Consider the following 105363-nt stretch of genomic DNA (forward strand, 5'->3'; position numbering starts at 1 on the left):
CTCCGGTCCCCTGCCGGGGGCGGCGCCGGGGCCTGTCGTACGACGACCGCCGCCGTGGCGGCGGGTCGTCGTGCGGCCGTCTTGGTCATCGCGGTCAGCCCCGGGCCAGGATGCCGTTGATCTTGTCGTTGGCGTCCTTGAGGAGCTGGTCGATGTCGGCGTCCTTCTTGGTGAGGACTGCGGAGACGGTGCCGTCGAGGACGGAGTAGATCTGCTGGGCGTCCGGCGGCTCGATCTTCATCTGCAGGGACTGGTTGCCGTTCAGGAACGCCTGGTAGTTCTCCACCGGCACGTTGGCGTTGGCCTTCTTGACCGCCTGGTCCTTGGCGTCGGCGGCGCCGGTGAACAGGCGCGGCTCGGGCAGGCCGACGGGCGCGTTGTTCTTCTTGGCCCGGGCGTAGTCGCCGAGGAAGCCGTCACCGGGGGTGAGGAACATGGAGTCGAGCCACTTGAGGCCGGCCCGGATCTGGGCGGGCGTGTCCTTCTTGTTGAACATGTAGCCGTCGCCGCCGATGAGGGTGCCCTGGCCGCCGGGCATCGGGCCGAGGGCGAGGTCCTTGTAGTTGCCGCCCTTCTCCTTCACCAGGATCGGGATGTTGTCCGGTGCGGAGAGGTACATGCCGAGCTTGCCCGAACCCATCATCTGCTGGACGTCGTTGATGATGAGGAGCTGCTTGCTGCCCATCGAGTTGTCGGTCCAGCGCATGTCGTGCAGGTTCTGCAGGACCGCGTGGCCCTGGGGGGTGTCGACGGTCGCCGACTTGCCGTCGGCCGACACCACGTCGCCGCCCTGCGAGTACATCTCGGCGGTGAAGTGCCAGCCGCCCTGGTTCTGGGCGCTGTAGTCGGCGTACCCGACGGTCCCGTTGCCGAGCGCGGCGATCTTCTTGGCGTCCGCGCGGACCTCGTCCCAGGTGGTCGGCGGCTGGTCGGGGTCGAGACCGGCCTGCTGGAAGAGCTTGCGGTTGTAGATCAGGCCCATCGAGTAGCCGGTGCGCGGGATGCCGTAGACCTTGCCGTCGACGGTGTAGATGTCCCGCAGCTGCTTCTGGATGGTGTCGTAGCTCTTCAGGTCCTTGAGGTACGGCGTGAGGTCGGCCGCCTGGTTGATGTCCACGACGTGCTTGGCGTCGGTGAAGTACGTGTAGAACACGTCCTCCATCTGGCCGCCGGCGAGCTTGGCGTCGAAGGTCTTCGGGTCCTGGCAGGGGAACGCGTCGTGCGCGACGACGTCGATGTCCGGGTTCTTCTTCTCGAAGGCGGCGATGTCCTGCTCGAAGAACGACCGGTCGAGCTTGGCGCTCTTCGGCGGCTCGCAGTTGACGGTGATGCGCGTCTTGCCGCTGCCCGCGTCGTCGTCACCCGACCCGCAGGCCGAGGCGGAGAGCGCGAGCGAGGAACAGACGCCGAACGCGACGAGAGCACGGCGGAACCCGGTGCTGGACATCGGTGGACCCCCCAGAACAGGAGCAGTTGGGCGCCGCACCGGGATCGGTGGGCGCCGCACACTCAAGCACCGGCAGCACTGCCGCGCAAGATGTCGCGCAGAATCTGTAATTATTCGACAGCAGATGGGATCTACTGAGACTCAGGCTTTCGGCGCTTGCGCGGTCGACCCCCTGACAACCAGCTCCGGCTCGAACAGCAACTCCTCCGCCGGGACCACCGCACCGCCGATCTGAGCGTTCAGCAGTTCGACGGCGGCCCGGCCCATGGCCTCGATCGGCTGGCGGACGGTGGTGAGCGGGGGCTCGGTGCAGTTCATGAACGCCGAGTCGTCGTAGCCGACGACCGAGACGCGGGACGGGACGTCCAGGCCCTTGCGGCGGGCCGCCCTGATCGCCCCCAGCGCCAGCGGGTCGCTGGCGCAGATGATGCCGGTGACCCCCTGGTCGATGAGGCGCGTGGCGGCCGCGTGACCACCCTCGATCGAGAACATGGCCCGGGCCACGTTGGCGTCCGGGAGGTCCCCCAAGGTGCGCGCGGCGGCCAGCTTGCGGGCCGACGGCATGTGGTCGGCGGGGCCGAGGACGAGTCCGATCCGCTCGTGCCCCAGGGAGGCGAGGTGCCGCCAGGCCTGTTCCACCGCAACGGCGTCGTCGCAGGACACACCGGGGAAGCCGAGATGGTCGATGGCCGCGTTGACCAGCACCACCGGGATGTTGCGGTCGGCGAGCAGCCGGTAGTGGTCGTGCGGCGCGTCGGCCTGGGCGAAGAGACCGCCGGCGAACACGACACCGGAGACCTGCTGTTGCAGCAGCAACTCCACGTAGTCCGCCTCGGAGACCCCGCCCTTGGTCTGCGTGCACAGCACCGGGGTGAGGCCGAGCTGGGCCAGGGCGCCGCCGATGACCTCGGCGAACGCCGGGAAGATGGGGTTCTGCAGCTCGGGCAGGACCAGACCGACGAGTCGGGCGCGTTCACCGCGCAGCTGGGTGGGGCGCTCGTAGCCGAGCACGTCGAGGGCCGAGAGCACCGCCTGCCGGGTCGCCTCGGAGACCCCCGGCTTGCCGTTGAGCACCCGGCTGACCGTGGCCTCGCTGACCCCGACCTTTTTGGCTACTTCCGCAAGTCGTCGCGTCATGGACGCAAGCCTAGCGCAAGATTCGCAAGCTTTTTGCGTAACGCCCTAAGGTCGGGATCACACGCGGCTGGCGGTCGCCGTGTCCGCCGACAGCCTTTGCGCAACGTAGATCGGGACGACGGAGAGCAGTACGAGCACGGCCGCCACCACGTTCACCACCGGCGCCTGCTGCGGGCGGGTCATGTTGTCGAAGATCCACAGGGGCAGGGTCTGGACACCCGGACCGGCGGTGAAGGTGGTGACCACGATCTCGTCGAAGGAGAGCGCGAAGGCCAGCAGTCCGCCCGCGAGGAGCGCCGAGCGCACCAGCGGGAAGGTGACGTCGACGAAGGCGCGGAAGGTGTCGGCGCCCAGGTCGGCCGCCGCCTCCTCGTAACTGCCGGAGGTGCGGCGCAGCCGGGCGACGACGTTGTTGAAGACGATCACGACACAGAAGGTGGCGTGCCCGACGACCACGGTGAACAGGCCGAGCCCGACACCGAGCGGCTCGAGGACCGTGCTGAACGCCGAGTTGAGGGCGATGCCGGTGACGATGCCGGGCAGCGCGATCGGCAGCACGACCACGAAGGAGAGGGCGTCCCGGCCGAAGAAGCGGTACCGGGCGACGGCGAAGGCGATCAGGGTGCCGAGCACCAGGGCGATCGCGGTGGCGCCGAGCCCCGCCTTGACCGAGGTCCACAACGCCTCGCGGGCACCGGAGCTGCGCCAGGCGGCCGACCACCAGCGGGTGGTCAGGCCGGGCGGGGGCCAGCTCGCGCTGCGGTCGGGGTTGAGGGAGTTGACGAGGACGAGGAGCAGGGGGACGTAGATGACGGCGAAGCCGAGGGCGGCGGCTGCGCGGAGGGCGATACGGGCGGGCCGGGAGAGTGTCATGTGTGACATGTGACATAGCACCCTGTCGTCAGAGGCTGCTCAACGCCCCGGTCCGCCGCATCGCCAGCAGATACAGCACGATGACGACGACCGGGACGGTGGCGAGGGCGGCGGCCATGGGCAGGTTGAGTTCGATGTTGGCGTAGACGAGGTTGCCGATGAGCTGGGTCTTGCCGCCGACGATCTGCACGGTGATGTAGTCGCCGAGGCTCAGCGAGAACGTGAACACCGAGCCGGCGGCGACCGAGGGCAGCACCATCGGCAGCACCACGGACCGGAAGGTCCGCCCGGCCCGGGCGCCCAGGTCGGCCGACGCGTCGAGGAGGTTGTCGGGCAGCTGTTCCAGCGCGGTGTGGATCGGCAGGATCATGTAAGGCAGCCACAGGTAGGTCAGGGTCAGCACGGTGGCCGGCAGACCGAAGCCCGGCCCGCTCAGTCCGAAGGGCTTGAGCAGCCAGTCGGCGAGGCCGCCCTCGGACAGGATCAGCCGCCACGCGTACACCTTGACCAGGTAACTCGCCCACAGCGGCGTGAGGATGGCGACCACGAGCAGCGGGCGCCGGCTCGGCTTGGCGATCCGGGCGGTGTAGAAGGCGACCGGGAAGGCGAGCACCGCGCACAGGGCGGTCACCGCGAGGGCGACGCCGACGCTGCGCAGGATCACCTGCCGGTACACCGGGGTGGTGAACAGCTCGTGGAAGTTGTCGGTCGACCAGACCTTGACGACCTCGGAGGTGAAGGAGTCCGTCGTCCAGAACGCGGAGACGAACAGCACGGCCAGCGAGCCGAGGTAGAGCACGGCCAGCCACAGCAGCGGGGCGGTCAGCAGCAGGGCGAGGCGGAGCCGGGGGCGCCGGTGCAGCGCGCCCGCGGTCCGGGTGAGCAGGGCCATGGGTCAGCCCTTGATCTCGGTCCAGGCCTGCACCCACTTGGCGTACGGCACGCACTTGACGTCGGTGCGGCCGTCCAGGCACTGCTCGATGGGCGTGTTCCAGAAGGCGATGTTCTTCCAGTAGCTCTCGTCGGCCGCGTGGTAGGTCGCGCAGAAGTTCTTGTCGGCGGTCAGGTCGCAGGCCTTGGCGTTGGCCGGGGCCTCGCCGAAGTACTCGGCGACCTCGGCGTTGACCTTCGGGGAGACGATCCAGTTGAGCCACTGGTAGGCGCAGTTGGGGTGCTTGGCCTTGGCCGAGACCATCCAGGTGTCGGACCAGCCGGTGGAACCTTCCTTGGGTACGAAGGCCTTCACCTGGGCGCCCTCGTCGGCGGCCAGGTTCGCGATGACCTGCCAGCTGGTGCCGATGACGGAGTCGCCGCTCTTGAAGGCGGAGATCTCCTTGAGGTAGTCGCTCCAGTACTCGCCGATGTCCGCGTTCTGCTTCTTCAGCAGGGCCACGGCGGCGTCGAACTGCTTCTGATCCAGCGCGTAGGGGTCCTTGATCTTCAGCTCGGGCTTGGTGGCCTTGAGGTACAGGGCCGCGTCGGCGATGTAGATCGGCGAGTCGTACGCCGTCACATGGCCCTTGTACGTCGCCGCGTCGTCGAAGACGGCGGACCAGGAGGTGGGGGCGGGGCTGACCTTCTGGGTGTTGTACATCAGCAGGTTGGCGCCGCGGCCGTGCGGGATGCCGTACATCTGGCCCTTGACCGAGTTCCAGGCGCCGTTCTTCAGGCCGCTGAAGATGTCCTTGTAGTTCGGTACGAGCTTGGTGTTGACGGGGGCGGCGTCGCCGGAGGCGATCAGGCGCAGGGAGGCGTCGCCGGAGGCGGAGACGGCGTCGTACTGGCCGGTCTTCATCAGCTTGACCATCTCGTCGGAGCTGGCCGCGACCTTGGAGTTGACCTTGCAGCCGGTCTGCTTCTCGAAGTCGGTGACCCAGTCCACCTTGGGGTCGTCGGAGCCGTCCTCGACGTAGCCGGCCCAGGCGATCAGGTTGACCTCGCCCTCGGACTTGCCGAGCTTGGCGAGGGGTTTGAGGTCGGGCGGGTTGAGGCCGGTCGAGGAGCCGGAGCCGGAGGAGCCGCAGGCGGTGGCGGCCAGCAGCAGCGCCGCGAAGGCGGCCGCGGTGAGAGGACGGGTGAGGCGCACGACGTACTCCATGGCGTGAGGGACGGCGGATCCGGACGTGAGGGACGGCGGGTCAGTCGGGGACGTGGACGGTGTGCCGGCGCTGCCAGCGCAGCCGGACTCGGGTGCCGCGGTAGGCGGCGACGTCCTCGGCGGAGGTGTCGAGGTTCTGCTGGAGCGCGGTGAGCCGGCCGCCGCCGTCCAGGTCGACCAGGAAGCGGGTGGCGTCGCCGAGGTAGACCACCTCGGCGACGGTGCCGACGGCGGTGGCGTGGCCTTCCTCGTCCGGGTCGGCGGTCTCCTTCAGGACCCGGATCTTCTCGGGCCGGATGCTGTGGGTGCCGCTCTCGCCGAGGACGCGCACGGCGGCCTCGCCGGTGAGCAGGTTGGAGGTGCCGACGAAGGAGGCGACGAAGGAGGTGGCGGGGCGTTCGTAGATCTCGGCGGGGGTGCCGACCTGTTCGATGCGGCCCTGGTGGAAGACGGCGACGCGGTCGCTCATGGTCAGGGCCTCCTCCTGGTCGTGGGTGACGAAGACGAAGGTGATGCCGACCTCGCGTTGCAGGGCCTTGAGTTCGATCTGCATCTGTTCGCGCAGTTTGAGGTCGAGGGCGCCGAGGGGTTCGTCGAGGAGCAGGACGCGGGGGCGTCCGACGAGGGCGCGGGCCAGGGCGACGCGCTGCCGCTGGCCGCCGGAGAGCTGGGAGGGGCGGCGGCCGCCGAAGCCTTCGAGGCGGACCTCGGCGAGGGCCTTGCGGGCCCGGACCAGGCGTTCGGCCTTGGGGATCCGGCGGACCTTGAGGGAGTAGGCGACGTTCTGCTCGACGGTCATGTGCGGGAACAGGGCGTAGTCCTGGAAGACGGTGTGCACGTCCCGTTCGAAGGGGGCGCGGCGGGTGACGTCCTGTCCGGCGAGTTCGATCGTGCCCGAGGTGGGGCTCTCGAAGCCGGCGACCATGCGCAGGACGGTGGTCTTGCCGGAGCCGGAGGGGCCGAGCATCGAGAAGAACTCGCCGTCCCTGATCTCCAGGTCGACCCCGGCCACGGCGGTCGTGTCGCCGAACGACTTCCGCAGATCCCGCAACCGGATCGCACTGGCCTCCATGGGCGGGAACCTTTCTGCCGCTCTCTTGCGTTGCACCTGGTGACCGGAAAGATATGAAGTCATAGTTCAAAGCTCAAGACCCTTCTGAGGTAAAGCTTGGGTCAACGCATAGGGTGGTGGGCCGTGAGACAGCAGCAGACGGACGGCGGCGCCCGAAAGGCCGTCTTCGCCCCGGTGGACAGCGGGGCCCGGGTCACCGCCGTGGTCCGCCGGATCGGCGACGCCATCGAGCTCGGCCTGCTCGCCGACGGTGAGCAGCTGCCCGGCGAGACCGAGCTGGCCGGGCAGCTCGGGGTGTCCACGGTGACCCTGCGGGAGGCGCTGATGGCGCTGCGCCAGCAGGGCCTGGTGGTCACCCGCCGGGGCCGCGGCGGCGGCAGCTTCGTCTCCTCCCCCGAGGTGCCCGACCGGGAGCGGCTCACGGAGCGGCTGTGCGGTTGGAGCCCCGAGGAGCTGCGCGACCTCGGCGACCACTGGGCGGCCCTGTCCGGCACCGCGGCCCACCTCGCCGCGCAGCGCACCGAGGACCACGACCTCGACCAGCTCCGCCGGACCACCGAGGAGCTGCGCGGGGCCCCGGACGCGGCGGCCCGCAGCCGGGTGTACGGCCGCTTCCACGTGGAGCTGGCCGCCGCCGCCCAGTCGGCCCGGCTCACCCGGGAACAGGTCGCGCTGCAGACGGAGGTCGGGGCGCTGCTGTGCCTTGTGCTCGGTGACGACGAATATCGTGAAGAGGTGGCGGACCGTCACCGGTCCGTAATCTCCGCCGTGCAGGATGGGGCGCACGCATCGGCCAGGGAGCTGGCCGAACGGTGCGTACGGGACTCGACGGCACGGCTCATCGCCCTGCGGCTGGCCCTGTAGCCGCGCCGCGCCCGCTCCCCCGTCCGCTGGAGGGCACCATGAGCCGCAGCACCGTCCCCTCCGGTCCGGTGACGGCCACGCTCGACGCCGCCGAGGAGTATGTGGCCGAGCGGGTCGGCCATGCCCTGGAGGCCGTGTTCGACGCCGTCGCGGCCACCCGTGCCGACACGGCCGCGCTGCTGGCCCGGGTGGCCGCCGAGGACCGCCGGCCGGTGACCGCCGACCTCGCCGCACTGCGCCCCGGCCTCCATCTGCGCCTGACCCGGCAGGAGTTGGTCTCCGGTGTCGGGTTCGTGGCCGCGCCCGGGGTGCTGGCCGACGTCCCGGCCTGGCTGGAGTGGTGGCAGAGCGACGCCGGCGGGGACGTACGGCCGCTGCTCCTCGACCTGGACCCGCGCACCTCGGCCTACTCGGACTACACGCACTGGGATTGGTTCGCGCTGCCCCGGGACACCGGGCGGCGGGCGGTGGCCGGGCCGTACGTGGACTACCTCTGCTCGGACGAGTACAGCCTCACGCTGTCCGCGCCCGTGGAGGTGGGCGGCCGGTTCCTGGGCGTGGCCGCCGCCGACGTGTATCTGCGGCACTTCGAGACGGCCGCGCTGCCACTGCTGCGCTCGCTGCCCGGACCGGCGCGGCTGGTCAACGCCCGCGGCCGGGTGGCGGCGTCGGCGGACCCGGCGCAGCTGGCCGGTTCGCTGGTGAAGGGGCCGGACTTCGCGGCGGTCCTGGAGAGCGGGCGGCCGGGCGCGTTCGGCGGGATGCGGCTGGTGCCGTGCCGGGGCGTGCCGCTGGTCCTGGTCGTGGCCGGGGGATGAGCCGGGACGGAGCGACGCCGGCGTCCGGCCCGGCGCCGTCGGCGACCTGAACGCCGGCGGTGCCGGGTCAGCCTTCGGGAACCGGGACGACGGTCAGATGGGCACCCAGGCCGCCGGGCCGGCGGGAGCGGCGCGGGGCGGCTGCGGGGCGCGGGGCGGCGCGCAGCACCAGGGTGTAACGCGCGTAGCCCATGTCCTGAAGGGTCTTGGGCGTTTCGCCGACGACCCGGCACTCGGTGGTGCCCAGCAGCGGGTCCGGGTGCAGCAGCAGCCGGACGGCCCCGTCGAGCTGGGCGCCGTCCTCGCCGACCACGCGCAGCCAGTGCGGCAGGCCCTGCCGGAAGGCGGCCTCCATGAGGGGATCCTGGGCGATCTCCCGGCGGATCGACTGGAGTTCGTGGTCGTGGCCGTAGCACTCCAGGGTGGTCTTGAACTGTGCCAGCATCGGCAGGCACCAGCCCGCCTCGTGGGCGCCGAGAATCGTTCCGGCATCCGGGTGGAACAGGACGAAACGCAGGAAGTTGTCCCCGGGCATCGCGGTGGGATGCGGGGCGACCGCCCGGAAAAGTGTCTCGAACGCGCCGTTGGCGAGCACGACGTCCCAGCGGTGGTCCACCACCAGGGACGGGAAGGGGACCGCGTCCAGGAGTAACGCGTAGTCCTGGAGATACGCCTGGGCCTCCAGGCCCTCGGGGACGGGCCGCGGCGCCGGCCGCCGCCCACCTGCCTGATATGCCATCGGGAGGTCACCCCTCTTGCCTATGCGGCCTTCTCGCGGCGATGTGATCCTGCTGCCCCACCCTGAGTCATGTCAACTATCGTGGCATTTCATGCCTGTTGACGTCCGAAATTGGCCACAGTTGTGGCGAGACCTGGATGTGAGTTCGAACGACCCGCTAATCTCCGGGAGGTTCCCTGCCGGTGCCGGGAAGTTCGCGGCGCCGCTTGTGAGAAGCCCCTGATTCCCCTGAGAGACGTAGGAGTTCTGTCGGTGACGGATGGCTACGAGGATCCGGGCGCCACGGCGACCGCCCAGCTGCCGGCCGCCGTCGCCCGCGTCACCGCGCTCGCCGACCGGCTCGGCGTCCCGCACGCCGAGGTCTTCCACGTCGGACGGCTCTCCTTCGCCTGCGGTGTCCCCGAGCCCGTGGTCCGGGCCCTGCTGACCGGCCTCCCGGCGGGCGAGCCCGATGTCCAGGCCCGCTTCCTGCAACGCCTCGGCCTGCTGCGCCGGACCCGGCTCAAGCCGAACGGCCGCAAGCACACCCAGCAGGAGATCGCCGACGGCGCGGGCATGTCCCGGCAGCAGGCCGGCGCCCTGATCAACGGTGACCGGCGGCCGACCATGGAGCACTGCGACGCCCTCCAGCGCTACTTCCGCGTGCACGCGGGCTTCCTCACCGCCGAGGACCCCGAGGCCCTCGCCGGTGCCCTCCAGCGCGTCGAGCAGGAGCTGCTGCAGAAGCTGGCCGACCGGGAGCGGGCCGCGGCCGAGGCGGTGGAGGACCCGCTGGAGCGGCTGCTCCAGGACCACGGGGTGCGCGGTATCGCCTGGCGGGCCGCCCAGCTGCCCACCGACCAGCACCGGGACAAGGTCGCGGAGTGGCTGGACATGCTCCTGGAGAGCGTCAAGCGGCCCGAGTCGTGAGCCGAGAGTCGTGAGCCGAGGGAGAAGAGTGAGCATCGGCAGGGACATGCGCCGGCTGAGCGGTGAGCTGGTCGGGGAGCTGACCCTGCCCGCGCCCGCCCCGCCGCAGGAGCTGTACCGGGCGCTGTGCGACGCGCTGAGCCGCCGCCGCGGCCGCCCCGTGCAGTTCCGTACGGCCGTCTTCCCGCCCGGCACGGCCAGCGGGCTCTGGCTCGACCTGGCCGACCGCGACCTGGTCGTCGTCGAGGAACGCACCGTGCCCGACCACCAGTTGGTGATCCTCGGCCACGAGCTGTGGCACATGCACGCCGAGCACTGCGGCCATGACATGGACGGGGTCGGCGTGGCCGCGCGGCTCCTCGGCGCGGCCACCGGCACCGGCTCGGGTACCGGCACCGAGGCCGACCAGGCCGCGCTCCAGGCGGCCGTCCAGCGGGTGGCCGCCCGCACCCGCTTCGACCGGGCCGAGGAACGGGACGCGGAGACCTTCGGACTGCTGCTGGCCAGCAAGTGCCGGACCTGGCTCGCCGGTTCGGCGCTGCGCGGCCCGGTGCGACGGCACGACGTGGCGGGCCGCATCGAGGCGTCGCTGGGGTACCTGGGGAAGTGAGCCCGGTCCGGCCGGGCGTCCGCTGAGTGGGCGAACCGGAGTGTGGTCGGACGGCGTTGTCAGTGGCGGACGGCAAGCTGGGGGGTGCGCACCGCATGCCCGGTGTGCCCGCGCCGTCCGGGCGCGTGACCACGACGACCGACGGGGAGAGCCGACCGATGCACACCGCCGTACTGACCGACCGTGAACGCGCCGCCGTCCAGGCCTATCTGCGGCTGCTGCACACCGTCCGCGCGGCCTTCGACGGACCGCCCGAAGGACCTCGCCCCCTCGTGGTGCCGCCGGCCGTGCTCGCCGAGGCCGAGGAGGCCCTGGCCGGGGCCGGACTGGCGGGCAACGAGGAGGCGTTCTTCCGGCTGCTGCACGACTGGTGCCCACCCACCTGAGCCGGCGCGGCGCGTCAGGGGTGCGGCACGACCACGGCCGAGGTGAGCATGCCGTGCCCCACGCTCCAGCGGCCCTCGAAGACCTCCAGCCGCCGCCCGCCGACCTCCGGGCCGGGGACCAGGAGACGGGCGCGCAGGACGCCGTGCGGCCGCTCACCGGGCTCCGGGACGAGCTCGATGTCGGCCTCCATGAAGTCCAGCCACTTCCCGGTGAGGGGGAACCACGCCTTGTAGACGGATTCCTTGGCGCTGAACAGCAGGCGGTCCCAGTGCACGCCGGGCCGCTCGGCCGCGAGCCGCGCGAGCCGCTGCTGCTCGGCGGGCAGCAGCACGGACTCGGCGACGCCCTCGGGGAGCGCGGCGTGCGGTTCGGCGTCGATGCCGAGGGAGGCCAGGTCGGTGGCGCGGACCAGGGCGGCGGCGCAGTAGCCCTCGCAGTGGGTCATGCTGCCGATCAGCCCGTCCGGCCAGCGCGGGGCGCCGCGCTCGCCGCTCACGATCGGCTGCGGCGGGACCCCGAGCTTCTCCATGGCGCGCCGGGCGCAGGCCCGCACGGCGGAGAACTCACGGCGCCGCTTGGGCACGGCGCGGGCGACCAGCGCCGCCTCCTCGGGGTAGAGCGGGGCCTCGCGGATCGCCTCGTCACCGAGCATCTCCACGGCCACCACCGAGTCCGGGAGCAGCTCCTCGATCACCGGTTCCGACCTCCATCGGCAGAATGCGGCGCAGCCGGCCCGGTTCCCCGGACCGCTTGCGCCACTCGCGGGGGTATCCCACGGAGACCTCTTCGAAGCGGACCCCGTCGTGCCAGGTGGTCCGGGGGATGTGCAGATGGCCGTAGACCATGGTCGCGACGCGGAACCGGCGGTGCCAGTCGGCGGTGCGGGTGGTGCCGCACCACATGGCGAACTCCGGGTACCAGAGCACGTCGGTGGGGTGCCGGTCCAGCGGGTAGTGGCCGGCCAGCACGGTCGGCAGGTCCTCGGGCAGTTCGGCGAGCCGCCGCTCGGTGGCCTCGACCCGGGCCCGGCACCAGTCCTCGCGGGTCGGGTAGGGGTCGGGGTGCAGCAGGTACTCGTCGTTGCACACGATACCGGTGCCGTGCGCGTAGGCGAGGCCCTCCTCCTTGGTGGCGCAGCCGGCCGGCAGGAAGGAGTAGTCGTACAGCAGGAACAGCGGTGCCACGACGACCGGTCCGCCGGGGCCCTCCCAGACCGGGTAGGGGTCCTCGGGGGTGACCACGCCCAGTTCCCGGCAGAGGTCGACGAGGTGGTCGTAGCGGGCGACTCCGCGCAGGGTGACCGGGTCCTTGGGGTGGGTCCACAGTTCGTGGTTGCCGGGCGCCCACAGGACTTTGCGGAAGCGGCCCGCGAGGGTCTCCAGCGTCCAGCGGACGTCGGCGACGGTCTCCGCGATGTCACCGGCGACGATCAGCCAGTCCTCGTCCGTTTCCGGACGCATCTTCTCGACGAGTTCGCGGTTCTCCGGGTACGAGATGTGCAGGTCGCTGATGGCCAGCAACTGCCCGGCACCGGCCGTGGACTCCACCCCGTACCCCTTCCGATCATGTCGTCGGCCCCCACCACAACACACTTCGGGGGCCGGGAACAAGACCACCCGTCCGACGGCCCGCCGGCCACCACCCGGCCGGTCCAGGGCCGGTCCGAAGCCGGTCCGGAGCCGGTGCGGAGCCCGTCCCGCGCCGGTCCCCCGGCCGGTTTCGGGCCGTCAAGGAAACCGGCGTGGACGGTGCAGGAAAACGCGCGTGGACAGGGCGGGGAAATCCGTAACACTGGCGTTGCACGCGGGGCCCCTTGAAAGCCGTATGATCCCCCCAACACCACCGCCACGAACTTCCCTTCGTCCAGGGCGGTTTGGTGACCCTCCAACCACCCTGCCCGGGCACGGGCCCGCTGACCCCTGCCCAAAAACCCCGAAAGGCGGCTTTAATGCGCTCTCGCGTACGCGTCTGGCTCAACCGCACGTACGCGGAGAACGTGTTCTTCATGGATCAGCTGCGGAGAAATCCCAGCGACCGGGCGGTCGAGATCCATGCGACGCACGGTGACGCCGACTCCCCCGTGCTGGCCGCCGCCGACACCGCCGACCTGGAGCCGGAGGGCCTGTCCCCGGCCGCATACGTCGAGTACGCCCTCGACCAGTGCCAGCGCCGTGGCATCGATGTCTTCGTGCCCCGGCTGCACCAGTCGGCGATCGTGGCCCACCGGGCCGACTTCGAGGCGATCGGCACGGCCCTGCTGGCGCCGACGCCGGAGGCGACCGCCGTCTTCGAGGACAAGGCGACCGCGTACGAGGCGGTGAGCTCGGTGGGCGTCCCGGTGCCGCCGTGGTCGCGGGTCCGCACGGCGGACGAACTCGTCGCCGCGGTCGAGGAGTTGGAGGCCGGCGGCCACAAGGCCTGCTTCAAGCCGGCGGCCGGTGCGGGTGGCGTGGGCTTCCGCGTGATCACACGCGCCCCCTTCTCGCTGTTTCACCTCAACGGATTCCCCGGACCGTATGTCCAGCTCGACCTGGTCGTGGACGCGCTGCGCCGCGCCGACCAGCCGGTGGACTGGCTGGTGATGCCGCGGCTGGAGGAGCCGGAGGTGTCCGTCGACTGCCTCACCGGGCCCGACAACCGGGTCCGGCTGGCCGTGGGCCGCACCAAGAAGGGCCGCCGGCGCGGGTTCACCCTCGACGAGCAGTGGCTGAAGCCGGCGCGGATCATCGCCGAGGGCTTCGGGCTGCACTACCTCTCCAACATCCAGTTCCGGATGTACGGCGACCAGCCCGTGCTGCTCGACGTCAACACGCGGCCGGCGGGCGGGTTGCACCAGCTGTCGCTCTGCGGGGTCAACGCGCCTTGGGCGGCCGTGCAGTTGGCGCTGGGCGAGGACCCCGGGGTGATCGAGCCGCCGTTCCTTGGGCAGGACTACGCGGTGGTGTCGGGGCCGCGGCATGTGCTGCCGGCCGGGCCGGTGGCCCGGGAGGAGGCCGAAGAGGTGGTGTTGCCGGCGCCGGTGGCTGCGCCTGTTGCCGTGGGTTCAGTCGACGCTGCGGCTGCGGTGTTGCCGCTCTAGGTTGTCGGCCGGGTGCGGCGCCGTCGTGGTTGCTCGCGCCCACGCGGCGGAGCCGCAAATCAAACACAGCCCCGCGCCCCTTTCGGGGCACCTCGACTCACCGGTATGGACCAATTCACGTTCTTCTCCTTGACAGACGGATTGGTCCATACCAACTTTGTTGCGCACCCCCTTGCACCTTCGTGCAACTCCCGAACACCCCCATTCCTTCAGGGAGATCGCGTGCGCAACTCGTTCAGACGTTCCAGACGTCGGATATTCGCCCTGCTCGGATCCGCCGCTCTCGCACTCGCCGGGGCCATCGCGTTGCCCGGTACCGCGCAGGCGGCGAACATCCTGTCCAACCCCGGCTTCGAGTCGGGGAGTCTCTCGCCGTGGTCCTGCTCGGGGAACCTCGGCTCGGTCGTGTCCTCCCCCGTGCACGGCGGCTCCAAGGCGCTCGCGGGGGCCGTGAGTTCCAGTGACACCGCCCAGTGCACGCAGACCGTCGCCGTGCAGCCCAACACCACGTACTCGCTGAGCAGCTGGGTCCGCGGCTCGTACGTGTACCTCGGGGTGACCGGCGGGGCGTCCACCTGGACGTCCTCGGCCTCCCAGTACAGCCAGCTGACGGTCTCCTTCACCACCGGGGCCTCGCAGACCAGTGCGCAGATCTATGTCCACGGGTGGTACGCCCAGGGGACGTACTACGCCGACGACTTCAGCCTCGACGGGCCCGGCGGCAGCTCCGACACGCAGGCGCCCACCGCGCCCACGAACCTCACCTCCACCGGGAAGACCTCGTCGAGCGTCTCCCTGTCCTGGTCGGCCGCGACGGACAACGTCGGAGTGACGGCGTACGACGTCTACAGCGGGTCGAGCCAGGTGACGAGCGTCTCCGGGACCTCCGCCACGGTGAGCGGGCTGGCGGCCAGTACCGCGTACACCTTCACGGTGAAGGCGCGGGACGCGGCCGGGAACGTGTCGGCGGCCTCCAACTCCGTGTCCGTGACGACGAGCGCGGGCAGCGGTGGCGGGAGCGGCTTCAAACAGGCCGCGCCCTACCTCTTCGAGGGCTGGGGGGATCCGCCGAGCCCCTCCACCGTGATGAGTGCGACCGGCATCAAGAACTTCACCATGGCCTTCGTCCTTGACTCGGGCGGCTGCACGCCGGCCTGGGACGGCAGCCGGGCGCTGACCGGCGGTGTCGACCAGACCGCGATCAACCAGATCAAGGCGGCCGGCGGCGATGTCACCCCGTCCTTCGGCGGCTGGCAGGGCAGCAAGCTCGGCGCCAACTGCTCCTCCGCGAGCGCGCTGGCCGGGGCGATCCAGAAGGTGATCGACGCCTACGGTCTCAAATCCGTCGACATGGACATCGAGAACACCGACGAGTTCGAGAACGAGGCAGTGCAGGCGAAGATCCTGACCGCCCTGAAGACGGTCAAGGCCAACAACGCCGGCCTGAAGACGATCGTCACCTTCGGGACGTCCACCACCGGACCGACGTACTACGGCAACCGGCTGATCGAGCAGGCTCAGTCGATCGGCGCCGACATCGACGTCTTCACGATCATGCCGTTCGACTTCGGTGGCGGTTCGGACATGTACGGCAACACCGTGAGCGCGGCCGAGGGGCTGAAGACCAAGCTGAAGTCCACGTTCGGCTGGGACGACGCCACGGCCTACGCGCACATCGGGATCTCCGGCATGAACGGGCTGTCGGACCAGCAGGAGACGACGACCCCGGCGATCTGGACGCAGATCCGTGACTGGGGGAACTCGCACCACATCGCCCGGCTGGCGTTCTGGGCGGTCAACCGGGACCGCGGCTGCGCGGGCGGCGGCGTGGTGAGCAACTGCTCCGGGATCAGCCAGAGCAACTGGCAGTTCACCTCGATCACGGCCGGCTTCACCGGCTGACGATCGGCAGCGGCGGCGTGGGGATGCCTAGACCGGGTATCCCCACGCCTTCGCTATCTCGGCGAGCCGGGGCGGGAGTTCGGCGGTGGGGTCGGCCTGGCGGGCGGCCTGGATCCTGCCGGACCTGATCTCCTTGCTCCAGTCGCCGAGCTGCGGCCGGAACGTGCCGTGGTCCTGCTTGCCGTAGTCGAGCATGCCGCTCTCCCACGGGACGCCGAGGTACTCGCACAGGCCGCGGGTGACCCGCTCCGGATCCGCGGTGAGGTCCTCGTACGTGATCACGTGGGCGCCGGTGAGGTTCTGCCGGGCCTCTTCCAGTTTCTCCGCGTAGCCCAGGACCTCGGTGCGGATCGCCTCGTGGTCGGGGTCGGCGCGGCGGCTGGTCAGGGACTGGACGACGGCGCCGGGGTGGCGCAGCAGCAGGATGAACCGGGCGTCGGGCCAACATCGGTGCAGCCGGGGCCAGATGAGGGTGTTCGGCGGGGTCTTGTCGACGATGACGTCCTTGCCGCTGCGGCTGAGCTCCAGGTGCAGCACCCGGTCCCACAGCACGTGCTCCAGCTCCTCGCGGTCGAGGGCGAGCTCCTTCATGGCGTCCGCGGTGAACTCCCGGGACATGCGGACGTGGACCGTGCGCAGATGCATCTCGTGCGGGGCGCGGATGCGGCTGTGGCTGTTCAGCAGGACCCGCAGCAGCGTGGAGCCGGAGCGCACCGAGGAGAGCACGAAGGCGGGGGACGTCACCAGGCGCGGGGCGAGGGGGGCCGTATAGCCGTCGGAGGCCTGCTGCGGCCGCTCGGCGGGGCGCTGGGTCGGGATGGCGTCGAGGGTCTTGCGCGGCGGGCTCACCGCCTGCGCCATGAGCCGGCCCCGGCGCTTCAGCCCCCTGGCGATCGCGGACATTCGCGGGTCTCGCACGGTGATGCCTTTCTGTCGTCCCTGCCGTTCCGCATCCCAGGGGCGTCAGACGAACTCAAGGTGTCCAAGAGGCGAACCAGCAGCGTCACGGCGGCCCGAAAAGCCGCCGTGACCTGCCCATTTACCGTTCTCTTAATTCTTCATATGAGATCTTCCGGCGTAAGCCGTGAAAGGGTTCAGAACCGGCCGGATCCCCGGTACAGCTCCAGCTCGCCGTCCAGTTCGACGGCGAGGACGGTGGCGTACGGGTCGAGGTCGGCCGCGGCCGGCGGGTCGATCCACAGCACGCCCACCGCCTCGTGCAGCCCACCGGTCACCCGGTGGCCGAGTTCGGTGCCGGTGCCCACCACGGTGATCCTGCGGACCGCCGTGGCCAGGCCCCGGACGCCGATCTCGGCGCGCGGGACGTCGAACAGGGTGAGGTAGAGGGTGCGCCGGTCGGCGGAGAGGGTGCTCGGGCCGTAGTGGTGCCCGGCCGGCAGGCCGCGCCCGGTCCCGTACACCGCCTCCGCGTGCCGGCTGATCCACTCCCCCAGCCCTTCGAGGCGCTCCACCTGCGGCTGCGGGATGGTGCCGTCCTCCCTGGGGCCGACGTCGAGCAGCAGGTTGCCGCCGCCCCCGATGGTCTCGGTGAAGTAGCGGATCAGCTGGGCGAGGGACTTGTGGTTGTGGTCGTGGTGCTGGTAGCCCCACGAGTCGTTGATCGTCAGGCACAGCTCCCAGGGGCCGTCCGGCGGCACGACGGGGGCGCCCTGCTCGGGGGTGGCGTAGTCCCCTTCGCTGAGCATCCGCGCGTTGAAGACGACGTGCGGGACGTACGACCGGATCAGCGCGGCGAGTTCGGGGATCCGCCACTGTTCCTCGCTGCGGTCCCACTCCCCGTCGAACCACAGCAGGTCCGGCCGGTAGCACGAGGCCAACTCCCGTATCTGGCCGTCCCGGTAGGCGATGAAGCGTTCCCAGGCCGCCAGGTCCTCGTCCTCGGCCGCCACTTCCGAGTAGCGGTTGTCCTCCAGCTCCGGCGGGCGGCCCGGCTTGCGCGTGGAGGCGTAGTCGGGGTGGTTCCAGTCGGAGTGGGAGTAGTAGAGGCCGACCTTGAGGCCGTTCTCGCGCAGGGCCTCGGCATACGGCCCGAGATAGTCCTTGCCGAGGTTGAGGTCGCCGTACGCCGTGTCCCACAGGGCCACACCGTCGTGGTGACGGCTCGTCAGCACGGCGTACTTCGCGCCGGCGCGGGCGAACAGGTCCGCCCACGCCTTCGGGTCGTACCGGGCGCCGGTGAAGCGGTCCAGCTGGGACATGTACCGGTCGTGCGGCACGATGTCGTCGTAGAAGGACCAGGACTCCTGGACCCCGTCGACGGCGTAGATGCCCCAGTGCACGAAGATCCCCAACTTTGCGTCGGTGAACCACGGTTGCATGGCCATCCGGTCAGCCCCTGCGGAGCCGGAGCGTGAGGATCTGGAAGGGGCGCAGCTCGACGGAGACGCTGTCACCGTCGGTGGCGGCGTCCTCCAGGGGGCGCTCGAGGAGGTCGGTCACCTGGGCGCCGGCCAGCGGGAAGCCGGTGCGCAGGGCGCCCCGGGCGCGGCCGCCCAGGGACTCGTAGAGGCGGACCACGACATCGCCGGAGGCGTCGTCGGCGAGCTTGACCGCCTCGACGGTCACGCCTTCGCCGTCCACCGAGACGACCGGCTGCGGCTCGCCCACCGCGTCGGCCACCCGGAGCGGCAGGTTGAGGGCGTAGCCCTCGGCGACGGCGTCCCCGACCGTGGCGCCCGGCAGCAGCGAGTACGTGATGCGGTGGCGGCCCTGGTCGGCGCCCGGGTCCGGGACGCGCGGGGCGCGCACCAGGGAGAGGCGGACCGTGGTGGTCGTACCGCCGTCCTCGCGGACCGTGCGGGAGACGTCGTGGCCGTACGTCGAGTCGTTGAGGACGGCGACGCCGTAGCCGGGCTCGGCGAGGTGCACCCAGCGGTGGCCGGAGACCTCGAAGCGGGCCGCCTCCCACGTGGTGTTGGTGTGGGTGGGCCGCTGAATGTGGCCGAACTGGATCTCGGCGGAGGAGTGCGCGGCGCGGATGTCCACCGGGAAGCCGGCCTTGAGGAACTTCTCGGCCTCGTGCCAGTCGATGTCCGTCTCGAAGTCGATCCGGGGGCTGCCGGCGCGGACGGTGACCGTCTGGGTGATCGTCGAGCCGTTGCCGAACGGACGCGTGATACGGACCGAGCCGAGCAGCGGGTCCGCGTCGGCGACCGTGATCTCGGAGGGGTCGAGCAGGTCCGTGTAGCGGTTCTTGTAGTGCTTGTCGACGTCCCAGGCGTCCCAGTAGTTGGGGAGGTCGGTGTGCAGGCGGAGCAGGTTGCCCTGGCCGGCGAGGACCTCGCGGCCGGCCCGGTGGTCGTACACGGACGACAGGGTGCCGTCCTCCGCGATCTCCACCCGGACGATTCCGTTGTCGAGGACCCGGCCGTCGACGGTCACCGGCTGCGGGGCCTCGGCGGCGGCCGTCAGCGGGGCGCTGCCGCTCGCCGGGACCTCGACGTAGACCGGGGTGCCCGCGGCGTCCCGGACGACCTCGGCGCGGTCGTAGGGGCTGGTGTTGAAGACGCGGGCGGTGCCGCCGCCGAGCGCGGTGACCGCCTCGGCGGTCAGCGTCTCCAGCTCCGCGGCGACGCGGGCGTACTCGGCCTCGGCCTCGCGGTGCACCCAGGCGATCGAGGAGCCGGGCAGGATGTCGTGGAACTGGTGGAGCAGGACCGTCTTCCAGAGCCGGTCGAGCTTCTCGTGCGGGTACTGGTAGCCGGGCGCGTGCAGCGCGGCCGTCGTCGCCCACAGCTCGGCCTCGCGCAGCTTGTGCTCGCTGCGCCGGTTGCCCTGCTTGGTGCGGGCCTGGGAGGTGTAGGTGGCGCGGTGCAGTTCCAGGTAGAGCTCGCCGACCCAGACCGGGGCGTCCTCGTACTCGGCGCGGGCCTTGGCGAAGAACGCGTCCGGGTGCTCGACCTCGACGCGCGGGGAGCCCTCCAGGTCCTTCAGGCGGCGGGCCCGCTCCATGATCTCGCGGGTGGGGCCGCCGCCGCCGTCGCCCCAGCCGAAGGGGGCCAGCGAGCGGGTGGCGGCGCCCTTCTCGGCGTACTGGCGGACCGCGCGGGACATCTCCGCGCCGCTGAAGCGGGCGTTGTAGGTGTCGACCGGCGGGAAGTGGGTGAAGATGCGGGTGCCGTCGATGCCCTCCCACCAGAAGGTGTGGTGGGGGAACGTGTTGGTCTGGTTCCAGGAGATCTTCTGGGTGAGGAACCACTCGTTGCCGGCCAGCTTGGCGAGCTGCGGGTAGGCCGCGTTGTAGCCGAAGGAGTCGGGCAGCCAGACTCCCTTGGTCTCGATGCCGAAGTGCTCGATGAAGAACCGCTTGCCGTGGACGAGCTGGCGGGCGATCGCCTCGCCGCCGGGGAGATTGCCGTCGGACTCGACCCACATGCCGCCGACCGGCGCCCACTGGCCCTTCTTCACGGATTCCTGGATCCGGGCCCAGACCTGCGGGTAGTTGTCGCGCACCCATTCGTACTGCTGGGCCTGCGAGCAGGCGAAGACGAACTCCTCGTACTCCTCTGCAAGGGAGGTGACGTTGGAGAAGGTCCGGGAGGTCTTGCGCTTGGTCTCGCGGATCGGCCAGAGCCAGGCCGAGTCGATGTGGGCGTGGCCGACGCCGGAGATGCGGTGGGCGCTGGCGTGCGCGGGCTTGGCGAGGGCCGGCTTCAGGGCCTCGCGGACGGCGGCCGCGGATCCGGAGATGTCGTCCAGGTCCAGCAGGTCCATCGCGTGGTCGAGGGCGTGCATGATCTCGTGGCGGCGCGGGTCGTGCTCGCCGAGCTCCAGCATCAGCTCCTTGAGCACCTGGACGTCGAGGTCGAGGTGCCAGACCTCCTCGTCGAGGACGGCGATGTCGGCGCGCCTGAAGGTGTAGAGCGGCTTGTCGCCGGCCGTCAGCACGTCGCCCAGGAGCGTGGGCTCGGCGAAGTCGTTGGCGAGGATGTCGGGGTTGGAGGCGGCCTCGACCAGGTAGTCGATCACCTCGCCGCCGGTCGCCGGGTTCGCGATCCGCACGTACTGGTTGAGCGGGTTGACCGCCTTCAGCGGGGTCCCGTCGGTGAGGTGGACCAGGGCCTCGGCCTGGTTGCCCGGCCAGTCGCCGGTGAAGCCGAGGTCGATGACCGCCTCGACGCGGCGGCCCGCGAACTCCGCGGGGACCTGGCCGCGCATCCGGAACCAGGTGGTGCCCCAGGGCGGGCCCCAGGGGGTGTCCATGGCGAACGGCTCGTAGGCGGCGGCCGCGGCCTCCTCGAAGGGCACCGGCTCCCCGGGGGCCTGCCAGGCGGACACCTCGAAGGGGACGGTGGCCGCGTAGATCGCGGGCTTGATGCGCTGGTTGTGGAGGCGCTCTACGCGCTCCTCGATCCGGCGGCGTTCGTCGTGCATGGGAAGTCTCCAGAAGCGGGTTTGGAAAGCGCTTTCCGAGCGGCTGGTCACTTAAGATACGCGAGGCCCGGGTGGACCTCGGTGTACCCCTCCACCAGCCGGCGGGCGACGTTCACCGAGTCGACCAGCGGGTGCAGCGCGAACGCCTTCACGGCCGTCGTACGGGAACCGGACTCGGCGGCGGCGAGCACCTCGCGCTCGACCGCCTTGACCGCGCACACGAGGCCGGTGGCGTGGTCGGGCAGCGGGGCGACGGCGACCGGGTGGGCGCCGTTGGCGTCGACCAGGCAGGGCACCTCGATGACGGCCTCGCCGTCCAGCACCGAGAGGGTGCCGCGGTTGCGGACGTTGAGGATCAGCGTGGTGCGCTCGTCCCGGGCGATGGCCCGCATCAGGGCCAGGGCGACCTTCTCGTAGCCGCCGGACAGGTCGTCGGCGTCGCGTTCGCCGGCGCCGGCGGTCTCCCGGTTCTCGGCCATGTAGGTGGCCTCGCGCTCGGCGCGGGTGCGGTCCCAGACGTCCAGGGCCTTGGCACCCGGGTCGGTGACCGCCTCGTAGAAGTGCGCCTGCTGGTCGCGCAGGAAGGCACCGCGGGTCTTCTCGACCTGCTGGTAGGCGCGGACGGCCTCGCGGTTGAAGTAGTAGTAGTGCAGGTATTCGTTGGGGATCGCGCCGAGGGACTGGAGCCAGTCGACGCCGAAGAGCTTGCCCTCCTCGAAGGAGCCGAGCAGGTCGGGGTCGGCGAGCAGGCGCGGGAGTTCGTCGCGCCCTGCGATGTGCAGGCCACGCACCCAGCCGAGGTGGTTGAGGCCGACGTAGTCGATCCAGGCCTCGCGCGGGTTCGTCGCGCCGAGCACCCGGGCGATCCGGCGGCCGAGGCCGACCGGGGAGTCGCAGATGCCGATGACGCGGTCGCCGAGGTGCCGGGACATGGCCTCGGTGACCAGGCCCGCGGGGTTGGTGAAGTTGATGACCCAGGCGTCGGGGGCGAGCCGGGCCACCCGCCGGGCGATGTCCACGGCGACGGGCACGGTCCGCAGGCCGTAGGCGATGCCGCCGGCTCCGACCGTCTCCTGGCCGAGGACGCCCTGCGCCAGTGCCACCCGCTCGTCGTTCGCCCTGCCCTCCAGGCCGCCGACCCGGATCGCCGAGAAGACGAAGTCGGCGCCGGTGAGGGCCTCGTCCAGGTCGGTCGTGGCGGTCACGGCGGGGGCGTCGGGGACACCGGCCGCCTGTTCGGCCAGGACCTTGGCGACCGCGGAGAGCCGGCCGGCGTCGAGATCGTGCAGGACGACCTCGGTCACCCGCCCCTCGCCGCGGTCCGCCAGCAGTGCGCCGTACACGAGCGGCACGCGGAACCCGCCGCCGCCCAGAATCGTCAGTTTCACGCTTGAGCCTTTCCTGCCAGGACCACCTCGACACCGGCCTCCTCCAGGGCGGCTCGGGTCGCCGGATCCACCGGCGCGTTGGTCACCACCTTGTCCAGGTCCCCGGGACCGCAGACCTTCGCCATGCCCGTGCCCGGGAACTTGGCGGCATCGGCGAGCAGCACGACCTTGTCGCTCGCCCCGATCATCGCGCGCTTGACCGGCACCTCCACGACCGTCGTGTCCATCACCTGCCCGCCGGGGCGCACCCCGCTGGTGCCGAGGAACAGCCAGTCGGCGTGCAGCTGGCGCAGGTTGTCCTCGGTGAGGAAACCGACCAGGGAGCGGTACTCGCGGCGGAGCATGCCGCCGAGCAGCACCAGCTCGATGCCCTCGTCGTCGGCGAGCTCCTCGTAGACCACCAGGTTGCTGGTGATCACGGTGAGGCGGCGGCCGTGCAGCTGGCGGGCGAGCCGGAACGCGGTGGTGCCGATGTCGAGCAGCACCGACTGGCCGTCCTCGACCAGTGCCGCCGCGCACGCGGCTATCGCGTCCTTCTCGGCCACCCGCACCTCGGCCACCTCGGCGAAGGGCTGGTCGCCCTCGTCGACGACGGCACCGCCGTGGACACGTGTGAGCAGCCCGTCCTCCTCCAGCTTGACGAGGTCACGCCGGATGGTGGCGGGGCTCACGTTCAGCTGCTCGGAGAGGTCGGTCACAGAGGCGGGGCCACCGGAGCGCAGGGCCCGCAGGATGAGTTGGTGTCGTCGTTCTGCCAGCACGACGTGCACACTACTCGTCATCTTCAATCATTTCCATGCTCACTTCTGCTCGGGTATTGACCAATCTCCCCGAGCAGCGCACGATTCCGGCATCGAAAATGACGAGTTTTGACGAGAGGCTGCGCACGTGGACGACGACAGGCCCGATGTGCTGCTGACCGGGCTGCTCTTCTACGACCTCGTCCTCACGGGGCTCGGCAAGCCGCCGACACCGGGCGAGGAGATCTGGACGGCCGGCATGGGCTGCGGGCCCGGCGGCATCGCGAACCTCGCGGTGGCCGCGTCCCGCTTCGGCCTGCGCACCTCGCTGGCCACGGTCTTCGGGGACGACTTCTACGGCGAGTACTGCCGGGACGTCCTGTGCGACCAGGAGGACATCGACCTCTCGCTCTCCCGCACCGCGGACGGCTGGCCCACCCCGGTCACCGTCTCGCTGGCCGCCGGCCACGACCGGGCCCTCGTCACCCACGGCCAGGAACCCCCGTACTCGCAGGACGCGCTGATGGGCGACCCGCCCGAGGCGCGCACGGCGCTCGTGCACATCGAGGCCGAGCCGCGCGAGTGGATCGCCAAGGCCGCCGCGAACGGCACCCACGTCTACGCCGACGTCGGCTGGGACCCCACCCAGGAGTGGTCCCGCGACCTCCTCGACCAGCTCGCCCTGTGCCACGCCTTCCTCCCGAACGAGACCGAGGCGATGGCCTACACCCGCACCGACAGCGCGGTCGCGGCCCTCGGCACGCTCGCGGAGCTGGTGCCGGTGGCGGTCGTCACCCGGGGCGGGGACGGCGCGGTGGCCGTCGACCAGAACACCGGCGAGTACGCGGAGGTCCCGGCCCTCGACGTCGAGGTCCTGGACGCCACGGGCGCCGGGGACGTCTTCGGGGCGAGCTTCGTCACGGCCTCCCTCGGCGGCTGGCCGCTCGCGGAACGGCTGCGGTTCGCGGTCCTCGCGGCCGGACTGTCCGTACAGCAGCACGGCGGCGCCCTCGCGGCCCCCGGCTGGTACGGCGTCGACCACTGGTGGCGCTCGCTGACCGACCCCGAGCTGAAGAAGACGTACGGCTTCCTCGCCGACCGCCTGCCGGCGGACGTGGGCCCCCCGGTGCGGCACGCCCCCGTCACCCCGCCCGCCCCGCCGCACTGACCCGCAGATCCACAGCCCCGCGACCCGACGCCCGACGCCCCACGCCCCACAGCCCCCACGCTCCACAGCACCAACGCCCCTCAGTACCACGAACAGGAACAACAGGAGTGACCCGTGGACCTTTCACGTAGAGGCTTCCTCCAGGCCGCCGCACTCACCGCGGCCGCGTCCGGCCTGACCGTCGCATGCGGCGGCTCCGGATCGAGCGGTACCAAGAACGGCAAGAACCTCACCCTGTGGTACTGGGGCGGTGCGCTCAGCGACAAGGTGGTCGCGGAGGCGAAGACCCACTTCAGCAGCCAGGTCAAGCTGACCGCCGCGTCGATCGGCGGCGACTTCAAGCAGAAGCTGACCACCACCCTCGCCGCGGGCACCTCCGTGCCCGACATCACCGGCATCAAGGGCGAGGACATCGCGTCCTTCCTGCCCAACGCCTCCCGCTTCCTCGACCTGAACGACCTGGGCTTCAAGAAGCTGTCCTCGCAGTACCTGGGCTGGAAGACCAAGCTCGCCCAGACCTCCGACGGCAAGCAGATCGGCTTCCCGATCGACATCGGCCCCACCGCGCTCTTCTACCGCGCGGACCTGTTCGACAAGGCCGGGCTGCCCACCGACCCCGCCAAGGTCGCGGCCCTGGCCACGACGTGGGAGGACTACTTCACGCTCGGCACCGAGCTGAAGAAGAAGGTCTCCGGCACCTTCCTGGTCAACAACATCGGCTCGGTGTTCACCATGGTCGTCGGCCAGGGCACCAAGCGGTTCATCGACAAGGACAACCACTTCATCGGCGACCAGGACCACATCCGCACCGCGTGGACCACGGCGGTGCGCCCCTACACGCTCGGCCTCGACGCCAAGATCAACGACAACAGCTGGAACGCCGCCATCGGCAAGAGCCTGACCACCGAGCTCGGTGCGGCCTGGCACGCCCTGGACATCGAGCAGGCGGCCCCGGCCACCAAGGGCAAGTGGCGGGTGTGCGCGATGCCCGGCGGACCGGCCAACCAGGGCGGCTCCTACCTGGCGCTGCCCAAGCAGTGCCGCAACCCCGAGGAAGCGTTCAAGATCATCAGCTGGATCCTCAGCCCGGCCAACGACGCCCGCGGTTTCACCGACGCCGCCATCTTCCCGGCCGCCCCGGCCGCGTACGCCATGCCGGCCATGACCGGCCCGGACGCCTTCTTCGGCGGCCAGAAGATCATCGAGGTCTTCGGCCCGGCCGCCAAGGCCATACCGGACAGCTACGAGGCGCCGGCCGACGCCGCCGTGATGGCGCCGTACATGACGGAGCTGACCAACATCGAGGCCAAGGGCAAGAAGCCCGACGCCGCCTGGAACGACGCGGTCAGCCAGGCCAAGCAGATCGCCCGCCGGCAGGGGGTGAGCTGAGGTGTCGTCACCTCCGGTGACCGGTTCCGCCGCGGTGTCCGACCATCGCGGCGGGCCGGGCCCGGCCCGGTTCCGCCCGCGGCGCGCCACGCCCGTGGGTCACGCCCGGCCCCGGCGGCGCGGGCCGCTGTCGTACTGGCGGCAGTACCTGGCCATCTCGCCCTTCTACCTGATATTCATCGCGTTCTCGTTCTTCCCGGTCTTCTACTCGCTGTACCTGGCCTTCCAGCGCTGGGACGGCCTGGGCGACATGCAGTTCGTCGGGCTGCAGCAGTTCAAGTTTCTGTGGTCGGACCCGGTGTTCTGGCTGTCGATCCGCAACACCCTGGTGATCTGGGTGCTGTCCACGGTGCCCACCCTCTTCGGCGCCCTGGTGCTGGCGACGCTGCTGCACTCGGTGCGCCGCTTCAAGGGCTTCTACCGCATCGCCCTCTACGTTCCGAACGTCACCTCGATCGTGGCCGTGGCGATCTTCTTCGGCGCCGTGTTCAGCAACAACTTCGGTCTGGTCAACGCGATCCTGGGCACGGTCGGCATCTCGCCCGTGCCGTGGCTGAGCAACCCGTGGCTGATCAAGGTGGTCATCTCGCTGCTGATGACCTGGATGTGGACCGGCTACAACATGATCATCTACCTGGCCGGTCTGCAGGCGATCCCGACATCGATCTACGAGGCCGCGAGGGTGGACGGCGCCGGCCCGGTCCGCACCTTCTTCCAGATCACCGTCCCGATCCTGCGGCCGATCATCCTGTTCACCGTCGTCATCTCGACCATCAACGGCCTGCAGAGCTTCAGCGAGCCCCAGGTCCTCTTCGCCAGCAACGCCGCCAACGCGAACCTCGGCGGCCCCGGCCAGGCGGGCCTGACCACTCTTCTGTACTTCTACCAGTCGGCCTTCCTCGACAACGACTACGGCTACGGCGCGGCCATCGTCTGGGCCTTCTTCGTACTGATCATCCTGCTGGTCGCCGTCAACTGGCGTATCACGCAACGAGGGAGGAAGGCATGACGACCGCCGACACCACCCGGCCGGCCACCGGCCTGCGGCGGCTGCGCCGCCCCAGGGGCCTGACCGCCCACATCTTCCTGATGCTGGCCGTCGTCCTGTCGATCTTCCCGTTCGTGTGGACGATCGTCATGGCGACCAACACCACCCAGGACATCTACAAGAGCCCGCCGAAGCTGACCTTCGGCTCCCATCTGCTGGAGAACATCCGGCATGTGCTGAACACCATCGATTTCTTCGGGTCGATGCTCAACACGGTGATGGTCGCGTGCGTCACCACCGCCCTGGTGCTGTTCGTCGACTCGCTGGCGGCCTTCACCTTCGCCAAGTTCGACTTCCCCGGGCGCAAGCTGCTCTTCGGCACGCTGCTGCTGTTCATGATGCTGCCGCTGCAGCTGGCCATCCTGCCGCAGTTCATCCTCATGTCCAAGATCGGCTGGGTCGGGATGCTCAAGGCGCTGGCCCTGCCGTCCCTCGCCAACGCCTTCGGCATCTTCTGGCTGCACCAGTACATCGAGAACGGCGTGCCCGACGAACTCCTCGACGCCGCGCGCATCGACGGCGCCGGGTTCTTCCGCCAGTACTGGAACATCGCGCTGCCGATGATCAGGCCCGCGCTGTCCTTCCTCGCCATCTACGCCTTCGTCAACTGCTGGAACGACTACGTCTGGCCGCTCGTCGTGCTCACCAACCCCGACCACGTGACCCTCCAGGTGGAGCTCGCCCAGCTCAACGTCGGCCACAGCACCGACTACAGCATGGTCATGGCCGGTGTACTGATGGCCTCCCTGCCGCTGGTGCTGGTCTTCGCCATATTCGCCCGCGGCTTCATCGCGGGCGCCACCGAAGGCGCGGTGCAGGGCACCTGACCCGCGCGGGCCGCCCCGGCCCGCGCGGCACGCGCGAGACAGAGGAGGGATCCGGTGACGGACACCGACGCCGACGCCGAGCGAAGGCGGTCCCCCGAGGGTGCGGGCCCCTCCGCCCGGCTGCCGTTCGCCCGGCGCCGTGCCGTGCCCCCGGGCCGGGACGGCGCCCCGCGCACCAAGGTGCTCGTGGTGGGCATGGACGGACTGCGCCACGACCGGCTGACCCGGCCCGGTGCCCACGCACCCGTCCTGCACGGCCTGCTGGCCGCCGGCGCCCACGGCACCAGCCTGCTGCCCTACGGCGAGGCGGACGGCCAGGCCGAGCACGGGCCGTCGACCAGCATGGCCTACACCGACTCCGGCCCCGGCTGGTCGAGCGTGCTCACCGGGGTGTGGCCGGACCGCCACGGGGTGACCGGCAACGACTTCGTCGGCGCCGACTACACCCGCTACCCCGACTTCCTCAGCCGCGCCGCCATCGCCCGACCCGGTCTGCGCACCGCGGCCGCGGTCTCCTGGCCGGAGCTGGTCCACCGCGGTCTCCTCGGTCCCGCCATCGGCCGGCGAGTGCACCACGACGGCGAGTCCGACGGCTACGCGACCGCGGACGACCTCGTCGCGAGCGCCGCCGTACGCTGGCTCACCGAGCACGACCCGGACCTGCTGTTCGTCTACTTCGGCGGCACCGACGAGGCCGGCCACGCCACCGGCCCGCTCTCCCCCGCCTACGACGCCGCCCTGCTCGCCCAGGACGGCCACCTCGGGCGGCTGCTGGCGGCCATCGAGGCCCGCGGCTCCGGCGAGCGGTGGACCGTCCTGGTCACCACCGACCACGGGCACCTCGACAGCGGCGGTCACGGCGGTGACTCGGACGCCGAACGCGAGGTGTTCGTCATCCTCGCCGAGCCCGGCACGCCCGGCGGCACCCGGCTCGACACCCCCCGTCTCGTCGACCTCGCCCCCACCGTCCTGGACCGGCTCGGCATCCCCGTCGACCCCGCCTGGGGCTGGGAAGGACGCGTCCTGCCCGGGCCCGCCACGCCACCCACGCCACCGGAAGAGAGAGCCATCCGCCGATGAACGATCCGTCGATCCCCGGGCCCCGGCCCGCCGATCCCCTGATCGCCCTCCGCCCCTGGGAGGCACCCGAGGTGACCTCCTGGGGCCGGCTCCCCATGAACGCCGTCGACCGGCGCACCGGAGCGCTCCCCCTGGACGGCGACTGGCGCTTCCAGTTGCTGCCGGCTCCGGACGCGCCGGTCGGCGGCTCCTGGTCCACGGCGTACGTCCCCGGTGCCTGGACCGTGCAGGACACGGAGGACCTGCCGCAGTACACGAACGTCACCATGCCGTTCCGCGCGTTCCCGCCGGACTCCCCGGCCGCCGACCCGACCGGCGTCTACGAGCGCGAGCTGGACGTGCCCGCCGAGTGGGCCGGGCGGCGGATCGTGCTCCAGGTGGGAGCGGCGGAGAGCGTGCTCCTCGTGCACGTCGACGGGCGGCCGGTGGGTGTCTCCAAGGACTCGCACCTGGCGGCCGAGTTCGACCTGACCGACGCGGTCCGCCCCGGCGGGCGGTCGGTCCTCAGACTCACCGTCGTGAAGTGGGCGGACGCCTCGCACCTGGAGGACCAGGACCACTGGTGGCACGGCGGGATCACCCGCTCGGTGCTGCTGTACGCGACCGACCCGTTCCGGCTCGCGGACGTGACCGTACGGGCGTGCCGGGACGGCGAGCTGCGCGTGGACTGCCAGGTGCGCAACGCGGCGGGCGACCGGGCGCTGCCCGCGGGCTGGTACGTCACCGGCGAGCTCGACGGCGAACCGCTCGCGCAGGACGCCGAGTTCGACCGGCTCAACACCGAGGACGACCGCGTCTCCGACTTCCTCGGCGAGGCCCGCATCCACGCCGTCGTGCCCGATGTCCGCACCTGGAACGCGGAGCAGCCCGAGCTGTACGGGCTGACCGTCCGGCTGCACCGCGCGGACGGCACGGTCGCCGACACGTCGTACCACCGCATCGGCTTCCGGGACGTCGAGATCGTCGGCCGGGACCTGCTCGTCAACAGCGAGCGGGTCTTCGTCCGGGGCGTCAACCGGCACGACTTCCACCCGCTGACCGGGCGGACGGTGTCGTACGACGACATGCGCGCGGACCTGGTGGTGCTGAAGCGGTTCGGGTTCAACGCGATCCGCACCTCCCACTACCCGAACGACCCCGCGCTGTACAACCTCGCCGACGAACTGGGCTTCTACGTCGTGGACGAGGCGGACATCGAGTCCCACGACCACGCCCACGAGATCGCCGACGACCCGCGCTACCTGAACGCCTTCGTGGACCGGGTCTCGCGGATGGTGCTGCGCGACAAGAACCACCCGTCGGTCATCGTCTGGTCGCTGGGCAACGAGTCCGACTACGGGGCGAACCACGACGCGGCGGCCGGCTGGGTGCGGCGGCACGACCCCACCCGGCCCCTCCAGTACGAGGGGGCGGCCAAGCGCGGCTGGGCGGACCCGGACGTGGCCTCCGACATCGCCTGCCCGATGTACGCGTCGCTGGAGGACTGCGTGGCGCACGCCCTGTCCGGGGAGCAGACCAAGCCGCTGATCCAGTGCGAGTACTCCCACGCGATGGGCAACAGCAACGGCACCCTTGCAGACCACTGGGCCGCCATCGAGTCCACTCCGGGGCTTCAGGGCGGGTTCATCTGGGAGTTCTGGGACCACGGAATCCTCCAGCGGGTGAGCGACGGAAGACCGGTCGGGCGCGCGGGCGCCGGACTGTACGACAACGGTGTCGCCGCGCCCGGCCACCGCTGGGCGTACGGCGGCGACTTCGGCGAGGCCCTGCACGACGGGGCGTTCGTCGCGGACGGCATCGTCTTCCCCGACCGCACCCCGAAGCCCGCGATGTACGAGCACCGGGAGATCGCGGCGCCGGTCCGCATCCGGTGCTTCCGGCACGAGGGCATCGTGCTCGCCAACCACCAGCACTTCCGGGGCTTCGACTGGCTGACCGGCACCTGGGAGCTGGCGCTGGCCGACGGCCGCACCCTGACCGGCCCGGCCGAGCTGCCCGAGCTGTGCCCCGGCGAGACGGCGGCCGTACCGCTGCCGTTCGAGGTGCCGGCGGACGGCGGGGAGGCCTGGCTGACGCTGCGGGTGACGGTCGCCGAGGACCAGGCGTGGGCACCGGCCGGTACCGAGGTCTGCGCGCCGCAGATCCGGATCCGGGCGGCGGCGCCGCTCCGGCAGCCGGTGCCGGCGGGGCCCGCCGTCGAGGTGGACCGCGAGGGACTGCTGCGGCATCCCCTGCTCACCGCCGCGCCGACGCTGTCGCTGTGGCGGGCGCCGACCGACAACGACGAGCTGGGCGGGATGGCGCTGCGCTGGCGGGCCTGGGGCCTGGACCGGTTGGTGCGCAAGGTGGTCTCCGTGCACCGGCAGGGCGACCGATTGACCGTGCTCGCGGAGTACGCCGGCACGGTCGGAGTCGTCCGGCACCGGCAGGAGTTCACGCCGGTCGAGGGCGGTGTCCGGGTCGACGAGTCGGCCGAGCTGCCCGCGGAGTTCACGGACGTGGCCCGGGTCGGCTCGGTCTTCGAGACGGTGACCGGGCTCGATCTGCTGGAGTGGTTCGGTCAGGGTCCCTGGGAGTCGTACCCGGACCGCGCCGCCGGAGCCCCGGTCGGCCATCACTCGCTGCCCGTGGACGAGTTGTTCACCCCGTACCTGCGGCCCCAGGAGAGCGGCGGCCGTCATGGCGTACGGCGGTTCACGCTGTCGGCGCCGGACGCCACCGGACTCGCGGTCGAGCTGGACGAGCCCCGCCAGGTTTCCGTCAGCCGCTACCGCGCCGAGGACCTCACCGCCGTCACACACCACGACGAACTCGTGCCGCGGGCCGGCTGCGTGGTCCATCTGGACGCCGCACACCGGGGCCTCGGCACGGCCTCGTGCGGTCCCGACACCTTCCCCTCCTACCTCGTCGCACCGGGCGTCCACCGCTGGAGCTGGACCCTGCGCGCCCTCTGATCCCCCCCACGCCCTTCGCTGTCACTTCCGCTTACTCACGGAGCACACGTGTGTACTTCGCATGACCACCCGCAGGGCGAGGCCGCGCAGGCCGGAGCCGGACGACGCAACTTCCTCAGGGCCACCGCGCTCCTGGGCGCCGCCGCCACCGCCGGGGTCGCGCTGCCGGCCGTGGCCGAGGCGTCCTCCGGCTCCGGCCGGCGGCCCGACCCGGAGAGCCGGCGCTTCACCCTCGCGGTGATGCCCGACACCCAGTACCTCTTCGACGGGCCCAGCATCAACCCGGCGCCGATCGAGGCCTCGCTGCGCTATCTCCTGGAGCAGGGCGGCGAGTCCGAGGACAACATCGTCTTCCTGGCCCACCTCGGCGACCTCACCCAGAACGGGGCGAAGGAGGAATTCGCCGCGATCGGCAAGGCGTTCGGGATCCTCGACCGGCGCGGGGTCGGCTACAGCGTGCTGGCCGGCAACCACGACATCAGTTCGTCCACGGACGACCAGCGCGGTGCCACGCCGTACCTGGACACCTTCGGGCCGCAGCGTCTCAAGGGCAGGCCGACGTTCGGCGGGGCCTCCTCGGACGGCTACAACACCTACCACCTGTTCCGGGCGGCCGGGCGGGAGTGGCTCGTGCTGGCGCTGGACTGGCGGCTGTCGGCCAAGGGGTACGCCTGGGCGAAGGACGTCATCGCCGCGCACCCGAAGACGCCGGTCATCCTCACCACGCACGAACTGGTCGTGGACGACGACGAGTTGTCGTCGTACGGGCAGCAGCTGTGGGACCAGCTGGTCAACGAGCACGACCAGATCTTCCTCACCCTGAACGGCCACTACTGGCCGGCGGGCCGCGCGACCCGCAAGAACGCGGCCGGCCACGAGGTGCACCTGCATCTCACGAACTACCAGAACCGCTACTTCGGCGGCGCGGCGATGATCCGCCTCTACCACTTCGACCTGGACCGCAACGTCATCGACGTGGAGACGGTCTCGCCGTGGATCCTCGGCCGGGCGGGGAAGGGCCTGAACGAGCTGGAGCGGCAGGAGATGGAGCTGAGCGGCGACGCCGACCGGTTCTCCGTCGACATCGACTTCGCGGACCGCTTCGCCGGTTTCGCCCCGGAGCCGGTCCGCCCGGCGCGGCCCGCCTCGCAGCTGCTGGTGCGGGGCACGGCCGCCTACTGGCGGTTCGACTCGGCCGTCTCGGGGACGGTCCGTGACCTCTCCGGCCACGGCAACGACCTCACCGTGGTCTCGGTGGGCGGCGGCACCCTCGGCTGGTCGGCGGACCACCACCCGGACCAGCCGGGCCACGGCAGCCTGGAGTTCACCGGCTACAAGTCGCCGCTCACGGGCGCCTACCTGAAGACGGTCGACGGCGCGCCGCTCAACTCGGCGACCTTCAAGGACGGTTACACCATCGAGGCGTTCTACCGGCTGCCGGCCGACTGGGACCCCGACCACAACGCCTGGTCCGGTCTCGTCGGCCGCACCGGCACCGGCGGCGCCGCGGGCAAGACCGCCGACGACCCGGACGAGCCCCTCGCCACCCTCTCGCTGTCCAACGACCGCGAGCCGCAGTGGGCGATGCGCCCGCTGAACCAGGAGGGCATCGCCACCAGCTGGGGCCAGGAGACCCCGCTGGAGACCTGGCGGCACCTGGCGGTCGTCAACGACGGACGGCACACCACCCTGTACGTCGAGGGCTGCCCGGTGGTCCGCAACCCGAAGGCCGCCGCGGTCGGCATCGCCTCCGTCGGGCTGCCCTGGCTGGTCGGCGGCTACACGTACGCCGACAAGATCGACCAGATCCTGCACGGCCGCCTCGGCGACGTCCGGATCGTCTCCCGGGCGCTGCCCGTCTCCTCCTTCATGACCCACTGACCCCCGCCACGAGGATCACCACTTTCATGACCGAGCAGCAGCTGCCCTCCTGGGCCGATCCCTCCGTCTCCCCCGCCGAACTCGACGCCCAGGGCATGTCGAGACGTGGACTCCTGCGCCGCGCGGGCCTGTTCGGCGCCGCGTTCACGCTGGGGTCCACGGCGACCCCCGCGTTCGCCGCCGACCGCCGGGGCCTGGGCGGCGAGGACCCGCGCCTCGCCTACCTGGTGGGCGACCACCATGTCCACTCCGTGTACAGCCACGACGCCAAGTACACGTTCTCCCAGCAGGCGCAGGCCGCCGCGAAGTACGGCCTGGACTGGATGGTGTTCAACGAGCACTCCAACTTCGGGCACGCCTACTACGGCGCGAAGCTGGAGCACGCGGAGATCGTCAAGGCCCGTGCCGCGAACCCGCGTCAGCTGATCTTCCAGGGCCTGGAGTGGTACATCCCGGCCGCCGAGCACTGCACGGTGTTCGCCGCGCCCGGCCCGCACGAGACCGACCTGCTCACGCAGTTCGAGCTGGCCTACGACGGCAAGCTGCTGGGCTACACCGAGGGGTCGGCGGGTGCGGCCGACACCGCCCGCAACGAGGCGCACGCCGTCAAGGCGATCCAGTGGCTGGCCGAGCAGCGCCGCACCGGCTATGTCGACGACGTCCTGGTCCTCGCCAACCACCCGCTGCGGCTGGGCATCGACTCCCCGCAGGAGATGCGCAACTGGCGGGACGCGGCGTCCGAGATCATGATCGGCATGGAGGGCGCGCCCGGCGCCCAGGGTGCCGCGATCCCCGGCTGGCGCGGCGCCACCTCGATCCGCGGCGAGTACGAGAACAAGCCCTCGGCGCAGTCCTGGGCCGGTTACCCGGCGGACGCGTACCTGACGTACGGCGGTTTCGACTGGGCTACGGCGACGGTCGGCGGCCTGTGGGACGCGCTGCTGTCCGAGGGTCGCCTGTTCACCATCACCACCAACTCCGACAACCACCGTACGGTCTTCGACACCTGGAAGAACGGCGACTGGCCGGCGGGGCAGAACTTCGACAACACCGGCAGGCTGCCCGACCCGGTGAACACCGACACGCCGCAGCCCGGCAGCGACTTCTGGCCCGGCGAGTTCAGCCGTACGCACGTCGGCGTCACCCGGTACGGCTACCGTGCGGTGATGGCGGGCCTGCGGGCGGGCCGGGTCTGGCTGGACCACGGGCACCTGCTCGACGGGCTGGACGTCCGGCTGAAGCGGGACTGCGACCACGGCGCGGGTGTCACGCTGGGTGGCCGGCTGCGCGTCCGCAGAGGCGAGCGGATCACCCTGAACGTGACGGTGACGACCGCGTCCCGGGTCAACGCCCAGGGGATCCTGCCCCAGTTGGCGCACGTCGACGTCATCCGGGGTGCGGTGCGCGGTCCGGTCGCCGACCGCGACACCTGGCGGGCGCCGGACACCAGGGTCGTGCAGTCGAAGGACGTGTCGGGCCGCAGGGGCACCTACACCCTGCGCATCCCGCTCACCGCGGGCGACGAGTCGTTCTACGTCCGGCTGCGCGGCAGCGACGGCAAGCGCAACGGAACGGGCTACCTGGGCGCGGCGATCGACCCGCACGGCCCGGTCCCGCACGAGCCGGGGAACGGCGACCCGTGGGCGGACACGTGGTTCTATTCCAACCCCGTCTTCGTGGACGTGGTGGGTTCCTGACGAATCGTCGCCCATTAATCACCTTGCGTAGTCGCCGGGGTCGCGGCAGGCATGCGTGAATCGTGTCCGTACCGCTACTCAGAGTTGGAGTACGGTCGGACCGCGATTGCCTGCCGCACCCCGGCGCCGTCGTTTCGGCGCCGATCGGGACCATTACGGGACCATTGAGAGTGCCACGGTTTTTCACTCGCGCGGGCATTCGGCGAGCTGGTGACCGAGTCCCGGATCAAAGGCGAACAATTCCATCGGCTCCAATCCGAACCAAAGCAGTCGTGCGGTCGCGGATAATTCGATGGAAAGATTTCGGGCCGCCCGGAACGGCTTCGGACCTCACGGTGGCAGCACATAGATTTATGCAGCAGCCGACCCCATACTGCATACAGCGAAGGTGCACGGGGACCCGTTCTCCGGCGAGCGGACCCGGCATCGACCGGTCTGGAGCGATCCTCAAGTGATCGTCATTCACCACTGACGCACTTACCCACACGACGAACAACACACGACGCGGAACATAAATACCCAAGAGCGACAGAACGAACTTTTCGCTCGGCAGCACGGCGAGCCGCGCGCTGTCCACCCCGCCGCCCAAGTCGGCGCCGCAAACCCCTCCCCGAAGGGGCTCCGGGCCGGGGAGTTGCGACCCCGTGCGGCCTTTTCCCGGCAGGTGGTGTTTACTGGGTACCGGTCTGAACCTCGACGGGTCCGGGCCCTTTCCGGAGGCTCCGGGGGTGGTTCCCCGGAGCCTCCCCCCTTTGTCCGGTGTTTACATCTGGGCCGCTCGCCGCTCATCCGTGAGAAATATTCATGCGGAGCGGCGCACAGACTTTCAATGGCCCACTCCCAGAAAAAGCCGCTTGTCGATCACCCCTCCCCCAAGGTGGTGTGATGCACACCACACCTCTTCGGAGTCGGTTCGGGAACTCCCTCTCGCGAGTGTTTTCCCGGCGGCTGCCGCCTCCGCAGAAAACTTTGCTCTCCGTCATCAGTGACTGGCGATTTCCCGGGGCAGGGGGGTACTTTGTGAAAACGTCTTCGCCTCGCAGCCCGGACTTACCAACCGGATCGACAACGCGAGAGAGAGGACCCGGACCCGTCGTCCGGGTGTGCCGCAGCCAGTGGCGCACCCGGGATCCCATTCGCACCGGCAAGAAGGATCTCAGACCGATGAACACCGCCATCGCCGATGGCTTCGGCACCTCGCCCACCCCGCACCGGCGCCCGGCCGGCGCCCCGCACCTGACGCAGCGTGACGACGGACGCCCGGTCCGGCGGCACCGCCGGCCGCCCGCCGCCGCAGCGCGCACGACCGGAGCCTGACCGATGGTCCCGAAGGTCGACGCCTTCCGGACCGGGGACGTCCTCAGCGGACGCCAGGCCATGCCCGCCCGCAGCTTCCTCGCCCAGCTCCCGCCCGGTTCCTGGCCGTTACTGGTCGGCAAGTGGGGCGCGGACAGCCGCATCCACGAGCGCGACGAGGAACTGCCCATCGGGCCGGCCGACGAACACGTGCACATCGTGCTGGGCGGCTGTGTCCGCCAGGACCGCCACCCGCTCGGCACCACGGCGGGCGCCCCCAAGATCACCCGGTTCCGCGGAGCGGGCCAACTGCTCGGCGAGGCCAAGCTCATCGAGCCGTCGGCCGCGGTCAGGACGACCTGCCTCACCACCACCTGGGTCATGCCCTGCCCCGTCCCGGCCATGAACCTCCTGCTGCGCCGCCGCCCGCACATCCAACTGGCCCTGCTGCGCAGCCTGGAGGACCGCAACCGCACCGACGAGCTGATCTACGGCACCATGACGCGCCCGCCGCTGGAGCGGGTCTGCGCGCTGCTCGTCCATCTGGCCGAGGTCGCCGGCACCGCCGGAGCCGACGGCACCGACGACCCCGGTCACCTCACCATCCTGGGCCCGAGCCAGAAGGACATGGCGGAGGCCCTGCTGCTGGGCGTCTCGACCGTGGAGAACACGCTCCGCCTGCTGCGCACACCCGCCGCGCAGGGCGGTCTCTTCCCGGACCGCGTACTGCGCAGCGGGTACCGCAGGTTCGTGGTCACGGACCTGCCGTCGCTCCGCGCCGTCGCCAAGCTCCCCTAGGCCACCGCCCAGCCCGTTGTCCCCGTCCCCACGCCCGGACGTTCCCGGCCCCTCCCCTCCAGGGGTGTCCGTGCGTTTTCACGAACGGATCACGCCCATGCTCTTCAGCCCCACCGTGTCGGCCGCCGCCGGCGCGGTCGTGGCCGTCGTCGGCGTCCTCACCCTGCGCCACCAACGGAAGGCGTTGGCCTGGGTGAAGCGGATACGCAGGTCCGACGACGACGCCCAGGACTGCGAGGACTCCTCCGCCTGCCTCGGGAAGCTCGTCGAGTTGCTCCGCGAACGGGCGCACCGGCCGTGCCGCGCCCGGGACTTCGAGCCCCTGCACGGCCTGCGCCACCTCCTCGACGCCGTGCCGGACACGGAAGGCGTCCGCCCCGAACTCGATGACGTCCTGGCCCTCGTGGGCCGCTGTCTGGAGGCCGCGATGCGGCAGGAGCACGCCCGTACCGAGCTGAAGAACGCCGCCGGCACCGCGCGGCGGATCATCCGCAGGCTGCGCGGAGCGGCCTGATCAGGCGTGGCACCGTGACGGGCTCTGATCAGGCGTAGAACCGCGACAGGCTCTGCACCACGGCGGCGGGCTTGGTCCCGCCGTCGATCTCGATGGTCCCGTCGACGACGATCTGCACGCCGCCCGGCACGTCCTCGACCTCGGTGAGCCGGGCGGCCAGCCGGATCCGGGAGCCGACCTTCACCGGGGCCGGGAAACGCACCTTGTTCAGGCCGTAGTTGACCTTCGTGGTGACGCCCTGGACGTCCAGCAGCTCGGTGAACAGGGGGATGAACAGCGACAGGGTGAGGTAGCCGTGGGCGATCGGGGCGCCGAAGGGGCCCGCGGCCGCCCGCTCGGGGTCGACGTGGATCCACTGGTGGTCGCCGGTCGCGTCGGCGAAGGTGTCGATGCGGTCCTGGGTGACCTCGATCCAGTCGCTGGTGCCCAGGTCGCTGCCCGCGAGCTTCTTCAGTTCGCCGAGGCCGTTGACGGTGACGCTCATGTGGTGTCCCTTGGCTGGGAGTCGGGGGAGCCGTAGCGCTTGCGCACGCGGGCCTTGAGGAGCTTTCCGGAGGCGGTGCGCGGGAGTTCGCCGGCGACCACCACCGTCTTGGGGAGCTTGTACTTGGCGAGCCGGCCGGAGAGCGAGGCGAGCACCTGGTCGGGGTCGAGGACGGCACCCTCGCGGGGCACGACCACCGCGCGCGGCACCTCGCCCCACTTGTCGTCCGGTACGCCGATCACCGCGCACTCGGCGATGTCGGGGTGGGTGAGGAGCGCGTCCTCGACCTCGGCCGGGTAGATGTTCTCGCCGCCGGAGATGATCATGTCCTTGAGGCGGTCGACGATGTAGACATAGCCGTCCTCGTCGACCCGGGCCGCGTCCCCGCTGCGGAACCAGCCCTCCGCGAAGGAGGCCGCCGTCTCCTCCGGCAGCCCCCAGTACCCGGGCATGACATGGGGTCCGCGGACCACGACCTCGCCGGTCTCACCGACGTCGACCGGTGTCAGGTCGGGCCGCACGACCCGTACGTCGCTGAAGAAGTGCGGTACGCCCGCCGAGCCCGCCTTGCCGATCGCGTGCTCGGCGTCGAGGAAGAGGGTCCCGGGCGAGGCCTCCGTCATGCCGTAGCCCTGGAGGAAGGTCAGGCCTCTCTCCTGGTAGGTGGCGATCAGCGGGGTCGGCACCGGGGAGCCGCCGCAGGTGAGGATGCGCAGGGAGGAGAGGTCGGCGTCCGGCCAGCGGGGGTGTCGGGCCACCTGGTCGAACATCGTGGGAACCCCGAACATGAAGGTGATCCGGTGCGCCTCGATCAGGTCGAAGGTCTCCGCCGGGTCGAAGGCCTCCACCAGGACACAGGTGCCGCCCTTGAGGAGGACCGGGAGGGCGAGCATGTTCAGGCCCGCCGTGTGGAACAACGGGGCGGAGACCAGGGCGCGTTCGTCGGCGATCAGGTCGGTGTCGACCAGGACGTTGAGCGCGTTCCAGGTGAGGTTCGCGTGCGTGAGCATCGCGCCCTTGGGGCGGCCGGTCGTCCCCGAGGTGTACATGATGATGCAGGTGTCGTCGGGGCCGACCGGCTCGTCGATCGGGTCGTCGGCCGCGGTCGCCAGCAACTCCTCGTACTCGGGACCCACTTCGACGTACGTCCGGACGTCGCCGGCGCCGGGCAGGCCCGCCACCGGACCGGCGTGCGAGGGGCCGTAGAGGAGGGCCTTGGCGCCGGAGTCGGCGATCTGGTAGGCGATCTCGGGGCCGGCCAGGCGGGTGTTGAGGGGGACGAAGACCGCGCCGAGCAGGCCGGCCGCGAACAGGGTCTCCAGGTAGGCGGGATGGTTGGGGCCGAGGTAGCCGACGCGGTCGCCGCGGCGGATGCCCCGGGCGCGCAGGGCGTGGGCCAGGCGGGTGGTGCGGGCGTGCAGGGTGCGGTAGTCGGTCCGCTGCCCGCCGGACACCAGGGCCGTGCGGTGCGGGGTCTTGCGGGCCCGGCGTGCGGGCCATGACCCCAGTCCCTCGTTGCGCATCTGCGGTCCCTTACGGCTTGGTCAGCCCGAGCAGGCGGGCGGCGTTCTCCTTGAGGATCTTCGGCCGGACCTCGTCCTTGATGGGCAGCTTCGCGAAGTCGGCGAGCCACCGGTCGGGGGTGAGGACGGGGAAGTCGGAGCCGAACAGGACCTTGTCCTTGAGCAGCGTGTTGGCGTACTGCACCAGCTGCGGCGGGAAGTACTTCGGCGACCAGCCGGACAGGTCGATGTGCACGCCCGGCTTGTGGGTGGCGACGGCGAGGGCCTCGTCCTGCCAGGGGAAGGACGGGTGCGCCAGGATGATCTTCAGGTGTGGGAAGTCGGCCGCCACGTCGTCCACGTGCAGCGGGTTGCTGTACTTCAGCCGGATCCCGCCGCCGCCCGGTACGCCGGCGCCGATGCCGGTCTGGCCGGTGTGGAAGAGGGCGATGGTGCCGGTCTCCTCGATCACCTCGTAGAGGCCGTAGGCCACCGCGCGGTCGTTCGGGAAGAAGCCCTGGATGCTGGGGTGGAACTTGAAGCCCTTCACCCCGTACTCCTCGACCAGGCGGCGGGCCTGCCGGATGCCCGCCTTGCCCCGGAAGGGGTCGACGGAGGCGAAGGGGATCAGGACGTCGGAGTTGGCGGCCGCGGCCTCGGCGACCTCCTCGTTCGGTACCGGCGCGGTGCCGGTCGCGGACTCGGCGTCCACCGTGAAGATCACGGCGGCCATGTTCCGCTCCCGGTAGTGGGCGGCGGTCTCCTCGATCGTCGGCTTCCGGTTGCCCTCGACCTTGAAGTAGGCGGAGGAGGCGTCGTGCAGGTCGTCGTCGAGGGAGGAGTGGCCCCGGGAGGAGACCTCGGCGTGCGTGTGGACGTCGATCGCGGTCAGTGCCTCGATGTCCATCACGCCTCCGGGAGCTTCGGCGCCGGGATGCCGACCGTCTGGAGTTCGGCGCCGACCGAGGTGGGGAAGGCGTCGGCCAGGGTGGCCGGGGTCCAGCCGCCGTCGGCGTAGGCCGCCCTGATCTCCTGCGGATGCGACCAGAGTGCCACCTTGTCGCCACCGATGCCGATGGCCTGGCCGGTGATTCCGCGGGCGGCCTCGGAGGCCAGGAAGGGAACCAGGGCCGCGCAGTCCTCGGGGGTGCCGAAGCCCTCGCCCCTGCGGAGGAAGTCCGGGAGCGGCTCGCCGTTCTTCATGGCCTCGACGTACGGGGCGAAGGCCGGGATGGTCTCGGTCATCGCGGTGGCGGCCACCGGGACGATCGCGTTGACCGTGATGCCCGCCCGGCCCAGCTCCATCGACCAGGTACGGGCCATGGCGGCGATGCCGGCCTTGGCGGCGGCGTAGTTGGTCTGGCCGAAGTTGCCGCGCTGGCCGGCCGGGGAGCCGACCAGGATCAGGGTGCCGCCCTCGCCCTGCTCGCGCATCCGGACGGCGGCGGCGCGGGCGCAGGTGAAGGTGCCCTTGAGGTGGGTGCCGATGACCGCGTCGAAGTCGTCGTCGGTCATCTTCCACAGCACCTTGTCGCGCAGGATGCCCGCGTTGGTGACCAGGATGTCGAGGCGGCCGAACTCCTGGACCGCCCGGTTCACGAGGCGGTCCGCGGCCTCGGCGGTGCCGACCGGGACCACCTCGGCGACGGCGGTGCCGCCGGCCGCGGCGATGGACTTCACGGCCTGCTCGGCGACGGTCTCGTCCACGTCGTTGACGACCACCGAGGCGCCGTGGGCGGCGAGGGCGTGGGCATAGGCGAGGCCGAGGCCCCGGCCGCTGCCGGTGACGACGGCGGCCTTGCCGGTGAGATCGATGGTGGGCACGGTCGGTCCCTTCACAGACGACGTTCACAGACGGCGGTGGTCCCGGGGGCCACCTGCGACTTCGAGATAGAAGCTAAGAGCAATAATTGTTGTCGTCAATAGTTGTTGCCGACCGGCTGGTGCCTCATGCTGGAATCTGTCCGACAGCCCGCCCCACCGCCGGGGCCCGTACCAGGGAGACCGCCATCACTCGCCGGCACACCGAGAACCCGACCTCGATCGACGCGAACGAGCCGTGGATGCGCGGGCTGCACGCGGACACGGGTTACCTGCTGTACCGCCTGGGGCTGCGCTCCGGGCAGCTCTTCAACACGTTCCTGCAGGAGTCGGGGCTGCGGCTGCGCCACTACGCGGTGCTGCGTTTCCTCGCCGGCTCGGAGGGCTCGCTCCAGCGGGAGCTGAGCGCCCGGCTCGGCTACGACCCGAGCGCGATCGTCGGCCTGGTCGACGACCTGGAGAAGCTGGGCTTCGCCGAGCGGCGCCCCTCCCCCGACGACCGCCGCAGCCGGATCGTCGTCCTGACCGAGGCCGGCCGGGGGTTCCTGCGGGACACCGACGAGGCGGGCCAGCGGGTGACGAACGAACTGCTGGGCCCGCTCGACCCCGCCGAGCGCGAGGCGCTCCACACGCTCCTGTTGCGCGTCGCCGACCGGCCATGACCGCCGCCGCCCGCTCCGCGCCGGACCGGCTGCTCGCGGTCCTGTCCGCCTTCGACCACGGGCATCCGGCGCTGAGCCTGACCGGCATAAGCCGCCGGGCCGGGCTGACCCTGACCACCGCGCACCGGCTGGTCGGGGCGCTCACCGCATGGGGCGCGCTGGAACGGGACGCGGACGGTTTCTACCACGTGGGGCTGCGGCTCTGGGAGCTGGCCGCGCTGGCACCGCGCGGACTGGCACTGCGCCAGGTCGCACTGCCCTATCTGGAGGACCTGTACGAAGCGACGCACGAGAACGTCCAGTTGGCGGTGCGGGACGGCACCGAGGTGGTCTACATCGAGTGGCTGTCGGGGCGTTCGGCGGTGGGCGTGCACATCCGGGTGGGTGCCCGCTGGCCGCTGCACGCGACCGGGGTGGGGCTCGCGCTGCTCGCGCACGAGACGCCCGACTTCCAACAGGACTACTGCGCGGGCCCGTTGACGTCCTTCACCCCGTACACCGTCACGGATCCGGCCCGGCTGCGCCGCTCCCTGGCCGACGTCCGGCGCACGGGTGCCGCGGTGAGCAGCCGTCAGGTCACCGACGACGCGCTGTCGGTGGCAGCTCCGGTGCGCGAGGCGACGGGGCGGGTGGTCGCGGCCGTCTCGGTGGTGGTGCCCGAGGCCGACGCCCAGGTCCCGGTGCTGGTCCCGGCGGTACGGCTGGCGGCCCGCGGGATCTCCCGGGCACTGGGCTGGCAGCCGGACCGCACGACGGGCCGGACCGGGTAGCGTGTCCGGGTGACGGCGAGCGAGATGTACCGGGAGCTGGGCGAGGCCGCCTGGACGTGGGTGCTGGGGCAGGTACGCGAGGACGAGGGCCCGTGGCTTCCGGAGTCGGTGTCGGAGGAGGACCCCGGGGAGCTCGCGCCCGCCGAGGACCGGGACTCGCTGTACTCGGGCATCGCGGGCCTGGCCCCGGTGCTGGCGGAGATTGCGCGGTACCGGGCACTGAGCGGGCCGGAACAGGCCCTGGCGGCCGGGATCGTGAGCCGCCTGTCGGCACAGGCACTCGTCGTGACCGAACCATCGCTTTATATCGGCCTGGCCGGCCACGCCACGGCGCTGCGACTCCTCGCGCCGGGAAGCGAGGCGGTCGTGCTGCGGCGGCTGGCCGAGCTCGCGACGCCCGAGGGCTGGCGGACCACGACCACGTTCGTGCCGGATTCCGACGCGCCCCTGACCGACATCATCATGGGCGTCGCGGGTGTGGTCATGACGGCCGTCTGGGCGGGCGGCGAGCACGCGGAGCCGATCGCGACGACCGGCGGCGAGGCCCTGCTGCGGATGGCGGACCGCACGGAGGCGGGCCTGGACTGGGGGATCTCGCCAAGTACGCAGTCGCGGTACCCGAACTACTCGCACGGCGCCGCCGGGGTGGGTGCCGCCCTGGCGGTGGCGGGCGCGGCGGTGCACCGCGAGGACTTCGTCGCGGCCGCCGTGGACGCGGCCCGCCAGGTACTGTCCGTGGGCTCGCTCGCGGACGGCGGTTTCGTCGTCCCGCACACGATCCCGCCGTCGAAGCGGGAGGTGGAACCGGTCACCTACACCTGGTGCCACGGCCCGGCGGGCACCTCGCACCTGTTCTCGGCACTGGCGCACGCAGGCGTCTCCGAGGTGGCGGGGCACGGTGTCGAGGAGCTGCGGCAGCGCTGCCTGACCTCGATCCTCACCTCGGGAGTGCCGGAGCGGCTGCGCCCCGGGTTCTGGGACAACGACGGCCGCTGCTGCGGCACCGCCGGGGTCGGGGACGCCCTCCTGGACGCGGCCCAGGACTGCGCGGGGACGCCGAGGGCAAAGACGCTGGTGAGCGCCGCGGTACGGATGGGCGACGCGCTCGTGGAGCGGGTGGTGCGGGACGCGGCGGGCGCCCGCTGGCGGTTCGTGGAGTACCGCATCGAGACCCCGCTGCTGCCGCCGGGCACGTCCTGGATGCAGGGCGCGGCGGGCATCGCGGCGTACCTGCTGCGCCTGGCCCGGTACCTCGACACCGGCCCGGACGCCCCGGTCGTGGACCGCCCGGACCAGTGGTGGGCGGTGCCGGCGCGCGTCCGGGATCACAAGGGGTCGTAACAGGCCTGGCGCGGCCGTTTCCCGGCGGTCACGGAGCCGGGCCGGGCCCGGAACTCGTAGCAGTCCGGGCCGGAGACTCCGTTTCTCGACAGCAGGGCGCGGGCCGTCAGCAGGTCTCCGGTGACCTTCCGCGCCGTGGGTGTGACGCCCGGGGTCCGCCACACCTCGGCGGTGGACGCGGCGCCCGGACCGCCCCGGGCGACGGCGGCACGCAGTTCGGCGACCAGGTCAGCGGCGACCTCGGCCGGCGGCCGCCACGACTGGTACGGCAGGTCGCGGCAGTCCGCGTCGGGGAGGTGGCGGACCGAGACCGCGGGCGGCCGGACCTGGAACGCGTAGCAGCCGGTGGCCTCGGTGGTGCCCATGACGACCGCCGGCGCGATGCCCATGAACTCGGCGGTCACGGTGACGGTGCGGCCCTGCCGGCGCACCCCCTTGGTGCCGCCCTTCATCGGGGCGTCGCCCGCCGTGGCGGGGCCGGGGACGTCGCGGTCGATCTCGGTGCGCAGCAGGGTTCCGTCCGCCGCGGATGTCCGCAGCCGGGACTCGGCGCCGGCCACGGCGTTCCGCATCCGGGCGCGGGCCTGGTTCCGGTAGTGGTGGCCGAGGACACCGCCCCACACCCAGGCGCCGACCACCACCAGCAGCGCGGCCACCAGTACGGCGAGGCAGCCGTTGAAGAGACAGCCCACCGGACCGCCCCTGCCGAACGAACTCCCCCTGGCCGTCGGGTCCTCGGGTACGGGCGGGCCCGGCTCACCGCGTCGTACCACCCGCTCCTGCCGGTGGTCCCACAGTCTGTCATCCCCCATGTCCTCCAGGCTGCCCCGCCGGACGACGGTCGACGGGAGCCGTTTCCGACACGTGATCGAATCGGGGCCCCGACGGAGACGTAACGCTCAGCCGAGGGCCGCCGTCGCCGTGTACGTCACCTCGTCGGCCCCGTGGTGGGCGGTGCCCCGGCAGGTGAGTGTCGTGGCGGTGGCGACCTGAGGGCGGACTACCCGCCAGCGGACCGTGTGGTGTTCGCCGGGGTCGAGGCGGGGCGCGGTGGCCGTGTCCCGGGCGTGGACCGTCCAGCCGCTCGGGGTGTCGAGGGCGAGCCGGGCGGCGCTCCAGGGGCGCGCGGAGCCGTTGGCGAGTGTGGCGGTGACCGTGAACTCCGTTCCCCGGCCGCTGACTTCGAGTGTCACACCGAAGGGTCTGCGCGGGTACGCCGGTGCCCAGGACGCGTGCATCAGCTTGACCAGGGCGTCCGCCCGGGCGGGCCGGGCGGCGGCGAGGTCGTGCTCCTCGCCGGGGTCCCGGGCGAGGTCGTACAGCTCGACGTCCCACTGGTCGTCCGGGGCGCGGCGGTTCTGGCCCGGCGCGAACCGGATCGCCTTGAGGTCGCCGTGTCGCAGTGCCTCGGCGAGCCGGTCGCCGCGGCCGTGGTCGACGGCGTTCTGGCGGGCGGTGACGCCGTCGTGGTTGCGGTAGAAGTACAGGCTGTCGTGGCGGGCGGCCTCGGCGGAGCCGCGCAGCAGCGGGGCGATGGAGAGCCCGTCGACGTCCGTGGGGGCGGGCGCGCCCGCGAGGTCGGCGAGGGTGGGCAGCAGGTCGGTGAGCGGGGTGGGCCGGTCGGTGGTGCCGGCCTTGACGTGGCGCGGGGACCAGGCGATGAACGGGACGCGGATGCCGCCCTCGTACAGGTTCCGCTTGTAGCCGCGCAACGGGCCGTTGCCGTCGAAGAGTTCGGGGTCGGTGCCGGCCTCCTCGTGCGGTCCGTTGTCGCTGGTGACGAGGACGACGGTGCGGTCGGCGAGGCCGAGTGCGGTGAGCTTGTCGGTGAGGTCGCCGACGAGGGTGTCGAAGGTGGTGACCTGGGCCGCGTGCCGCTTGTTGGGCCCGGTCCAGGGGCGGTCGGCGTACTCGCCGAGGTGCGGGTCCTTGCTGGGGGCGTGCGGCACGGTGGGGGCGAGGTAGAGCAGGAACGGCTCGTCGCGGTGGGTGTGCAGGAAGCCGAGGGCGCGTTCGGAGACGAGGTCGGGGGCGTAGACCCGCTGGGCACCGCCCTTGTTCGCCGGGATCTCCTCGCGGGTGCCGTTGTGCCACAGGTACTCGGGGAAGTAGTCGTGGGCGTGGTGGTGGGTGAGGTAGCCGTAGAACTCCTCGAAACCACGGGCGTTGGGGTGGCTCGGCTGGTCCGGGGCATTGGGTCCGAAGCCCCACTTGCCGATCAGGCCGGTGCGGTAGCCGAGCGCCCTGAGCGCCTGAGCGAACGTGAAGTCCCGGTCGGTCAGGGCGCCTTGGCCGCCGGGTCCCCAGGGGTTGGTGCGTACGGTCGCGTGCCCGCCGTGCAGACCGGTGAGCAGCGAGCAGCGCGAGGGCGCGCACACCGGGGCGGCCGCGTAGGCCTGGGTGAAGCGCAGGCCCTCGGCGGCGAGGCCGTCCAGGCGCGGGGTGTGCATCAACTGCTGCCCGTAGGAGCCGAGTTCGCCGTAGCCGAGGTCGTCGGCGAGGATCACGACGAAGTTGAGCCGGCCGGCGGGGGGCTGCCCGGCCGGTGCCGCCGCGGCGGGTTCGACGGTGTGCCGGGACTGCCCGGCCGCCGGCTGTGCCGCGTCCCCGTCCTCGCACCCGGCGACCGACGCGAGCGCGACGGGCGCGGCGGCGGCCCCGGTGAGGAAACGGCGGCGGCTGGGCATACGGGTCCCCCGGAGTGACGGCGGTGCGACCTGCTGTACAGATGGTGATCGCAACCATCCGTCCAGGACCATGCACACGCTGTGAACGCTCTGTTTCGACTCGTGAGAGGGAATCTCGGGATCGGAGGTTCCCGCTCCACGGCATCAGAATGATCACATGCTCGGGACTCGCTCATCGCTTCGGTGTGTGCCCGCAGCCCGCGCGCCGATCAGCCGAAGACGATCAGCGCGAGCGCCGCCACCGCATGGACGACGAGCACGGGCAGGCCCACCGGCCTGCCCCGGTCCTCGGGGGCGCTTTCCCCGACGGGGCGCAGCGCGGGGTCGGCCTGCAGTGCCCGGATCCCGTCGACGGCACGCAGCGCTTCCGGCCTGCGCCGGAAACGGCGGTTGAGCCAGGACGGGGCGACGACGCCGAAGACCTCCGCGCCGCGTTCGCGGCCACGGGAGTCATCGGAGTAGATGATGTTGAATCCGCGGTCCCTCAGCCAGACATGGCTGAGCCGACTCCAGGGCACATGCCTGACCCGTCGCAGCCCGACCACCCACAGACCCGTGCTGTCCGCCGTGACCCGCCAGCTGAACTGGGTGGCGACGGGGCCGACGCTCACGAGGACCAAGAGGGCAAGGAACACGCGGAACGAAAGGGGCATCCTGACGGGTAGGGCCGAGCACGCGGCCACGGAGGCGATGATCGCGGCTTCGAAGAGGACCGCGCACAGGCGGCTCCCGGTTCCCGGTCCCCAGCTCACGGGGGCGGCGCCGGGCCCGGGTTGCTCGGGCCTGCCCACGGGGAACTCCTGACATGCCGGTGCGGTGTTGTACTCGACACAGAGCCGGGGCGTCTCCCGCCCGTCGGACGAGACGAGGACGAGCCCGCCGCCCGGGTGGGGCGGGCCGAAGAGCACCGCCTCCCGCAGCCGGTTGTGCACGGGGCTCTCGAACCCTTTGCCGGCGAGCCGGGTGTAGCAGCCGAGGACCGGCCGGTGCCCTTCGAGGTCGTCGGCCGCGAAGACGTACGTACGCCGGTCGTTGTGGCCGCCCCCCTTGCGTACGAGTACCCGCAGCGCGGGTACCGGGCCGCCGCGGCGAAGAGCGGTCGCCCGGTGCCGGTCTCGTATGTAGTACGCCAGGTTCGGGCTGCCGTAGACGGTCCCGACGACCGCAACCGCCTGCAAGAACTCGGTGCCCGTGAGCGGGGTGATGCCGAGCGGGCCGAGGACGAAGGCGAGGACGGCGGCGACGGCCATCACCGTGCCGCAGCCCAGGTCGTCGCCGTCGGCCCGGACCTTCATCGCCGCCTCGGGCAGTGGGTATCGCCCGGGGCCCGCGACCTCCAGCGCGAGCCGCCGCTGTCTGCGGGCGGCGGCGAGCCGGTGCAGACAGCCGAGGCAGGCGTAGCAGGCCGCGACGGCCACGGCGATGCCCGCCGAGGTGGGAGTGCCCGGATCGAGGAACAGCCACAGGGCCAGCAGCGGCAGGACCGCGGCGGTCGGCAGCGGCAGCCGCCGGATGCCGCGGTACAGGACGGCGATCATCAGCGCTTCCAGGGCCGTGGCGGGCCAGTCGGGGGTGCATCCGGTCCCGTCCTCGCAGAGGTACTCGTCGTCCGGAGCGAGACGGAGCACGGCCAGGCAGGCGAGCGTCAACGCGAGCGCCGTCGGCAACGGATGCGCCCACAGGCCGGGCCGCAGCGCACGCCAGCGGTCGGCGTCAGAGGAGCGCCAGGCAGCGGCATCCGCGCCAACTGCCTCCGCCGGCAGGGGAATCGGACTCTCGGCCACGGGTGGATTGTGAGGGCGGACGCTCGGTCGCCGCACCCTCGAAGGCTGACGGAAGCATGAACGCCGAGTGGCCTGTGAGCCAACACCACGACGTCCCCGCTCGCGCAGCGGTCCCCGTCCTCGCCTGCTGCCCGGCGGGGACGGTGACCGCGGCGGAGGCTCAGGCGGGCAGCGCCGCGCGCAACCGCCGGTCCCGCGGCGCCGGTTTGCGGTCCAGCCGGGTGTCCAGCAGGCGCCGGGCGGCGTCGCAGCGGCCGGCCGCGACCAGGGCGTACAGCAACGTCTCCTCGACGACCTCCCGCTGCGCCGCGCTGCCGCCGACCCGGCGCAGCACGGGCAGCAGGGCGTCAAGTCCCCGGGCCGCCTCCTGGAAGCGCTCCTCGACCAGCGCGGCGAACGCCTCGCACAGCGGGACGACCACCTCGCGCTGCACCTCGTCGGCGCCGGCGGCGTGATCGCGCAGGCGGCGCAGCGCGGCCAGGTCCCCGGCCGCGGTGAGGGCGACGGCCGCGTGCAGGGCGGTGAACGCGGTCTGCGGCCGCTCCAGTACGTCGCGTTCCACCGCCTCCAGCACCCCCGCGACGGGAAGGTCCCCCTGCCAGCTGTCGCTCACCCGGGCCCGCCACAGCAGCGACCCCGAGTCGACCAGGGCCCGTACCCCGCTCACCACCCGGCCCGGCGCGAGCTGCGCGAACCACCGTCGGCGGACGGCGGCCGGGTCGTCGAGGGCGAGTTCGTGCAGGGCGATGTGCCAGGAGAAGTGGGCGCGGTGCACCGCGCCCCGGCCGCGCCCGGACACCCACCCGTCGAGCCAGTCCCGGCCGGCCTCGTGCGCCCCGGACTCGTAGTGGACGTGCGCCAGGGCGTGCACCGCGTGCCCGGAGGCGGGCTCGGCGGCCAGTGCCCGGTGGGCGAGTTCGCCGGCCTCGTGCAGCCGGCCCTGCTCCTGGCGCAGGAAGGCCAGCAGCGAGGTGTGGAACCAGTGTCCGTCGTAGGCGGGCGAGGTCAGGTCGAGCAGCCGCAGGGCGTCGTCGTCCTGCAGATCGCTCACCCCGGAGAACGCGATGGTCGGCACGGCCGCAGCGAGCGCCAGCGCGTCCCCGCGGTGCTCCCGCAGATGCCGTACGAGCGCCTCGTCGCCGTCGTCACCGGTCACCCGGCGCGTGACCACGTCCACGAAGGACCGCTCGCGTTCGTCCGCGCGTTCGCGGGCGCTGCGCTGGGCGTCGGCGAGGGCGCGCGGCACGTCGACGGCGGCGGCGCACTCGTGGCCCAGCAGGGCGAGGGCCGCGTGGCCGAGGGCGAAGCCGGGGTCGAGGGCGACCGCGCGGGCGAAGGCGTCCTCGGCGCCGGAGCGCACCTTGAGGACCCGGTCGAGCCCGCTGCGGTAGGCGGCGGCCGCCTCGGCGTGGGTGGACAGGGACAGCCCGTGGCCGTCCACCGGCCGCCGCGAGCCCCGCCGGCGCTCCGGCAGCGGCAGCAGCCGCTGGGCCAGTTCGGCCGCCTGGACGCGGATCTCGGGGATCGCCGTGGTCTCCCAGAGCTCGCCCCGGCGCGGGGCGCCCAGCGTGAACAGCGGCAGCCCGGCCCGGCCCCGGGCGTCGAGGAGCTGTCCGTCGCGGGTGGCCGCGCCCATGCCGAGCGGCCCCGGGACGGCCGTGCCGGAGGCGAACAGGTCCTGCCAGAGGGGGGCTTCGAGGCGGCGGCCGGGTCCGGTGCAGTCGACCACCCAGCCCACCGGCAGCGTGGCGCCGCCGGACAACTCGACGGCGAGCGAGCCCTGTTCGGTGTCCGTGGCGCGTACCACCGTGCCGGTGTGGACGTGCAGGCGGCGCGCGGTGCGGGCACGGGAGACGTGTTCGGCGGTGGCGGGAGCCATGCGGTGGCGGTGGGTGTTCCACAGGGCGCCCTCGCGGCTCAGGAACTCCTCGCGCTCCTCGGGGGTGAGGCTGCGCCACAGTCGGGCGGTGTGCGGGCGAAGGCTGTCCAGGCCGGGGCGCCAGTCGCCGTGGGTGCGCACGGAGCGGCTCACATGGCGGTAGACGGCGCGCCGCAGCCGGCCAAGGGAGGTGTCGTCGAGGCCCTCCGGGGCGGGCATGGCGCCGGCCGGGCCGAGGGCATGCGGCTGGGGCAGCAGTCCGCTGCGGGAGAGGGCGTGCACGGTGCGGCCGGGGCGGTCGAGGGTGAGGGCGAGGTCGACGGCGGTCAGGCCGGTGCCCACCAGGAGGACGTCGTCGGGGCTGTCCCGTACCGGGTCCAGGGCGCCCGGCACCCACGGGGCGGCGATGAACCGGGGCGAGGCGTGCAGGGCGGGCGGGGCCCAGCCGGCACTCGCCCCGGCGGGGCCGGTGGCCAGGACCGCGCTGTCCACCGGCAGGGGTCCCCCGTCGGCGAGGTGGAGTTCCACCCGGCCGTCGGGGGTGCCGGTACAGCTCTCCGCGCGGGTGCGCAGCCGGCGTACGGCGACCGTGCCGTGGGCGCGGACGAGGGCCTGGCCGAGGGTGTCGGCGAGGTAGGCGCCGTAGCGGTAGCGGGTGGCGAAGTCGGCGCCGGTGACGGCGGGTTCGCCGTGCCGGCAGAGCCAGCGGACGAAGTGCCCGGGGTCGTCCGGGTAGGCGCTCATGTTGCCGGCGGGCACGTTGAGCCGGTGCCGGGGGTCACGGGTGGCGTAGGCGGTGCCCCGGCCCGCCTCCGGGGCCGGGTCGATCAGGACGAGGTCGAGCGGAGTCCGGCGGCGGTGCGCCGTCTCGCAGAGCTGGACGGCGGTGAGGGTGCCCGCCGCTCCTGCTCCCACGATGGCCACGTTGTGCCGCTTGCGGACGTCGGTCACGGAATACCTCCGGCGGGTCGGCTTGCTGCTTCTTCACTATTCCGATCGGACAGGTGGGGAAGCCAGGCCGGAAGGGTCATCTCACCGGAAACTCAGGCCGCCGGTCGGGCGTTCATACTCTGTTCACGATCGGGGGCCGGGGCAACCCGGGTTCCGGCCGACTCGCCCCGGTCCGCAGGGGCTTGACCGCGACCGCGCGGGGTGGCCTCCCCGCTCCTCATCGGAATCTCAGCGTGCGCCCCCGTGATTCAAAGGAACCACCCATACAACCAGCGCAGGATGCCCTGACACAGGTGGACAAGTCAGAAAGGCGTGTCGTGGGCGTCCAGCACATATCGAACCGGTCCGGACGGCAGTCGGGGAAGTGGTCCCGGCGCGGGATCCTCGCCGCTCTGGGCGCGGTGCCCGCGGGGGCCGCGCTGGCCGGATGCAGTTCCTCCACGGACGCCGCGGCCGCCGCCGACGGCAAGGGTGCCACGGCCTCCGTGAAGTCCGCCACCAAGAAGGCGACGATCACGGTCACCCCGGTCTCCGGCACCAAGAAGGCCGACTTCACCACCCCGGTCGAGGTCACGGTGACCGACGGCACGCTGGCCTCCGTGACCGTCGCGGGCAACGACGGGGCGACCCTGTCGGGCACCTTCAACGACGCGAAGACGAAGTGGACGTCGGCGAAGAACCCGTACTCCGGTACGAAGTACACGGTGACGGCGAAGGCGCAGGGCGCGACCGACGAGACGGTGGCCACCTTCACCACCAAGTCCCCCGGCGAGACGTTCATCGGCTACTTCACGCCCGAGGCGGACTCCACGTCCGGCGTCGGCATGCCCGTGTCGATCAACTTCACGCACGCGGTCAAGGACCGGGCGGCGGTGCAGAAGGCCATCACCGTGACCGCGGAGCCGGAGGTCGAGATCGTCGGGCACTGGTTCAGCGACACCCGCATCGACTTCCGCCCGGAGACGTACTGGGCGAAGGGCACCAAGATCACGCTGAGTCTGAAGCTGAAGGACGTCGAGGGCTCGGACGGCGTCTACGGCGTGCAGTCCAAGGACGTCACCTTCCACATCGGCCGCGAGCAGATCAGCACCGTCGACCTGTCGACCAAGGAGATGACGGTGAAGCGGGACGGCGCCACGTACGCCGGCTACCCGGTCTCCGGCGGCAACGCCCAGCACACCACCTGGTCCGGGATCATGGTGATCAGCGAGCGGTTCAAGCAGACCCGAATGGAGTCCTCCACGGTCGGCCTCGGCGACGAGTACGACATCTCCGACGTCCCGCACGCCCAGCGCCTGACCACCTCCGGCACCTTCGTGCACGGCAACTACTGGGCGGCCACCTCGGTGTTCGGCCACGAGAACACCAGCCACGGCTGTGTCGGCCTGCACGACGCCAAGGGCGCGAGCGACTCCTCGGTCGCGGGCTACAAGTTCTACGAGAGCTCGATGATCGGCGACGTGGTGATCGTCAAGAACTCCGGCGAGAAGACCGTCGAGGCATCCAACGGCCTCAACGGCTGGAACCTGTCCTGGGCGGACTGGAAGGCCGGCAGCGCGGTGTAGGTGTACCGACGCGAAGCGGCGTGCGCGGCTACCGCGGGTGCACGGCGTAGGTCAGGTGCGTCACCCGCGACGACGGCTCCGAACGGACCGGCTCCAGCGCGATCCTGGACGCGTCCACGCCGTCGAACAGACGGGTGCCGGCGCCGAAGAGCACCGGTGCCAGCGTGATCGAGAACTCGTCGACCAGGCCGGCGTTCAGGTACTCCAGGATCGTCGCGCCACCGCCGGCGATACGGACGTCGCGGTCACCGGCGGCCTCCCGGGCCCGGTCGAGGGCGTGCTCGATGCCGTCGTCGACGAAGTGGAACGTGGTGCCGCCGGGCCGCTCCCACGGGTCGCGCTTGCTGTGCGTCACAACGAAGACCGGGGTGTGGAAGGGCGCCTCCTCGGGCCATGACCGCTCGCCGAGGTCGAACATGCGCCTGCCCATGACGCTCGCGCCGGTGCGCTCGAACGTCTCCCGCGCCACGTCGTTGTCACGGCCCTCCTCGCCGCCCTCGCCGAGTTTCAGGTTCTCCCGGAAGAACCGCAGCGGGAACACCCACTGCTGCAGCTCCGTCCACTGCGCCAGCCAGCGCCGGACGTCCGGGTCGTCCTGCCTGCCGGGCGCGAAGAGCTCGTCCTGGGCGGGCACGGGCTCGGGCGCCACGAAGCCGTCCAGCGACATCGACACACTGAAGAACACCTTCCCGGCCATCAGTCCTCGGCTCCCTTCCGTGCGAGGCCGGTGACGTAGGCCGCCAGGTTGTCCAGGGTCTGCCGGCCGCCCTCGACCGCGTGGTACTTCTCGACGGCCTCGTCGCGCAGCTCCTTGGTGGGGAACACCGTGCGCATCTCGATCCGGGTCGCCGCGCCGTCCGGTGCGAACGTCAGGACCGATTCGAAGGCGTTCGGGTCGTCGCGGAACTCACCGTGCAGCAGCTCGATCCGCTCCGGCGGGGCGATCCGCGTCCACCGGATCCACTCGGAGTAGTCGGTCCCGTCGGGCCCGTGCAGCACGAAGACCCACTCCCCGCCCTCGCGGAACTCGAAGGACCGCGTGGTGGTGGTGAACCCCTCCGGACCCCACCACCGCGACAGGTGCCGGACCTCGGTGAAAGCCTCGAACACCAGCTCCCGCGGGGCGTCGATGACCCGGGAGATCACGATCTCCCGGCCGGCCGTCGCCGGCTCCGCCCGCGTCGTCTCCTGCCTTGCCCCTGCCATCGGTCAGTCCTCCTGCCGTGTCTGCTTGAGGTCCTGCACGTAGGTGTCCAGCCGGTCGAAGCTCTCGTTCCAGAACCGCTCGAACCCGCCGACCCACTCGTGGACCGGCCGCAGCCCGCGGGCGTCCAGGCCGTAGAGGCGCTGCTTGCCCGCCTCGCGGACCCGCACCAGCCCCACTTCCCGGAGCACCCGCAGGTGCTTGGACGCCCCCGGCTGAGTCATCCCCAGCTCCCGGGCCAACTCGGTCACCGGCCGCTCACCCGCCCGCAGCAGCGCCAGGATGTCCCGGCGCTGCGGCTCGGCGATCGCGTTGAACGTGTCCGACGTCGTCGCTGCTCGTGCCATGGCAGCCATCGTATTCCCATATCGGCATGCGTCAAGCGGGCGGGGAATCGGGCGAACCCTGCCGGATGACGACCGAGAGGGTCCGCGACGGCGGCCGCACCGGCTTCACCGCCTGAACTCCGTTGAGAAACAAGGTGATTCTTTGTTTTAACTCTTGACGACCGCAGGCCCGGAGAGCACATTGGGCCCACTTTGAGAGCGCTCTCAGCAAGTCCTGGCGCTCCCGAAGGCCCGCCCGCGCACCCCCCTCCGTACCCGAGAGGCACCCCCATGAGTGAAACCTCCGGTATACCCCCTGCGGATCGCAGACGGCGGCGCTCGCTGCGCCGCGCCCTGCTCGCCGCGTTCGCCACCATGGGCCTGGCGGTCGCGGCCGCCACCACCGCCACCCTCCCCGCCAGCGCCTCCGCCCCCGGCGTGCCGTCCGGCTGGAGCCAGGTCTTCCTTGACGACTTCAACGGGACCGCCGGCACCGGCGTCAACACCTCCAACTGGCAGTACGACACCGGGACCTCGTATCCCGGGGGTGCCGCCAACTGGGGTACCGGCGAGGTCGAGACGATGACCTCCAGCACCACCAACGTGGCCCTGGACGGCAGCGGCGACCTGAAGATCACGCCGGTGCGGGACTCGGCCGGCAACTGGACGTCGGGCCGCATCGAGACCACCCGTACCGACTTCCAGCCCCCGGCCGGCGGCAAGCTTCGGGTCGAGGCCCGCATCCAGATGCCGAACGTCACCGGCACCGCCGCCTACGGCTACTGGCCCGCGTTCTGGATGCTGGGCGCGCCCTACCGGGGCAACTACCAGAACTGGCCGAGCGTCGGCGAGCTGGACATCATGGAGAACGTGCAGGGCCTGAACAAGGTCTGGGCGACCATGCACTGCGGCACCAACCCGGGCGGCCCCTGCAACGAGACGACGGGCCTGGGCAATTCGACCGCCTGCCCCAACACCACCTGCCAGTCCGGCTTCCACACCTACACGATGGAGTGGGACCGCTCGGTGAGCCCCGAGGCGATCCGCTTCTACGTCGACGGCGTCAACTACCAGACCGTGACGGCCAGTCAGGTCGACGCCACCACCTGGGCGAACGCCACCAACCACGGCTTCTTCGTGATCCTGAACGTGGCGATGGGCGGCGGCTTCCCGGACGCGTTCGGCGGCGGTCCGACCAGTGCCACCGAGTCCGGCCACCCGATGGTCGTCGACTACGTGCAGGTCCTGCAGGCCAGTGGGAGCGGTACCACCACCCCGCCGACCGGCAACCGGGACGCGTACAGCGCCATCCAGGCGGAGTCGTACGACAGCCAGTCCGGCGTGACCGCCGAGACCACCACCGACACCGGCGGCGGCCAGGACATCGGGTACGTAGCCAACGGTGACTGGGCGCTCTACAAGGGGGTCAACTTCGGCTCCACGGCGGCCACCCAGTTCTACGCGAGGGTGGCGAGCGGCGCGGCCTCCGGGGTGAGCGGCCAGGTCCAGGTCCGGCTGGACAGTCCCTCGAACTCCCCCATCGGCAGCTTCTCGGTCGCCAACACCGGTGGCTGGCAGACCTGGACGACGGTCCCGGCCAACATCAGCTCGGTGACGGGCACCCACGACGTCTATCTGACCTTCAGCAGCGGCCAGTCGGCGGACTTCGTGAACGTGAACTGGTTCGACTTCGGCCACTGACAGGGGAGTCGGGCACACGGCGCCGGAGGGCTCCCCTCCGGCGCCGTCGCGCTGCCCGGCCCAACCGGGTCAGCGCAGTTCCGCCCGGAAGGCCACCGGGGTCTGTCCGGTGTGCAGTTGGAAGAACTTGGAGAAGTTCGCCGCGTCCGGGAAGCCGACCGCCGCGCCGACCCGGCCGATCGGGAGGTCGGTGTGGGCGAGGAGGCGCTTGGCCTCCAGGACGACCCGCTTGTCGATGAAGCCCTTGGGGGTCTCGCCGGTCGCGGCGCGGACCGCGCGGACCAGGGTGCGGCGGGAGTAGCCGAGGGCGTCGGCGTAGGCGCTGACGCTGTGGTTGGCGGCGAAGTCCTTCTCCACCGCGTCCCTGAAGAGGGTGAAGGTCGTGTCGGCCTGGCGGCGGGCCGCCTCCGCCGAGCTGGCCGCGAGATGGGCGAGGCGGAGGAGAAACGCCGTCAGGGAGTGCCGCAGCACCGACGTGTGCAGGCTCAGGGGGAGGGTTTCGGTGTCCTGGTACTCGCGTTGCAGGTTGGTCAGCGAGGCCCGGAGCGCGGCGAGTTGCGGTGGGTCGGGGCGGAGCAGGGGCGGCAGGTCGTAGCGGTAGAGGCCGGTCGCCTCGACGGTGGCCCGCGACAGGAAACCGGGCTGCATGGTCAGGACGGTTCCGCGGTACTCGCAGGTCCGCGAGAAGCGGTGCACCTGGCCGGGGCGGATCCAGAGCAGGTCACCGGCCCGGGCCTGGTACTCGGCGAAGTCGATCATGTGGCGGACCGGGCCCTCGGTGAAGAGCATGACCACGTGGAAGTCGATGCGGTGGACGCGCTCCAGCGGGGCGTCGGCATGCCACAGGCGTTCGGTCCCCATCGTGCCGACCTGGATGCCGACGCCGCCGACGCTCAGATCCACCGGGAAGGGGAAGGTTCTGATTCCGTCACCGTCGCCTGCCCCGTTGGGCGTTCTGTCCGTCATGTCCTTCTCGTGCCGTCCCTGTCGAAGATCCGTGTCCCACTTTCACCACAGGCTGACACACTCCGACCTTCCCTCTCAAAAGTCAGACTTTTACTTTTGAACGCGTCAGGCCAGCCAGAACGCTTCGAACGAGGACTTCTTGAAGATGAGCACGGAGATGAGCACGCAGACATCGGACGGCTTCGACGACAGCTTCGAGTGGACCGACCTCGACCGGCGTGCCGTGGACACCGCGCGCCTGCTCGCGGCCGACGCCGTACAGCAGGTCGGCAACGGGCACCCCGGCACCGCGATGAGCCTGGCCCCGGCCGCGTACACGATCTTTCAGAAGGTGATGCGCCACGACCCGGCCGATCCCGAGTGGACCGGCCGGGATCGTTTCGTCCTCTCTCCTGGGCACACCTCGCTCACCCTCTACACCCAGCTGTTCCTCGCCGGGTACGAGCTGGAGCTGGACGACCTCAAGGCCTTCCGCACGCACGGCTCGAAGACGCCGGGCCACCCGGAGTACGGCCACACGGCCGGCGTCGAGACCACCACCGGACCGCTCGGCCAGGGCGTCGCCAACGCCGTCGGCATGGCCATGGCAGCCCGCTACGAGCGCGGCCTCTTCGACCCGGAGGCCCCCGAGGGCACCTCCCCCTTCGACCACACGATCTGGGCGATCGTCTCCGACGGCGACCTGGAGGAGGGCGTCTCCGCCGAGGCCTCCTCGCTGGCCGGCCACCAGAAGCTCGGCAACCTGGTCTTCGTCTACGACGACAACCACATCTCCATCGAGGGCGACACCGCGACCGCGTTCTCGGAAGACGTCCTCAAGCGGTACGAGGCCTACGGCTGGCACACCCAGCGCATCGAGCCCACCGCCGAGGGTGACGTCGACGTTCACGCCTTGTACGCGGCACTGAAGTCGGCCCAGGCCGAGACCGGGCGGCCGTCCATCATCGCGATGCGCACGATCATCGCCTGGCCGGCCCCGAACGCGCGGAACACCGAGGCCTCCCACGGCTCCGCGCTCGGCGCCGACGAGGTCGCCGCCACCAAGCGCGTCCTCGGCTTCGACCCCGAGCAGACCTTCCAGGTCGACGCGGACGTCCTGGCCCACACCCACCGGGCCCTGGACCGGGGCGCCGAGGCCCATGCGGCCTGGGACAAGCACATCGCCGAGTGGCGCACCGGCAACGAGGCGCACGCACGGCTCTTCGACCGGGTCGTCGCCGGCCAGCTCCCCGAGGGCTGGGAGTCCGAGATCCCGGTCTTCGAGGAGGGCAAGGCCGTCGCCACCCGCGCCGCCTCCGGCAAGGTCCTCCAGGCGCTCGGCGCGGTGCTGCCCGAACTGTGGGGCGGCTCGGCCGACCTCGCGGGCTCCAACAACACCACCATCGACAAGACGTCCTCCTTCCTGCCCAAGGGCAACCCGCTGCCCGAGGCGAACCCGTACGGCCGTACCGTCCACTTCGGCATCCGCGAGTTCTCGATGGCCGCCGAGATGAACGGCATCGCCCTGCACGGCAACACCCGCATCTACGGCGGCACCTTCCTGGTGTTCTCCGACTACATGCGCAACGCCGTCCGGATGTCGGCGCTCATGCAGCTCCCGGTGACCTACGTCTGGACGCACGACTCCATCGGGCTCGGCGAGGACGGCCCGACCCACCAGCCGGTCGAGCACCTGGCCGCGCTGCGCGCCATCCCGGGCCTGAACGTCGTCCGCCCGGCCGACGCCAACGAGACCGCGACAGCCTGGGCCGAGATCCTGAAGAGGCACGCCACGCACCCCGCCCCGCACGGGCTCGCGCTGACCCGCCAGGGCGTGCCGACGTACGCGCCGAACCCGGACGCGGCCAAGGGCGGCTACGTGCTGCGCGAGTCGTCGACCGAGACCCCGGAGGTGGTTCTGATCGCCACCGGTTCCGAGGTGCACCTCGCCGTCGAGGCCCGCGACCTGCTCGAGGCCGAGGGGGTCGGCGCCCGGGTGGTGTCGATGCCGTCCGTGGAGTGGTTCGAGGAGCAGCCGCGCGAGTACCGCGAGAGCGTCCTGCCGCCGGCCGTGAAGGCGCGGGTGGCCGTGGAGGCCGGGATCGGTCTGACCTGGTACCGCTTCGTCGGCGACGCCGGACGGATCGTCTCCCTGGAGCACTTCGGCGCCTCCGCCGACGCCAAGACCCTGTTCGCCGAGTTCGGCTTCACCGCCGAGCACGTGGCCGCCGCGGCCCGCGAGTCCCTCGCCGCCGCCCGTACCGCCTGATCCGCCAGCCAGAAACAGTTCAGTAGAGGAAGATGATCACTGTGACCGAAGCAACCGCCACCGCGGGAGCACTCAAGCGCCTCTCCGACGAGGGCGTCTCGATCTGGCTGGACGACCTGTCGCGCAAGCGGATCAGCACCGGCAACCTCGCCGAGCTGGTTGCGAACCGCCATGTCGTGGGCGTGACCACGAACCCGTCGATCTTCCAGGCCGCCATCGGCTCCGGCGAAGGGTACGAGGAGCAGCTCGCCGACCTGGCCGTGCGGGGGGTCACGGTCGAGGAGGCCGTGCGGATGATGACGACGCGGGATGTGCGGGCCGCGGCCGATGTCCTGCATTCTGTATACGATGTATCACATGGCACCGACGGGCGGGTGTCCATCGAGGTCGACCCCCGCCTCGCCCACGACACCGCCGCCACCGTCGCCGAGGCCAAGCAGCTCGCCTGGCTGGTCGACCGCCCCAACGTGATGATCAAGATCCCGGCGACCAGGGCCGGTCTCCCGGCGATCACCGCGGTCATCGCCGAGGGCATCAGCGTCAACGTCACGCTGATCTTCTCCCTGGAGCGCTACCACGAGGTCATGGCCGCCTACCTGGCCGGCCTGGAGCAGGCCGCCGCCAAGGGCCTGGACCTCGCCACCATCCACTCCGTGGCCTCCTTCTTCGTCTCCCGCGTCGACAGCGAGATCGACAAGCGGCTGACCGTCATCGGCACGGACGAGGCGCTCGCGCTCAAGGGCAGGGCGGCACTGGCCAACGCACGGCTCGCGTACGAGGCGTACGAGCAGGTCTTCGCCGGCGACCGCTGGGCGGCCCTGGCGGCGGCCGGCGCCAACAAGCAGCGCCCGCTGTGGGCCTCCACCGGCGTGAAGGACCCCGCCTACAAGGACACCCTCTACGTCGACGAGCTGGTGGCCCCCGGCACCGTCAACACCATGCCGGAGGCGACGCTGAACGCGACCGCCGACCACGGTGACATCCACGGCGACACGGTGACCGGCGGCTACGAGCAGGCGCGTGCCGATCTGGCAGCGGTGGAGCGGCTGGGCATCTCCTACGACGAGGTCGTGGGCAAGCTGGAGGACGAGGGCGTCGCCAAGTTCGAGGTGGCCTGGCAGGACCTGCTGGACGCCGTCGCGAAGTCCCTGGACAGCAAGGGAGTTGAGGCGTGATGAGCGAGACCGCCAAGGAGGTGCGGGTGCCGGTGGTGCCCGCCGCCGACTGGGACAACCCGTTGCGCGACGAGCGCGACCGACGGCTGCCGCGGGTCGCGGGCCCGTCGGGCCTGGTCATCTTCGGAGTGACCGGTGACCTGTCCCGCAAGAAGCTGATGCCGGCCATCTACGACCTGGCCAACCGCGGCCTGCTGCCGCCGGGCTTCTCGCTCGTCGGCTTCGCCCGCCGGGACTGGGCGGACCAGGACTTCGCCCAGGTCGTCCACGACGCGGTGCGCGAGCATGCCCGGACCCCGTTCCAGGAGGAGGTCTGGCAGCAGCTGGCCGAGGGCATGCGGTTCATCCCGGGCGACTTCGACGACGACACGGCGTTCAAGCAGCTGAAGTCGGCCGTGGACGAGCTGGACTCCTCCCGGGGCACCGGTGGCAACTTCGCGTTCTACCTCTCCGTGCCGCCGAAGTTCTTCCCGAAGGTCGTCCAGCAGCTGAAGAAGGTCGGCCTGGCGACCCCGCCGGAGGGCTCCTGGCGCCGGGCGGTCATCGAGAAGCCGTTCGGCCACGACCTGGCCTCCGCGCAGGACCTGAACGCGGTCGTGCACGACGTGTTCGATCCGGACCAGGTGTTCCGCATCGACCACTACCTGGGCAAGGAGACCGTCCAGAACATCCTGGCGCTGCGCTTCGCCAACCAGATGTACGAGCCGATCTGGAACCGGTCGTACGTCGACCACGTGCAGATCACGATGGCCGAGGACATCGGCATCGGCGGCCGGGCGGGGTACTACGACGGCATCGGCTCGGCCCGTGACGTCATCCAGAACCACCTGCTCCAGCTGATGGCCCTCACCGCGATGGAGGAGCCGATCGCGTTCGACGCGGACGCGCTGCTCACCGAGAAGCTGAAGGTCCTGAAGTCGGTGCGGCTGCCGGAGGACCTGGGCCGGCACACCGTGCGCGGCCAGTACGCCGAGGGCTGGCAGGGCGGCGAGAAGGTGATCGGCTACCTCCAGGAGGACGGCATCGATCCCAAGTCGAAGACCGACACCTTCGCGGCCGTCAAGCTCGGCATCGACAACCGCCGCTGGGCGGGCGTCCCGTTCTACCTGCGCACCGGCAAGCGGCTGGGCCGCCGGGTCACCGAGATCGCGGTGGTGTTCAAGCGGGCCCCGCACTCCCCCTTCGACTCCACGGCCACCGAGGAACTCGGCGCCAACGCGATCGTCATCCGCGTCCAGCCCGACGAGGGCATGACCGTCCGGTTCGGCTCCAAGGTGCCGGGCACCTCGATGGAGATCCGGGACGTGACGATGGACTTCGCGTACGGCGAGTCGTTCACGGAGTCCAGCCCGGAGGCGTACGAGCGGCTCATCCTTGATGTGCTGCTCGGCGACGCCAATTTGTTCCCTCGTCACCAGGAAGTGGAAGAGTCCTGGAAGATCCTCGACCCGATCGAGACGTACTGGGCAAAGCATGGTAAGCCCGCACAGTACGAGTCGGGCAGCTGGGGACCGCAGGAAGCCGACGAGATGCTCGCACGAGACGGACGGAGCTGGCGCAGGCCATGAAGATCGACCTGACGGACACCACGGCAAGCAAGATCAACAAGGCGTTGGTGCAGGGTCGCCGCGCCATCGGAACACCAGCCGTGGGCATGGTCCTGACGATGGTGATCGTCACGGACGAGGAGAACGCCTACGACTCGATCAAGGCGGCCGAGGAGGCCTCGCACGAGCACCCCTCGCGCACCCTGGTCGTCATCAAGCGGCACGCCCGCACCCTGCGCGACCGCACCGCGTCCCGGCTGGACGCCGAGGTCCGGGTCGGCTCCGAGGCCGGCACCGGCGAGACGGTGGTGCTGCGCACCTACGGCGAGGTCTCCGACCACGCCGACTCCGTCGTCCTGCCGCTGCTGCTGCCGGACGCCCCGGTGGTCGTGTGGTGGCCGGTGGAGGCCCCCGAGACCCCGTCCAAGGACCCGCTGGGCGCGCTCGCCCAGCGCCGGATCACCGACCTGTACGCGGTCGAGCGGCCGATGCAGGTGCTGGAGACCCGGGCCCGCAACTACGCGCCCGGTGACACCGACCTGGCCTGGACCCGGCTCACCCTGTGGCGGTCCATGCTGGCCGCCGCCCTCGACCAGGCCCGGGCCGACGTGACCTCGGCGGCCGTGGAGGCCGAGGCGGACAACCCCAGCGCCGAACTCCTCGCCCGCTGGCTGGAGGCGCGGCTGAAGGTCAGGGTGGACCGCGTGGTCTCCCCCGGCCCGGTCGTCACCAAGGTACGGCTCGGTACCGCGTCCGGCGAGATCGTCATCGACCGCCCCGAGGGCCCGCTGGCCACCCTGACCCTGCCGGGCCAGCCGCCGCGCACCCTCGCCCTGAAGGTCCGCCCCACCTCCGAACTCATCGCCGAGGAACTGCGCCGCCTCGACGCCGACGAGATGTACGCCGTCGCTCTTCAGGGCGAGGGCACCAAGGAGACCGCTTCCCATGCCTGACACCCCCGAGCTCACCCGGCGGCCCGAGTGGGCCGCCCTGGAGGACCACCGGGCCGAGGGACGGCCCGTCCTGCGTGAGCTGTTCGCGGCCGACCCGGCGCGCGCCGAGCGGTACGTCGTACGGGTCGGCGACCTGTACATCGACTACAGCAAGCACCTGATCACGGACGAGACCCTCGCCCTGCTCCAGGAACTGGCCACCGCCACCGACGTGTTCGGGCTGCGGGACGCCATGTTCCGCGGCGAGAAGATCAACATCACCGAGCAGCGGGCGGTCCTGCACACCGCCCTGCGTGCCCCGCGCGACGCGGTGGTCGAGGTCGACGGGGTGAACGTGGTCCCGGCCGTGCACGCCGTCCTGGACAAGATGGGCGGCTTCGCCGAGCGGGTCCGCTCGGGCGCGTGGACCGGGCACACCGGCAAGCGGATCCGGAACGTCGTCAACATCGGCATCGGCGGCTCCGACCTCGGTCCTGCGATGGCCTACGAGGCGCTCCGCGCCTACACGGCACGGGAGTTGACGTTCCGTTTCGTGTCCAACGTGGACGGCGCCGACCTGCACGAGGCGACCCGCGACCTGGACCCGGCGGAGACCCTGTTCATCGTCGCGTCGAAGACGTTCACCACGATCGAGACGATCACCAACGCGACCTCGGCGCGCACCTGGCTCCTTGACGGGCTCGGCGGCGACGAGAAGGCCGTGGCCAAGCACTTCGTGGCCCTTTCCACGAACGCCGGCAAGGTGACGGAGTTCGGCATCGACCCGGACAACATGTTCGAGTTCTGGGACTGGGTCGGCGGCCGTTACTCCTACGACTCCGCCATCGGCCTCTCCCTGATGATCGCCATCGGCCCGGACCGGTTCCGCGAGATGCTGGACGGCTTCCACCTGGTCGACGAGCACTTCCGCACCGCCCCCGCCGAGGCCAACGCGCCGCTGCTGCTCGGTCTGCTGGGCGTCTGGTACGGCAACTTCCACGACGCCCAGTCGCACGCGGTGCTGCCGTACTCGCACTACCTCTCCAAGTTCACCGCCTACCTCCAGCAGTTGGACATGGAGTCCAACGGCAAGTCGGTGGACCGGGAGGGCCGGCCGGTGCAGTGGCAGACCGGCCCGGTGGTGTGGGGTACGCCCGGCACCAACGGCCAGCACGCGTACTACCAGTTGATCCACCAGGGCACCAAGCTGATCCCGGCGGACTTCATCGGCTTCGCCGAGCCGGTCGCCGAGCTGAGCGGTGAACTCAAGGCGCAGCACGACCTGCTGATGGCGAACTTCTTCGCGCAGACGCAGGCGCTGGCCTTCGGCAAGACGGCGGCGGAGGTCCGCGCGGAGGGAGTTGCCGAGGAGCAGGTGGCGCACCGCACCTTCCGGGGCAACCACCCCACCACCACGATCCTGGCCCGCGAGCTGACCCCGTCGGTCCTCGGGCAGCTCGTGGCCCTCTACGAGCACAAGGTCTTCGTGCAGGGCGCGATCTGGAACATCGACTCCTTCGACCAGTGGGGCGTGGAGCTCGGCAAGGTGCTCGCCAAGCGCATCGAGCCCGCCCTGACGGAAGGCGCGGACGTCCCCGGCCTCGATCCGTCCACCACCGCTCTCGTCTCGACGTACCGAACGCTTAGGAAGTGAATGACATGCAGCTCGGACTGATCGGCCTCGGCAAGATGGGCGGCAACATGCGCGAGCGGATCCGCCGCGCCGGCCACACCGTCATCGGCTACGACCGCAATCCCGACGTCTCCGACGTCAAGTCCATCGAGGAACTGGTCGAGAAGCTCGACGCCCCGCGTGTGGTGTGGGTGATGGTCCCGGCGGGCCACGCCACCCAGTCCGTCGTCGACGAGCTCAAGGACCTGCTGTCCGAGGGCGACACGGTGGTCGACGGCGGCAACTCCCGCTGGACGGACGACGAGAAGCACGCCGCCGAACTCGGCATCAAGGGCATCGGCTTCGTCGACGCAGGTGTCTCCGGCGGTGTGTGGGGCCTGCAGAACGGCTACGCCCTGATGGTCGGCGGCGACAAGCAGCACGTCGAGCGGCTCCACCCGATCTTCGAGGCGCTCAAGCCGGAGGGCCCGTACGGCTATGTCCACGCCGGCAAGGTCGGCGCCGGGCACTTCTCCAAGATGGTCCACAACGGCATCGAGTACGCCATGATGCAGGCCTATGCCGAGGGCTGGGAGCTCCTGGAGAAGGTCAAGTCCGTGGACAACGTCCGCGAGGTCTTCCGCTCCTGGCAGGAGGGCACCGTCATCCGCTCCTGGCTGCTCGACCTCGCGGTCAACGCGCTGGACGACGACGAGCACCTGGACAAGCTGAAGGGCTTCGCGCAGGACTCCGGCGAGGGCCGCTGGACCGTGGAGGCGGCCATCGACAACGCGGTGCCGCTGCCGGCGATCACGGCTTCCCTGTTCGCCCGGTTCGCGTCCCGCCAGGACGACTCCCCGCAGATGAAGATGATCGCGGCGCTGCGCAACCAGTTCGGCGGCCACGCCGTCGAGTCGAAGGAGTAGTCCGCCGTGGGGGACCTCCTTCTGGTCCGCCACGGTGAGACGGAGTGGAGCATGTCGGGACAGCACACCAGCTGGACCGACCTGCCCCTCACCCAGCACGGCGAGGAACAGGCCAAGTCCCTCGCCCCGCTCCTCACCGACCGGACCTACGCACTGGCGCTGTCCAGCCCGCTGGGCCGCGCGATACGCACCGCCGAACTGGCCGGACTGACCGGGGTCGTGCCCGACCCCGATCTGCACGAATGGGACTACGGCGGCTACGAGGGCATCACCACGGCGGAGATCCACCGCTCCCGCCCCGACTGGTACCTGTGGACCGACGGCGTCCCGCCGGGCCCGGAGGGCCACCCCGGCGAGTCGCCGGAGCAGATCGGGGCCCGCGCCGACCGGGTGCTCGCCAGGCTCGACAAGGCGCTGACGGCCGACACCGGTGATGTGATCCTGGTGGCCCACGCCCACTTCCTGCGCGTGCTGACGGCCCGCCGCCTGGGTCTGCCGCCCGCCGAGGGCAGGCTGTTCCAGCTGGCCACCGGGACGGTCAGCCGGTTGTCCACCGAGCACGGGTGGCCCGTGATCGCCGAGTGGAACAAGCAGCCCTAGCAGAGTTCTCGACGGCCCGTCAGTGACAACTGGCGGGTCGTTTCGACGTGTTGATCCCGGCCCGGAACGACGGCATCGCCGCCCGCCAGGTCCGCCGAGTTTCTACGGCCCCTTTCCTAACCCCTTGTCGAAAGTCCTGGGAAGCCCATAGCCTGACGCGGCGCCGGTGCCGTCGTACGCCCCGGCCCGGCCGTGACGGGATGGGAGGGGCAGCTGCGTGAAGCGCACATCGCGTGACATCCGCACCGCGAACCGCTACGAGGTGCTGCGCCAGATCATCGCCCAGTCCCCCACCTCCCGGCAGACCCTGGCCGCCGCCACCGGCCTGAGCGTGGCCACGGTCGCCACCCTGGTCGGTGAGTTGCTGGACCTCCGGATGATCACGGAGGTCGGCTTCGAGGACTCCGCGGGCGGCCGTCCCCGGGGACTCGTCGCGGTCAACGCGGCGGGCGGCGCGCTGATCGGCGTCGACATGGCGGAGACCTACGTCCGGGTGGAACTGTTCGACCTGGGACTGAACGTCCTGGCCCGCGCGGTGGAGGAGATGCGCCCCGGGGAGAGCCGGCCCGAGCAGGCGGTCGGCCATGTGGCCACCGCCGTCGGCTCGGTGGTCACCCAGGCCGGCGTCGAGGGCGCGCGGGTGCTGGGCGTCGGGGTGAGCGTGCCGGGGCAGGTGGACCGGGCCACCGGGGTCGCCGAGTACGCGCCCAACTGGGACTGGCACGACGTGCCGCTGCTCGATCTGCTCGCCGAGCACATCGCCTACCCCCTGCACCTGGACAACCCGCTGCGGGCCAGCGCGGTGGCCGAGCTGTGGTTCGGGGCGGCACGCGGCCGCGACGACGCCGTGGTGGTGAACCTCGGGACCGGGGTGGGGGCCGGGCTGGTCCTCGGCGGCGGGCTCTACCGCGGGGTGAGCAACAGCGCCGGGGAGTGGGGCCATACGACGCTGGTCCTTGACGGGCGGCTGTGCCACTGCGGCAACCACGGCTGCGTCGAGACCTATGTCGGCGCCCCCGGCATCATGCTCAACCTGCGCGAACTCAGCCCCCGCTCCACGCTGTTGCACCCCGAGGACCAGACGGCCACCATCGACGCCCTGACCCTGGGGGTCGCCGCGGGCGACCCGGTGGCCGTCAAGGTGGTCCGCGACACGGCCCGTTACCTGGGCGCGGGCATCGCGGACCTGGTGAACGTGTACAACCCCGAGGTGGTCGTGCTCAGCAGCTGGGTCGCCAGGAAGCTGGGCACACCGCTGCTCGACGAGGTGCGCGAGGCCGTCCGGCGGCACGCGCTGCGGCGGCCGTTCGCCGCCACCGAGATCGTCCTCTCTCCCGTCCCCACCGACCCGGTCTGCCTGGGCGCGGCCACCTTCGCCCTGGAGGGCGCCCTGCAGTCGGCGGGGCAGAGGACCCCGAAACGCACCACCAGCCCCGCAAGGAGCCGTACCGCACCACCTTCATGACGACGGAAGGGATGCACGTGTCTCACCCCCACCGCAGTAGATCGGCCCTCCTGACGGCCGCGGCAGTGATGGCCGTCGCCGGACCCCTGATATCCGCCCCGTCCACCTCGGCCGCCACCGGCACCGCCTCCGCCGCCGAGGTCTCCCCGCACGCCGCCCAGACCATCGACGACATCGGCGCCTCGGGCGCCTGGTGGGTCAACGACCTCCAGAACTTCTCCCCCAAGGTCCAGGCCCGGGTGGCGAAGCTGCTCTTCTCCAAGCAGGGCCTGGACCTCAGCTCGTACCGCTACAACATCGGCGGCGGCGGGGTCGCCGTCACCACCCCGGCGCGCGCCGCCGAGGACTTCCTGAACGCCGACGGCTCCTACGACTGGAGCAGGGACAAGGGCGGTCAGGCCTTCCTCGAGTACGCCGCGAAGTACGGTGTCGAGGACCTGATCGGCTTCGTCAACAGCGCGCCCGCCCAGTGGACCACCAACGGGCAGAGCTGCGGCGGCCAGTTGAAGCCGGAGGACGAGACCGCCTACGCCAGGTACATTGCCGACGTCACGGACCACTTCTCCCGCCAGGGCGTGAAACTGGACTACATCAGCCCCTTCAACGAGCCGGACAACGACTTCGGTTCGTGCGGCCAGGAGGGCATGCAGGTCACCGTCGACCAGCGCGACGACATCGTGCGGGCACTCGGCGCCGAGCAGCAGGCCCGGCACCAGAAGACGGGCATCATCGCCGACGAGTCCAGCAGCACCGTGCTGTTCGGCACCGAGGTCCCGCAGTGGCTGTCCCAGCCGGGCACCGCGCAGTACGTGTCCAAGCTGGCCCACCACACGTACAACAACCCCACCGACGGCCAGCTCGGCAACGTCTACGAGACGGCGAAGACGGCCGGCAGGACGTCCTGGGCCTCCGAGATCTGCTGCTTCGGCAAGGGCTCGACGGGCTGGAACCAGGAGTACGACCCGTCCATCGACAACGCCCTGCTGATGTCCCGGATCATCTACAAGGACTTCGCGAGCGCCCACGACTCGGCCTTCCAGTGGTGGGTGGCGCTCGCCAGCGGGTACGGCAGCGACCCGTACACCAAGAACGACGAGGGCTGGAACGACGGCCTGATCTACTACGACCCGGACTACGCCACCGACGGCAACCAGACGCTGTACTTCACCAAGCGGTACTACGCGCTCGGCCAGTACAGCAAGTTCGTGAAACCCGGCTCGGTCGCGCACAACGTGACCGGGGCACCGGACGGGGTCGAGGTGTCGTCCTACGACAAGGACGGCAAGTGGGTGGTCGTGGTCAACAACCAGAACACCACCGACACCCCGCTGAGTCTGCACTTCAACAGCGCGGCACCGGTACGGGCCAGGGAGGCGGTGCGCACGTCGGCCACCGAGGACTGGGCCGACGTGGCGAAACCGTCGGTGAGCGGGGGTACGGTCTCCGCGACGCTGGCGGCCCGCTCCATCACGACGTACGTCTTCGACCAGAAGGGCCACGGCAGTTCGGCGGTCACCGGCGCGCTGGCGGGCAAGCAGTCCGGCAAGTGCCTGACGGCGGACGCCTCCGGGGCCTCGATCGCCACCTGCACGGGCGCGGCGGACCAGTCCTGGTCGTACGACGCGAACGGCACCCTGAAGGGCGCGAACGGTTATCTGACGGCCTCCGGATCCGGCCTGACCGCCACCGCCGACCCCACCGGTGACGCGAGCCAGCACTGGCTGCTCAACGCCAACGGGCAGATCCTCAGCGAGGCGTCCGGCAAGTGCCTGGACGTCAGCGGGCAGGCCACCGCCGACGGCGGCAAGGTGATCCTCTACAGCTGCAACAGCGGCACGAACGAGGTCTGGACCAGACAGTAACCGCACCTCACCGCCCTTACCGAGGGCCGCCGGCCACCCCCTGGTCCGGCGGCCCTCAACTCACCCTGCTTTCCCACCCGTTCGTCATCCCGAACCGGGTACAACGTTTCACGCAGACTTCGTCCAACCTCTTGCCGAAGCATTAGCCGAAGGTTAACGTCCCGCTCCGCAACGCAATTTCAGCCATCTGGCCAGCCGAGGTTTTCAGGGCCTCTCACGGCCACAGCGCCGCAGCCGCACTCGACAGACAAGGACGTCAGCATGTCGGCACTCAGCAACAACAACTGGTCCCGCCGGTCTCTCTTCCGGGCGGCCGCGGGCATGGCCGCTGCCGGCACCCTGGCCGCGTGCGGCAGCAACAACGGGCGGGGCGGGGGCAGCGGGTCGGGCACCCAGCTCACCCAGTACTTCCACGCCTACGGTGAGGCGGGGACGGAGCAGGCCCTCAAGCGGTACGCGGCGGCGTACAAGAAGGCCGACGTCAGCACCAACTGGATCACGGGCAACAACTTCGAGTCCGCGCTCTTCGCGGCGCTGCTCACCAAGAAGGCGCCCGACGTCTTCGAGTTCCACCCGCAGCTCCAGCTCGTCAAGAGCGGCCAGGTGGCGGACCTGAGCGACATCATCGACCCGGTCAAGGACGACTTCAACCCGAACGACATCAACTCCCACACGGTCGACGGGAAGATCTACGGGATCCGGATGATCGACGACCCGCAGTTCTTCTACTACCGGAAGTCGATGCTGGAGAAGGCCAAGGTCGACGTGCCGACCACGCTCGACGAGCTGCTGGAGGCCGCCGCCAAGCTCACCACCAGCAAGGTCAAGGGCGTCTTCCTCGGCAACGACTTCAGCGCGATCCAGAACCCCATCATCTGGTCCGCGGGCGCCGACACCATCAACGACAAGAACGAGATCGCCTACCACACGGACGGCGTCATCGGCGGTCTCAAGCAGCTTCGCACGCTGTTCACCAGCGGCAACGTGCTCCTGGACGCACCGACCGACTTCTGGGACCCGTCCTCGCTCAACCAGGGCCTGTGTGCCATCCAGTGGGGCGGCATGTGGTCCATGCCGGCCATGCAGAAGGCCCTCGGTGACGATCTCGGCATCTTCCCGTTCCCGAAGATCGGCAGCGCCGGCAAGCTGTCCGTCTACAACGGCGGCTGGTCGATCTTCGTCAACGCCAAGGGCAAGAACGTCGACGCGGCCAAGGAGTACGTCAAGTGGCTGTGGATCGACCAGAAGCAGTACCAGGAGGACTGGGCCACCTCGTACGGCTTCCACATCCCGCCGCGCACCTCGATCGCCGGCGCGGCCACCAAGCTCAAGTCCGGCCTGGCCGCCGAGGGCGTGAAGCTCTTCACCGACTACGGGCATTTCGACAACATCGCCTACGACCAGACGATGCAGACCGCGTTCGCCGACGTGATCGCGTCCTCCGTCCGCAAGAACGGCGACCCGGAGGCGGCGCTCGACACCTGCGACAAGAAGGTCAACGTCGAGCTCAAGAAGCTGTTCGGATAGGCCGCCGGGAAGACCACGACATGTCGACCACCACCACATGCGGGGTCGCCCAGCCCGCCCCGGCCAAGGCCTCCCCGGCCCGGCCGCGGCGGGGCCTGCGGGGCAACCCGACCGTGAACTTCTGGCTCTTCACCGGGCCCTTCCTCATCGGCCTGGCGATCTTCGTCATCGTGCCGATCGGCTGGAGCGTCTGGCTCAGCTTCTTCGACGCCCGCTACACCGTCACGCCGAGCCATTTCATCGGCTTCGACAACTACAAGCAGATCCTCACCAACAGCGGCTTCCCCGACTCGCTGCTGACGTTCACCGTGTTCGCCGCGTTCATCGTGCCGACCACCTGGGCATTGTCCCTCGGGCTCGCGCTGCTCGTTAACGAGCTGCGGTTCATGCGGGCGTTCTTCCGCTCGGTGTTCTTCCTGCCGACCGCCGTCTCGTACGTGGCCGCCGCCCTGATCTGGAAGATGTCCATCTTCAGCGGCGTCCGCTTCGGACTCGCGAACACGGTCATCGGCTGGTTCGGCGCCGACACCATCGCATGGATGTCCAACCCCACTCCGCCCTGGTACTGGCTGGTCATCGTGACCCTGCGGCTGTGGATCCAGTCGGGCTTCTACATGATCCTGTTCCTGGCGGCGCTGCAGAACATTCCGGCCGAGCTGTACGAGGCCGCCGCCATCGACGGCGCCAAGCGGGGCTGGCAGACCTTCCGGTACATCACGCTGCCGCAACTGCGCGCCACCTCGACCGCGGTGATCCTGCTGCTGCTCATCGCCGCCTACCAGGCGTTCGACGAGTTCTTCAACATCGTCGGGCAGAAGGCGACCTGGGCGCAGACGCCGCTCATGGAGCTCTACAAGACGGCCCTCGGCACCAGCCAGGACTACGGCGCGGGCAGCGCCGGCGCGGTAATCCTGTCGCTTCTCATCTGTCTCGTCACCCTGGTCCAGGGCAAGTTCATGGGATTCGGAAGGGGGGATGAGTCCAAGTGACCACCACCGCACCTCAGGTCGGCAAGCGGCGCAGGAAGGGCGGGGGCGTCCTCGGCAACACGGGGCTGTACGTCGCCGTCGGCATCGCCGCCCTGCTCTTCCTGATCCCCTTCTACCTGATCGTCCGCAACGCCCTCTCCACGGACCTGGAGATCACGGGCGAGAACTGGAAGCTGCTGCCCTCCTTCCAGTGGGGCAACATCTCCGAGCTGTTCGACGACCCCACGGTCGAGTTCGGCCGCTCCATGGTGAACTCGCTGGTCGTCGCCGTCCTGACCACGGTCGGCACGCTCCTGGTGTGCTCCCTGGCCGGCTACGGCCTGGCCCGCATCCCGTACCGGCACGCCAACAAGGTCTTCTACGCGGTCCTGGCGACCCTGATGGTCCCCACGGCCGTCACCTTCGTGCCCAGCTTCGTGCTGGTCTCGTCCCTCGGCTGGGTGGACACCTACCGCGGTCTGATCATCCCGGGCCTGTTCAGTGGTTTCACCTGCTTCCTTTTCCGGCAGTACTTCCTCGGATTCCCGAAGGAACTGGAGGAGGCGGCACGCGTGGACGGGCTCGGCTACTGGGGCGCGTACTGGCGGATCGTCGTACCCAACTCGCTGAACTTCTTCGCTGCGATCGCGACGATCACCTTCATCAGCGCCTGGAACTCCTTCCTGTGGCCGCTGGTCATCGGCCAGGACCCGAGCTCCTGGACCGTGCAGATCGCGCTCTCGTCCTTCATGACCAACCAGACCGTCAACTTCCACCTGATCTTCATGGCCACCGCCATCTCCATCCTGCCCCTGGTGTTCGTCTTCCTCTTCCTCCAGCGCTGGCTGGTCCAGGGGATCGCGCAGACCGGTATCAAGGGCTGACCCGCCTCGAACACACCTCGAAAGACCTGGAGACCGATGACTTTCCGCTCTGCCACGGCTGTCGACTACGTCGAGGACGTCTCACCGGGCTCCGGGGCCCTGCCGCCCCGCGCCTGGTATCCCGCCTCGGACGCCGCTTCCCTCTCCCTGAACGGCAGTTGGCGTTTCCGGCTGTCGCCTACGGCGGACGCCGAGGACGACTCGTTCGCCGAGCCCGGGTACGACGCCGACAGCTGGGCGGAGGTCTCGGTCCCGGGGCACTGGGTGCTCCAGGGGCATGGCGCACCGATCTACACGAACCACCTCTACCCGTTCCCGGTCGATCCGCCGAGGGTCCCGACCGAGAACCCCACCGGTGACCACCTTCGGTTCTTCGACCTGCCCGCGGGCTGGGACCCGGCGGACGGCGGGACGGTGCTGCGCTTCGACGGCGTCGAGTCCTGCGCCCGGGTATGGCTGAACGGCACGGACATCGGCGAGTTCAAGGGCTCCCGGCTGCCGCACGAGTTCGCCGTCGGCCATCTCCTCGAGCCGGCCGGCAACGTGCTCGCCGTCCGGGTCCACCAGTGGTCGGCCGGCTCCTACCTGGAGGACCAGGACCAGTGGTGGCTGCCCGGCATCTTCCGGGACGTGACCCTGCTGCACCGCCCGGCCGGCAGCGTCCTCGACTTCTTCGTGCACGCCTCCTACGACCATGTCACCGGCGCGGGCACGCTGCGCGTCGACTCCGACGTGGACGGCAGGGTCACCGTGCCGGAGCTGGGCATCGACATCGCCACCGGCGAGTCGGCGTCCGTGCCGGTCGAGGCGTGGACGGCCGAGACTCCGCGGCTGTACGACGGTGTGCTGGCCACCGGGGGCGAGCGGGTGCCGCTGCGCATCGGCTTCCGGACGGTGGAGCTGGCCGACGGTCTGATCAAGGTCAACGGCCGGCCTCTCCTCTTCAAGGGCGTCAACCGGCACGAGTGGCACCCCGAGCGGGGCCGCGCCCTCGACCTGGAGACCATGCGGGCGGACGTGCTGCTGATGAAGCGGCACAACATCAACGCGGTCCGCACCTCCCACTACCCGCCGCACCCGGCCTTCCTCGACCTGTGCGACGAGTACGGCCTGTGGGTGATCGACGAGTGCGACCTGGAGACCCACGGCTTCACCGAGCAGTCCTGGCGGGACAACCCGGTCGACGACGACCGCTGGACCCCGGCGCTGCTCGACCGGGCCGCCCGGATGGTCGAGCGCGACAAGAACCACCCGTCGGTGGTCATCTGGTCCCTGGGCAACGAGGCGGGCACCGGGCGGGGCCTGACCGCGATGGCCGAGTGGATCCACGGCCGGGACACGTCGCGACTCGTGCACTACGAGGGTGACATCGACTGCCGTGACACCGACGTGTATTCGCGGATGTACGCCGACCACGCCGAGGTCGAGCGGATCGGCCGTGGCCTGGACGGCGGCACCCACAAGCGCCGTCAACTCCCCCTCATTCTCTGCGAGTACGGGCACGCGATGGGCAACGGCCCCGGTGGCCTCGCCGACTACCAGCGGATCTTCGAGTCGTACGACCGGCTCCAGGGCGGCTTCATCTGGGAGTGGATCGACCACGGCATCGAGGACGACCGCTACGGCTACGCGTACGGCGGCGACTTCGGCGAGGAACTGCACGACGGGAACTTCGTCTGCGACGGCCTGGTCTTCCCGGACCGGCGGCCCTCCCCCGGGCTGGTCGAGTACAAGAAGGTGATCGAGCCGGTCCGCATCGAGGGCGACGCCGCGGACGGGACCGTACACGTCACCAACAAGCACGACTTCGCCGATCTGTCCGCGCTGGACTTCGAGTGGTCGTACCAGGTCGGCGGCGAGACCGTCGAGTCGGGCCCGCTGGCCGTACCGGCGCTGGCGCCCGGCGAGTCGGCCGAGGTGAAGCTGCCGGAGCCGCCGGTCGCCTCCGGCAGCGGCGAGACGCAGTGGACGGTACGGGCCCTGCTGGCGGCGGACACCGCCTGGGGGCCGCGGGGCCATGTGGTGGCCTGGGGCCAGTTCCCCGTATCGGGACGGAAGTTGACGTCCTTCGCGGCCTCCGCCGGACCGGTGGTGTCCGGCGACGGGCCGATCACCCTCGGCCCGGCCGTCTTCGACGCGCGCAGCGGCGCGCTGCGGAGCATCGGCTCGGTGGCGGTGACCGGACCGCGGCTGGACGTGTGGCGGGCGACGACCGACAACGACGAGGGCGCCGCCTGGCAGAGCGACATCCGCTACGGCGCCCTGTGGCGGAAGTTCGGTCTGCACCGCATGCGGCACCGCCTGGACGCGGTGGAGCCGGGCGGTGATGCCCTGACCGTGCGGACCCGGGTGGCGCCCGCGGCCTGGGAGTTCGGGTTGGTGACGGTCTACCGCTGGACCACGGACGGCAGCCGCCTGCGGCTCACCGTCTCCGTGGCCCCCGACGGCGACTGGACGGTGCCGCTGCCCCGGCTCGGCGTCCGCTTCGGGCTGGCGGCGGCCGACCGGGTGCGGTGGTTCGGCGGCGGGCCGGGCGAGGCCTATCCGGACACCAAGGCGGCGTCTGTAGTGGGCCGTTGGCAGTCGACGGTGGACGACATGCAGACGCCGTATCTCCGCCCGCAGGAGAACGGGGCCCGCGCGGACGTCCGTTGGGCGGAGATCGGCGGCCTGCGGATCGAGGGCGACCCGGAGTTCTGGTTCACGGCCCGCCGCTGGACCACCGAGCAACTGGACGCGGCGGCGCACCGTACCGATCTGGTCGCAGGTGACACTGTCTGGGTCAACCTGGACCACGGCCAGCACGGCATCGGCTCGCAGTCCTGCGGCCCGGGCGTCCTGCCGCAGTACCAACTCCACGCCGGACCGGCCGAGTTCTCCTTCGTGTTCTCGGAGATCGGCTGATCCGGCGCGGTCACCCTCCGTGGCCCGGTCCGCAGCGGTACAGGGTGTAGCGCGCGACATGGACCGGTGAGCAGTGGCCGATGGCCCAGCGGATCAAGGCCCGGCCCGGGGTCTTCGCGCCCCGGGCCCGGTGGGTGAGGTCGGCCGCGGAGAGCAGGACGTAGCGAAGCCGGCCGGTGTCGATCAGGTGGTGGAAGGTGCCGGGCGCGGGGTACGGCACATGGGCGGTGAAGCCGCCGAGCGGGAGGATGGAGGCGTTGTCCGAGAGGATGTACGGTGCCGCCATCTGCCAGCGGGGCACGGCGGCCAGGTAGCGGGCGCCGTCGCGGTGGGCGGTGAGGTAGGCGAGGACGCGCTGCTGGGCCGGGTTCAGGGCGGAGGCGCCGTTGCGGGTGGCGATGCTGCCCGGGCCGATCCGGCCGAAGCCGCCGGGCTGGTTGTAGCGCAGGGAGGTCGCGGACGCGGACCAGACCGTGGGCACGACCAGGACCGCGGCGAGGGCGACGGCCAGGGCGGTCCGGCGCGGACGCGACCCGCCGACGGCGAACAGGACCAGCGCCGGCAGGGCCAGGACCGCGGCGACAGCGACCGACCAGGTGAAGAAGCGCGGGTAGTACAGGGTGAGGGCCGCGCACCAGCCGACGTTGACGGCGAGGACCGCGCACAGCACGCTCCGGCGCCGCACCCGGGTCACGGCAGTGGCGGCCAGGGCCGACAGGCCGACCGCCACCACGCCCATGTAGTAGGTGTGTCCGGTCACGCTGCCGAAGCTGAAGACCAGGAAGAACGTCACCAGCCAGACGCCCCAGAGCAGGTATCCGGCCACGAAGGGATCGGTGCGCTGCGGGCGGCGACGCCACAGCGTGACCAGCCCGGCGGCCAGGCCCAGCGCCGCCAGTGGGTACAGCCAGCCCGTCTGACTGGCCAGCCCGGGGCTGAACATCTTCCAGACGCTGTCCCCCATCCCCACCGACGCCCTGCCGTGCGCCCGGTCGGCGACGATGCTGCCGGTGCCCGCCGCGTCGATGCCCAGTGCCTGGAAGCGGGTCAGGAAGTTGTACCCGACGACCAGGGCGATCGGTGAGTTGTCGGTGGTGCCGTCGAGGTAGGGGCGGGCGGCGGCCGGAGTGAGGCCGGCGGCCAGCATCCAGGACAGGGACACCGCCAGCATGACCGCCCCGGACACGGCGAGGTCCCGGATCCGGCGGCACAACGTGGTGGGAGCGGCCACCAGATAGGTCACGGCCAGCGCCGGCAGCACCGCCCAGGCCTCCAGCATCTTGCACTGGAAGGCCACCCCGACCCAGACGCCCGCCAGGACGAGGGTGCGCAGCCGGGCCTGGGCGGTGGCCCGCTGGGTGGCCTCGGCGGCAAGCAGCAACAGCAGGACGAACGGGGCGTCCTCGGTGACCGAACGTCCGAGGCCCACGGTCACCGGGGTGAGCGTGAGGAAGGCGGCGGCCAGCAGCCCGGCGGGGACCCCGGCCCAGCGTCGTACCACCACGTGGAGCAGGACCACCGAGGCCACGCCCTCCAGTGCCTGCGGGACCACCAGGGACCACGGGTGGAAGCCGAGGACCAGCGCCGACAGGGCCTGCGGCCACAGGAAGCCGGGCAGCTTGTCCAGCGTGATGGAGTTGCCCGGGTCGAAGGAGCCGTAGAGGAAGGCGACCGGGTTGTCGGTCATGCTGCGGACCGCGCTGGCGTAGAAGGCGTGGTAGGCGCTGTGCCCGATGCCCCAGAAGAAGAGCAGCGCGGCGACGGTGGCGATGCCGGCGAGGATCGGGCGCTCGTAGCGCAGGGTACGGCTCCGCGCCCGGGGCGGCGAGGGCGGCGGCCCCTCGGCACGGACGAGCGGCTCGGCACTGACAGGGCTCGGCATCGCGGACGGCCTCCAGGACTCCCGGTATCCAGGACTTCCAGAACGCCCTGGATTTCTACGGCCTCTAGGACGACTGGATCTCGACGAACGTCACATCCGGAACGTCAAGGAACATTCAGGATGTTCGTGAGTATCGGTCGTGGAAGCTGTAAGGATCCTGAACCCTGCCTGTGTCTCACCGGCCTCTCACTGCAAGCTCACCCGGACCCGGCCCCGGTTCAGCGGGCCGGCCGCCCGGCGTGCTGGGCCGCGAGGCGCACCGGGGCGTTCTGGGCGCCGTATCCGCGATAACCGGGATCCCGCTCCACCAGTTCGAAGAACATCCGTCCGACCGTCCGGGTGTAGCAGTGCCGGAAGACACCGCCCGCGTCGCGGTCGTAGAGGATGCCGAGCTCGCGGTACGTGTCCAGCTCGCCGTCGGCGAACTCGTACCGGGCGGCGAGGTCGTCGTGGTAGTTGGCGGGGATGGGGAGCAGATCACCGCCGGCCGCACGGAAGGACCGGGCGGCGGCGACCACGTCCTCGACGGCCAGCGCGATGTGCTGGGCGTGCAGGGTGTCGTCGGCCGGGGCCGCGCCGACCCCGAGGGCGATCCGGACACTGCCGTCGCCGTTGGTGACGGCGCGGGAGCGCAGCAGTCCGTAAGGGTCGGCGACGTCCACGCTGTCCTGGGCGTGCAGGCCGAGGACGCTGCGGTGGAAGAGGGCCGCCTCGTCGTACTGGTGCCAGGGCTGGACGAGCGCGAGGTGGTCGATGCGCGCCGGGGCGGCCCCCGGCGCGTGCGGCACCTCGGTGAAGTCGGCGCGCCAGTCCGGGAGTTCGGGGTCGCGGCCGGTGGCGCAGAAGAACAGTTCGGTGCCGTCGGGGGCGCCGACCGCGTCGAGCGGGGCGTCCTCGGGGGCGCGGCGGCGCGGCAGCACCGGGGCGAGCAGCGCCTCGGCGCGGCGGGCGGCGGCCCGCGGATCCGGTGACTCCAGGCCGACGGCGGCGAGCCCGGTGCCGTCGCGGCGGGCGGCGGGACCGGTGTTGACCAGGATCCGGGCCTCGCCCCGCTCCCACAGGTCGACGGGCTTGCTCCGATGACGCGCGGTCCGGGCGAAGCCGAGGGCTCCGAGCAGCGCCGAGACGGGTTCGGCGTCCGGCGTGACGAGTTCGGCGAAGGCGACTCCCGTCGGCACCACCGGCGCGGGCAACTCCCCCACTCCGACGGCCTCTTGCAGCACCAGCAGCGAACGCTGCGCGTCGACGGCGGTCGGCCCGGCCTCGGCCTGCCGGAAGACGTCGTTGAAGACCTCGAGGGAGAGCGGCCCGTCGTACCCCGCGCGCAGCACGTGCCGCACGAGCCCGGCGACGTCGAACCCGCCCTGCCCCGGGAAACACCGGTAGTGCCGGCTCCACTGGAGCACGTCCATGGCGAGCAGCGGGGCATCGGCCAGTTGGAGGAAGAAGATCTTCTCTCCGGGGATGTCCTCGATGCCCTTGGGGTCGGACCCGCGGGAGAGGATGTGAAAGCTGTCGAGACAGGTCCCGAGCGCGGGATGCCCGGCCGCCTCGACGATCCGCCAGGCATGGTCGTACGTACTGACGTGCCGCCCCCAGGCAAGCGCCTCGTAGGCGACACGGATCCCGAAGTCCTGCGCGAGAGCAGCCAGTTCGGTCAGCTGCTCAGCGGCGAGATCGTCGTCGTCGACCCCGAGCGGGGAGACGGAGGAACAGACGAGAACGGTGTCGGCGCCCAATTCCCTCATGAGCTCGAACTTGTGGCGGGCGCGGCGAAGGTTGCGCGCGAACTCGCCCTCCGGGACGGCTTCGATGTCCCGCATGGGCTGGTAGAGATCGACGGTGAGCCCCAGATCGGCGCACCGAGCCCGTATCTCACGGGGCGAGAGCGGACTGGCGAGCAGATCGTTCTCGAAGATCTCAACCCCGTCGAACCCGGCCCGGGAGGCGGCCGTGAGCTTCTCGGTCAGAGACCCACTGAGCGAAACGGTGGCAATGGAAGTACGCATGAACTTTTTCCTCACGTGCACTGCACTTACCTAGGGGCGCGGGGCTGTATCGAATCTGCGGCTGCCGCCGCGCGGGCGCGACCAGCCACAACCGGCCCGCACCAGTCACACAACCTGCCCAGCCGAGTTTTCGGCCAACTCCGCGATGTCGGCGAGCATCCGACCACTGTCCGCCTCCCTCCCCGTGAACAACCGGAACGCATCCACGGCCTGGAACACGGCCATCCCGCCCCCGTCGAGCACCGCACACCCCAACGCCCGTGCGGTCCGCACCAGTTCCGTCTCCAACGGCCGATACACCACCTCGGCCACCCACAACTCGGGCCGCAGCAACTCCGCGGGCAACGGAAGCCCCGGATGCGCGGCCATCCCCGTCGGCGTCGCATGTACCAGACCATCGGCGCCGGCCAGCAGTTCCGCCAGCTGGTCCGGCGTCCCGGCCTCCGCGCGCCCCGCGCCGAAGTACCGGTTCAGCGAGCCCGCGAGATCCGCGGCCCGCTCCTCCACCGCGTCCACGACAGTGACCCGCTCGGCCCCCAGCGTGAGCGTCGCGTGCGCGACCGCGGCCCCGGCGCCCCCGGCACCGAGCTGTACGACCCTCTCCAGCGGAGCGTCCCGCAGCCCGCGTGCGAACGACGCCGCGAACCCGGTCACGTCGGTGTTGTGGCCGACGGCCCTGCCGGCGGCCTCGAAGACCACCGTGTTGACCGCGCCGAGCGCCTCGGCCTGCGGGGTGAGCACGTCCAGGTGCTCGATGACCAGCTGCTTGCAGGGGTGCGTGATGTTCAGCCCGTCGAAGCCGAGGTCCCGCGCGGCCCGCACCAGCTCCCCCACGGCCTCCGGCGCCACGCCGAGCACGTCGATGTCGATCAGCCGGTACAGGTACCGCAGCCCCTGCCGGTCGGCCTCCCGCTCGTGCAGGACTGGGCTGAGCGACGGGCCGATGCCGGAACCGATCAGTCCGACGAGATACGAGTCCTTGGCCACGTGGCCCTCCCGAGCGGCATCGCTAAAGCTAATGTACGAACTAGTACGTTAGCTATAGCACTGGAGACCGCGGCAGGGGAAGACCTGGCCGGCCACAGCTCCGGCACGGGCTTCTACAATCTCCGCACCGGCCTGCCCCTCGAAGGAACCCGATAGGAACCCGATGACCAGCGTCGACGAACCGGCACAGACCAACGGGCGGCTCCGCGACGCCGCCCGCACCCAGGCCGAGATCCTCGACGTGGCCACCCAGGAGTTCGCCCGGGCCGGCTACGACGGCGCCCGCGTCGACGAGATCGCGGCCCGCACCCGCACCACGAAGCGGATGATCTACTACTACTTCGGCGGCAAGGAGCAGCTGTTCACGGCGGTCCTGGAGCGCGCGTACGGCGTGATCCGCGAGGCCGAGCAGCAGCTGGACGTCGAGCACCTGGACCCGGTCGCGGCGATCCGCCGGCTCGCCGAGCTGACCTTCGACCACCACGAGCAGCACCCGGACTTCATCCGTCTGGTCAGCATCGAGAACATCCACGGCGCCGAGCACATCGCCGCCTCCGCGAGGATCGGCAGGATCGGCTCGCCGGCCCTCGAGGTGATCCGCCAAATCCTGGCCGCGGGGCAGGAGTCCGGCCTGTTCACGGCCGATGTCGACGCCGTCGACCTGCACGCGATGATCAGCTCGTTCTGCTTCTTCCGGGTGGCGAACCGGCACACCTTCGGTGTCCTCTTCGGCCGTGACCTGGTGGATCCGGCGCAGCGCGCGCACTACCGGGCCATGCTCGGCGACATGGTGATCGCCTACCTCACCGCGGAGCGCGCGGCGGACTGACCGCGCCGGAGCGACGGACGCCGAACGGCACCGGCACGACCTCTTGACACCGGGGAAACGCGAGCGCAACATCCGTACCCATCGCGACTAACTATCCAGTGGGTTAATTAGCACCCGCCCCCTGGACCGCCGACCCCGTCATCCCTGGGATCCGGCCTTCTCCCCCGCCGCTCACTCCGCTTACGTTGGAGTTCCCCGAAGGAGCACCGCCGTGTCCGTCCCCGCCCAGTCCGCCGCCACCGCCGTACCACCCGGTGGCCAGCCGAGGAAGGCCGCCCTGGCCGCCTGGATCGGCAGCGCCCTGGAGTACTACGACTTCTTCATCTACGGCAGCGCGGCCGCGCTGGTCTTCCCGAAGGTCTTCTTCGACGAGTCGGACCCGGCCACCGCGACCCTGCTCTCGCTGGCCACGTTCGGTGTCGCGTACGCGGCCCGGCCGGTCGGCGCGCTGTTCCTCGGGCACTTCGGGGACCGGATCGGCCGCAAGAAGATCATGGTCTTCACGCTGCTGCTGATGGGCCTGTCGACGTTCCTGATCGGCTGTCTGCCGACCCGCGCCGAGGTCGGCGGCCTGGCTCCGGTGCTGCTGGTGCTGTGCCGGGTGCTCCAGGGCATCTCGGCCGCCGGTGAGCAGGCCAGCGCGAGTTCCATGAGCCTCGAACACGCGCCGCCGAACCGGCGCGGCTTCTTCACCAGCTTCACGCTCAGCGGCACCCAGGGCGGCCAGCTGATCGCCACCCTGGTCTTCATCGCGGTCTCCCAGCTCCCCGACGACCAGCTGATGTCCTGGGGCTGGCGGGTGCCGTTCTGGCTGAGTGTCGTGGTGGCCGTGGCCGGCTGGTTCATCCGGCGCACACTCCAGGAGACCCCGGCCTTCGCCCGGCAGGCGGCGAGCGAGGGTGTCGTACGGCTGCCGCTGGTGACGCTGCTGCGCCACCACTGGGCGGACGTGCTGCGGGTGATCGGGGGCGCGCTGATCGCCTCGGTGAGCACGATCTTCACGGTGTGGGCGCTGGCGTACGCGACCAGCGACTCGGTCGGGATGTCCAGGACGTCGATGCTGTGGGTGGGTGCGCTGGCGAACGTGGTGGCGTTGGGCGCGATCCCGGCGTGGGCGACGCTGTCGGACCGGATCGGCCGGCGGCCGGTGTACCTGATCGGCGCGGCGGGCAGCGCGGTGGCGATGTTCGGCTACCTGTGGGCGATCTCCACCGGCTCCTACGCGCTGACCCTGATCCTCGGGATCGTCGCCTTCGGCATCGTCTACAGCGCGGCGAACGGTGTCTGGCCGTCCTTCTACGGCGAGATGTTCTCGACCCGGGTCCGGCTGTCGGGCATGGCGATCGGCACCCAGATCGGGTTCGCGGTGGCCGGGTTCGCGGTGACCTTCGCGGCGCAGATCGCGGGTCCGGGCGGCGACGACTGGTCGGCGGTGGCGCTGTTCACGGCCGCGCTGTGCGTACCGCCGGTGATCGCGGCACTGACCGCCCGCGAGACCCACGGGCTGGCCACGGAGGACCTCGGGGCACGCACCCCCCGCGAGGCATCCCGGCCGGAGACCGTGACGGCCTGAGCCGGCTGCTTCAGGAGGGCGCAGGCGTGCGTCCGCCCGGGCCCGTGCCCGGGCGGACCATGGCCGTCACCCTTCGGCGGCCTCCCGGATCCGCGGCTCGAACTCCCGCCGCACGTAGGCGTCGAACGGCTCCGCCAGCGCCCCGTCGATCACGCGCCGCACCCCCGACCCCGTCGCCAGCTCCTTGATCGCCGCGCGGGAGTCGGGCCCCACGCCCCCGCCGATGATCAGCACCCCGAACTCCCCGGTCTCCAAAAGCTTCCGGGCCTCGTCGTCGGTGCCGACCCCCTCCGCGTCGAAACCGTCCGCACGCAGCGTGTCCAGCACAGCCGTCACCCTGGCGGGCATCCTTCCGAGCACCAGTGTCCTCATGACCGTTCCCCTCCCCTGCATCGGCGTCAACGCACTCGACCCTAGAACCTCAAGCGGACTTGAGATCAAGTGCTCCCGGAGCCTCGCCGAAGGCGATTTGGTCCCGCACCGTTCACACCCTGGACATAAGCGATGACCTGCGGGGATGCCGTTCGCTGCGATGGTGTGCCGTAGGCGTCACCGTGTCCGACACCCTTGATTCGAGCAACGGCGGGGAACCGATGAGCCCGAGCACAGCCGACCGTCCCGAACAGACCGTCACCGAACAGGCCCTCAGCGAAGGCGATGCCGAGACCGCGGCCGGGGCCAAACCGCTGCTCGACGCTCCGCAGAACGCGGCGGCGGGCATCGCGATGTGGCTCTTCGTGGTGGGCCCGCTGGTCTGCCTGGTCGTCGCGGTGCCGCTGGTGTGGGGGCGAGGCCTGTCGGCGCTGGACGTCACCATGGCCGTGGTCGCCTACCTCGTGTCCGGCTTCGGCCTCACGGTCGGCTATCACCGCCTCTTCACGCACCGCTCGTTCAAGGCGAAGCGGGGCCTGCGCATCGCCCTGGCCGTCGCGGGCTCGCTGGGGGTGGAGGGCTCGCCGGTGCAGTGGGTGGCGAACCACCGCCGCCACCACGCCTTCGCCGACCGCGAGGGCGACCCGCACTCGCCCTGGCGCTTCGGAACCGACACGCGTGCGCTGCTCAAGGGGCTGCTGCACGCGCACATCGGGTGGATGCTCAAACGGGAACTGAGCAACCGGGCCAGGTTCGCCCCCGACATCGCCGCCGATCCCGACCTGCGGCTCGTCGGCCGGTTCTTCGGACCGCTCACCGTCGCCTCCCTCCTGCTCCCCGCACTGGTCGGCGGGCTCGTCACCGGCACCTGGGCCGGTGCGCTGACCGGGTTCTTCTGGGCCGGCGTGATGCGGATGGCGCTGCTGCACCATGTCACCTGGTCGGTGAACTCGGTCTGCCACGTGGCGGGCCGACGCCCGTTCGCCGCCCGGGACAAGGCCACCAACTTCTGGCCGCTCGCCCTGTTGTCCTTCGGCGAGAGCTGGCACAACTCGCATCACGCCGACCCCACGGGCGCACGCCACGGGGTGCTGCCGGGCCAACTCGACCCGTCAGCACGGCTGATCCGGATATTCGAGAAGCTGGGCTGGGCCTACGACGTCCGCTGGCCGGACCCGAACCGACTGGAAGCCCGCCTGCTCCCCGACCCGACCGGCCGGCAGGAGGCGTCAGCCTGACGCCTTCCCCCGCGAGCGCCGCCGCGGCCGTCCCTGGTCAGTGAAGTCACGATCGGGGAGGCTGGGGGCATGCTGCTGCCGCTGGCCCACGGGAAGACCGAACTCATCGAGGTCGTCCGTATCACCGACCCCGTCAGGCACCTCAGTTCGGAGAACCTGGCCGGCGACACTGTCGGGATCTGGGAGGGAGACCAGGCCCGGCAGGCTCTGTCCCTGATCGCCGGCCTACCGGAAGGCGAGCTGTACCGCTGCTTCCTCCCGGGCTGGGGAATCCGGGCGCACAGCTCCACCGATCGGCTCTTCGAGATCGCCTTCTGCTTCCGCTGTCACGGCGCCCGCATGTGGGGTCCGGTTCTTCCTGTCGAACAACAGGGCCAGACCTTCGACGCGGAGAGCCCTGCCGCACGTGAACTGCTCGACCGATTCCGCTCCTGCCTGCCGGACGGATGAACAGGGCTCGGCGGCTTCGGGACGAAGAGGCCGCCATGCCATCGCCGTGCCGGATGCCGCAAAGGGGCAGGTCACCGATCCGGCACCCCGCCCCTCCGCGGTCAGCGCGTCGTGTCAGCCGGACACCAGCAGCTCCGTCCAGTCCTTCGCCACCCGCTCCAGCGAGAATCCCTCCCGCACCTGTTCGCGGGCCGTCGCCCCGGCGGAGCGCCAGTCCTCCTGTTCGGCGAGTCCGGCGATCGCGTCGGCCATCGCCTCGGGGGTGTCGTGGATCCAGCGCCGGTCGTAGATCTCGTCCGCGCCCGGCCACGGCAGCAGCGCGGGTACGGCGCCGGAGGCCATGCCCTCGGCCGGGGCGAGGTGGAAGCTCTCGTCGTCGCTGGTGGACAGGACATGGCCGATGCGGCGCAGCCAGTTGGGCACGTCGGGGCCGAACTGGTCGAAGACGACGGCCCCTTCGAGCAGCGGTGAGGTCTGCATCCGGCGCAGGATCGCCTCGTAGTGCTCGCGTTCCTCGGGCTTGTTCCAGATCCACCAGTACTCCCACGGCGGCTTGGACTTGACCGAGAGGTGCCAGCGCCGGTCGCGGGCGCGCAGCGCTTCGAGGACGTCGAGGCCGAGGTCCAGGCGTTTGCGGCTGGGCGCGATGCCGATCATGCCGAGGCGGTGGCGGGCGCCGGGCGCCTTGGGCCGGTCGAGCTGGTCGACGTCGACCCAGTTGCCGATCGTGGTGATCTTCGCGGCGGGCCAGCCGGTGCGGTCCCGGGTGGCGCGGGCGTAGTACGGGCTGACGCACACCACCCGGTCGACGGCGTCGATGTCGACCTGGCGCGGGTATCCGGCGTCGAGTTCGAAGCGGTGCAGGCGCACGACCAGCCTGCTGCCGCGCCGCTTGTGACGGCTGTACCAGATCGCCGCCGGGCCGCACCACTCGACGACCACCACATCGGCCCAGTCGGCGAGTTCGCGGCTGGCGGCGGCGTCGTGCCGGGCGAGCGCGGGCCAGGCGTCGATCCGGACGTCGAGGCCGGGCAGCGCGCGCAGGTGGTCGAGGAGGCGGGTGAGGAACTTCAGGTCGTGGCCGGCGACACCGACCCGCAGCGGGCGGGCCCGGGTGGCGACGGCGGCGGGCGCGGCGGGGAAGGCCCGGTCGAGGTGGCCGCGCCAGCGGGCCGCCGTGGCCTCCATGGTGTACTCGCGGGCGGCCGCGGCGCACCGGTCGGCGGCCAGGTGCCGGGCCCCGGTGTCGCGTACGGCGACGGACACGGCGTCCGCCGCGTCCGCGAGGGTGGCGCCACCGGGTACGAACAGGGGGTAGTCGGCGCCGAGCAGTGCCTCGTGGGCGGGGGTGCGGTTGAGCACGACGGGCAGGCCGAGGGAGCCGAACTCCAGCACCTTGGTGGAGAGTTCGAGGCTGGCGTCGAGGGAGGCGTCGCGCCAGCCGAGGCCGAGGTCGCAGTCGGCGGCCAGCCGCATGGCCTCCTCGCGCGGTACGCCCCCGTGGTGGACCACCTCGGGGGTGGTGCGCAGCGCCTCGGCCATGGCGGTGTCGAAGCCGGGGTGGGCGGCGTCCTTGTGGATCTTGTCCCCGACGGCGTGCAGTTCGGTCCTGATGCCGCGTTCGGCGAGCATCGCGGGCAGCCGGGTCATGGGCAGGGTGTTCCAGCGGGGCGCGAACTTGCCGGTGTAGACGAGGCGTACCGGATCGTGCAGGCCATTGCGGGCCGGGACCGGGAAGCCTGGCTCGGGCACCGCGGGCGGACAGAGTACCGAGCGGCCGCAGGCCTCCGGCACCCAGGACTCCAGGAAGCAGCGCAACTCCTCGGTCTGGCAAAGGAGTTGGCGGGAAGCGGTGGCGATGCGGGCCAGGTCGGCGCGGGCCTCCTCGGTCATCTCGGCCGGGGACTGCGGGATGTCGGTGAGGTAGGCCCAGATGCGGCCGTCGAAGGCGCCGTCCCCGACGATCTGCTTCACCAGCCGCCGGCCGCGCAGCACCAGCAGGTCGCAGCGCTCCTCCGTGTCGAGCCGGGCGAGCAACTGCGAGGCCTGGAAGGGCGAGAGGGGGTGTGCGCCCTGGCCGGGGACGAGGTGCTCCTCGTACGGGCGGACCACGGTGACCCCGGGCAGGCCGGCGAGGGGGTCGGTCAGCCGGCCCGTCTCGACCGGGGCCTTGAGGACGAGGCGGGTCCGGCAGCCGGCGCGGGACAGTGCCTGGACCGTCGACTGGGCCCAGACCGCGGAGCCGTCGATGAGGTTGAGGTCCACGTCGCCGTAGACGAGCGCCCGGAGGGTGCGGGTCATGACGGTTCCTTTCCACGCACGGCGAACAGGCGGTGCCCGGCCCGCGACCAACTGTCCGGCGGGGCGCCCGAGTCCAGGAGCGTCCGGCGCACGAGCAGCGGCTTCAGGGCCGGTACGAAGGCGTAGTCGTCGGCGGCGGGGGTGTGGCCCACCGCGTCGGCGCCCGAGAACTCCTGGGCGCAGAGCAGGTCGAGAAGGAGGGTGTCGGGGCGGTCCTCGGTCAGGTCCGTCCAGTCGGCGACCCAGGGTGCGGTGGGCGGCCCGGCGTGCACGGCGACCGAGGCCGCGGTGAGTTCGTCGAGGGCGAGGCCCGCCGGGTCGGCGACGATCACCTCGGCCGGCCGGTGCAGCTGGCCGAGCGTCTGGGCGACGAGCCGGGCCACGTCGGTGGCGTCCCGGGGCGCGGCGAGCACGGCGATCCGGCGCTCGGCGAGCGGGTCGGGAGCGCCGATCAGCGCGGCGAGCCGGGCCAGCCGGACCCGGGTGCTGTCCTGCTGGAAGACGTCCCGGAGCCGGTCCCGGCCGTCGGTGACCGGGTCGAGGCGGAAGAGCGCCGTGCCGGTGTCGCCGTCGAGGACGGCGTCCCAGGGCAGCTGGGACAGGCCCGGGGCGGACGATGCCGGGCCGTCCCGCCACAGCACGGCCGTACGGCCCAGTCCCCGCGCCCGGGCGACCAGTTCGGCCAGCCGCCGGTCCAGGTCGGGGGCGAGTCCGGTGCCGGTGAGCGACCAGGGACCGGCGTCGGCCGCACAGGCACTCAGCTGGACCAGGAGGACGTCCGGGTCGGTGCGCTCGACCAGCAGCCGCCCGTCGTGCGGCAGCACCCGGCTGACCACGGCGTCCGCCGCGAAGTCCTGGGCGGTGCGGTCGGTGAGGACGCCGGTGACCACCAGCCGGTCCCGGGGGGCCACGGACAGGGCGCGGTGGGAGAGGTAGAAGCGGTCGTCGGCCTGCGGCTCCGGCGCGGCAGCGGGAGCGGCGGCCTGGGCTCCGGCGGGGCGGCGGCCCTTGGCCTTCCGCTGCCGCCACAGCCCGTACAGCTCCCCCGGCAGCCGGGGGACGCGGGCCTTCGGCGACCGGGCCGCCGACACCAGTGCCTTGCCGACCCGCAGCGAGGTGGAGCCCTCCAGCATGGCCACCCGCGACTCCAGCACGCCGGTCCGGGCGCGGGCCCGGCGCAGCGCGGAGGAGAGCTGGTCCTTGTCCCGCAGGGCGGCGGCGAGCCGTTCGGCGAGGCCGTCCTCGCGGGCGGTCTCCAGGGCGCGGGCGCTCTCCTCGGCCGCCCGCTCCAGGTCGATCAGGCGGGCCCGCTGGGAGCGGGAGACGAAGTCGGCGAGGACGTACTCGTCGGCGATCCTGAGGGCGGTGGCGAAGCCGTCGGCCGGCAGCGGGCGGCCGAACCAGTCGTGCGGCGGCAGGAGTTCCTCGGTGCACGCGAACACCGCGCCGGCGTGCAGGTGCGTGTAGCCGAGCGAGGCGGCGTGCAGCACCTGGCAGCGGTGTGCCACCAGGGCGTCGAGGAGGCGGTGGTAGGGCAGGTCGGTGCCGGGGTGGCCGAAGACGATCAGGCCGCGGCCGCCGGGCCGCATCCGTTCCAGTGCGGCCAGGCAGTCCGCCTCGTCGCCGTGCAGGGCGGGGTCGGGGCCGTAGCAGAGGAGCATCAGCTCCCCTTCGCCGACGCTCTGTTCGTGCCGGGCCGGTGCGACGCCGGGCGGCAGGTGCAGGTAGGGGTCGAGACGCAGTCCGCCGGTCGTCGCGTCCACGACGGAGGTCACGTCGTCCAGGTGCGGGTGGAGCAGATCGGTCAGGCGCATCGGCGGGTCCTTGTGAAGACATCGGTCGGGCGCATCAGCGGGTCCTCGTGAAGACGTGGAAGCCGACCCGGTTCTCGCGGAAGCCGTAGGGCCGGAAGAGGGTGTGGCTCAGGCCCAGGGGTTCGAGTTCCCTGCGGTAGGCGGCGATCGGCCGGTGCCGGATGTAGTCGCCGCGCGGGACGGGCTCGTCGGTGTGCTCGTCGGTGACGATCAGCCGTCCGGTGATCCGGACGAGCGAGGCGAGGTTGCGCAGGCCGGCCGCCCACTGCGTGTCGTCCAGGACGTGGAAGAGGACGTCCACGCCGAGCACCACGTCGTAGAGCCAGGGGCTGCGCCACTCGTCGAGGGCGGCGACGGTGTAACGCGGGCCGCCGCCCTCGGTCCGCGCGTGGGTGACGGCCGCCTCGCTGGCGTCGAAGGCGTCGACGTGGTGGCCGCAGCGGGCCAGGGCGCGGGCGAAGTGCCCCTTGCCGCAGCCCGCGTCGAGGACGAACAGCGGGGACGCCGGGCTGGACAGGTCGCCGATCAGGGTGAGGAGCTGGCCCAGCCGGATCGCGTAGAAGATCTCGTTGCCGGGCCGGTCCAGGCCGATGTGGCCGCCGGAGGCGAGGTCGTCGCGTTCGCGGTGCCGGGTGTCCCAGTAGGTGTGCGGGGCGGTGGTACAGGTACGGGTGGCGTCAGTCATGGCGCTCCAGCCACTCGGTGAGCACGCGGGCGATCCGGGGGCCTGCCTTGCCGTCCCACAGCGGCGGTCCCTCGGGGTCGGCGGCCGGCTGCCCGTCGAGGACCTTGCGCAGGGCGGGCACCAGTTCGCCGGGCCGGACCAGGCGGTTGGTGCCGTGGGTGACGGTGACCGGGCGTTCGGTCGTGGTGCGCAGCGTCAGGCAGGGCACGCCGAGCACGGTGGTCTCCTCCTGGACGCCGCCCGAGTCGGTGATCACGGCGGCGGCCCCGCGGACCAGGCCCATGAACTCGACGTAGCCGAGCGGTTCCATGAGATGGATGCCGGGCGCGTCGGCGAGGCCCGCCTTGCGCAGCGCCTCCCGGCCGCGCGGGTGCAGGGGCACGGCGAGGTCCAGGTGGCCGGCCGCCTCGGTGAGCGCGCGGGCGGCGGCCGCGGCGGCCTCCGGGTCGTCGACGTTGGCCGGGCGGTGCAGGGTGACCACGCCGTACCGCTCGGGCAGCGCGTGGGCGGCGCGGGCGGCGGCCGGGTCGAAATGCTCCAGATGGGTGAGCAGGGTGTCGATCATGGGGTTGCCGACGAGGTGCACCCGGCCCGGGTCGACGCCCTCGCGGGCGAGGTGGCCGACGGCCTCCGGGCTGGTCGCGAAGAGCAGTTCGGCCAGCTGGTCGACCAGGCGCCGGTTGACCTCCTCCGGCATCGCCATGTCGAAGCTGCGCAGGCCCGCCTCGACATGGGCCACCGGGATGCCGAGCTTGGCGGCGGCCAGGGCCGCGGCCAGCGTGGAGTTCACGTCGCCGTAGACGACGACCAGGGCCGGGGCGCGGGCCAGCAGCTCGCCCTCCAGGGCCACCAGCAGGTCGGCGGTCTGCCGGGCGTGGCTGCCGGAGCCGACGCCGAGGTCGGTGTCCGGGGCGGGCAGGCCCAGCTCCCGGAAGAAGATGTGCGACATCCGTTCGTCGTAGTGCTGACCCGTGTGCACCAGAACCTGGTCGTGCCCGGTCGCGCGCAGGGCGGCGACGACGGGCGCGGCCTTCACGAAGTTCGGCCTGGTCCCTACGACATGGAGTACGCGACCGTTCATGTCGTACGTTCTCCGCTCTGTCGGCCTACCTTGGCGACATGGCCAGACGTCCGTCCCGGCACCTGCCGCGTGGTGTTTCTCGGTTCCCCCGTGCCATCAGCTTGGCCGCAACCGTGGCGTGGGGCGAGTTGCGGCACGACCCCGCGCGGGCCGCGCTGCTCGCCGTCCGGGTGCTGCCGGGGCGGGTGCGGCGCGGCCTGGAACCCGTCGAGGAACGGCTCGCCGCCCGGGCCCGCGCGACCGGTCCCACCGCCGGGCCGTCCGCCGCCCGGGTGGCGGCGCCCGCCGGGCGGCCGGTGCGTCCCGAGCCCGGCCGGGTGCTCCATCTGGTCACCAACGGGCTGCCGTTCAAGCACGCCGGGTACACCGTGCGCACCCAGGCGCTCGCCGAGGCCCAGCGGGCCGCCGGGCTCGATCCGCACGTGGTGACCCGCATCGGGTTCCCGGTGGCGCAGGGCGTCCTGGACGCCCGCCCGTGGCAGCTGGTGAACGGGGTGCCGCAGCACCGGCTGCTGCCGTACGGGCTGCCCTACGGCCAGGGGGCGGTGCTCGCCCGCAACGCCGAGCTGGCCGGGCGCCTGGTGGAGCGGCTGCGCCCGGCCGTGCTGCACGCGGCCACCGACCACGGCAACGGGCGGGTGGCGCTGGCCCTGCGGGAGACCTACCGGCTGCCGGTCGTGTACGAGGTGCGGGGCTTCCTGGAGGAGACCTGGCTGACCCAGGCGCCCGGCCGGACCGCGGACGACGCGTCGTACCGGGCCCGGCGCGCGCTGGAGACGTACTGCATGCGCGGGGCCGATCTGGTGCTGACGCTGGGCACGGCGATGAAGGCCGAGATCGTGGCCCGCGGGGTGCCCGAGGAGAAGGTCCTGATCGTGCCCAACGCGGTGGACGACGCCTTCCTCGCCCCGCCGCCGGACGGGGCGGAACTGCGCACCCGGCTGGGCATCGCGGCGGACGACTACGTGGTGGGCACGGTGAGCAGCCTTACTCCACACGAGGGAATCTCCACATTGCTCCATGCGGGTGCCGAACTGCGCCGTCGGGGTGTACCGCTGCGGCTGCTGATCGTCGGTGACGGGCCCGAGCGCGGACGGCTTGAGGCACTGGCCCGACGGCTCGGCCTCGGTCCCGGCGTCGCCCTGTTCACCGGTCGCGTGCCGCACCACCAAGTGCGCGCCTACCACGCCGTCTTGGACGTCTTCGCGGTGCCGCGCACCGACGAACGGGTCTGCCGGCTGGTCACCCCGCTCAAGCCGGTCGAGGCGATGGCGAGCGGTGTCCCCGTGGCGGCCAGCGACCTCACGGCCCTGCGCGAACTGGTGCAAGACGAAGTGACCGGACGACTCGTCCATCCGGATTCACCACAAGCTTGGGCAGAAGCTCTCGAAGTATTGCTTTACAGTCGAGAACGGCGGCATGAATGGGGAGCATCCGCCCACGCGCTGGTGGCGCGTGAACGCACCTGGAAGAGGGTCGCTGCCACGACCAGAGAGGCGTATCGCGCTCTTGGTTGTGTCTGAGGCCCCGGCGCCCGGAACCACTCACCGTCCGGGCTCTTCGGATCCGTACGGCATCTGCCGTCGAGGGCGGAGTGAATCCCTATGCAGGTCGAAAAGGCCGTACCGCTCGGGGAATCGAGCACATCGCTCGGGGACGATGAACAGACCGACTGCTTCGAACTGGCCGTCATCGGGCTCGGCTACGTCGGGCTCCCGCTCGCGCGGGAGGCGTCGCTGGTCGGCCTGAGAGTGGCCGGGCTCGACCTCGACCCACGGGTCGTGGAGGGCCTCAACGCCGGCCACTCCCATGTCGACGACGTCTCCGACGAGGACGTCGCCCGGATGCGGGCGGCCGGGTTCACCGCGTACACCGACGACAAGTGCCTGGCCCGTGCGCAGACCGTCGTGATCTGCGTGCCGACCCCGCTCAGCGAGGACGGCGGCCCCGACCTGGGCGCGGTGACCTCCGCCGTGCGGACGGTGGCGGGCCGGCTGCGCCCCGGACGGCTCGTCGTCCTGGAGTCGACCACCTATCCGGGCACCACCGAGGAGATCGTCAAGCCCCTCCTGGAGGAGTCGGGGCTGCGGGCCGGCGAGGACTTCGCGCTGGCCTTCTCACCGGAGCGCATCGACCCCGGCAACACCACCCACGGGCTGCGCGAGACACCGAAGGTGGTCGGCGGCTGCACCCCGGCGTGCGCGGCGAAGGCCGCCGCCTTCTACGGCAAGCTCGTCGACACGGTCGTACAGGCGAAGGGCACCCGGGAAGCCGAGATGGCCAAGCTCCTGGAGAACACCTACCGGCACGTCAACATCGCTCTGGTCAACGAACTGGCCATTCTCTGCCGCGAGTTGCACGTCGACGTGTGGGACGCGATCCGCTGCGCCGGGACCAAGCCGTTCGGTTTCCAGCCCTTCCGGCCGAGCGCCGGGGTGGGCGGCCACTGCATCCCGATCGACCCCAACTACCTGTCCTACAAGGTGCGTTCGATCGGTTACGAGTTCCGGTTCGTGGAACTCGCCCGGGAGATCAACGCGCACATGCCGGAGTACGTCGTCCGGCGCGCCCAGGACCTGCTCAACCACGAGGGCCGCGCGCTGCACGGCTCCCGGGTGCTGCTCCTCGGCGTCACCTACAAGCCGGACGTCGCCGACCAGCGCGAGTCGCCGGCGGTGCCGGTGGCCCGGCTGCTGCGGGAGCGGGAGGCCGACATCGCCTTCCACGACCCGTTCGTGCAGGCCTGGTTCGTGGACGGGGAGGGCGTGCCACGGGTCACCGACGTCATGGCCGCCGTGCGCTCGCACGACCTGACGATCCTGCTCCAGGACCACTCCGCGTACGACCTCCCTGCCCTCGGCGACGAGGCCCGTCTGCTCTTCGACACCCGGGGGCGGATCTTCCGGCCCGGCGTCGAGGTGCTGTAGCCGACCTGTGTGACAACTCCCCTTCCGCGGCTCGGAGTCCGCTCGGAGTCTGCTCGGAGTCGAAGGGCTCCGGGCCGCGGAGTCGAAAGGCGCTCAGATGCGGATACTCGTCGTCACCGTCGTCCACCACCCCGAGGACGCACGCATCCTGCACCGGCAGATCGCCGCGCTGCGGGACCGCGGTCACCACGTCGTCTACGCGGCGCCGTTCTCGGCCTTCGAGGTTCGGCCCCGCCCGGACCTCGAAGGCATCGACCTGCCCCGGGCGGCCGGCCGCAGCCGCCGCACGGCGGTGCGGGCGGCCCGGACCCTGCTGGCCGAACGCGGCCACGAGGCGGACGTGATCCTGCTCCACGACCCGGAACTGCTGCTGGCCCTCCCCGGCACCCTGCGCCGCTGGCGGCGGTCCGGATCCGGGCCGGTGGTGGTCTGGGACGTCCACGAGGACACCGCGGCGGCGCTGGCCATGAAACGCTGGGTGCCCGGGCCGCTGCGGCCACCGCTGCGGCTCGCCGTCCGCACGGCCGAACGGCTGGCCGAGCGCCATCTGCGGCTGCTGCTCGCCGAGGACTCCTACCAGGAGCGGTTCCGCCGCACCCACCCGGTGGTGCCGAACTTCACGACCGCACCGGTCCAGGCGCCCGAACCGCCGGGCACCGGACACGTCGTCTACGTCGGCCACCTGTCGCGGGCCCGCGGCGCGCTGGACCTCATCGAGACGGCCCGGCACCTGGGGCCCGGCGTGCGCGTCGAGGTGGCCGGCGCGGCCGACCCCGACGTCCGGGAGGCGCTCGCCGCGGCCGACCGGGACGGCGTCCTGCGGTGGCACGGTTTCCTGCCCAACGACCGCGCCCTCACCCTGTTCCCGGGCGCCCTGGCCGGCCTCTCCCTCCTCCACGACCAGCCCAACTACCGTCATTCACGGCCCACCAAGGTCGTGGAGTACATGGCTCACGGCGTTCCCGTCATCACCACGCCCACCCCGCTGGCGGCCGACATGGTCGAACAGCACGGCTGCGGTCTCGTCGTCCCGTACGAGGATCCACCCGCGGCGGCGGCGGCGATACGACGGCTGGGCAGCGACGCGATCCTGCGCCACACCGCGGCCCAGCGCGGTCGCGAAGCGGCCCTGGCCCACTTCAACTGGCCGGAGAAGGCGGCCGAGTTCACGCACCGTCTGGAGGCGTGGGCGCGGGAGGAGACTGGTGCGGGGCGCGCTCGTGACGCGGCTCGTACAAGGCGACCTCGCCTCCGCCCGGCAACCGGAAGCCCGTCACCCGGCCCCAGGCCGCGACCTGGACGGGTCGGCTGAACTCCACGCCCCTGGTCATGAGTTCGGCGACCGTGGCATCGAGGTCGTCGCACATGAGCATGAGTTCGTGGGACGGTTCGCCGTCGGCCGGATGGCAGGCCACCTCGGCCGGCGGCAGCCGGAAGATCAGCCAGCCGTGCCCGACGTCGACGTGCGGCCAGCCCAGCACGTCCCGGAGAAAGGCGCGGTCCGCCTCGGCGTCGCGCGTGTAGATCACCACATGTGCCCCATTGATCACGCGCGGAGGCTAGCCCCGGGGGGCCGCGGCGGCAAGCACCGCCGCTACGCGTTCGACCAGTCCCGCTCGCAGAGCACCAGCCGGTATCCGTCGGGGTCCTCGATCGTGACACCCCATCGGTTCCAGTACGGGTTGGGCGACGGCACCCGCTTCCCGCCGTGCTCCTCCAGCCGGGCCACCAGGTCCTCCGGCACCGGGCCGTCCACGTAGATCACCAGCAGGTCCTCCTCGGTGGGCCGGGGCTCGACGGGCCGGGCGGGCTCGTGCACCAGCTCCAGGTGCCACCCCGCGTCCGGCCAGCCCAGCATCAGCAGGTCGTGCTCACCGGGTTCCGGGCCGCATTCGGCCCGCCACACCACCCCGAGCCCGAGCCCCCGCACCCAGAACCGCTCGGCCGCCGCCAGGTCCCGGGACGGCCGGGCGATCCGGATGTGACTGCGACCGTTGACGGGCATCGTGACCTCTTCCTGAGCTGCCGTGTCCCCCTCGGAAGCCTAGGTACCCAACCATCGCGCGGCCATCGGCCGATCGCCCTGGACCACAGGTCCTAGGCCCCGCCGCGCCTGCCGCGCCTGCCGCCCCCGCCGTCAGGCACGCGGGATGCCGTACGCCCGCTCCACGCGCAGCCGCAGCACCAGGCGGCGGTCGCGGACCATCGCGGCGCGGTAGTCGTCCCAGTCGGGGTGCTCGCCGCGGACGTCGCGGTAGAGGCGGATGAGTTCCTCGACGGTCGCGTCGTACGGGTCCTCGGCGACCGGCGAGAGGTCGGCGGTGCCCTCGGCGACCGTGTAGGCCCAGCGGTCCGGGCTGGTCACGTGGTACGAGGCGCGGGGGTCGCGGCGCAGGTTGCGGGTCTTGGCCCGGTCGTCGGTGAGCGAGACGCGCACGATCCGCTCGTCGGGGTAGTAGGCGTGGTTGACATTGGACAGCTGGGGGCGGCCGTCGCTCTTGAGGGTGACCAGCACCCCGTCGCGGCCTTCGGAGAGCAGCTTCAGAAGAGCGTCCTGGGTCATGTCGGGTGCAACCCCGCCGGGGTCCTCGGACATTCCCGCCACCCATTCCGTAGACACTGTCTACACGCGACTGGTAGACAGTGTCTATGACTGAGTCCGACACGAGTCTTCGGGACCGGCTGGTCGACGTCGGCGTGGAGCTGGTGGCCGCCGAGGGCGCCCAGGCGCTGACCCTGCGGGAGATCGCCCGTCGCGCGGGGGTCTCGCACGGGGCGCCCCGCCGCTGGTTCCCCACCCATCTCGAACTGCTCTCGGCCATCGCACGCCGGGGCTTCACCGAGCTGGCCGTGCGCGCGGAGGCGGCGCTGGGCGACGGTACGGCCGCGCCGGGCGCGCAAGTCGCCGCGCTGGCCTGGGTGTACCTGGAGTTCGCGCGGGACAACCCGGGAATGTACGAGCTGATGTTCCGTCATGACCTGCTGGAGAGCGGCCACCTGCGGCTGCGGGAGACCAGCCTGCCGCTGTTCGGGCTGCTCGCCGACCTGGTCGGCCGGGCCCGCCCCGGCGTGGACGCGGGGCTCGTCGCGGGCGCCCTGTGGGCGAACCTGCACGGCATCGCCCAGCTGTGGGCCTGGGGCAGCCTCCGACTCGCCACCGGGGCCGACGACTTCGGTCCGCTGCTGGACGCGGCACTGGACGCCCACCTGGGAGCCGGGCGGTGAACCGGTGGCTGACGCCGGCGAGCAGTGTCGTGGGCGCCGTGGTCGTGGCACTGGACGGCACCGTCCTCACGGTCGCCCAGCCCACCCTGCAAAGGCATTTGCACGCCTCCTTCGCCGAGGTGCAGTGGACCAGCACCGCCTATCTGATCGCGGTGGCGAGCCTCCTGGTCTTCGCCGGGCGGCTCGGCGACCGGTACGGTCAGCACCGCATGTTCGGGCTCGGCATGCTGGGCTTCGGCGCCGCCTCCGCCGGCATCGGGCTCGCGCCCGGGATCGGCTGGGTGATCGGACTGCGGGTGGCGCAGGGGGTGTTCGGGGCGCTGCTGCAACCGGCCACGCTCGGCATGCTGCGGGCCGCGTACCCGGCGGACCGGCTCGCGAAGCCCCTCGCGGTGCGCACCGCCGCCGTCGGACTGGCGGCCGCGGCCGGGCCGTTGCTCGGCGGGGCGCTGGTGACAGGCCTCGGCTGGCGGGCGGTGTTCTTCCTGCATGTGCTGCCGACCACGGTCTTCGGGGTGCTCGCCCTGGCCGGGCGGGACCGGGAGCGGGAGCCGGCGGTCCGGGTCCCGCTGGACCTGCCGGGTGCCGTGCTGCTCGGAGTGGCCCTGGCAGGTCTGGTGCACGGACTGGTCACCGGTACGCCGATGAGCCTCGGGGCTTCCGTGATCACCGGGGCGGCGTTCGTCCGGCACGAGCGGCGGACGCCGAGTCCGCTGCTGCCGCCCGGGGTGGCCGGCGCCCCGGCGGTCGGCGCGGCCCTCGGCGTCCTGGTCGCCGCGTCGGCGGCGCTGTTCGGCGCGTTGTTCGTCGGCGTGTACGTCCTCCAGCGCTCGCTCGGCCTCGACCCGTTCGCCAGCGCCCTGCGCAGCCTGCCGCTGGCGGTGCTGATGATCGCGTCGGCCGCCGGCTGCCCCGTCCTGCTGCGCCGCCTCGGCCCGCGCCGCACCACCGCGACCGCGATGACGCTCCTCGCGCTCGGCGTCCTGCTGCTGACCAGGCCCTCGGCCGCGGCCGCGCTGTACGGCGGGTTCGGGCTGCTGGGCGCCGGGTTCGGCACGGTGATGGTGGCGGCGACGCAGGTCGTCGTACGGCAGGCGGACGTCGGGACGGCCGGGGTGGCGGGCGGGTTGCAGCAGACCGCGCTCAACGTCGGGCCGGCGCTCGGGGTGGCCGTGACGGGCGCGCTGCTGGGCTCCGGGACGGTGAAACCGCTGCTCGTGATGGCGTTCCTGGCCGTACTCGGCGTGGCGGCGGCAGGCCGGCTCCCCGGTGCGTCTTCTATAGCGTCCGTCACACCACACGTGGTTGAGCGGGACCGTTCCCCTCTTCCTGCGCGACGATGAGGTCCGAGGTCGGACCGCACCGCGGACGACACGACCCAAGGAGAGCGATGGCACAGCTGCGACAGGAAGTCGACCCCGGTGAGGTCGGGCTGGACGTGAAGGCGCTGGACCGCCTCGACCAGCACTTCGCCCACTACGTCGACGAAGGGCGCCTGCCCGGTTACCTGGTGGCGGTGGCACGCGGCGGCCGGGTCGCCCACCTCACCGCACAGGGCCACCGCGACCTCGCGGCCGGGCTGCCGGTCGAGGCGGACACCATCTGGCGGATCTACTCCATGACCAAGCCGGTCACCGCGGTCGCCGTGCTGCTGCTCGTGGAGGACGGGCTGCTGTCGCTGGACGACCCGGTCGACCGTTTCCTGCCGGAGTTCGCCGCTCCGCGGGTCCATGTGTCCGGTTCGGGCGACGACATGGTGACCCGGCCGGCCGACGGCCCGATCCGGATCCGCCATCTGCTCACCCACACGGCCGGGTTGACCTTCGCCTTCTACCACACGCACCCCGTGGACGCCCGGTACCGCGAGGCGGGCCTGGAGTTCTCGGTGCCGGCGGGCGCGGACCTCGCCGAGGCGATGGCGGTGTACGCCCGGATGCCCCTCCAGTTCGAGCCGGGTACCCAGTGGAACTACTCCGTCGGCTTCAACGTGCTCAGCCGGGTCATCGAGGTGGTCTCCGGGCAGGGACTCGACGAGTTCTTCGCCGACCGGATCTTCCGGCCGCTCGGCATGCCGGACGCGGGCCTGCACATCGTGCCGGAACAGGCCGACCGGCTCTCCGAGTTGTACGGCGAGACGGAGAGCGGCGGCATCGAGGCGATCCCCGGCCTGCCGTTGCGCGGCCGCCCCCGCTTCCTGTCCGGCAGCGGCGGCCTCGCGGCGACGGCGTACGACTACCACCGCTTCGCGGAGATGCTGCGCCGGGGCGGCGAACTGGACGGCGTCCGGCTGCTGTCCCCCGCCTCGGTGGGGCTGCTCTCCAGCAACCACCTGCCCGGCGGGGCCGATCTGCGGGCCTTCGGCGCCCCGGTCCACCGCGAACCCGGCAACGACGGACTCGGCTTCGGCCTGGGCGTCTCCGTGGTGATCGACCCGGCCCGCACCCTCGCCCCGAGCAGCGCCGGCACGTACGGCTGGACCGGCGCCGCCACCACGGCGTTCTGGGTGGACCCCGCCCATGACCTGACCGTGCAGTTCCACACCCAGGTGCGGCCGAAGACCCTGAAGGTCTTCCCGGAGCTGCGCCGGCTGGTCCACGAGTCGATCCTGGACTGAGCGTTCTCCGACCGGGCGCCGGTCAGACCAGGTTGGTCTCCGGGCGCGGGGCGTCGGCCGCGAACCGGTCGGCGCCGAGCGGGCGGACGTCCAGGAAGGGGGCGCGGCCCAGGTACAGGTCGCGGACCACCTCGCCGACCGCCGGTGCCTGCAGGAAGCCGTGGCCGGAGAACCCGGTGGCGTACAGGAACCGGGAGGCCGAGGTCGCCTCGCCGATCAGGGCGTTGTGGTCCGGGGTGTTCTCGTACAGGCCGGCCCAGCCGCCGGTGCGGCGCAGGTCGAGCAGGGCCGGGGCGCGGCGTTCCATCGCCTCGTACAGGCGCGGGATCCAGCGGTCGTGGGTGTCGGTGGCGAAGCCCGGCCGTTCGTCGGGGTCGGACATGCCGAGCAGCAGTCCCGGGCCCTCGGCGTGGAAGTACAGGCTGCTGGTGAAGTCGATCGTCATGGGGAGCGTCGGCGGCAGCCCCGGGACCGGCTCGGTCACCGCGATCTGGCGGCGCAGCGGCTGCACCGGCAGGTCGACGCCGGCCATCGCGCCGACCGCCCGCGACCAGGCGCCGGCCGCGCAGATCACCGTCTCGGTGGCGATCGGGCCGAGGGTGGTGTGCACGGCGGTGAGGTACGCGCCGTCCCGCTCGATGCCGGTGACCTCGGTGTGGCGCAGGACGCGGGCGCCGTGGGCGCGGGCGGCGGCCGCGTAGCCGTGCACGACGGACTCGGGGGTGCAGTGGCCGTCGTCCGGGGAGTACGCGGCGGCCAGCAGTCCGTCGGTGGTGATCAGCGGGGAGAGCCGGGCCGCCTCCTTCGGGGTGAGCATCCGGCTGGGCACGCCGAGGTGGTTCTGCAGCCGGACGCCCGCCTCGAAGGAGGCGACCTCCTCGGGGGTGGAGAGCAGGAAGAGGTAGCCGACGCGGTGCAGCCCGATGTCGTACCCGATCTCCTCGCCGAACCGGGCGAAGGCCTCTAAGCTGCGCGCGCCCAGCTGGATGTTGAGCTCGTCGGAGAACTGGGCGCGCACCCCGCCCGCGGCCTTCGAGGTGGATCCGGCGGCGAGTTCGTCGCGTTCGACGAGGACGACGTCACGGACGCCCGCGCTCGCGAGATGCCAGGCGATGCTGGTGCCCATCACCCCGCCGCCGATGATCACGACCTGGGCCCGAAGATTCACGCGTGTACCTCCTGTCGGTCTCCCCCGATCCTTCCCCGGCAGGCCGTCCGGTACCTCAGGACCAGTGCGCCACCGCGTCCAGGTGGGGCAGCACGTGGTCCAGGCGCTCGCGCTTCGTGCGCAGGTAGGTGATGTTGTTCTCGCACGGCTCGATCAGCAGCGGGACCGTTTCGGCAACGTCTATGCCGTGGCGCTCCAAGGACTCGCGCTTGCGCGGGTTGTTGGACATCAGGCGGACCGAACGCACCCCGAGGTCGCGCAGGATGCCGGCGGCGACCCCGTAGTCACGGGCGTCGACGGGCAGGCCGAGCGCGAGGTTCGCCTCCACCGTGTCCAGGCCCTCCGCCTGGAGGGCCATCGCGCGCAGCTTGCCCAGCAGGCCGATGCCGCGGCCCTCGTGACCGCGCAGGTACACGACGATGCCGCTGCCTTCGGCGACGACCGCGCGCAGCGCGGCGGCCAGCTGGTCGCCGCACTCGCAGTGCTGGGAGCCGAACGCGTCCCCGGTCAGGCACTCCGAGTGCAGCCGGGTCAGCACCCGGTCGCTGTCGATGTCCCCGTAGACCAGGGCCACTTGCTCGTCGCCCCGGTCGTGGTCCAGATAGCCGATCGCCTGGAATTTCCCGTACACGGTGGGCAGCGGTGCATTGACGACGCGTTCCACGCCCGAACGCCGTGGGGACTTCGTGCCGAGTACGCCGAGGTTTTCTGTCATGATCTGATTCCTAAGCAGAGACGAAAGGCCGTGAAAAAGATGAGTGGTTCGGGCGCGCATACGGCGGCGTACGGCTTGTTGCCGACGGACACGACGGAAGAGGTACGGACCAGGGGGGCGGGCGTTTCAACACAGGTCGCCGTCCTTCCCGTGGGGAGCTTCGAGCAGCACGGCCGCTACCTTCCGCTCGCGACGGACACTCTCGTCGCCTGTGCCGTCGCCCGGGAGATCGCTGCCGCATACCCGGTGCACCTCCTTCCTCCGGTCACGGTCTCCTGCTCGCACGAGCACGCGGCCTGGCCGGGGACCGTCAGCATCTCCGCGGTGACGCTGCACGCGGTGGTGACCGACATCGCCGCCTCGCTGCGCCGTTCGGGCGTCGAGGCGCTGGTCGTGGTCAACGGCCACGGCGGCAACTACGTGCTGGGCAACGTCGTACAGGAGGCGTCGGCGCGGGGCGAGCGGCTGGGGCTGTACCCGGCCGCGGAGGACTGGGAGGCAGCCCTGGAGCGGGCCGGGGTGGAGACCTCGGCGCTCACCGACATGCACGCCGGAGAAATCGAGACCTCCATTCTGCTGCACGCTCATCCCGAATTGGTCCGCCCTGGTTACGAGTCCGCCGATTTCACCGCTGACGACCGTCGTCATCTCCTCACCCTGGGAATGTCCGCCTATACCGAGTCGGGCGTCATCGGCCGTCCTTCCCTGGGGTCGGCGGAAAAGGGGAAGGAACTCCTGTCGAGCCTCGCGGATTCCTTCGGCGCGATTTTCGAACTGCTCACCGCCGAGCGGGAGTAGCGCAGTCCGGCGTACCAGCGGACGACCAGGACCGCCAGGCCGGGCAGGGCGGCCACGAAGCTGAGGACGCCGTAGACGACCGCGGTGGCGAAGCCGCTGTCCGCGCCGAGGCCGGCCGCGGCGAACGCCCAGGCGGTGACGCCCTCCCGGGGGCCCCAGCCGCCGACGTTCAGCGGCAGGCCCATGGCGACCAGGGCGAGGACGGCGATCGGGACCAGGACCGCCACGGAGGCGGCCGAGCCGGCGACCCGGGCGGCCACCACGAACATCCCGACGTGCCCGGCGAGGATGACCGCCGAGGACAGCGCGACGCCCGGCCCGTTCTTGCGTGACAGCAGCGCGCGGCGGGCTTCGCCGAGGGTGGCGCGCAGGGCGCCGCCGCGCTTGCCCGGGGCCTTGTTCATGCGGATGGCGAGCACGATCGCGCAGGCGCCGGCCACCGCGGCCGCCGCCAGCGGGGCGAAGCTGCGCACCTCGCTGCGGACCGGCGAGGGCAGGATCAGCAGCGCGCCCGCGCCGAACACCGTCAACGCGATCTGTCCCGCGGTGCGTTCGAGGACGACCGCGCGGACCCCGCGGCCGATGTCGCCCTCGCTCTGCCCGTGCCGGACCGCCCGGTGCACGTCGCCGAGCACCCCGCCGGGCAGGGCCGCGTTCAGGAACAGCGCCCGGTAGTAGTCGCCGACGGCGGGCCCGAGGGGCAGCCGCAGACCGAGGCTGCGGGCCACCAACTGCCAGCGCCAGGCGCTCAGTACGGTCGTGATCACGCCGACCGCCAGGCCGATGACCAGCGTCGGGGTGTCTATCCGGCGCAGTCCGTCGAGGAAGACGCCGGTGCCGAGCCGCCACAGCAGCACGGCGATGATGGCGGCTCCGGCGAGGGTGCCCAGGTGGGTGCGGACGGCCCGCAGGTTGAGGCGCCGGGGCACGGCCGACGGGGCGACGGGCGCGGTCTCCCGGACCAGGGTGGGGGTGCTCATGCGGTGCCTCCGGTGGGCCGGGCGAGCGCGAGCAGGTCACTGTGGTGCACGACGACCCGCAGTTCGCCGGCCGCGTTGGCCGCGAGCCGCTCGGTCAGGTAGGCCTCGGCACGCTCGGCCAGTTCGGGCCGCTGCTCGACGGCCGCGCCGACCCAGCCGCGCAGCCACTGCTCGGTGAGCGCCTGCTGCTCGGGGCCGAGCCGCCAGGCGCTGGGGTGCACCTTGACTGTGGCGCCCCGGTCGGCGAACGCCTCGCAGGCGGCCGTGACCGCGTCCGGGCCGAGCATCCCGCCGCGCCGCTGGTGGGCGTTGAACGCCTCGGCGAGCTCCGTGTCCAGCGGGTGGGAGGGGGTCAGCTCGACCCGCCCGGCGACCGACAGGGTGAGCAGCGCGGGGCAGCCGGCCCCGGTGCAGGCCTCGGCGAGTATGTCGACCTCCTCCCGGGTGAGGACGTCCAGGAGCGCGGAGGCGGTCACCAGGGAGGCGCCTATGAGGGCGTCGGGGGTGAGGCGGCCCACGTCGCCGCGCCGGGTCTCCACGGTGACCCGGCTGCCGTCGGCGGCCGCGCGCGGCGAGGCGACGGCGGCGAAGTGCAGCAGGTAGGGGTCGCGGTCGTGCAGGATCCAGTGCTGGGAGCCGTCGAGGCGGGGCGCCAGCCAGCGGCCCATCGAGCCGGTACCGCAGCCCAGGTCGTGCACGACCACGCCGCCGGCCTTGCCGGGCAGGTTGGCGAGCCGGATCCGCAGCGGGTCCAGCAGGTCGTGCGCCCGGGCGGCAGCGTCCGCGCTCTCCCGCAGCTCCAGCCACTCGGGGGCGTACCGCGGCGGTTCCTCGGGCCCGGTCTCCCGCAGCCGTACGGTGGCCCGCTCGCCCGGACGGGCGACGGGACCGGCCCCGGCGATCACCTCGGAGGGCACCTGTTCGCGTTCTCGTCCCACTCCCGCATCCGTAACATCCGTCGGTCCCGGCTGCGCGGGGATCGCGCCGACCGGAGTAGTCGTCGTGGTCTCGCTGGTCATGCGGCCCTCCGGGGTTCGTCGGGGAGCCTCAGCAGGACTCCGGCCAGGCTGCGGGCGGTGGTCGCCCAGCCGTCGAGCGCCGCCCGGCGGCCGCGCGCGGCGGCCTTGAGGCGGCGGCGTACGTCCGCCTCGCCGAACCAGCCGCGCAGTTCGGCGGCGAGCGCGGCGGGGTCCTCCGGCGGCACGAGGATGCCGGGTACCCCGCCGTCGGGGGCCCGGCCGACCGCTTCCGGCAGTCCGCCGACATCGGTCGCGAGCACCGGGATGCCGCGGGCGAGGGCCTCGGTGACGGCC

Annotated in this window: 87 protein-coding genes and 2 pseudogenes; 47 read left to right on the forward strand and 42 right to left on the reverse strand. The window is 71.5% G+C overall.

The window, feature by feature from the left end; translation table 11 throughout:
* Positions 1-94: 94 nt before the first annotated feature.
* The 6 genes from ACWGKQ_RS29950 to ACWGKQ_RS29975 all read right to left on the reverse strand — a co-directional run bounded on the left by ACWGKQ_RS29950 (position 95) and on the right by ACWGKQ_RS29975 (position 6627).
* Complete coding sequence (locus ACWGKQ_RS29950; RefSeq protein ID WP_453295115.1) at positions 95-1447, reverse strand: ABC transporter substrate-binding protein; 1353 nt, start codon at positions 1445-1447, stop codon at positions 95-97.
* Positions 1448-1588: 141 nt separating this feature from the next.
* Entirely contained in the window at positions 1589-2584 is a 996-nt protein-coding gene (locus ACWGKQ_RS29955) for a LacI family DNA-binding transcriptional regulator (RefSeq protein ID WP_453295116.1), read from the reverse strand.
* A gap of 57 nt (positions 2585-2641) precedes the next feature.
* The gene (locus tag ACWGKQ_RS29960; protein ID WP_453295193.1) at positions 2642-3457 is read right to left on the reverse strand and encodes an ABC transporter permease; all 816 of its coding nucleotides are present in this window, start codon (positions 3455-3457) and stop codon (positions 2642-2644) included.
* A gap of 28 nt (positions 3458-3485) precedes the next feature.
* Positions 3486-4349 (reverse strand): ABC transporter permease, encoded by an 864-nt coding sequence (locus tag ACWGKQ_RS29965; RefSeq protein WP_453295117.1) that lies wholly within the window; start codon positions 4347-4349, stop codon positions 3486-3488.
* A gap of 3 nt (positions 4350-4352) precedes the next feature.
* The gene (locus ACWGKQ_RS29970) at positions 4353-5555 is read right to left on the reverse strand and encodes an ABC transporter substrate-binding protein (RefSeq protein ID WP_453295118.1); all 1203 of its coding nucleotides are present in this window, start codon (positions 5553-5555) and stop codon (positions 4353-4355) included.
* 40 nt (positions 5556-5595) lie between these two features.
* On the reverse strand, positions 5596-6627 hold the full coding sequence (locus ACWGKQ_RS29975) for an ABC transporter ATP-binding protein (protein WP_453295119.1): 1032 nt from the start codon (positions 6625-6627) through the stop codon (positions 5596-5598).
* Positions 6628-6750: 123 nt separating this feature from the next.
* Between ACWGKQ_RS29975 and ACWGKQ_RS29980 the strand changes: the two genes are divergently transcribed.
* Complete coding sequence (locus ACWGKQ_RS29980) at positions 6751-7491, forward strand: FadR/GntR family transcriptional regulator (protein ID WP_453295120.1); 741 nt, start codon at positions 6751-6753, stop codon at positions 7489-7491.
* A gap of 38 nt (positions 7492-7529) precedes the next feature.
* Positions 7530-8309, forward strand: coding sequence for a cache domain-containing protein (locus tag ACWGKQ_RS29985; RefSeq protein ID WP_453295121.1), 780 nt, complete (start codon positions 7530-7532; stop codon positions 8307-8309).
* A gap of 67 nt (positions 8310-8376) precedes the next feature.
* Here ACWGKQ_RS29985 and ACWGKQ_RS29990 read toward each other — a convergent pair whose 3' ends face one another.
* Positions 8377-9048 carry an MmyB family transcriptional regulator gene (locus tag ACWGKQ_RS29990; RefSeq protein WP_453295122.1) on the reverse strand — a complete coding sequence of 224 codons (672 nt, stop codon included), beginning with the start codon at positions 9046-9048 and terminating at the stop codon, positions 8377-8379.
* 252 nt (positions 9049-9300) lie between these two features.
* On the opposite strand from ACWGKQ_RS29990, the gene ACWGKQ_RS29995 reads away from it, so the two are divergent.
* The 3 genes from ACWGKQ_RS29995 (at position 9301) to ACWGKQ_RS30005 (ending at position 10953) form a co-directional block, all read left to right on the forward strand.
* Positions 9301-9957 carry a helix-turn-helix domain-containing protein gene (locus ACWGKQ_RS29995; protein ID WP_453295123.1) on the forward strand — a complete coding sequence of 219 codons (657 nt, stop codon included), beginning with the start codon at positions 9301-9303 and terminating at the stop codon, positions 9955-9957.
* 46 nt (positions 9958-10003) lie between these two features.
* Positions 10004-10567, forward strand: a complete 564-nt coding sequence (locus tag ACWGKQ_RS30000) for a toxin-antitoxin system, toxin component (RefSeq protein WP_453295194.1) — start codon at positions 10004-10006, stop codon at positions 10565-10567.
* Positions 10568-10725: 158 nt separating this feature from the next.
* Positions 10726-10953 (forward strand): hypothetical protein, encoded by a 228-nt coding sequence (locus ACWGKQ_RS30005; RefSeq protein ID WP_453295195.1) that lies wholly within the window; start codon positions 10726-10728, stop codon positions 10951-10953.
* Positions 10954-10967: 14 nt separating this feature from the next.
* Here the strand turns inward: ACWGKQ_RS30005 and ACWGKQ_RS30010 are convergent, their stop codons facing one another.
* Together ACWGKQ_RS30010 and ACWGKQ_RS30015 are read right to left on the reverse strand one after the other, a co-directional pair.
* The gene (locus ACWGKQ_RS30010; RefSeq protein ID WP_453295124.1) at positions 10968-11648 is read right to left on the reverse strand and encodes a 4'-phosphopantetheinyl transferase family protein; all 681 of its coding nucleotides are present in this window, start codon (positions 11646-11648) and stop codon (positions 10968-10970) included.
* Positions 11596-12501 carry a metallophosphoesterase family protein gene (locus ACWGKQ_RS30015; RefSeq protein ID WP_453295125.1) on the reverse strand — a complete coding sequence of 302 codons (906 nt, stop codon included), beginning with the start codon at positions 12499-12501 and terminating at the stop codon, positions 11596-11598. Before ACWGKQ_RS30015 ends, ACWGKQ_RS30010 begins: the two co-directional genes overlap by 53 nt.
* 401 nt (positions 12502-12902) lie before the next feature.
* Between ACWGKQ_RS30015 and ACWGKQ_RS30020 the strand changes: the two genes are divergently transcribed.
* Positions 12903-14033: an ATP-grasp domain-containing protein gene (locus tag ACWGKQ_RS30020; RefSeq protein WP_453295126.1), complete on the forward strand. Its 1131-nt coding sequence runs from the start codon at positions 12903-12905 to the stop codon at positions 14031-14033.
* Between the two features lie 222 nt (positions 14034-14255).
* The gene (locus ACWGKQ_RS30025; RefSeq protein WP_453295127.1) at positions 14256-15935 is read left to right on the forward strand and encodes a carbohydrate binding domain-containing protein; all 1680 of its coding nucleotides are present in this window, start codon (positions 14256-14258) and stop codon (positions 15933-15935) included.
* Positions 15936-15962: 27 nt separating this feature from the next.
* On the opposite strand, the gene ACWGKQ_RS30030 is transcribed toward ACWGKQ_RS30025, so the two are convergent.
* The 5 genes from ACWGKQ_RS30030 to ACWGKQ_RS30050 all read right to left on the reverse strand — a co-directional run bounded on the left by ACWGKQ_RS30030 (position 15963) and on the right by ACWGKQ_RS30050 (position 23478).
* Positions 15963-16853 carry a sulfotransferase family protein gene (locus ACWGKQ_RS30030; RefSeq protein WP_453295128.1) on the reverse strand — a complete coding sequence of 297 codons (891 nt, stop codon included), beginning with the start codon at positions 16851-16853 and terminating at the stop codon, positions 15963-15965.
* Positions 16854-17029: 176 nt separating this feature from the next.
* The gene (locus tag ACWGKQ_RS30035; RefSeq protein WP_453295129.1) at positions 17030-18280 is read right to left on the reverse strand and encodes an alpha-L-fucosidase; all 1251 of its coding nucleotides are present in this window, start codon (positions 18278-18280) and stop codon (positions 17030-17032) included.
* A 4-nt stretch (positions 18281-18284) separates the two neighbouring features.
* The gene (locus tag ACWGKQ_RS30040; RefSeq protein ID WP_453295130.1) at positions 18285-21329 is read right to left on the reverse strand and encodes an alpha-mannosidase; all 3045 of its coding nucleotides are present in this window, start codon (positions 21327-21329) and stop codon (positions 18285-18287) included.
* Between the two features lie 47 nt (positions 21330-21376).
* The gene (locus ACWGKQ_RS30045) at positions 21377-22717 is read right to left on the reverse strand and encodes a 6-phospho-beta-glucosidase (protein WP_453295131.1); all 1341 of its coding nucleotides are present in this window, start codon (positions 22715-22717) and stop codon (positions 21377-21379) included.
* A complete protein-coding gene (locus ACWGKQ_RS30050; RefSeq protein ID WP_453295196.1) occupies positions 22714-23478 on the reverse strand; it encodes a DeoR/GlpR family DNA-binding transcription regulator in 765 nt (254 codons plus the stop codon). Before ACWGKQ_RS30050 ends, ACWGKQ_RS30045 begins: the two co-directional genes overlap by 4 nt.
* Positions 23479-23605: 127 nt before the next feature.
* Here ACWGKQ_RS30050 and ACWGKQ_RS30055 point away from each other — a divergent pair, with 127 nt between their 5' ends.
* From ACWGKQ_RS30055 to ACWGKQ_RS30105, 11 genes are all read left to right on the forward strand, one after another.
* Positions 23606-24625 carry a carbohydrate kinase family protein gene (locus ACWGKQ_RS30055; RefSeq protein ID WP_453295132.1) on the forward strand — a complete coding sequence of 340 codons (1020 nt, stop codon included), beginning with the start codon at positions 23606-23608 and terminating at the stop codon, positions 24623-24625.
* A 114-nt stretch (positions 24626-24739) separates the two neighbouring features.
* Positions 24740-26014: an ABC transporter substrate-binding protein gene (locus tag ACWGKQ_RS30060; protein WP_453295133.1), complete on the forward strand. Its 1275-nt coding sequence runs from the start codon at positions 24740-24742 to the stop codon at positions 26012-26014.
* Positions 26015-26108: 94 nt separating this feature from the next.
* Complete coding sequence (locus tag ACWGKQ_RS30065; protein ID WP_453295197.1) at positions 26109-27023, forward strand: carbohydrate ABC transporter permease; 915 nt, start codon at positions 26109-26111, stop codon at positions 27021-27023.
* Positions 27020-27889: a carbohydrate ABC transporter permease gene (locus ACWGKQ_RS30070; protein WP_453295134.1), complete on the forward strand. Its 870-nt coding sequence runs from the start codon at positions 27020-27022 to the stop codon at positions 27887-27889. Before ACWGKQ_RS30065 ends, ACWGKQ_RS30070 begins: the two co-directional genes overlap by 4 nt.
* Positions 27890-28033: 144 nt before the next feature.
* Positions 28034-28969, forward strand: a complete 936-nt coding sequence (locus ACWGKQ_RS30075; protein ID WP_453295198.1) for an alkaline phosphatase family protein — start codon at positions 28034-28036, stop codon at positions 28967-28969.
* Positions 28966-31923, forward strand: coding sequence for a glycoside hydrolase family 2 TIM barrel-domain containing protein (locus ACWGKQ_RS30080; protein WP_453295135.1), 2958 nt, complete (start codon positions 28966-28968; stop codon positions 31921-31923). The genes ACWGKQ_RS30075 and ACWGKQ_RS30080 overlap by 4 nt, the downstream gene beginning before the upstream one ends.
* A 48-nt stretch (positions 31924-31971) precedes the next feature.
* Complete coding sequence (locus ACWGKQ_RS30085) at positions 31972-33804, forward strand: LamG-like jellyroll fold domain-containing protein (protein WP_453295136.1); 1833 nt, start codon at positions 31972-31974, stop codon at positions 33802-33804.
* 26 nt (positions 33805-33830) lie between these two features.
* Complete coding sequence (locus ACWGKQ_RS30090) at positions 33831-35501, forward strand: PHP domain-containing protein (protein ID WP_453295137.1); 1671 nt, start codon at positions 33831-33833, stop codon at positions 35499-35501.
* 1164 nt (positions 35502-36665) lie between these two features.
* Positions 36666-36818 (forward strand): hypothetical protein, encoded by a 153-nt coding sequence (locus ACWGKQ_RS30095; protein ID WP_453295138.1) that lies wholly within the window; start codon positions 36666-36668, stop codon positions 36816-36818.
* A gap of 3 nt (positions 36819-36821) precedes the next feature.
* The gene (locus tag ACWGKQ_RS30100; protein ID WP_453295139.1) at positions 36822-37595 is read left to right on the forward strand and encodes a Crp/Fnr family transcriptional regulator; all 774 of its coding nucleotides are present in this window, start codon (positions 36822-36824) and stop codon (positions 37593-37595) included.
* A 70-nt stretch (positions 37596-37665) separates the two neighbouring features.
* Positions 37666-38109: a hypothetical protein gene (locus ACWGKQ_RS30105; protein ID WP_453295140.1), complete on the forward strand. Its 444-nt coding sequence runs from the start codon at positions 37666-37668 to the stop codon at positions 38107-38109.
* A 28-nt stretch (positions 38110-38137) separates the two neighbouring features.
* Here ACWGKQ_RS30105 and ACWGKQ_RS30110 read toward each other — a convergent pair whose 3' ends face one another.
* The 4 genes from ACWGKQ_RS30110 to ACWGKQ_RS30125 are packed head-to-tail and all read right to left on the reverse strand — an operon-like array spanning position 38138 to position 41919.
* Positions 38138-38593 carry a MaoC family dehydratase gene (locus ACWGKQ_RS30110; RefSeq protein ID WP_453295141.1) on the reverse strand — a complete coding sequence of 152 codons (456 nt, stop codon included), beginning with the start codon at positions 38591-38593 and terminating at the stop codon, positions 38138-38140.
* Positions 38590-40116, reverse strand: a complete 1527-nt coding sequence (locus ACWGKQ_RS30115) for an acyl-CoA synthetase (RefSeq protein WP_453295142.1) — start codon at positions 40114-40116, stop codon at positions 38590-38592. Before ACWGKQ_RS30115 ends, ACWGKQ_RS30110 begins: the two co-directional genes overlap by 4 nt.
* Positions 40117-40126: 10 nt before the next feature.
* Entirely contained in the window at positions 40127-41002 is an 876-nt protein-coding gene (locus tag ACWGKQ_RS30120; RefSeq protein WP_453295143.1) for an amidohydrolase family protein, read from the reverse strand.
* Positions 41002-41919 (reverse strand): SDR family NAD(P)-dependent oxidoreductase, encoded by a 918-nt coding sequence (locus ACWGKQ_RS30125; RefSeq protein ID WP_453295144.1) that lies wholly within the window; start codon positions 41917-41919, stop codon positions 41002-41004. Before ACWGKQ_RS30125 ends, ACWGKQ_RS30120 begins: the two co-directional genes overlap by 1 nt.
* A 239-nt stretch (positions 41920-42158) precedes the next feature.
* Here ACWGKQ_RS30125 and ACWGKQ_RS30130 point away from each other — a divergent pair, with 239 nt between their 5' ends.
* From ACWGKQ_RS30130 to ACWGKQ_RS30140, 3 genes are read left to right on the forward strand one after another with little or no spacing between them, the layout of a single operon-like run.
* On the forward strand, positions 42159-42578 hold the full coding sequence (locus tag ACWGKQ_RS30130; RefSeq protein ID WP_453295199.1) for a MarR family winged helix-turn-helix transcriptional regulator: 420 nt from the start codon (positions 42159-42161) through the stop codon (positions 42576-42578).
* Complete coding sequence (locus tag ACWGKQ_RS30135) at positions 42575-43348, forward strand: IclR family transcriptional regulator (RefSeq protein WP_453295145.1); 774 nt, start codon at positions 42575-42577, stop codon at positions 43346-43348. Before ACWGKQ_RS30130 ends, ACWGKQ_RS30135 begins: the two co-directional genes overlap by 4 nt.
* Positions 43349-43357: 9 nt before the next feature.
* Positions 43358-44689 (forward strand): lanthionine synthetase LanC family protein, encoded by a 1332-nt coding sequence (locus tag ACWGKQ_RS30140; protein ID WP_453295146.1) that lies wholly within the window; start codon positions 43358-43360, stop codon positions 44687-44689.
* Here the strand turns inward: ACWGKQ_RS30140 and ACWGKQ_RS30145 are convergent.
* The 4 genes from ACWGKQ_RS30145 to ACWGKQ_RS30160 form a co-directional block, all read right to left on the reverse strand.
* On the reverse strand, positions 44674-45501 hold the full coding sequence (locus tag ACWGKQ_RS30145; RefSeq protein ID WP_453295147.1) for a hypothetical protein: 828 nt from the start codon (positions 45499-45501) through the stop codon (positions 44674-44676). The genes ACWGKQ_RS30140 and ACWGKQ_RS30145 overlap by 16 nt on opposite strands.
* 87 nt (positions 45502-45588) lie before the next feature.
* Positions 45589-47376, reverse strand: coding sequence for a sulfatase-like hydrolase/transferase (locus ACWGKQ_RS30150; protein ID WP_453295148.1), 1788 nt, complete (start codon positions 47374-47376; stop codon positions 45589-45591).
* Positions 47377-47585: 209 nt separating this feature from the next.
* A complete protein-coding gene (locus ACWGKQ_RS30155; protein ID WP_453295149.1) occupies positions 47586-49160 on the reverse strand; it encodes a hypothetical protein in 1575 nt (524 codons plus the stop codon).
* Positions 49161-49320: 160 nt separating this feature from the next.
* A complete protein-coding gene (locus ACWGKQ_RS30160; protein WP_453295150.1) occupies positions 49321-51990 on the reverse strand; it encodes an FAD/NAD(P)-binding protein in 2670 nt (889 codons plus the stop codon).
* A 317-nt stretch (positions 51991-52307) separates the two neighbouring features.
* Here ACWGKQ_RS30160 and ACWGKQ_RS30165 point away from each other — a divergent pair, with 317 nt between their 5' ends.
* Positions 52308-53555, forward strand: coding sequence for a L,D-transpeptidase (locus ACWGKQ_RS30165; RefSeq protein ID WP_453295200.1), 1248 nt, complete (start codon positions 52308-52310; stop codon positions 53553-53555).
* A 28-nt stretch (positions 53556-53583) separates the two neighbouring features.
* On the opposite strand, the gene ACWGKQ_RS30170 is transcribed toward ACWGKQ_RS30165, so the two are convergent.
* The 3 genes from ACWGKQ_RS30170 to ACWGKQ_RS30180 are packed head-to-tail and all read right to left on the reverse strand — an operon-like array spanning position 53584 to position 55106.
* Positions 53584-54252, reverse strand: coding sequence for a dihydrofolate reductase family protein (locus ACWGKQ_RS30170; protein WP_453295151.1), 669 nt, complete (start codon positions 54250-54252; stop codon positions 53584-53586).
* A complete protein-coding gene (locus ACWGKQ_RS30175) occupies positions 54252-54761 on the reverse strand; it encodes an SRPBCC family protein (RefSeq protein WP_453295152.1) in 510 nt (169 codons plus the stop codon). Before ACWGKQ_RS30175 ends, ACWGKQ_RS30170 begins: the two co-directional genes overlap by 1 nt.
* Before the next feature lie 3 nt (positions 54762-54764).
* Positions 54765-55106, reverse strand: a complete 342-nt coding sequence (locus tag ACWGKQ_RS30180; protein WP_453295153.1) for an ArsR/SmtB family transcription factor — start codon at positions 55104-55106, stop codon at positions 54765-54767.
* 270 nt (positions 55107-55376) lie between these two features.
* Here ACWGKQ_RS30180 and ACWGKQ_RS30185 point away from each other — a divergent pair, with 270 nt between their 5' ends.
* Entirely contained in the window at positions 55377-56786 is a 1410-nt protein-coding gene (locus ACWGKQ_RS30185) for a glycoside hydrolase family 16 protein (protein ID WP_453295154.1), read from the forward strand.
* 69 nt (positions 56787-56855) lie between these two features.
* Here the strand turns inward: ACWGKQ_RS30185 and ACWGKQ_RS30190 are convergent, their stop codons facing one another.
* Positions 56856-57752, reverse strand: coding sequence for a helix-turn-helix domain-containing protein (locus tag ACWGKQ_RS30190; RefSeq protein ID WP_453295155.1), 897 nt, complete (start codon positions 57750-57752; stop codon positions 56856-56858).
* A 157-nt stretch (positions 57753-57909) separates the two neighbouring features.
* Between ACWGKQ_RS30190 and tkt the strand changes: the two genes are divergently transcribed.
* The 13 genes from tkt (at position 57910) to ACWGKQ_RS30255 (ending at position 76402) form a co-directional block, all read left to right on the forward strand.
* A complete protein-coding gene (tkt, locus tag ACWGKQ_RS30195; RefSeq protein ID WP_453295156.1) occupies positions 57910-60000 on the forward strand; it encodes a transketolase in 2091 nt (696 codons plus the stop codon).
* Positions 60001-60032: 32 nt separating this feature from the next.
* Positions 60033-61175, forward strand: coding sequence for a transaldolase (gene tal / locus ACWGKQ_RS30200; RefSeq protein WP_453295157.1), 1143 nt, complete (start codon positions 60033-60035; stop codon positions 61173-61175).
* Positions 61175-62743: a glucose-6-phosphate dehydrogenase gene (gene zwf, locus ACWGKQ_RS30205; protein ID WP_453295158.1), complete on the forward strand. Its 1569-nt coding sequence runs from the start codon at positions 61175-61177 to the stop codon at positions 62741-62743. Before tal ends, zwf begins: the two co-directional genes overlap by 1 nt.
* Entirely contained in the window at positions 62740-63675 is a 936-nt protein-coding gene (gene opcA / locus ACWGKQ_RS30210) for a glucose-6-phosphate dehydrogenase assembly protein OpcA (RefSeq protein ID WP_453295159.1), read from the forward strand. Before zwf ends, opcA begins: the two co-directional genes overlap by 4 nt.
* Entirely contained in the window at positions 63668-65308 is a 1641-nt protein-coding gene (gene pgi / locus ACWGKQ_RS30215) for a glucose-6-phosphate isomerase (protein ID WP_453295160.1), read from the forward strand. The genes opcA and pgi overlap by 8 nt, the downstream gene beginning before the upstream one ends.
* A gap of 5 nt (positions 65309-65313) precedes the next feature.
* Complete coding sequence (gene gnd / locus ACWGKQ_RS30220) at positions 65314-66192, forward strand: phosphogluconate dehydrogenase (NAD(+)-dependent, decarboxylating) (RefSeq protein ID WP_453295161.1); 879 nt, start codon at positions 65314-65316, stop codon at positions 66190-66192.
* A 6-nt stretch (positions 66193-66198) separates the two neighbouring features.
* Complete coding sequence (locus tag ACWGKQ_RS30225; RefSeq protein WP_453295162.1) at positions 66199-66792, forward strand: histidine phosphatase family protein; 594 nt, start codon at positions 66199-66201, stop codon at positions 66790-66792.
* Between the two features lie 217 nt (positions 66793-67009).
* Positions 67010-68257: an ROK family protein gene (locus ACWGKQ_RS30230; RefSeq protein WP_453295163.1), complete on the forward strand. Its 1248-nt coding sequence runs from the start codon at positions 67010-67012 to the stop codon at positions 68255-68257.
* Between the two features lie 11 nt (positions 68258-68268).
* A complete protein-coding gene (locus tag ACWGKQ_RS30235) occupies positions 68269-70119 on the forward strand; it encodes a glycoside hydrolase (RefSeq protein WP_453295164.1) in 1851 nt (616 codons plus the stop codon).
* A gap of 261 nt (positions 70120-70380) precedes the next feature.
* On the forward strand, positions 70381-71646 hold the full coding sequence (locus ACWGKQ_RS30240; protein WP_453295165.1) for an ABC transporter substrate-binding protein: 1266 nt from the start codon (positions 70381-70383) through the stop codon (positions 71644-71646).
* A gap of 20 nt (positions 71647-71666) precedes the next feature.
* Positions 71667-72635, forward strand: coding sequence for a carbohydrate ABC transporter permease (locus ACWGKQ_RS30245; RefSeq protein WP_453295166.1), 969 nt, complete (start codon positions 71667-71669; stop codon positions 72633-72635).
* Positions 72632-73498, forward strand: coding sequence for a carbohydrate ABC transporter permease (locus ACWGKQ_RS30250; protein WP_453295167.1), 867 nt, complete (start codon positions 72632-72634; stop codon positions 73496-73498). Before ACWGKQ_RS30245 ends, ACWGKQ_RS30250 begins: the two co-directional genes overlap by 4 nt.
* A gap of 36 nt (positions 73499-73534) precedes the next feature.
* Positions 73535-76402, forward strand: a complete 2868-nt coding sequence (locus tag ACWGKQ_RS30255) for a glycoside hydrolase family 2 TIM barrel-domain containing protein (RefSeq protein WP_453295168.1) — start codon at positions 73535-73537, stop codon at positions 76400-76402.
* Positions 76403-76412: 10 nt separating this feature from the next.
* Here the strand turns inward: ACWGKQ_RS30255 and ACWGKQ_RS30260 are convergent, their stop codons facing one another.
* The 3 genes from ACWGKQ_RS30260 to ACWGKQ_RS30270 form a co-directional block, all read right to left on the reverse strand.
* Complete coding sequence (locus tag ACWGKQ_RS30260; protein ID WP_453295169.1) at positions 76413-78284, reverse strand: ArnT family glycosyltransferase; 1872 nt, start codon at positions 78282-78284, stop codon at positions 76413-76415.
* A gap of 218 nt (positions 78285-78502) precedes the next feature.
* Positions 78503-80293, reverse strand: a complete 1791-nt coding sequence (locus ACWGKQ_RS30265) for a bifunctional sugar phosphate isomerase/epimerase/4-hydroxyphenylpyruvate dioxygenase family protein (RefSeq protein WP_453295170.1) — start codon at positions 80291-80293, stop codon at positions 78503-78505.
* A gap of 105 nt (positions 80294-80398) precedes the next feature.
* Positions 80399-81280, reverse strand: a complete 882-nt coding sequence (locus ACWGKQ_RS30270) for a shikimate dehydrogenase (RefSeq protein ID WP_453295171.1) — start codon at positions 81278-81280, stop codon at positions 80399-80401.
* 163 nt (positions 81281-81443) lie between these two features.
* Between ACWGKQ_RS30270 and ACWGKQ_RS30275 the strand changes: the two genes are divergently transcribed.
* Complete coding sequence (locus tag ACWGKQ_RS30275) at positions 81444-82109, forward strand: TetR/AcrR family transcriptional regulator (protein ID WP_453295172.1); 666 nt, start codon at positions 81444-81446, stop codon at positions 82107-82109.
* A gap of 211 nt (positions 82110-82320) precedes the next feature.
* Positions 82321-83682 carry an MFS transporter gene (locus tag ACWGKQ_RS30280; RefSeq protein ID WP_453295173.1) on the forward strand — a complete coding sequence of 454 codons (1362 nt, stop codon included), beginning with the start codon at positions 82321-82323 and terminating at the stop codon, positions 83680-83682.
* Between the two features lie 66 nt (positions 83683-83748).
* Here the strand turns inward: ACWGKQ_RS30280 and ACWGKQ_RS30285 are convergent, their stop codons facing one another.
* Complete coding sequence (locus ACWGKQ_RS30285; RefSeq protein ID WP_453295174.1) at positions 83749-84054, reverse strand: hypothetical protein; 306 nt, start codon at positions 84052-84054, stop codon at positions 83749-83751.
* Positions 84055-84275: 221 nt separating this feature from the next.
* Between ACWGKQ_RS30285 and ACWGKQ_RS30290 the strand changes: the two genes are divergently transcribed.
* Positions 84276-85292: an acyl-CoA desaturase gene (locus ACWGKQ_RS30290; protein ID WP_453295175.1), complete on the forward strand. Its 1017-nt coding sequence runs from the start codon at positions 84276-84278 to the stop codon at positions 85290-85292.
* A gap of 69 nt (positions 85293-85361) precedes the next feature.
* Complete coding sequence (locus ACWGKQ_RS30295) at positions 85362-85742, forward strand: hypothetical protein (RefSeq protein ID WP_453295176.1); 381 nt, start codon at positions 85362-85364, stop codon at positions 85740-85742.
* 114 nt (positions 85743-85856) lie between these two features.
* Here the strand turns inward: ACWGKQ_RS30295 and ACWGKQ_RS30300 are convergent, their stop codons facing one another.
* The 4 genes from ACWGKQ_RS30300 to wecB are packed head-to-tail and all read right to left on the reverse strand — an operon-like array spanning position 85857 to position 91623.
* A complete protein-coding gene (locus ACWGKQ_RS30300; protein ID WP_453295177.1) occupies positions 85857-88043 on the reverse strand; it encodes a glycosyltransferase in 2187 nt (728 codons plus the stop codon).
* Positions 88040-89857: a hypothetical protein gene (locus ACWGKQ_RS30305; protein WP_453295178.1), complete on the reverse strand. Its 1818-nt coding sequence runs from the start codon at positions 89855-89857 to the stop codon at positions 88040-88042. Before ACWGKQ_RS30305 ends, ACWGKQ_RS30300 begins: the two co-directional genes overlap by 4 nt.
* 34 nt (positions 89858-89891) lie before the next feature.
* Complete coding sequence (locus tag ACWGKQ_RS30310; protein ID WP_453295179.1) at positions 89892-90542, reverse strand: class I SAM-dependent methyltransferase; 651 nt, start codon at positions 90540-90542, stop codon at positions 89892-89894.
* Positions 90535-91623, reverse strand: coding sequence for a non-hydrolyzing UDP-N-acetylglucosamine 2-epimerase (gene wecB, locus ACWGKQ_RS30315; protein WP_453295180.1), 1089 nt, complete (start codon positions 91621-91623; stop codon positions 90535-90537). The genes ACWGKQ_RS30310 and wecB overlap by 8 nt, the downstream gene beginning before the upstream one ends.
* A gap of 38 nt (positions 91624-91661) precedes the next feature.
* Here wecB and ACWGKQ_RS30320 point away from each other — a divergent pair, with 38 nt between their 5' ends.
* The 3 genes from ACWGKQ_RS30320 (at position 91662) to ACWGKQ_RS30330 (ending at position 95862) form a co-directional block, all read left to right on the forward strand.
* Positions 91662-93146, forward strand: coding sequence for a glycosyltransferase family 4 protein (locus tag ACWGKQ_RS30320; protein ID WP_453295181.1), 1485 nt, complete (start codon positions 91662-91664; stop codon positions 93144-93146).
* A gap of 81 nt (positions 93147-93227) precedes the next feature.
* A complete protein-coding gene (locus ACWGKQ_RS30325; protein WP_453295182.1) occupies positions 93228-94550 on the forward strand; it encodes a nucleotide sugar dehydrogenase in 1323 nt (440 codons plus the stop codon).
* A gap of 97 nt (positions 94551-94647) precedes the next feature.
* The gene (locus tag ACWGKQ_RS30330) at positions 94648-95862 is read left to right on the forward strand and encodes a glycosyltransferase (protein WP_453295183.1); all 1215 of its coding nucleotides are present in this window, start codon (positions 94648-94650) and stop codon (positions 95860-95862) included.
* On the opposite strand, the pseudogene ACWGKQ_RS30335 reads toward ACWGKQ_RS30330, so the two are convergent.
* The 3 genes and pseudogenes from ACWGKQ_RS30335 to ACWGKQ_RS30345 all read right to left on the reverse strand — a co-directional run.
* Positions 95861-96100, reverse strand: a pseudogene (locus ACWGKQ_RS30335) (VOC family protein); the annotation flags it as partial. The gene ACWGKQ_RS30330 and the pseudogene ACWGKQ_RS30335 overlap by 2 nt on opposite strands.
* Before the next feature lie 44 nt (positions 96101-96144).
* Positions 96145-96555 carry a VOC family protein gene (locus ACWGKQ_RS30340; protein WP_453295184.1) on the reverse strand — a complete coding sequence of 137 codons (411 nt, stop codon included), beginning with the start codon at positions 96553-96555 and terminating at the stop codon, positions 96145-96147.
* Between the two features lie 132 nt (positions 96556-96687).
* On the reverse strand, positions 96688-97146 hold the full coding sequence (locus tag ACWGKQ_RS30345) for a PPOX class F420-dependent oxidoreductase (protein WP_453295185.1): 459 nt from the start codon (positions 97144-97146) through the stop codon (positions 96688-96690).
* Between the two features lie 53 nt (positions 97147-97199).
* Here ACWGKQ_RS30345 and ACWGKQ_RS30350 point away from each other — a divergent pair, with 53 nt between their 5' ends.
* The 3 genes from ACWGKQ_RS30350 to ACWGKQ_RS30360 are packed head-to-tail and all read left to right on the forward strand — an operon-like array spanning position 97200 to position 100389.
* A complete protein-coding gene (locus ACWGKQ_RS30350; RefSeq protein WP_453295186.1) occupies positions 97200-97775 on the forward strand; it encodes a TetR/AcrR family transcriptional regulator in 576 nt (191 codons plus the stop codon).
* Positions 97772-99118, forward strand: a complete 1347-nt coding sequence (locus tag ACWGKQ_RS30355; RefSeq protein ID WP_453295187.1) for an MFS transporter — start codon at positions 97772-97774, stop codon at positions 99116-99118. Before ACWGKQ_RS30350 ends, ACWGKQ_RS30355 begins: the two co-directional genes overlap by 4 nt.
* A gap of 47 nt (positions 99119-99165) precedes the next feature.
* Positions 99166-100389: a serine hydrolase domain-containing protein gene (locus tag ACWGKQ_RS30360; RefSeq protein WP_453295188.1), complete on the forward strand. Its 1224-nt coding sequence runs from the start codon at positions 99166-99168 to the stop codon at positions 100387-100389.
* Between the two features lie 22 nt (positions 100390-100411).
* On the opposite strand, the gene ACWGKQ_RS30365 is transcribed toward ACWGKQ_RS30360, so the two are convergent.
* Together ACWGKQ_RS30365 and ribA are read right to left on the reverse strand one after the other, a co-directional pair.
* The gene (locus tag ACWGKQ_RS30365) at positions 100412-101557 is read right to left on the reverse strand and encodes an NAD(P)/FAD-dependent oxidoreductase (RefSeq protein ID WP_453295189.1); all 1146 of its coding nucleotides are present in this window, start codon (positions 101555-101557) and stop codon (positions 100412-100414) included.
* 55 nt (positions 101558-101612) lie between these two features.
* Positions 101613-102272, reverse strand: a complete 660-nt coding sequence (gene ribA / locus ACWGKQ_RS30370; RefSeq protein ID WP_453295190.1) for a GTP cyclohydrolase II — start codon at positions 102270-102272, stop codon at positions 101613-101615.
* Between the two features lie 39 nt (positions 102273-102311).
* Here ribA and ACWGKQ_RS30375 point away from each other — a divergent pair, with 39 nt between their 5' ends.
* Positions 102312-103070: a creatininase family protein gene (locus ACWGKQ_RS30375; RefSeq protein WP_453295201.1), complete on the forward strand. Its 759-nt coding sequence runs from the start codon at positions 102312-102314 to the stop codon at positions 103068-103070.
* A gap of 98 nt (positions 103071-103168) precedes the next feature.
* On the opposite strand, the pseudogene ACWGKQ_RS30380 reads toward ACWGKQ_RS30375, so the two are convergent.
* The 3 genes and pseudogenes from ACWGKQ_RS30380 to ACWGKQ_RS30390 all read right to left on the reverse strand — a co-directional run.
* Positions 103169-104050, reverse strand: a pseudogene (locus tag ACWGKQ_RS30380) (lysylphosphatidylglycerol synthase transmembrane domain-containing protein); the annotation flags it as partial.
* The gene (locus ACWGKQ_RS30385) at positions 104047-105069 is read right to left on the reverse strand and encodes a trans-aconitate methyltransferase (protein ID WP_453295191.1); all 1023 of its coding nucleotides are present in this window, start codon (positions 105067-105069) and stop codon (positions 104047-104049) included. The gene ACWGKQ_RS30385 and the pseudogene ACWGKQ_RS30380, both read right to left, overlap by 4 nt.
* On the reverse strand, positions 105066-105363 hold a 298-nt coding region (locus ACWGKQ_RS30390), incomplete at its 5' end, for a glycosyltransferase family 4 protein (RefSeq protein WP_453295192.1). The genes ACWGKQ_RS30390 and ACWGKQ_RS30385, both read right to left, overlap by 4 nt.

Source organism: Streptomyces sp. NPDC054770, from assembly GCF_053611985.1.

Coding starts and splice junctions, on each gene's coding strand:
- ACWGKQ_RS29950 (WP_453295115.1), bottom strand. CDS start 1,447: ATGTCCAGCACCGGGTTCCGCCGTGCTCTCGTCGCGTTCGGCGTCTGT.
- ACWGKQ_RS29955 (WP_453295116.1), bottom strand. CDS start 2,584: ATGACGCGACGACTTGCGGAAGTAGCCAAAAAGGTCGGGGTCAGCGAG.
- ACWGKQ_RS29960 (WP_453295193.1), bottom strand. CDS start 3,457: ATGACACTCTCCCGGCCCGCCCGTATCGCCCTCCGCGCAGCCGCCGCC.
- ACWGKQ_RS29965 (WP_453295117.1), bottom strand. CDS start 4,349: ATGGCCCTGCTCACCCGGACCGCGGGCGCGCTGCACCGGCGCCCCCGG.
- ACWGKQ_RS29970 (WP_453295118.1), bottom strand. CDS start 5,555: ATGGAGTACGTCGTGCGCCTCACCCGTCCTCTCACCGCGGCCGCCTTC.
- ACWGKQ_RS29975 (WP_453295119.1), bottom strand. CDS start 6,627: ATGGAGGCCAGTGCGATCCGGTTGCGGGATCTGCGGAAGTCGTTCGGC.
- ACWGKQ_RS29985 (WP_453295121.1), top strand. CDS start 7,530: ATGAGCCGCAGCACCGTCCCCTCCGGTCCGGTGACGGCCACGCTCGAC.
- ACWGKQ_RS29990 (WP_453295122.1), bottom strand. CDS start 9,048: ATGGCATATCAGGCAGGTGGGCGGCGGCCGGCGCCGCGGCCCGTCCCC.
- ACWGKQ_RS30000 (WP_453295194.1), top strand. CDS start 10,004: ATGCGCCGGCTGAGCGGTGAGCTGGTCGGGGAGCTGACCCTGCCCGCG.
- ACWGKQ_RS30005 (WP_453295195.1), top strand. CDS start 10,726: ATGCACACCGCCGTACTGACCGACCGTGAACGCGCCGCCGTCCAGGCC.
- ACWGKQ_RS30020 (WP_453295126.1), top strand. CDS start 12,903: ATGCGCTCTCGCGTACGCGTCTGGCTCAACCGCACGTACGCGGAGAAC.
- ACWGKQ_RS30035 (WP_453295129.1), bottom strand. CDS start 18,280: ATGGCCATGCAACCGTGGTTCACCGACGCAAAGTTGGGGATCTTCGTG.
- ACWGKQ_RS30040 (WP_453295130.1), bottom strand. CDS start 21,329: ATGCACGACGAACGCCGCCGGATCGAGGAGCGCGTAGAGCGCCTCCAC.
- ACWGKQ_RS30070 (WP_453295134.1), top strand. CDS start 27,020: ATGACGACCGCCGACACCACCCGGCCGGCCACCGGCCTGCGGCGGCTG.
- ACWGKQ_RS30080 (WP_453295135.1), top strand. CDS start 28,966: ATGAACGATCCGTCGATCCCCGGGCCCCGGCCCGCCGATCCCCTGATC.
- ACWGKQ_RS30090 (WP_453295137.1), top strand. CDS start 33,831: ATGACCGAGCAGCAGCTGCCCTCCTGGGCCGATCCCTCCGTCTCCCCC.
- ACWGKQ_RS30095 (WP_453295138.1), top strand. CDS start 36,666: ATGAACACCGCCATCGCCGATGGCTTCGGCACCTCGCCCACCCCGCAC.
- ACWGKQ_RS30100 (WP_453295139.1), top strand. CDS start 36,822: ATGGTCCCGAAGGTCGACGCCTTCCGGACCGGGGACGTCCTCAGCGGA.
- ACWGKQ_RS30110 (WP_453295141.1), bottom strand. CDS start 38,593: ATGAGCGTCACCGTCAACGGCCTCGGCGAACTGAAGAAGCTCGCGGGC.
- ACWGKQ_RS30115 (WP_453295142.1), bottom strand. CDS start 40,116: ATGCGCAACGAGGGACTGGGGTCATGGCCCGCACGCCGGGCCCGCAAG.
- ACWGKQ_RS30120 (WP_453295143.1), bottom strand. CDS start 41,002: ATGGACATCGAGGCACTGACCGCGATCGACGTCCACACGCACGCCGAG.
- ACWGKQ_RS30130 (WP_453295199.1), top strand. CDS start 42,159: ATGCGCGGGCTGCACGCGGACACGGGTTACCTGCTGTACCGCCTGGGG.
- ACWGKQ_RS30135 (WP_453295145.1), top strand. CDS start 42,575: ATGACCGCCGCCGCCCGCTCCGCGCCGGACCGGCTGCTCGCGGTCCTG.
- ACWGKQ_RS30145 (WP_453295147.1), bottom strand. CDS start 45,501: ATGGGGGATGACAGACTGTGGGACCACCGGCAGGAGCGGGTGGTACGA.
- ACWGKQ_RS30150 (WP_453295148.1), bottom strand. CDS start 47,376: ATGCCCAGCCGCCGCCGTTTCCTCACCGGGGCCGCCGCCGCGCCCGTC.
- ACWGKQ_RS30170 (WP_453295151.1), bottom strand. CDS start 54,252: ATGGCCGGGAAGGTGTTCTTCAGTGTGTCGATGTCGCTGGACGGCTTC.
- ACWGKQ_RS30175 (WP_453295152.1), bottom strand. CDS start 54,761: ATGGCAGGGGCAAGGCAGGAGACGACGCGGGCGGAGCCGGCGACGGCC.
- ACWGKQ_RS30180 (WP_453295153.1), bottom strand. CDS start 55,106: ATGGCACGAGCAGCGACGACGTCGGACACGTTCAACGCGATCGCCGAG.
- ACWGKQ_RS30185 (WP_453295154.1), top strand. CDS start 55,377: ATGAGTGAAACCTCCGGTATACCCCCTGCGGATCGCAGACGGCGGCGC.
- ACWGKQ_RS30190 (WP_453295155.1), bottom strand. CDS start 57,752: ATGACGGACAGAACGCCCAACGGGGCAGGCGACGGTGACGGAATCAGA.
- tkt (WP_453295156.1), top strand. CDS start 57,910: ATGAGCACGCAGACATCGGACGGCTTCGACGACAGCTTCGAGTGGACC.
- tal (WP_453295157.1), top strand. CDS start 60,033: ATGATCACTGTGACCGAAGCAACCGCCACCGCGGGAGCACTCAAGCGC.
- zwf (WP_453295158.1), top strand. CDS start 61,175: ATGAGCGAGACCGCCAAGGAGGTGCGGGTGCCGGTGGTGCCCGCCGCC.
- opcA (WP_453295159.1), top strand. CDS start 62,740: ATGAAGATCGACCTGACGGACACCACGGCAAGCAAGATCAACAAGGCG.
- pgi (WP_453295160.1), top strand. CDS start 63,668: ATGCCTGACACCCCCGAGCTCACCCGGCGGCCCGAGTGGGCCGCCCTG.
- gnd (WP_453295161.1), top strand. CDS start 65,314: ATGCAGCTCGGACTGATCGGCCTCGGCAAGATGGGCGGCAACATGCGC.
- ACWGKQ_RS30235 (WP_453295164.1), top strand. CDS start 68,269: ATGCACGTGTCTCACCCCCACCGCAGTAGATCGGCCCTCCTGACGGCC.
- ACWGKQ_RS30240 (WP_453295165.1), top strand. CDS start 70,381: ATGTCGGCACTCAGCAACAACAACTGGTCCCGCCGGTCTCTCTTCCGG.
- ACWGKQ_RS30245 (WP_453295166.1), top strand. CDS start 71,667: ATGTCGACCACCACCACATGCGGGGTCGCCCAGCCCGCCCCGGCCAAG.
- ACWGKQ_RS30255 (WP_453295168.1), top strand. CDS start 73,535: ATGACTTTCCGCTCTGCCACGGCTGTCGACTACGTCGAGGACGTCTCA.
- ACWGKQ_RS30260 (WP_453295169.1), bottom strand. CDS start 78,284: ATGCCGAGCCCTGTCAGTGCCGAGCCGCTCGTCCGTGCCGAGGGGCCG.
- ACWGKQ_RS30265 (WP_453295170.1), bottom strand. CDS start 80,293: ATGCGTACTTCCATTGCCACCGTTTCGCTCAGTGGGTCTCTGACCGAG.
- ACWGKQ_RS30275 (WP_453295172.1), top strand. CDS start 81,444: ATGACCAGCGTCGACGAACCGGCACAGACCAACGGGCGGCTCCGCGAC.
- ACWGKQ_RS30285 (WP_453295174.1), bottom strand. CDS start 84,054: ATGAGGACACTGGTGCTCGGAAGGATGCCCGCCAGGGTGACGGCTGTG.
- ACWGKQ_RS30290 (WP_453295175.1), top strand. CDS start 84,276: ATGAGCCCGAGCACAGCCGACCGTCCCGAACAGACCGTCACCGAACAG.
- ACWGKQ_RS30295 (WP_453295176.1), top strand. CDS start 85,362: ATGCTGCTGCCGCTGGCCCACGGGAAGACCGAACTCATCGAGGTCGTC.
- ACWGKQ_RS30300 (WP_453295177.1), bottom strand. CDS start 88,043: ATGACCCGCACCCTCCGGGCGCTCGTCTACGGCGACGTGGACCTCAAC.
- ACWGKQ_RS30305 (WP_453295178.1), bottom strand. CDS start 89,857: ATGCGCCTGACCGATCTGCTCCACCCGCACCTGGACGACGTGACCTCC.
- ACWGKQ_RS30310 (WP_453295179.1), bottom strand. CDS start 90,542: ATGACTGACGCCACCCGTACCTGTACCACCGCCCCGCACACCTACTGG.
- wecB (WP_453295180.1), bottom strand. CDS start 91,623: ATGAACGGTCGCGTACTCCATGTCGTAGGGACCAGGCCGAACTTCGTG.
- ACWGKQ_RS30320 (WP_453295181.1), top strand. CDS start 91,662: ATGGCCAGACGTCCGTCCCGGCACCTGCCGCGTGGTGTTTCTCGGTTC.
- ACWGKQ_RS30325 (WP_453295182.1), top strand. CDS start 93,228: ATGCAGGTCGAAAAGGCCGTACCGCTCGGGGAATCGAGCACATCGCTC.
- ACWGKQ_RS30330 (WP_453295183.1), top strand. CDS start 94,648: ATGCGGATACTCGTCGTCACCGTCGTCCACCACCCCGAGGACGCACGC.
- ACWGKQ_RS30340 (WP_453295184.1), bottom strand. CDS start 96,555: ATGCCCGTCAACGGTCGCAGTCACATCCGGATCGCCCGGCCGTCCCGG.
- ACWGKQ_RS30345 (WP_453295185.1), bottom strand. CDS start 97,146: ATGTCCGAGGACCCCGGCGGGGTTGCACCCGACATGACCCAGGACGCT.
- ACWGKQ_RS30350 (WP_453295186.1), top strand. CDS start 97,200: ATGACTGAGTCCGACACGAGTCTTCGGGACCGGCTGGTCGACGTCGGC.
- ACWGKQ_RS30360 (WP_453295188.1), top strand. CDS start 99,166: ATGGCACAGCTGCGACAGGAAGTCGACCCCGGTGAGGTCGGGCTGGAC.
- ribA (WP_453295190.1), bottom strand. CDS start 102,272: ATGACAGAAAACCTCGGCGTACTCGGCACGAAGTCCCCACGGCGTTCG.
- ACWGKQ_RS30375 (WP_453295201.1), top strand. CDS start 102,312: ATGAGTGGTTCGGGCGCGCATACGGCGGCGTACGGCTTGTTGCCGACG.
- ACWGKQ_RS30385 (WP_453295191.1), bottom strand. CDS start 105,069: ATGACCAGCGAGACCACGACGACTACTCCGGTCGGCGCGATCCCCGCG.